Here is a 115,343-nt window from a genome sequence, read left to right on the forward strand (position 1 = left end):
GGAAGAAGAGGAAGAAACAGAAGAAGAGGAAGAGGAGGAAGAAGATACTACTGGTGATTGGGAAGAGGAAGAAGAAGGAGAAACAAACGGTGACTGGGAAGAAGAGGAAGAGGAAGGCACTTTTGAAGAAGATGAACAAGAAGAAGAAGGAGGTACTTTTGAAGAAAATGAACAAGAAGAAGAAGGAGGCACTTTTGAAGAAAATGAACAAGAGGAAGAAGAAGGTACTTTTGAAGAAAATGAGACTACTGAAGAAGGTGGAACTACAGGAGAAAATACTGAAGACGACGACACCTTAGGGGTTCTAGAACAAAACCTAGAGACAGATATCAATAGTATTACCGTCTTTTATAGCTCACAACAACATATCATTACAATTACAAAAAGCGAGCTTAACAACGTAAATAATGCTACTCTATTCTCTATGCTAGGACAAGTAATAAAACAATGGAAACCTATAACAGGAACTAATACATTAGAATTACCAGTCCCTAATATGAGTAAAGGTCCATATATACTCCGTCTTGAAACGGATAAAGGATTATTTACAGAAAAATTAATTATTCACTAACATTTTATACATACATTGACAAAAGAAGCCTCTCTAGTAGAGGCTTCTTTGTTTTATACTCCTTTATATTTATAAGTATACGCTTTCGCGAAAGCGTACGATTAACAACCCCACTCCCCTCTTATACTTATTAAAAAGTAACTAGTTCAAAATGCAATTTCAAAGCATGTGATTTATCTGTACTATATTTATATAGTAATATATTATAAAGAATTACTTAAATTTTAACAATTTCTGTATGTTTGGCTCATGTTAAAAAATACATCCCTATATAGTATTTTATCAGTATTCTTACTATTCTCTTGTACCAATGATCAGAATTTAACTGACAAGAGTATAGATCGTATTGTTCTTGAATTACAAGAGAAGTCAAGACAAAGTAAAATTGACTCAACACTTTTTTATTTAAAAACAGCAGATACACTTATAACAACAACACCTTCTATTACTGATTCTATCATTATTGAAAATGATTTTTTAAAAGGGACTTACTACATTAACACAGGAAAACCTGATAGTGCTTCTATTTATTTATATCGAACCATAGAGCGTATTAAAGACACCATAAAAAGGGATAAAGAACTCTTATATTTTTATAATGCCTGGGATGTACATTTAAGTATCAATGAAATAGGTGAAGCTATTGCTATTTCAAAACGATTTGAATCATTACTTGATAGAAAAAATTATCCATATAGAGCAGTCGCCTATTATCAATTAACAAATACGTATAGCAAAACAAGGGAATATGATAAAGCATTAGAAAATGCTGATTTACAAATAGACATGCTTAAAAAAGCAAATGATTCTTCTACCCTAGCATCTGCAGTTATTAATAAATCTCAAATTCAATACGATTACTTTCCAAACAAAGAAATTGCTATTCAAACATTAGAAGATTTAATTGAAAAAGATGCACCACTTAACTTAAATGCAAAACATGATTTATATGCTCACTACGGGTATTTTCAACATCTGCAAAAAAACTATAGTGAAGCAAAAAAAAATTATTTACAAGGTGTACGTTTTTTAGAGTTAACAAATGACTCCCCATTAAGAAGCAAAAATATTGCAGTCTCTTATGCAAATCTCGGAGAAGTATCTCTAGATTTACATGAATATGACTCAGCAAAATATTATCTAGACAAAGCACTTACCTTAAATAAAGACTATATCGCAGAAAGTACTTTGCGCAATATATTAAGTTATAAAATGCGATATGCATACGATACAAAATCAAATATTAAAGAAGTACAAAAATATTTAGATACCATTTTAAAATATCAAAATGCTAGGTATGAGAAAAAATACACCTCACAATTAAAATCTTTAGAAACTTCTTATTTAGAAAAAGAAGCTATACGAGCTCAAAAACAACAAGTAGAAATAGAAAAAATAAGGACTCAAGCACAATTATTATTTGTCTTTGTACTATCTATATTACTTATAGGACTAGGGGTTTATTTCTATAAAAAACGACAACGCTCTTTTGATACAATGAGCTTACAAATGCAACAACGTTTGCTACGTTCACAAATGAATCCTCATTTTACGTTTAATACTCTATATGCGATTCAAAATACAATAAAAAAGGATCAACAAGGAGCCATAGATTATTTATTAAAATTTTCTAGATTACTTAGGCTTATTTTAGAAAACTCCACAAATAACTATGTCCAATTAGAAAAAGAAATAGAATCCCTGCGGAAGTATATGGATCTCCAATTATTGCGTTTTCCATCTAAGTTTGATTATGAAATTCATTTACAAGACCTAGAAGAAGATGATTTCATTTTTATCCCACCTATGCTTATGCAACCCTATATAGAAAATAGTATAGAACACGGTTTTCAAGGTATAGATTATAAAGGGAAAATAAGTATTACATTATCTGAGAAAAATGAATTTTTAGAATGTCGTATTGAAGATAATGGAAGAGGTATTGATACTACTAAAAATTCTTATAAGAAATCGATATCCACTACATTGATAGCCAATTTTATAGAAAAAGCAACCAAACAAAAAATTACCGACATAAATAAAAAGGATCTTGATTCCTCTACCAGTGGGGTAATCACTACTTTTTTAATCCCTTATAAACAAACAGAACATGATTAAAGCCATTATTATTGACGATGAAGCTAACGTAAGAGCTGATATCAAAGAGAAAATAGAAACACATTTCAAAAATGAAATTACGATCGTGAGTGAGGCAGATAGCGTTGCCTCTGGGATTAAGGTTATTGAGCAATTTGAACCTCAATTACTCCTACTAGACGTGCATCTAGGTGATGGTACTAGTTTTGACATATTGCAACAAACAACTTTTAAAGATTTTAACATCATTTTTATCACAGGATTTGACACCCATGCGATCAAAGCCATAAAAGTAGGCGCATTAGACTATATCCTTAAACCTTTAGAAACCGAAGAATTTATAAATGCATTACAGAAAGTAACAACACAAGAAAAAAAAGAAAGTCATTTAGAAAAATTAATAGAGATCTCTAGTGAATATTTTAGTGGTGTAAAAAATAAAAGAGTCATTCTCAAAACCAGTGATAATGTATATGCTATCTATGAAGATGACATTATTTATTGTCGATCAGAAGGAAACTATACAACTTTCTACACACAACAAATGGAAAAAATTATGGTATCAAAATCTATTAAGAAAGTAGAAGAAATCCTATCTGAAGATACCTTTATAAGATGCCACCAATCCTACATCGTAAATAAGAAACATGTACTTAAATACAATAAACAAGGCATCCTCGTGGTGCACCTTGACTTTAAAGTTCCTGTATCTAGCAGACGAAAAGATTATGTACTTAAAAAGATTTTTAATTAAAATCAAAAATGAAATAAACCCCTGCAAAAATGAAATAAACACATACACTTATATAAGGACACTTATGTTTTGCATAAAAATAGAGTACTATTACCCTATAATTTAAAAACCCTAGACTATGAAAAACTATAATTTTTACGTAATATCAGCTTGTCTTTTATTACTATTCTCTTGCGCAACAGATGATGAAATCATTACAGAAGATAGTACCACTTTAAATTCAGAACTATACATTCAAGAAACAAATGATAGTACACTGGATATTACTAAAAACCCTATTATTGACAATCAAGAGTTAAAAGCAAACATGCATTGGATTTCTTTTGTCACTGCAGAAACTTTTATGCAAAGCATCAATGCACGACAAAATTTCTCATACCTCGCTGCTGGTCAAGATTATGTTGAATTGGAAGATTTAATTGGAGACGATGCAAATGGAGTATTTAAAACCGAATTCTATATCAATTTAACATCGATCATTAGTGAAGCTATTCAAGAAGCTATTTATCAAATGAATTGTCAAAATGACCCTATGAGTTGTGGAGCTCCAGAACCACCTGCAACTACGCCTCCATTACCTAGTGGTACGGGACCTAGTGGATCACCATTTGGTGATGCAATTCCTACAGTACAACAAGTCATCGATTATTTAATAAATTACGTTCTAAATGATCAATGTTTTGAGGTTTTCGTTCCAAAAACACTTCCTACATCTAGTCAGGATATAGAAATCGCAGCTACAGAACATCCATTGTCTTCTGTACAATCTAACGAAGCAGCCATATTTACAAATGGAATTATTCAAGGAAGTACACATCGTGATATATATTATGATATCATATACCCATCATTTATTGGTAGTGGTGGACCTATGGCAAATAATAATTTTGTAGTTATTGTAAGACCAGAGAGAACACGTACTTGTCTATATTCTGAATATGCAAGAATTGATTTTAAAAATTTCTTTAATTAATCTTAATACATACAGAACAAACAGTAGGTTATCCATATGGATAACCTACTGTTTGTATTTAAAGAATAACGTATTTGAAAAAAACAGCATCGATTATGAAATACATATTGCTATCATAAAATATAAAAGTCAATTTTAGGTATTATTACCGCAACTGATAATCAGTTGCTTACATGTTTTTTTTCGCGAAAAGCAGACATAAACTGTGAATGTCTTTAAATGATCACATTATTTTAATATCTAAAATTTCAAAATCATGTTAAAAAACATTTCAAATTTAGGAACACAGTTAAGTAAATCAGAACAACAACGCATTCAAGCAGGTGATGCCTTTTGTAAAGGAGGTTGCGTAGGAAAAAACGCAGGAGACCCTTGTTATACCTCATCAGGTGGTTGCCGTACTAGATTACCAGGAGTTTGTCAGAATTTTGGGGGAACTCTAGGATGTAATCCATTTTAGTATGTAATCATATTATTGCATTAAAAATTCCCCGATTTATGTCGGGGAATCCTTGTTTTACAAACTATCCAACTGATTACTATTTTTATCATCACTTATAGTCCAGAAAAAGCCTACAAAAAAGAATTGATCTGCCGCTGGCGTGATGGTTCTCCTATCAAACACACCATTTGCATTAGGAGTATCGCTATATTGGAAACCATTTACATTATTAAATCCTAAAACATTATTTACAGACAGGTATAAGATTTTCTGTTGCGAGATAAGATATGCCCAGTTTAAACTAATACTATTAAAAGACTTTGTCTCCTCTTGTAAAAATCCAGATGTGTTTAAATCTGTATATGTTCTACCAGAACCATATTGATAACTAAATCCTACTTGAGATTTCCAATCGGTAATAAAATACTTTGCTACCGCAGAGAAGTTGTGTGTATTTGCAAAGGAAGGGGTTGCTTGTTCTGGGAAATTAAGATACTGTCTTTCTGTATCTAAAAAAGAATAACTCACCCAATAATCCATATTCTTTATACTCGTATTATCTCTCCAAAAAATATCCAGTCCTTGCGCATAACCATCTCCCCCGTTTTCAAAAACACTATCTACTCCTGCAAACTCTGTATCAAAAGTCACAAGTCTATTATAGTCTTTTCTATATGCTTCGGCTCTAAAAATACGGCCGTTATTACTGTATTGGTAATTGAGAATATAGTGCTGTGTTTTCTGAGCTTCTAAATCTTGACTAAACTTCAAAAAGTCATTGGTTGGGTTTTGGTAAAAATCTCCATAAGCAAGAGACAATTGACTTTTCTTCCCAGTTTTATAAGCAAAAGATATTCTAGGTGATACTGTAAATTGGTCAACTAGATTTGTATAAGACCCCCTCACTCCTACTTTAAGAGCCAGTTTTTTTGAAAAAATAATATCACTTTCTATAAAAGAAGCACTAATGGAGGTATCATAACCATAGGAATCTGTTACTGTTACATCATTAAACGCTCCTCTAAAATCTTCAGTAAAGTCAGTTATAAATTGTTCTACTCCAAAAGAAAGTTTAAATCGGCTAGAAAAACGTTTCTTTAATTTTACTTTAAGGTGTGCTGAGTTTTCGGTATCATCTATATCGTTTGTAATAATTCCAAGCTTTGTTTTTCCGTACGTATAACTTCCTCCAGTTTGAAGACTCCAAGTATCCGATAATACGCCCGTATATGAACCATTTATGTATAAGTTGCTATTGTTTAATTTAAAATCAAGCCCATCTTCTAGATTAATATCCTCTTGATTTATCTCAAAATTTGAGGTGTCAAAAGCTGTGTATAGTTTAAATAGTCCATCTGTAGTACGGTAACGATATACTGCTTCACCTGCAAAAGACTCAAAAGGTTTTGACCACTCATTACGATCTGGAAAAGCTTCGATATATGGAGCAAGGTTTATATATGATGTACTCACACTTAATGATGACTTTTCCCATTTTCTGGTAAGTCCTAGTCCACCACCTACAGACATAACTGATATATCCGTTTTATTTTGATCAGGCTCATCTACAGTATTTAATAAAAGAACACTAGACAATGCTTCTCCGTATTCTGCCGAATATCCTCCTGTAGAAAATGTAATTCCATCAAATAAAAATGGGCTATATCTCCCTCGTGTAGGGACATTATTTGCCGTAGGAGTATAAGGTGTAAATACACGGATTCCATCTATAAAGATTTGCGTTTCTCCTGCATCTCCTCCTCGTACAAAAAGGCGACCATCTTCGGCTACAGTAGTTGTTCCTGGTAATGTCTGTAGAGCTCCTACAAAATCACCTAAAGCACTTGCCGTTGTCACTACATCCAGAGGTTTTAATACAGATACTTTACTATTATCACTAGCTTCAAAACTCCCAGCAGAAATCACTACAGTATCTAGAGAGTTTACATCTTCTTTCATTTGAATTTTTAGGTTTGTCATACTAGAAACTGGACCAAAAAAAGAGAAGGGTTCATAAGATAAAAAAGTAACAAGTAATACTTGATCTCCTATTTCTGTTGTTGTAAAACTAAACGTACCGTCTGTAGTACTTGATCCACCATCATAGGTTCCATCGAGATATACATTTGCACCTTCTATAGGGGTTCCTTTAGCATCGGTTACTGTTCCAGAAATAGTCGTTTGTGCGTGTATGGAAAATCCTAAAAATAAAAATAAGAGGATAAAATACTTCATAATGATCGTTTTTTGTTGATTGATTGATTACAGCACAAAAATGTGACTTAGTACGCTTTCGCGAAAGCATAAACTACCCAACCGTTATTTTTTGATACTCAACTGTATTTTTGTGGAAAAAATAGCGATGACAACGTTAAAAAACCGAAGACATTCCAAGTAATTGATTAACTTTAACTTCTATAAAAAAAGCTATGAAAAAAAACTACATCTTTCTTATTGCGGCATTCCTAAGCCTTAGCATATATGCACAAGACACTTTTTCTATAATTGCCGTCGATCCTGATACGGGCGAAGTAGGTTCTGCCGGGGCATCCTGTGTAGATGGGATAGGAGATTTTGGAGGTCTTATAGATATTATTACCGATATTATTCCTGGACGTGGCGGGGTAAACTCTCAAGCGTATGTTTGTATCCCAAACTCTAATCTAGCAAGTGCCATCCAGCAAATGGAAGCAGGTCTTTCTCCAGATGAAATTATTGATTACTTAATCAATAATGACAACTGTAATTCTCAAAACTTCAATCCAGCATTTAGACAATACGGTATTGCAGACTTAGATCCAGATGGAAATCCTAGAACAGCTGGATTTACAGGGAACCTTGCAGACGACTATAAAGATGATATTCAAGGAGCTACCTATAGCGTACAAGGTAATATCCTTCTTAATGAGACGGTTCTTAATAATATGGAAGCAAACTTTAATGATACCGACGGAACGCTTGCAGACAAGCTTATGGCCGCTATGCAAGGGGCTAACTTTGCAGGAGCAGATATGAGATGTCTTGATAGAGGGACTTCCTCTACTTCTGCCTATCTTGTTGTATATCAAGAAACAGATGCTCCTGGAGATCCTACATTGGAGTTAAATATAGAAGAAATGCCATTTGGAGAAGAACCTATAGATTCACTTCAAACACTTTATGATGATTTTTTACTCTCAGTACGAGATACACCTCTTGAAAATACTGTACGTGTATTTCCAAACCCAGTTTCAGACCAATTTCAAGTAACTATAACACCTTCAAGATTTATTTCTAAATTAGAAATATTTGACGTTAGTGGTAAACAAGTATACTTGCAGACTGAGTTTACGGGATTAACTACTGGAGAATTCATAGATAGTAGCTCTTTTAAGAAGGGAGTTTATTTCTTACGTATTACAGGTGCAAAAGAGATCCATACTGTAAAAATTATTAAAAATTAAATATGACTACCCTGGAAAAGATCGATGCCTATTTTGAGAAAGAGTCACTTTTTAGAGAAGGCATTAATCATATACGCTCAATTGTACAGGAAACAGAGTTACAAGAGGATTGGAAATGGAATATCCCATGTTATACTGTACAAGGACGTAATGTTATAGGTATTGCAAGGTTCAAAAATCATTTTGGACTTTGGTTTTTTCAAGGTGTATTTTTAAAGGATAGTAAAAAAGTATTACGCAATGCACAAGATGGGAAGACCAAAGCGATGCGTTCTTTACATTATGAATCTATAGAGGCTATTGATTCTAGTATTTTAAAAGCATATATACTCGAAGCTATTCAGAATGCAAAAGACGGCAAAGAGGTTCGCCCTGACCGTTCTAAAAAAGAAGTTGTTATTCCTGCTGAACTTGAGTCCGCTTTCGCGAAAGCGGAAAACTTAAAAATTGCATTTCAAGCATTAACTCCTGGTAAACAAAGAGAATATACAGAACATATTGGTGGTGCTAAACAAGAAGCAACTCGATTGCGAAGACTTGAAAAATGTACCCCAATGATTCTAGAAGGAGTAGGACTCAATGATAAATATAAGAATTGCTAAATGGTCTTATAATGAGTGATGTAAAAACAAAGGTAAATGATGCTTCTGTAGAAGATTTCTTACATGCTATAGAACATCCTGTAAAAAGAGCAGATAGCCTTGTTCTTTTACAATTAATGACTGATATAACAGGTCTTGCTCCAAAAATGTGGGGGGAGAGTATCGTAGGTTTTGACACGTATCATTATGTATACGCAAGTGGTCGTGAAGGAGATTGGCCTTTGGTTGGGTTTTCTCCTCGCAAACAAAATATCAGTCTGTATATTATGCCTGGTTTTAACAACTTTGGACCTTTACTTGAAAAACTCGGGAAACATAAAACAAGTAAAGCATGCCTCTATATCAATAAACTCGCCGATGTAGATATAGAGATTCTTAAAAAGTTAATTGAACAATCTGTTACGTATATGCGTGATAAATACCATACATAAACACACCCTTTCCCACTCCTTAACATGGCATTATGATTTGTAATTACGCTTTTGCAAAAGCGTATACTAGAAAAACTATTGCAAATTTTGTAACGTTATAGAAAAAGGAGCTACTTATAGATAACTAACGATCAATCATTGGATAAACATTTACAAGAGAAATTTGTGACGCTTCTGGAGGAGAACCAGAACATTGTGCATAAAGTATGTCGATTATACACAAATAATCGGGATCAACACAACGACCTTTTTCAAGAGGTCACTATACAACTATGGCGTGCGTTTCCTAAGTTTAGAGGAGATGCAAAGTTTAGTACCTGGATGTATCGTGTAGCTTTAAATACAGCTATAACACTGTATAGAAAATCAAAGCGTACTGTACAAACGCAAGATTTTGACAATGTGATGTTCCGTATATCGTCAGAAGAATATGATGATACTGTTGAGCTACAACTCAAAGTAATGTACAGTGCAATAAAAGATTTAAACGATATAGAGAAAGCGTTAGTTTTCCTATATCTAGAAGATAAGAATTATAAAGAGATTTCTGAAACCATGGGAATTACAGAGGTAAATGCCCGAGTAAAAATGAACCGTGTAAAAGGAAAACTCAAAAAAATATTAAACCCATAACTACTATGGTAGATAAATTAGAATTATTAAAGAAACAGTGGCAGAAGCAAGAAGGTACGCTTCCTAAACTCACCAAAGAAGACATTTACCCAATGCTTCTAAAAAAATCTTCCTCTATTGTAAAGTGGATTTCTATCATTAGTATGCTAGAATTTGGATTTTGGATACTACTATCATTTGCCTTTGGAGGAAGCGACTCTCGACAATTTGAAGAAGAGCATGGCCTACAAACATTTGATAATATTATCCTTGTTTTACACTTAGGAGCCCTGATCTTTTTTGTGCTTTGGTTTTATAGAAATTATAAGAGAATACAATCTACAGACTCCTCTAAGGTATTATTAGAAAATATTATAAAGACCAGAAAAACTGTAAAATATTACATCTGGTTTAGCATGGCATTTCTTGCTGTAAGCGCTACCATAGCCTTTATTATAACAACTCAGAATAATCCAGAAGATTTAGCAGGTCGCAGCATGACCGTACTCATATTACAATTCATGGTAATCATAGGTATTATGATGCTACTCATGTGGGGCTTTTATAGAATGATTTACGGAATTCTTATGAAACGATTGGATCGTAATTATAAAGAATTAAAGAAAATGGAACTATAGTTTTTGGGGAACTATAGTCAGAAACCTGAATGTTCATATGAATATTCAGGTTTTTTTATGCTCATTTTTAAAGTACGCTTTCGCGAAAACTGCTTCAGTTTGTTTTGAAGTGAATTACGATCATACAAATCAGTGAATAATAATATAATACTCATAGTCAAAACACAACTACATTTGGAAAAGAAGTCGATCGATTTGTGCTCCAGTTTAAAAGGTAAAATTACGGTCTACAACATATCTAATTTATTAATAAACAATCTGCTCAATTTTATTTCCTAAATTAGATGCTTACACATTATAAACCATACTTTTAGAAATGACCAAATACATTCAAGTTTTCATCCTCTTTTTGACATTCTCTGCTTATGGACAACATGCAATCCAAATGGAAACACCGGAAAACACCAATGAAAAGTTTGCAGAATTTATTGCAAAGAAAAAGTTCATAAAAGAGAATTATTACACTGGAATTCCAGACAAAAAAATACAACTCCTTTCTACAGAAAATATCAACCAAGTCGCTACTGATTTTAGAGCTGTTGCAACATCAGAAAAACCAACGGACAAAAAATATCAAGAAAAGATCAAGATTGGGCTTTTGAGATTTTCATCTTTTTATTTAGAATTGGATACAGAAGACCGAGAACGCGTCTGCACTTACTTTGAGGAACTCATGGACATTGTCGGGTTGGAAAGCTCAAATGGACAATTAAATACATTTATGTATGGATTTGATCCTAACAAACCCAAAAAAAATCATTAAAAGACTTATTAGCAACAGTTAAGATCCCCCTCTTCACTTAATCAAAATTAAGAAACTAGCACATTTTGCCTAAACTTTAAAGGTGTCTGCTCTACTCTTTTTTTAAAAACACGATTAAACGCAGCCTCCGACTTATATCCTACTTGCAATGCAACCTCGCCAACTGATAAACTATTCTCAGCAAGCAATTCTTTAGCCTGTATAATTCTCCATTGTGTCAAATAGTTAAATGGCGTTTCCCCTAATAATGATTTAAATCGATTTGCAAAACTTGTTCTTGACATACCAGCAATTTGCGCTAATTGTTCTAGTTGCCAATCATTTTCTGGAAAAGAATGTATTTCCTTTAACACTCTACTTATTCGTACATCTTGAATTGCCGCTATAAAACCAGATGTTGACTTATTTTTTTCTATATATGCTCTAAGTGTATGGATAAATAAAATCTCCCCAAGTTTGTTAACAATAACTGTACTTCCAGATTGTTCTTTTGTTGCCTCATCTATTACCAAATCTGTAATATTTCTCAACCAATAAAATTGTTTCACATCAGATTCACTGATTTTAATCATCGCGGGCAATTCTTTAATAAATGGGTGATCCATATTTCTATCAAAATCAAAATGACCACAAACTAAGGTTGCAGATATAGTATCTCCTTCAAATAAGGATATACCAGAAAGTATTGAATCTACTACTTCTTGTCCATTATATAACCTACTACCCTCATCATTTGCTAACCAATGACTTGCTCCAAATGGGAAAACAATAATATCTCCTCTAAATAACTGAATAATTTCGTTTTTTGTCTTTAAAACACATTGACCATGCGTAACTATATGAAATTGAGCAAAAGGACCTTTAGGAACATCCATTCCCCAAGGAGCCGAAAAATCAGATTTAAAATATACAACACTTGAAAGTTTAACCTTTGAAAGTATATCGCTTAACACATCCATAAAACATAAAATTGTACTTAAAAGCAAATATAATGTATTATTTGACATTAATAATACATTATCCATATATACATTTGTACCATTATTAATCATATAAGTATACGATGAAAACAATTAAAAAAATGATTATGATCTTATTGGTCACCATAGTAGCAAACAACATTCATGCGCAAAAAGTAAATACCGATGAAAACAAATTGGCAAACAAAGGATATGATGTAGTAAATTATTTTATTACAAATACTGCAAAACAAGGTAGTGTAGAGTTCTCTACAACACATAAAGAAGCTATCTACTATTTTGTAAACGCAGAAAATCTACGAGTATTTAAAGAGAATCCGACAGCATATTTGCCACAGTTTGATGGACACTGTGCTTTTGCTGTTGCAAAAATGAATACAAGAGCACCTGTTAATCCTGAAACTTTTAGAATCGATGATGGGAAATTATACCTGTTTTATAATGACTTCTGGGAAGGAAAACCATTTAATACCATAATTCCATGGTTACACAATGAAGCCGAAATGGAAAAAACAGCTACAACCAATTGGAAAGCTTTAAAAAACAATTAAAAAGAAAGAAAGTGCAAACCATCCCTAAAGTTTGTACTTTTTTATACTAACGTGCAAATGTTTTACAAAAGTAATTGAAGAAATAGTTTTTAAAATTTTCAGAGAATGTTTAATACTCCCACTGCCTTTTTTTATTAAGCTCTTCTTCTTTTTCTAACTCTTCTACAGGGATTACTTTAAGGAAAGATGGATGCTGTTCTATAGCATATTCTAATTGTTCTACAATCTTATCTACAGAGTCATTCTCATAATCAATCACTAAAGGTTCTTTCACTTCAAAAGTTTGCAGGATATTACGCTTTTTGATACGCAACCCTTTCTTATCAAAACTACGTCTAAAACCGTCTATAACGATAGGTACTACAATTGGCTTATATTGTTTGATAATGTGTGCAGTTCCTTTACGAATAGGCTTCCAAGGCTTTGTAGTTCCTTGAGGAAAGGTAATCACCCAACCATCATCTAGAGCAACCCCTATATTTTCTGTATCTTGAAAATTAACCTGACGTTCTATTTCTTTTCCTTTTTCTCTCCAAGTTCTACTTACTGTAATCGCTCCTGCATACGCAAGAATACGAGGTAATAAACCACTCTTCATAGTTTCTCCTGCCGCGACGTAATACAAGTTTAATTTAGGTTGCCATAAATAGCCTATATTTTTAATAGAATCCTCTCTTCCGCTAAGACTTGCATTAAAAACGTGAAACATCGATACTACATCTGCAAAATATGTTTGATGATTTGAAACAAATAAAACGCCTTGATCTGGCAAATTCTTTAAGATATCTGATCCTTCTATTTGTAATTCATTAAAACCTCTATAACGCCTGTGTGTCAAGGCTCCTGCAATGCGTATAAGCCATTTTTTAAAGAAAAGTATATGCCCGAATGGATTGGTTTTAAATATCCCCATGTATTGTATTAAATAAACCTGTTTGTATCAAAACAGAACTCCAAAGATACAAAAACCCTATCCTTTTAATCCAGAAAGTAAGAGTTCCTTTACTTCGCTTAGCATCATAGCAGTAGCTCCCCAAACAACATGACCATTTAATAAAAAAGCTGGGACATCAATATCGTCCATATAAGAAGTTGACATTTTTTTTGAAATAACTGTTGCATCAGATAATAAGTCATCTAGAGAAACTTCTATAATACCCTCTACCTCTTCTTCTTGGGGTGTAAAATGTAAAGGAGTATTACAATAGCCTATAAAAGGATATACATTAAAATTACTAGGTGGGATATAACTCGTACTCATGGCTTTAACAACTGTTATCATTGAGGTAGAAACTCCTATTTCTTCTTCGGTTTCTCTTAAAGCTGTCGCTTGCATAGAGCTATCTTCTTTTTCTATTTTCCCTCCAGGAAAGCTTACTTGATTCGAGTGAACTCCTTGATATGTCTTCCTAAGAATCAATACTATTTTTGTAATATCCTCTTGATCTGGATACAAAAGAATCATCACTCCCGCTTTGCGAGGAGACCGTTTTTCTATATCAAGATCACTAAACTTTTTCACCCGTTCTATAGGTGCCATCTTAAACTGAGCTACTTTACCTGGCAATGGCAAATTGCTTATTTTTGAAAGTAATTTTAAACAAGTATCAAATTTCATTTATGTACAGGTCAATTATTTTTTTAATCTTACTTATGCTTTCCTTAAGCTGTCAAGATACTAAATCTGCAAAGAAAGAGCCTTCAGAACCTGTTACAATTATAGATACTATTCAAGTAAAAGAAGAAGAAAAAAAAGCACCAAAAAGGACTTCAAAAAATCCACTTATTGCATCTCAAGCTGACTTAAAACCTTTCTTAAAAAAATATGGAGAAGAAAATCCAGAAACAAAGGTTCGCATAGAAACTCGTTTTGGAAATATTGAAGTGACCCTTTTTGAAGATACTCCTCTACATCGTGCAAATTTTATTATGCTTGTTAAGAATGAGTACTTTAATACTACTCAGTTTCATAGAGTATCACCTGATTTTGTAGTTCAAGGAGGAAATAACGATACCAAAACAACAGCAAATAATCGTGCTAGTATAGGACGTTATCTATTGCCTAATGAAGCTAAGAAAAAATATAAGCACATAAGAGGTGCGTTTTCTGCTGCAAAATATAGTGAGCAAAATATAAGCAATGCCTCTTCTCCTTTTGAGTTCTTTATTGTACAATCACATCGAGGAGCACATCATATAGATGGAGACCATACCGTTTTTGGTCGTGTTACAAAAGGAATGGATGTAATAGATGAAATAAATAAAGTAACAGTAGACGGAAGTGAATGGCCTGAAGAAAACATCTATATGAAAATAGAAATCATTGAGTAATTCAACAGATTCTATAACACTCTCATAGATGTACTTCTACATGATCATAATTATATGCGTAGTAGCATCTGTATTTATCATGTCTACTTCTGAGGATTTAAAAAACACAAAACGATAGAACCTTATGGAATTCACAAAGGAAAATTATCTGATGGGTTCTGGCAAAGGAATAAAGGGAATCTTAAGTATAAAAACTACTATACATTATATAGTATTGTTATAACTATATTACCGGTTATCACTATAATGGTTTTGTATGCAATTCTTAAAGAAAACATGTGTTAGTATATTCTTTTTTTGCTTTCGCGAAAGCAAAATACATTCATACACTATTCTCTAAAACAACCTCATTCCCTACACTACTGTTTCTTAAGATTCTCTACACGTTGTAATAATGTAGGGTGTGAATAATTGAGCTTTACATATAAAGGATGTGGCGTCAAGTTACTCAAGCTATTCTTTGATAGTTTTTTAAGCGAGGTGATTAAAGGTTCTGAAGCATACGTTTGTGCTGCATAGTTGTCTGCTTCATATTCATGCTTTCGCGAAAGCGCACTCATAAAAAATCCCGTCACTGCCGAAATAGGTGTAAATAAAATCCCAAAAACAACAAGTCCTACATGAAAAGAAGGGGTTGTGACACCTATTGCTTCTGCGATGATAGATTCTCCTATAAATAAGGAAAATAACCATAACGTAAATCCAGTAATGACAAACGATAACATCATATTTGTAATAATGTGTTTACGCTTATAATGTCCGACTTCATGAGCAAGTACAGCTACAATTTCTGTATCATCAAGGTCATGAATTAATGTATCATATAATGTAATACGCTTCTCACGACCAAATCCTGAGAAATATGCGTTTGCCTTACTACTACGTTTTGAACCATCTATGGTAAATATATTGTGGATAGTAAACCCAACTTTAGTAGCGTAGGTCTCTATTTTTGAACGAAGGTCTCCTTTTTCTAACGGGGCTTGTTTATTAAATATAGGAACGATAAGGCGTGCATAAAACATATTCATAAATACAGAAAATATGGTAATTACTACCCACGTATAGATCCAAAATCTATTTTGTGTCATTTCGTATATCCAAATAATCAATGCTAGTAAACCACCTCCTATGACTACTCCCATAAACCAACCTTTTACTTTATCCATAAAAAAAGTAATAGGTTTCATCTTATTAAATCCATACTTCTCTTCGATAACAAAATTATTATAATAGGCAAAAGGGGTAGTAAGAATATCACTTCCGAACATAATAACACCAAAAAAGATCAAAGCTACTCCTATAGGGTGATCTGTAAATGATCTTGCCCACGTATCTATTAGTGCAAAGCCGTCAAAAAAGAAAAAAACAAGCATGAGTAATAATCCAAATGTAGCTGTATAATTCCCAAACGTATCATTTGCCTTCTTATAAGCTTGCGATTTTAAATATTCTTCTTCTGTATATACATCTTTTAATAGTTCAGGAATAGGATCACTATAATGTTTTGCATTTAAATATCCCATAGCAAAATCTATAAGATAGCTTATAATAAGAATCCCTATAATAATGTAAAATAAAATATGTGGAGTCATAAGTATTGGGGCTAAACGTAATTATTGTATTAACAACCAAATCTACGAATTAAAGTAACAGTTTTTTGTATAAAGAATAAATAGTGGCATTGCTTTAATATAAGATTCTATAATGCTATAGGCTATAAATAGAATCAGTACCATACTGGAGTTTTCTAATTGATCACGGTCAACAGAAAATCCTTTTTTAAGATTCAACCTATTCTTTATATATAGATAAAATAAATGTAAAATAAAATTATATGATTGATAATCAGTTTACTATATTAGATAATCAAGTATGTATTTCTTCATTTTATAGTATTAAAATTTTGAGAGCACGTACTTGAGTTCTTTTTGATACAACCTATTATTAAGGTATCAAAGAAACAATACTAACAATCACTAAAACCAAATAATTATGAAAACAATCTACCAATCTATTTTTTTAAAAAGTACAAAATTACTTTACACACATCGTATAAAAATGAATGTTTCATTCATCTTACTTTTAATGATCGCATTTACTGGACTATCTAATAATCCAAGCGTAAAAGATGTAAAAGAGAATACAGTAACAAAAGCCAATATAGAAATACAGCAAACCATATCTGGAACTGTAGTAGATGATAAAGGAGTTGCTGTCCCTAGTGCTTCTGTCGTTATAAAAGGAACTACTACTGGCACAACTACAGATTTTGATGGAAAATACACTATAGATTGCCCTTCAGGAAGTGTACTCGTTTTTTCTTATATAGGTTTTGAAACACAAGAAATAACGGTAGGTAACTCATCACAAATTAATGTCACTCTTGTTACAGGAGTTAGCTTGGATGCCATTCAACTAGTAGGATCTAGAAGTCCAAAGCGTACAGCTGTTGATACACCAGTTGCTATAGATGTTATAGACATTGGAGCTGTATCATCTCAATCTGGAAAAATTGAAGTAAATGAGTTACTACAATATGCAGCACCTTCTTTTAATGCCAATAAACAATCAGGGGCAGACGGAGCAGATCATATTGACCCAGCAACCTTAAGAGGTCTAGGTCCAGATCAAACATTGGTATTAATCAATGGAAAAAGAAGACATACTTCATCCCTGATTAATATCTTCGGAACAAGAGGTCGAGGTAATTCAGGAACAGATTTAAATAATATTCCAGTTTCTGCTATTAAAAGAATTGAAGTACTGCGTGATGGAGCTTCTGCTCAATATGGGTCTGATGCTATTGCTGGAGTTATAAATATTGTACTTAAAGATAATGTAAATGAGCTTACAGGAACATTAAGTTACGGGGCTTATAATACAAATGCTCAAGGGGATTTTCCTGCAGGAACTCCAAATACCGATGGTAATCGTTTAGATACAGATAGAGATGGAAACGTCATTGCTGATGATCAAAGTTTTGATGGTGGTTCTGTTAAACTAGGTTTAAACTATGGTGTAGCTATTGGAGACGAAGGATTTGCAAACTTCTCTATGGAGTATGTAGACAAAAATAAAACGTTACGTCCAGGATATGATTTTAGAAGAGGATTTGGAGAAGCCGCTTTAACTGGATTTAATTTTATAGGAAATGTTTCTATCCCAGTTTCTGAAAAAACAGAAGTATATGCCTTTGGAGGAAGAAATTATCGTGATACAGATGCCTTTGCTTTTACGCGTAATGGAGGAGAAAGAGTTATCCCTAGTATCTATCCAAATGGATTTACACCAAGAATCACTTCTACAATAACAGACAACTCTGTTTCTGCAGGTATTAGAACAGAAACTGATTCGGGTTGGAATATTGATTTTAATAATACTTGGGGAAAGAACAATTTCCATTACTTTATTGAAGGAACTTTAAATGCATCATTAGAAGAAGCATCTCCTACAGAGTTTGATGCTGGAGGTCACTCATTAAGCCAGAATACGAGTAGTGTTGATTTTTCTAAATATTATGATGAAATTGCTAGTGGTTTCAACCTCGCTTTAGGATTAGAATATCGTACAGAAAATTTCATCATATTCTCTGGAGAAGAAGGTTCTTATGGAACTTTTGACACGAATGGATTATTAATTACAGATCCTGCAACGCAAACACAACCTACAGATCCATTAACAGGAGAATTACGTCCAGGAGGATCTCAAGGATTCCCAGGATACAGTCCTTCAAATGAAGTAGATAGAAACCGATCTAATTTCTCTTTATATGCAGATGGAGAATTAGACATCACAGACAATTTCTTGCTTGCCGCTGCAGCTCGATTTGAAAACTACAGTGATTTTGGAAGTACCATAAACGGAAAAGTAGCTGCTAGAGTAAAAGCCTCAGATAACTTTAATATTAGAGGATCTGCGAGTACTGGTTTTAGAGCTCCTTCATTAGCACAAGTGTATTTCAATTTGAGGTTTACAGATTTTCAAGGTGGTGTTGCTACCGAAACGTTATTGTCTCCTAATAACAGCCCAGTAACCGCAGCGTTTGGCATTGGAGAATTAAAAGAAGAAACTGCTGTAAACCTATCGTTAGGTTTTGCTGCTACATTTGGTGATTTTACAGCTACTGTAGACGGTTATTATATTACTGTAGATGATAGAATTGTACTTACCGGAACTTTTGATGCTAGTGGCTTAGGAATCAATGTTAGTGAAGCTCAATTCTTTGCAAATGGAGTAGATACAGAAACTACAGGATTAGATCTTGTTTTATCTTGGAAAAAAAATATAGGAAATGGGTTGTTTAGAACTTCGCTTATTGGTAATATAAATAATCTTAGTATTAGAAATATTAATAATAGAGCTTTAGATGCAGGTACATTTTTTGGAGCGAGAGAACAATCATTCCTAGAAGCTTCTGCTCCAGATAGTAAGTTTGTACTCAATGCTTCTTATAAAATCAAGAAATTTAATGTGGCTGCAACTGCTACAAACTATAGCGAAGTTGTCTTAATAGATTTTGCCGATACAGAAGATGTATATGAATCAAAAACTGTCTTTGATTTGAATTTTGGATATGAATTAAGCGATAACCTTACATTGAGTATTGGAGGTAATAATATCTTTAATGAGTACCCTTCTCAACAAAATGATGGTGAAACAGAATCTGGTGGATATTGGGATGCTGTACAATTTGGGTTTGGTGGTGCATTTTACTACGCCCGTATAGGATTTAAATTCTAAGCATTCTTCAAAAAAGACTCTTTACAAAAAAGCGGTTATATATCTTATCTATAACCGCTTTTTTATTTGATTATATACCTAATAATTATTTAAAATCTCGCTGTCTTTTTGCTTCAAAAGTAAGTATTCCTGCAGCCACACTAACGTTCATACTATCGATAGCTCCACTCATAGGTATTTTAATATTTTGTGTGCTTGCCTGCCTCCAAGCTTCTGTAAGCCCTGTAGCCTCAGTTCCTACAACAAGGGCGGATGCTTTTGTATAATCTTGCAGATGATAAGGCTGTGCCTCCTGAAGAATTGCACTAAAAATTTGAATATCATGCGCTTGTAAAAAAGAAATAACCTCATCTGTAGATGCTAGTACCACTTGATTTGTAAAAACACATCCTACACTTGACCTTATAATATTTGGGTTGTAAATATCTGTTTTGGGATTGGCTATAATCACTGCATCTACAGCAGCGGCATCTGCAGTACGTAATAATGCTCCTATATTTCCTGGCTTTTCAGGGGCTTCAGCGATAAGAAGTAACGGGTTTTCTGGTAATTGTAATTCTTGTAAACTAGTATTTTTTGCTTTCGCGAAAGCGATCACAGACTCAGTTCCATCTCGATATGCTATCTTACTATACACCTCATCAGACAGAGATATTACAGAAACATTTTTCAGAGAATCTATAAGAGTCACAATCGAAACATCTTCTAGATAACTTTCTTTTATGTACAACTCTGTAATCGTATAATCTCCAGAAATGGCAAGGCTTATCTCGCGTAATCCTTCAATAATAAAACCTCCTTCTTTCTTACGAGATCGGGACTTTTCTTGTAACTGCAACAGTCTTTTCACTGTTGGATTTTGAGGACTTGTAATGTGTTTTAACATAGATTATAGGTGCGATTCTATTGGAAGCAAAGGTATTATAACTATTTTTACTTTTAAACTACTCATCATGAATAAACTATTACTTTATCTTTTTGTATTTGGAAGCTTATATTCCTTAAAAGCATCTTCTATGGATGCCATAGAAAACCCACCCGTAGACCTTGTTGTTTGTGATGACGATACAGATGGATTTGCTCTTTTTGATCTTACTCAAAACGATGCTGTCGTTTTAGGTTCTCAAAATCCAGCAGATTTTGTTGTCACATATCATCTATCGCAAGCAGATGCAGATAATAATGTAGCTCCTATCGCTAATCCAACTGCTTTTGCAAGCAGTGATGCTATTATATTTGTACGTGTTGAGGAAGTCGTTAACAGTGATTTATTTGAAATAGGGGTATTTAATCTTATTGTAAATACTATACCTAATGTCTCTTCAGATCTTGGGGCTTTAGAATTATGTAATGAAGATGGCGCTTTTGCTGTTTTTGATTTAACAGTGGTAGAGAGTAGTATTGTTGGAAGCGACCCTAATCTTGTTGTTTCATATTTTGAATCCCTAGCAGATCTGAATGCTGATATTTTAATTGTTGATCCTGTCAACTATGTAAATGTTGTAAATCCACAACTAATCTATATTAAAGTAACAGACCCTACAACTTCTTGCTTTGCGACTACAACAATAACTCTTATTGTAAACCTAGCCCCTATTGCTAATGTACCTACAGATTATGAAGTGTGTGATGATGATAATGATGGGATTTTCGACTCATTTAATCTCTCTAGTCGTGATGACGAAATTATAGGTGGAGCACCCGGATTAGAGGTAACTTATTTCTTTACGGAAGCAGATGCAATCAATGCTCCTGCTGGTTTAGAACTCGACAATATGCAATTTGTAAATATTGATCCTTTCTTTATGACGGTATATGCAAGGGTAAGTGATATAATAACGGGGTGTTTTGATGTTGTACCGTTAAATCTTGTGATATTAGATACTCCTGAAATTAATACAGATCTAGCGCCATATCTAGTTTGTGATTTTGATACAGATGGAATAACCGCCTTTGATCTTACGACACAGGAATCGCAAATTCTTGGAACTTTAGACCCTACAATATTTATTGTTACTTGGTTTATAGATCAAACTGCCGCAGATAATGGAGCTCCTCAAATACCAAATCCAGAAAGCTATATAAGTAATACAAATACGGTAGTAGCTGTAGTGACTAACACTGTTCAAAGTACTACTACATTTTGCACAAATAGTGTTGTCGTTGATCTCATTGTAGGATTTTGTGTAGATAGCGATAATGATGGAGTTCCAGACGATGAAGAAGATCTTAATGACAATGGAGATCTAGATGATGATGATACCGATAACGATAATATTCCAAACTACCTAGATGACGATGATGATGGAGACCTAGTGATGACTATAGATGAAATCACGGGAATAGGTGCTGGTGTTGCTCCACAAGACTTTATTGACACAGATAATGACATGATAGAAAATTATCTAGACAATGATGATGATGGAGATACTGTACTTACTGCTGATGAGGATTATAATAATAGTGGTTCTCCTCTAGACGATGATATCAATAACAATAACATTCCAGATTTCTTAGATCCAGATGTAGCCTTAAATACTGATGAGTTTTCAGTTACTAATTTTACGATCTATCCTAATCCTGTAGCACATGAAATTACAATTACTGCTACAACTCCATTTAAAGTAGTTACTATCTATGATATCACAGGAAAAATGGTTCAACAAATAACGCATACATCACAAATAGAGCAAACGGTACGGGTTGGTTCATTAAAAACGGGACTTTATTTTGTTCGTATAGATGCGAATGGCCCTTTACTTAAAATGTTAAAACGATAATCAAATTCTTGTATAAAAGTAAGATCTTATAAAGTTTCTTACTTTTATACCATGAAAAAAACTACAAAAAGAATTATAGGTATTATCTGTTTCTTGGCATCATCATTTGCTATATCTCAAGTAACAGCAAATCAAGCACAAGATATTTATCTCTGTGACATTAATAACCCTGGAGATGGCGTAGAAGTCTTTGATCTTACAACAACAATTCCTGAGATTATTGGAGATCAAACAAATGTAAATGTAACATTCCATCTTACATCTGGAGATGCACTAGGTAACGGTCCTGGATTTCCTAATCCAGAGAGTTATGAAAATGTTGTAAACCCTCAATTAGTTTTTGTGAGAGTACAAGGAGGAGGAGGTTTTGATATTACAACCTTTACTATTGAGGCTAGACTTCCTTTTGAACCTAATACGACAACACCTGACCCTCTTGTCATAACAGATGTAAATGGCGATGGTTTTGAAGTATTTGATCTAACAGCAATTATACCTCAATTTACAAATGATCCTTTCGTCCTTGATATTACATATCACGAAACATTACAGGACGCTCAGAATAATATAAATCCAATTGCAGATCCTGAAAATTATACAAATACAGTCGCGGCTATGCAGACACTCTATGTGCGTTTTCAAAATGCTCCTCAAGACGAATGTGTGACTATTGTTCCTTTTGAAATTATTGCTTTCCTTGATCTTGGTATTGAAGATGAAATCACATTTTCAATAAAAGTGTATCCAAATCCAACCACATCTGTAATTATTGTAGAAAATATCGACTTAGATTCCGATATTATCATTTATGATACCTTAGGCCGTGTTGTATTACGTCATAAAAATACTGACTCGCAATTAGTTACAATGAATGTAAGTACATTTACTAATGGTATTTATTTTATAAGAGTAAGTGATAGAAAACCAGTAACATTTATTAAAAACTAATTACCCTCATGAAAAAAATTATTTTCTTATTTGCGATATCTATTTTCGCTTTAAGCTGTAAACAGTCTACAGAAACAGCTCCAATTCCAGAATTAGTAGAAGAAACTCCAAAAGTTGCTACTAAAGAATATCCAGCAACTATTGCATCTGTTTTTAAAGCACACGGAGGTATCGACACTTGGAATGCTGCAAATAATGTATCATTCACATTAGAAAAAGAAGCTGGAAATGAGGTACATACTGTAGATTTAAAATCACGTAAAGTAACGATTAAAACAGAAAAATTCACTTTAGGATTTGACGGAGAGAAAGTATGGCTTGATCAAGACTCTACGTATTATCAACCACAACGTGCTCGTTTTTATCATAACCTTATGTTTTACTTTTATGCAATGCCATTTGTCTTAGGTGATGATGGAATTACCTATACAGATGTTCCAGCTTTAGATTTTGAAGGAGTATCCTACCCTGGAACTAAAATTTCTTTTGGAGCTGGCGTAGGTGACGCACCTGATGATGAGTACATCGTATATCGTGATCCAAAAACAAATCAAATGACTTGGCTAGCCTATACAGTAACCTATGGTAAAAATGAAAAAAGTGATCGTTTTAGTTTTATAAAATATGATCAATGGACTAAGGTAGGTGACTTACAGTTACCTAGTGCTTTACAATGGTATAAAGTGGTAGATGGTGCTCCTACAGAAATGGCAGCTGAGCGTACATTTATTAATGCTACTGCTTCTGACAAAATATTAGACGATTCTTTCTTTGCAAAGCCTGAAAGCGGGGAATTTGCTGAGTAATCGTTATATCTTTTTGCAAAACAAAAAAGGCTGTCCAAATTGGACAGCCTTTTTTTATTATATAGCTATTTAATTACTTCAAGAAACCATAAGTCTTAGCATATTCTAACATCTGAGCTTCAAACGATGCAGGTTGCTCTATAGTAAACCCTGTAATCTCTCCATCTGTCATTGTAGGAACAATCACTGGATTTACAAAACCACTATAAGCTGCACTTTTAAATTTACTATTACGATCTAATACTTCTTTATGAATCACTTGATCTACTTTTACACCATAGTCCTCTACAAGTGCTTTTCCAGCCTCATAATCTCCTTCTGATGTGATACGTTGTGTCTCACGTAATAACTCCCCAAAAATAGCACGTAGCTTTGTGTAGTCATTAATATTATAATACGTTTTCCCATCACGAGTTACCTTCTCGATAACATTCTCTTCTGCTCCTCTTTCAAAAGCCCACGCACTTACCCACTGACGGTTACGCATATGCGCTTCCTCTACATCATCTCCTAATTCTAGACGTACCAATTGTGATAACATACCATTACGGATGTAGCCATCATAAGCAGCAGTTCCTGTTTTTTTCCAATCTGTTACGAGTCCTAATTCTTGTAATTTTGGATCCATTAAGTAATACAGTCCAAAAAGATCTGCACGTCCTTCTTCGATTGTTGACTTGTAACTCTTCAACGTTTCTTTAGGTGTACCTACATCTTTATTAATTTGTCCTGAAGCGTGTCCAACTACTTCATGTAAAGCTGTATGAAGTTTATCTGCAAGTTGACCATATTCTTTTTCTAGTGCTATCTCTTCTTCATCATGAGAAAACTCTTCCAAACGTCCCGATCCTCCTGCATTTGCATATGAATTTATAATATTACCTAGCGATACAGACTTACTCCCATGTGCTTGTCTGATCCAGTTATTATTTGGTAAGTTCACTCCAATAGGTGTACTAGGCGAAGCATCTCCTGCCTCTCCAGCAACAATTACTGTCTTATACGAAACTCCTTTTACAGTATCCTTTTTATGTTCTGCCATTAAAGGTGAATTGTCTTCAAACCATTGTGCATCTTGAGAAAGGACAGCCATCTTCTTAGACATATCAAAATCTTTAATCTGTACAATCGTCTCATAAGATCCTTTGTATCCTTTTGGGTCATTATATACTTCTATAAATCCATTGATCCAATCTATATTTCCATCTGTTGAAGTTGCCCAAGCGATACAGTAATCATCCCAAGTATCAAGACTTCCCGTTTTATAATATTCTATAAGTAACCCTAAAGCCTCTTCCTGTTTAGAATTTTCTGCAACGCCTTTTGCTTTTTCTAACCAACCAATGATTTGATCGATAGCTTCCCCATATAAACCTCCACTTCTATATACTTGCTCTACAAGTTTTCCATTTTCTTTTACAAGACGTGTGTTTAACCCTACTTCTATAGGTTCTTCCTTATCTACTTTTATAGCACTATAATATGCTTCTACATCTGCTGTAGTTACATCTGGTCCATAAAAATTGATCGCACTTTCAAGTACAATATCTGCATCTTTAGAAAGGTTTACTTTCTTAGCATCTTTATCATTAAAAAGTACATCAAACTCCTCCCCTTCTAGTGTTGCCCCAGTAGCAGATAATAACGTTTTCAAATAGTCAGCTGAGAATGCTGGTTTCAACTTTGCATTACTATAATGGTGATGTATTCCGTTTGAAAACCACACACGTTTAAGATATTCTTCAAAATGTTTCCAGTCTTCAGAATTCTTGTCTCCATTATATGAAGTATATACTGTTTCTAATGCGGCACGTATCGTTAAATTATGACGGTAATTTTGTGCCCACATCAAATCACGTCCTGCAAGCCCTGCCTGTGTCATATAATACACAAGTTGTTGTTCTTTAAGTGTTAAATCCTCAAATCCTGGAATTTGGTATCGTAATATCTTGATATCTGCAAATTGATCTACTTGATAGTCAAATGTTGTTTCCGCTTTCGCGAAAGCGGTATCATTCGTATCCCCTTCATTAGTAGTTTTTTGTTCTTGACCGCAACTTACCGATAATAATACGGCAAGACCAAAGCCATAAATTGCTTTAAATTTCATTGAGAAAGTTTTTTGTTACGCGTAAATATACCAAAATTACATGTTTTAAAAATCCTTTATCTTAGCTACATTAACTAACCCCCCTAGACACTATGAAAGTTTTTAAACTGATCCTCTTCCTATTACTTATTTTTTTAATCGGTGGATCTATTTATTTTGCCTCTAAAGACGGAAACTACGATATCAAAGAAAGCAAGGTAATTCAAGCTCCCGCTTCTCTCCTATTTAATACTGTAAATGATTATAAAACTTGGGAACATTGGGGTCCTTGGAAAAAAGAAGATTCTACCATGATGTTCACATATCTTAAAAATACTGTAGGTGTTGGAGGTGGTTATTCTTGGGATGGTGATTTTCCTGGTAATATGAAAACAACAAACGCAGAACAGGATTTGAGTATCGAGCAAGATCTTGCTATTGTAACGCCTGGAGGAGAACGATTTTCTAAAGTGTATTGGGAATTTACACATACTAAAACTGGAGAGGTAAGAGTTTCTTGGAGAACTACTGGAGAGCACACCCTTATGGATAAAGTATATTTTGCTTTCTCTAGTATGGATTTTGACAAGGACATGCGTGCTATGTACACATCGGGATTAGAGGGACTCGCTTCACATGTAAGAGGAAGAATGGATGAGCATACTGTTACGATAAAAGGGGTTACAGAATATGGTGGTGGCTTTTACGTATATAAAACGACATCTGCTAGTGGAAGTAATATAAGTTCCATTATGGGGCAGAATTATGGGGAGATTCTTCAATATATGAATCAGCATACCGTCTCACAAGCTGGAATGCCATTTACGATCTATAATGAGATGAATTCTAATGGAACTGTTATTATGAGTAATGCAATTCCTACGCAAAACAAAGTCGAGATAGAAGGAGAAAGTACTTTATTAAGTGGGTATATTCCTAGAACAAAAACGGTACTGGTGACATTAAAAGGAAACTATACGTTCCTAGGGAATGCTTGGGATGAGGGGATGAAATACCTCAGTCAATACAGTCTTATACAAAGTGATCAAAAACCATTTGAGATTTATACGAACGATCCTGGGCAATTTCCAAATCCAGCAGACTGGATCACTGAAATTTATATTCCTATCCAATAATTAATAGTATTTTTACTTCGCTTTATTTAAAAGGTAGAGCCATTATATGAAACAATTATTACTTGTCTTTTTAGGTGGTGGTACAGGAAGTATTGCTAGGTATTTATTATCCAAGATTTGGAATACCTCTTCTACTGGTATCCCATATGGGACTTTTACAGCAAACATTCTCGGCAGTTTATTCATAGGCATGATATTGGGTTGGGCACTAAAGAATAATGCATTATCCAGTAATGCAACTCTCTTACTTGCTACTGGGTTTTGTGGTGGTTTTACAACGTTCTCCACCTTTGCATATGAACATCATTCCTTTTTAAAATCTGGTGATTTTATGCTATTTGCAATTTATGCTATTGCAAGTTTTTCTCTAGGTATTCTTGCTGTTTTTGGAGGGATGTGGATTATAAAAACAGTATAAGTAACTATACTAAATGAATACACAGAATTGGAACATAGATAACGATGGCACTTCTGTACATTCAATTTCGGAAGTATATATTCCATGGTTAGGAGATTCAATGAAAACTTGGTTTGAAATTGAAGAAAATCAAACTTGGTGGACTGATAGACAAGCCCAAGTTTTTGAAGAGTTCTTGAATCTTTCAATCAATGTACAACTGGATTTGATCGATAAATTACAACAAGTATATTTAAAAAGTCTTGAAAATGGACGTATAGAAAATGTGTTATTTGAAGATATTTTAAAATCAATTGATTGGAAGAAAAGCCATATTTGTATTCCACAACATTATGAATCGAAAAATCAATATGCTTTCCTTCTTCTAGAAACAAAATGGAAACTTACAGACAGTGATTTTACATTTGAATTAGAAATGCTCTTCACCAACGGAAAGATTGAAATTGTCCAGGAAATGTCTGGTCTATGGAATAGAATAGAATGGTTTGAAGACTATTTGAAAAGAAAAAATACCAAAAATACTATATAAAAACAGTATAGTTAGCTCTATTACATAAAAAAGGGTTACTATCTTACGATAATAACCCTTCACCTACTAAAATCATTAATCTCCCTAAGATTAATTAATTTATTGTTTAATAAGTTTAATGGTATTCTGTCCTTCTGGAGTTGTTACAGTCGCAATATAAATCCCAGTTCTAAGGTTTGAAGCATTAATATCAAATGTAGTTGCATTTGGTGTTGCTATCGATACTCTTCTTCCTAACATATCATATACAGCTATAGACGTAATGATATTAGAATTTGTAGTTACTGTCCAACGCTCTGCTGTAGGGTTAGGGTACACAGATACATTAATATTTGAAAATTCTTCAGTACCAAGAGTTGTATTGTTATGTAAGTATATATTATCTAAAAAGATGGTTCTATTTCCACCATCTGCCCCAGATAATGTAAGTACAAACTGTCTTAAAGCATCTCTTTGTTGATCGTTACTATTGTTTCCAAAATCAAAACTTGAAAGAGGAACATCTACAGATACCCACTCACCAAATGTTGTAACTGGATTTGTTAATCCAAATGAAGATGTTTCTCCAGCATCTCCAACATGGTTAGACCAAAGTGGATTTGCTATTAAACCGGTAGATATATCAGTATCAATCCAATAATCCATATGGAAATGAGTCATTGCTGTATTGTCTACAAGAACTCCCCAATCTACTAATAAGAATTCTGCAGCTGGCTGATTTGTACCAATCTGTTGTGTATTGTCACCTTCTATCTGAATTGTTTCAATATCTTGAGTACCTACACCAAACGCTCCAAATACAACATCTGGCTGATCAGTATATGCATCACTAAAAATAGAGAATACAGCTTCTACAGCTCTTGCAGGAGGTGTTGGAGCGGCAACTGCAGGAAGAACTGGATCTTCACCACCATCTGCTAACGTTAAGGATACATTGTCAATCACTAAAACACCGTCGTCTGCTCCTAAATCAAATAATGCACGACTATTAGCACTACCAGAAGGAGGTGTTAACGTAAATGTAAAAGTTTGCATATCAGAAGTTATAGTAACTGTTTCTGTAGCTGCTGCAAAATCACCTTCATTAAGGCCAATCCCTGCGATGATTGTTCTACTACCATCTTCCATTGAAGTAGATGCATCAAAACTAAAAGTATATGCAACTCCAGCTTCAAGTGCTACTGGGTGACTTAAATTTACGTCAAATGGATTTCCTGAAACTTCATTATCTGATAGGTTAAAACTATTTCCACCATCTGTTTGTACATTAAAGGCATTTCCAAACCAAGTAACCATTCCTTGTTCAAAATCACCATTTGATAACAGTTCACCTTCATTATTCATTTCTTCATTTAAAACAAGTGTCACATTATCAATAACGACAATACCTGTAGCTGCTCCCATATCAAATAATACGCGACTATCTGCAGAAGTAAAGTTTGCTACAAGCTCTAAAGAAAATGTTTGTGTTGTTTCAGTTACTGTCACTTCCATACTTTGATTTGTAAACGGATCTACAAAAAGACCTATTCCAGCTAGCATTGTACGACTTGCTGTTGTTGCATCTGTAGAAGCATCAAAAGTTAAAGTAAATGTTTGACCTTCTGTAATATTAATTCCTCTTTGACTAAGGTTTACAGCAAAAGGCTCTCCAGCTGAAGCAACATCTACAAAGTTAAAGCTGTTACCTCCGTCTGTTTGTACATTAAATCCGTTTCCTTCCCATACAGTCATTCCTTCTTCAAAATCACCATTAGATAATAAATTATCTCCTGAAGGAGGCGTATCGTTTAAAGTAAGTGATACATTATCTATAACTACAATACCTGTAGCTGCTCCCATATCAAATAATACGCGGCTGTCTGCAGAACTAAAATTAGCAACAAGTTCTAAAGAAAACGTTTGTGTTGTTTCTGTTACAGTAACTTCCATACTTTGATTTGTAAATGGGTCTACAAAAAGACCAATTCCTGCTAGCATTGTGCGGCTTGCAGTTGTTGCATCTGTAGAAGCATCAAAAGTTAGAGTGAAAGTTTGTCCTTCTGCAATGTCAAGCCCTCTCTGACTTAAATTTACGTCAAATGGATTTCCTGCGGTAGCAACATCTACAAAATTAAAGCTGTTACCTCCATCTGTTTGTACATTAAATCCATTTCCTTCCCATACAGTCATCCCTCCTTCAAAGTCACCATTGCTTAGTAAGTTTTGAGATTGCATAGTCACTCCTCCGAGCAAAGCAAAAAATAATAATAAAGTAATTTTTTTCATAATAATATATTTAAGAAAGTATTAAACGATTACATTAGAATTTGATGAATCATAATTAATAGTGAGAACCTTATATTATTTGCTAACAATAATGATTCAGGCTAAAGCATGTTTTTACCAGAATTCCAATCTTCTCAAATTTAGGCTCAAACGCTGAGGATTCCTTAAATAAGCCCTATACAAAAAACATACATTGCAATTTCTGGCACTACTTGTTATCATATTATCAAATAATAATAATATGACTCAGTGTTTATAGGGTCTTAACTAAAGAAAAGAAATTAATATAATTTGAAAATTTTAAGTTAAATTACATCAATGTTGTACTTATGTTGAGTTTTAAAAAGCAGTTGTTGTACTCGCTAAAGATCAATGAAGTAGTCATTTAGATTGACATCCCTTGATAAATTGAGTTTTTTACGTAATCTGTAACGTTTTATTTCAACACTACGTGAGGAGATGTTTAATAATGGAGCGATTTCTTTTGAAGACATATTCAGTCGTAAATACACACATAATTTTAAGTCATTTGCTGTTAAAGAAGAATGTATTTCTTTTACCTTTCTGAAAAAATCTTTATCAGCATGATTGAATGCTTCTTCAAAAAAGTTCCAGTCTTCCTCATTCTCGATAGTCTTATCTACTAAGGATATGATTGTATTTATGTCTTCAACTTTTTTAGCTTTTAATAAAGCACTTTTAATAGTATTAAGAGTTTTGCTTTTATTAATCATGTTCATGGTAGAAACAGCAAGTTCTCTGTTACGTGCATCAATATCTAGTTTAAGATTAGCATTATTCAATACTACAATTTGTTTTTCGCTCTCTAGCGCCTTAAGCTCCATATCTTTTTTGGTACGATCAAGAGCTAATTCTTGTTGTTTCTTATAGTATCGTTTATAAAACCAATTTAATGCTATAAACAACAATATGGTTAGTATACTGTATATTATGATACTCATGTTAGACAAATACCAAGGGCGCTCAATAGTAAAAGTATATTGTATTTCATTACTTGTTTCTACTCCTCCTACCCGAGCTTTCACTCTAAATGTATACGTATTATGAGGTAAGTTTTCAAAATCTAGACTTGAATTGGATGTCCAAGGGCTCCAAGATTCATACAATCCATCTAATAAATAGGAATACTCAGTAGTATGGAATTTATCATATTCAGGAACTCCAAAAGAAAAACTTAAATTATTATCATACGATGGAAAAATCACATCTTCCTTATAAGGCATTAATCTAGGTTTTTCACCCAACTTGTGAACAGCTACAGACTTTAAGTTAATTTTATACTCTTGAGTTGTATTTTCATTTTTAGATGTATTTACAACGATATAACCATTTGAGGTTCCTAGTAGATATTCATTTTTACGTATGTTAACAAAGCTTTCATAACCTTCTACAGTATTTCGCAAGTTAAATGGCATAGAAATTTTCTCAACTATATATTCCCCATCTAGTTTATCTCGTGTAATACTAATAAGGTTTTCTTTTGTGAATGCCCATATCCTATCTTGATCTTCAATTAATTTTCCGGTAACAAAAGCATCATCATTGAAGATTTTACTAAGTTTTTCTTCTCGTATAAAGTTTCGACCTTTACTATTATATGTAAAAACTCCTTCTTTATTTGCATAAAAAATAGCGTCATCTAGCCTTGACAGACTAGAATGTTCACCGATAATAGCAACACTTGTATGCTTAAACACTTCCAGAGCTTGTTGATACTGCTGATCCGTTTTTATTTCAAATACTCCCTTATACTCATGACTAACAAGAATGCTATTGTCTTCTGTGAATTCAAAATGCTTAGAGGAATTAACAAAGTTTTCAATCTTATTTCTGACGCTCCATTCTGTAGAAGTTTGCTCTAAGACATAAAGCCCGCCATAATTACCTTGTAGAAGAAGACCTTCCTTACCCGGAATTTTTTTAATATCCCAAGTACCTTCAATATCAGCAATTAATCGCTGTGTATCATTCTCTATAATATATGTTCCATTATTATGACCACAAAAAAGGGTCCCGTCTATAAGACGCAAGTTCCATACTTGCCCTTCAGTTCCTGGCATTCTTATAAAATCTGATTGTGAGTTTTCTAATTTATAAAACAATCCTTGATTTGTTCCTAAATACATATAACCGTTTACGGTTGCTGAGGCATATATAGTTCCTAAAATTCCGTTTACATCTATATATTGACGAAAAGGACTTTGACTATTTACACAATCAATTCCAGCATCTAAACCGATCCATAAATTTTGATCCTTATCCTCTAATAGTGCTAGCGCTGTATTATTATTTAGACCACTCCCTTGTTTTATTTGATATTGAAATTCACCATCTTTTGAGAGTTGGACGATTCCGTTTTCAATAGTACCCAAAACAATAGATTTATTTTTTCGCTGTAAAGCACTATAAACAGTATATTTTTTTATGGATTCATTATCTAATACATCCCATGATATCGCTTCTTCTTTATCTATAATATAGAACCCCTTATTTGCAGTAATACCTATTAACTGTCCTTCAATTCTAAAGAGATTAATTAAACGCTCTTGAATAACTATAGAACTTGAATTAAAAAGGCTTGGTTGTCCTTTATCTATAGTATATAATCCTTTATCTTTTACTTGAAAAAACAAGTCATCATCCACCAAAAATAAACGCACTACTGGTCCATCTGGAGTAATCATTTCGATTTTACCACCTAAATCATCATATATATAAATGCGATCTAGAGATTGAAAAAGCACGTATTGTCCATAACGTTCTATATTCCAAATATGCTCATCTTCAATCATTGCTACTTTCAACCTTGTCACAATAGAGGTATATTGCAGCACCCCAGTTTCATCCTTTTCCCATACGCCAAAATCCATATAAGCACCTGTATATACTTTATTGCCAACTGCTTTGACTCCTCGAACTATAGTTCCATTTGGAGAAGGGTATAAATCCCATTGTGCCCCATTAAAAACCAATAAACCCTTATTATTTGCAACATATAATGTTTTATCTGGAGCTTGTGTAAGCATCCAGTTTTGGTTATCTGCATTATATGTATCTGGTGGGTAATTTACTACAGGAGGAATTCCTTGAGCTTGTATTAAAGTCAAGGAAAATATTAAAAAATATATACGAATTATAAGTTTCATCATTCTAATAGTCTTTTCCTATTTAAAACTGACTTAAAGATCTCTTTTTTATAGTGTATGAAACAGCAGATATTCTTTAATAAAATAGGAGTCTCTGTAAATAAATCCTCAAGAATTATGCTTTTTGCTATTAATTTAAGGTAATAACACCTATACAAGAAATGAAATCACTACAACATTAATACAACATTAATACAATATTAACACAACATAGATGCAAGTTAACATTTTTTTTAGCTCAAAAAACATGTATTTGAAATATACAAATTCTTAACGCTACAGAGCATAAATCATCAAATTCTTAAAGAAAAGAACACAAATACGCTAAATGTATAGTTTTTGTTCATATACATTTAATAATATTCACAATCCTTAATGATATATTTACTTAGAACACAATACAAAACAATTACAACACATAAAACATCATTTTTTTTATTGATACAAACATACTTACTAAAACCTATAATTCTATGAAACATTATTTGTTAAGACTATTTCTGTTTTTAGCCTCAACATCATTATTAGCTCAAGCGAGTAAAGTCACAATTTTAAATGAAAGTGACGGCATGAAGCTACTAGTAGATGGGCAAGATTTTATGATTAATGGTATGAATTGGGATTATATTCCTATTGGGCAGACAATAGCTACAACTTCATATCAATTTTGGAATCAATCGGATGATATCATTAAAGCTGCTTTAGATGCCGAAATGGAACTTCTAAAAAATATGGGGGTAAATACCATTAGACAATATGTAGGGGTAAAACCAAAATGGGTACAATACATCTATGAGAAACATGGTATCTATACGATGATTAATCATGCGTTTGGACGTTATGGCCTTACAATAGGCGGAGCTTGGGTACCTAATACTGATTATTCAGATCCTCGTGTTAGAGAGCTTTTACTAAAAGAAACTACTGCAATGGCTAGGGAATTTAAGGATACCCCTGGTATATTGATGTTCCTTCTTGGAAATGAAAATAACTATGGGCTTTTTTGGGATGGCGCAGAAACTGAAGATATTCCAATTGAAGATAGGAAATCTACCAAACGAGCACGTGATATGTATAAGCTTTTTAATGAAGCGACGGTAGCTATGAAACAAATAGTTACTTCACAACCTATTGCCATCTGTAACGGAGATCTATTATTCTTAGATATCATAGCAGAAGAATGTAAAGACATTGATATTTATGGTACAAATATGTATCGAGGGGTATCCTTTGGCGACACTTTTGAAAGAGTAAAAAAGGAATATGGTAAACCATTGATGTTTACAGAGTTTGGCGCCGATGCTTTTAATGCTGTTCAAAACCAAGAAGATCAGAAAGCTCAAGCATACTATATGGTTGGTAATTGGAAAGAAATTTACGCAAATGCAGCTGGTTTAGGAAAAGCAGGAAACTCTATAGGTGGGTTTACCTTCCAATTTAGTGATGGTTGGTGGAAATTTGGTCAAACCAAGAATCTCGACCTTCACGACAATAATGCTTCATGGTCAAACGGTGGTTATAAAGAAGATTTTGTTGAAGGTGAAAATAATATGAATGAAGAGTGGTTTGGTATCTGTGCCAAAGGACCTACGAATGAAAAAGGCCTTTATACCTTATACCCAAGAGCGGCTTATTATGCATTAAAGGAAGCACACCAATTAAATCCATATACATTAGGAACTACAGCAGTATCTGTAGAGAATCATTTTAATAACATCCAATTAATTGATGCTGTTTTAAGAGCTAGAGGCGATAAAGCTGCATCTGGTAGTAGTGGAGGTAATAAAATTAGAATAAGTTCTTTAAGGGCTGAGTTTACTACTTTTAGTACAGGAGGTAATCGTGTAACAACACCCGAAAATCCTGATCCTAATACAACGACCTTCCCAGATCAACTTGGTTTTGATAATATGGAATCCTATTATATTGGTATTGAAGCTAACCCTACACCAGGTTTAAGAGCTAACGTTATAACTAATATCTTAGGGAATGTAGCTGGAAACCCTATCGATGAGATTTTCTTTGAAAATAGAGGACGTCCTACAATAGTTGATTCAAACAATGGACCAGTAACCCTTTCGGATAATAATAGAGTTCAAGTATATCAAGCAGAATTTGATTGGAATACCAAATATGCAAATATTAAAGGATTTTACAGAACAGGACACTATCATTGGGGATATGAAGGAGATTTCTTTGGTTTATATCCAGAAGCTAACTACGGTCCAAACCTAGACTTATATAATGGTCTAGCCCCTTTCGGATTTGAGTTTGAAGGTAAAAAAGCTTTCAAAGGATTTAAAGTAGCTTTTGGTCCTGAGCTATGGTGGGGAGCAAATCCTGCAATTTTAGCCAAGTATGAAAAGCAAATTGGAAAATATAAAGTAGCGGGAGTGTTTCATGAAGATATTGCAGACCCAGGTGCTGGGGTAACATCAGCAGCTATTCCACAACCTAGAACACGTAGAGCTACAGGATATGTACAACGTAAATTTGGAAAATTTGATGTAGAACTAGGAGCTATTTGGGCTGGAAATCCATTAAATGGTAGAGAATACCAAATCATACAAACAGATGCAGCAGGTAATACTAATGTACTTGTTAATCAAATCGACTCTGATGATAATTGGGGAGGAAAAATAAAAATAAAATATACTGGTGGTAAATTCAATTGGTATGCTCAAAGTTCTGCGCAAGGTTTAGTTGCTAGTGGAGGTGCAGATAATACGAAGACATTCACTGGATGGAGATTAAAAGATAGTGGAAGCGGAAACCAATATAACTTCTTAACTGGTTTTACGTATACGATAGGTGATTTCCAAATTGCACCTAACTTCTTATGGCAAGAGCCTATAGTAGATCCTATTCCGTTAGGTTCTCCTGCACCCGCAAGAGCAAGGAATATTATTAGTGATCCATTTGTGGTTAGATCAAATAGACGAACTACAGCAGGTGAACTATTATTAACGTATGACCCAACTCCTGGATCATGGTTTTATGAATGGGATAATGACAGAGCAGAGGATGCAATATTTGCTGCTAGTTTAGGTTTTGTATACCGTTACCTTCCAACGACGCAAGATGCTGCAATCGGATTCTTTGGTAATAGTCGTGAGCCAGTTGCTTTTGCATCTGCTCCATCTGCAGAAGATTTATGGGAATTTAATGGTAGAGTTGTTTCTAAAATAACACCTGATTTTGGATTCATTGCAAACTTTTTTGGAGGAAACGGTCAGGCTAACGGAAGTGACGATAGAGTAATTCATAGATATGGTACTGATGTACGTGTAATTTATAATAAACTTAAATTAATTACTGAAGTAAAAGTAGATGACTGGGGACCATTTGATTTTCATAGAGATTTCAACCTTACGTTCCCGCTACAATTTAAAGTCGACCTTTCTACTACTTTAGGTAAACAAGATTGGTTTATTTTACCAAATACCCGTTTAGGTATTCGTTACACTTGGCGTTCATTAGATAACTTCTCTCCGAGGTTTGAATTTCAAGATCCAATTGATCAAGGGTTTCCTAACGGAAATGAGTGGGAGATCAGAACATACTTACATATTAACATTGGAAAATAAAAAATCATGAAAAAGATATTCACAAAAAGAACGCTTAGCTATTTTATGTCTGCGCTATTTCTGGTTATTAATTATAGCTGTCAGCCTGATGAAGAAAATCTAGAAGAAGCAACATTTCCTAATATTGCAGAGGTCTTCATAGATACTTTTAGTGCTGGTTTGCAGTATGACGCTTTTGGAACCTCAAGAGTAACTGCATTTGATGTAGATACCGATGTAGTTTTTCAAGGGACTGCTGCTATGAGATTTGACATTCCAAATACAGATGACCCTCAAGGTGGTTTTGCTGGAGGTGTATTTACTACTGAAGTTGGTAGAGACTTAACAAGTTATAATGTATTAACTTTTTATGCCAGAGCATCAAGAGGAGAAACTATAAACGAAATAGGTTTTGGTTTAACTTTTCAAGGAGAAGTTTTCAGAACACAAGTTAATGGTCTTCAAGTAGGAACCGAATGGCAAAAATACTTCATCCCAATACCAAATGCAGCTAGACTTACGCAAGAAAGAGGGATGTTATGGTATGCAGAAGCTGCCGATGATGGTGAAGCTTATCAATTATGGATAGATGAAGTAAAATTTGAAAACCTAAGCACAATTATCCAAGAAGACGCTGCAATTCTAGAAGGACAAGATCAAGTATTTCCCGCTACTGTAGGAAATGACATTCCAGTTGGAGGTGCATTTAGCACGTACAATCTCCCTTCTGGAGTTTTACAACGAGTTGAAGCTGCACCAGCATATTTTGATTATACTTCTTCAAATGAAAGTGTAGCAACTGCAAATGAACTGGGAGTAGTTTCTGTACTTTCTTCTGATGGCTTTGCTACAATAACAGCAACCTTAGCAGGTACAAGCGCAGATGGATCTTTAACTGTAGGTATGGAGGATTTACCTCCTTCACCTAATGTAGACGATTCTAATGCCGCTCAAGTATCACTTCCTATGGGTTTTGAGTCTACCACTTTAAGCTACGATATTCAAGGTTTTGAAGGAGCAGCCTCTGCTATAGAAGCAAATCCTGATCCATCTGGAGTTAACCCTACCACAAATGTGCTAAGATCAACCAAAACCGTAGGTGGACAATTTTTTGCAGGTACATTAATTAACCTCGATGCCCCTATAGATTTTTCAACATCTGAGATTATAAGTATGAAAACCTACTCTCCAAAAGCCAATATCCCTGTGAGAATGGCTATAGAAAATCAAGCTATTGGAGCTGGGTCACAAATAGTGGTCGACATTAATACGACCGTTACAAATGTATGGGAAGAACTTGTCTATAATTTTAGCGGACAAATTGATCCTAACATTAACTATGATCGTATCATTGTTTTCTTTGAATTTGTTCCAGATCTTCCAGGAGATGGATCAATATATTACTACGATGATCTTTTTGTTATAGGATCTGATCCTATAAATGATGATGATTCAGGAGGAAACACTGGAGATAATTTATTAATGAATGGTGATTTTGAGCAAGGCATGGTTGCATGGTCTGGAAATGCTTTTAATGTCATAGAGGATGGTGGAAACAACTTCAACTTTGCAAATGTAATAACAGCAGGAAATGCATTTGATGTAAACTTAAGTCAAGTTGTTGAAATTACTCAAGGTGAAACGTATACACTAACCTTTGACGCATCATCAGATGGGAATCGTACAATCATTGCTGGTATTGGTCTTAATGAAGCACCTTTTGAATCTGCAACAGAAGTCGTAAATCTAACGACAGAAACACAAACATTTACCCTAACACTTACAGCTACTAACTTTGGTATTCCAAATAGTCGAGTATTATTTGATATGGGTGCAGAAACAGGTGTTGTCGTTATAGACAACGTAGTCTTAACCACAGATGGCGATCCAGGTGGAAACACTGGAGATGATTTATTAATGAATGGAGATTTTGAAGAGGGTATGGTCGTATGGTTTGGAAATGCTTTTAATGTTCAGGAAGATGGAGGGAACAGTTTTAATTTTGCAAACGTAACAACGGCTGGAAATGCATTTGATGTAAACTTAAGTCAAGTTGTTGAAATCACTCAGGGAGATACATACACACTAACCTTTGATGCATCATCAGATGGGAATCGTACTATGATTGCCGGTATTGGTCTTAATGAAGCTCCCTTTGAAGCCACAATTGAGACCGTAAACCTAACGACAGAGACACAAACGTTTACCCTAACACTAGAAGCTACCAATTTTGGTATTCCAAACAGTAGAGTCTTGTTTGATATGGGAGCAGAAACAGGTGTCGTAGTTATAGACAATGTATCCTTAACCTTAAATTAATCACAGGAATAAAACAATAAATGACACTATACGCATTTCTAAATATCAATGATACGCTTTCGCGAAAGCGTACTTAGAAAATGTACCCTAGAGACAGTCTCTCTATTAATAACCATGTTATTTTTTGTCACACATAAAAAAATAGAAAAATGAAACTGAAAAATATAATCTTAAAAAGTATAGCATACAGCTTTGTCCTCTTTACGATCTCGAGTTGTAATGAGGATGAAGGTACCGATATAGGTTTGTCAAATCTTAATCTAATATTTGAAGATAATTTTAATGGAGAAGCAGGACAATCTATTAATACAGATAATTGGAATTTTGATATAGGTACTGGTCAAAACGGTTGGGGAAATCAAGAGTTACAGTATTATACAGATCGTCCAGAGAATGTTTCACTGGACGGAGAAGGAAATATGGTGATTACAGCTCGTAGAGAATCTTTTCAAGGGTCTCCATTTACCTCTGCTAGAATAAACACAAGAGATAAAGTAGAGCAACAATACGGTCGTTTTGAAGCACGTATTCAAATGCCTGGAGGACGTGGTGTATGGCCAGCTTTCTGGATGTTAGGTAGTAATATTGAAACGCAACCAGATGATGACCCAGCAACTGTAGTATGGCCTTTTGCAGGTGAAATAGATATTACTGAAATGAGAGGGCAAGAACCTTTTAGAAGTATTGGTACTATACATGGTCCTGGATATTCTGGAGGAGGAGGAATATCAGATCAATTTGATCTTGCAGAAGAACGTTTTGATACTGAATTTCATGTATTTGCCATTGAATGGAGTCCTGATTTTATCGATTATTTTATTGATGGAGTACGCTTTAATAGAATACGTAAAGATGACATTCCAAATGGAACTGATTGGGTTTTTGATGATCAACCATTCTTTATACTATTAAATGTTGCCGTTGGTGGGACTTTTGTAGGTTTCCCAGTAGATACAACACCATTACCGCAACGTATGATCGTAGACTATGTACGTATATACGCCATCGCAAACTAACCAAATAGAGATAAAAAAGATAAGAACAGTATCGGTTAATTTCTGTAGCAGAAGCATCGTGATACTAGGTCTAGTATAATAATTCTATTAGAATTATGTACAAAACTGTTTATGGCCTTTTCTAACTGATGTATAAGACTATAAAATTTTGACCCATAGAAATAGTATATCAATACATATTTCAAATAAAATAGTGCCAATTAATAATAATGGTTTCAAAAAGATAAGAGCCCTTATTATGAAAAAATACAAATGACAAAACAACCCATCTATATAGGAAATAAACTTGCTTCATTTAATGAGCATGAAATTAAAGGAGAACTCATCACTTTTGATAACGAAGTATATTATAAGATTTCTAATAGCAATCAAATGAGACCCTTTTTTATGAGTCTTATCAGTGATTCAAACCATTGGATGTTTATCGCTAGCAATGGAGGATTATCCGCTGGCAGAAAAGATTCGGATCATGCTTTATTCCCTTATTATACAGATGACAAAATTACGGAGTCTAATAATGTAACAGGTAGTAAAACCATATTCAAAGTATATAAAGAGGATAAGATATTTTTATGGGAACCTTTTACAAATAAATATGAAGGAGTTTATAACATAACTCGAAATCTCTACAAAAACAGCCATGGTAATAAGGTGATTTTTGAAGAACATAATAATGACTTTGGGCTTACATATCGATACCAATGGAATTCTAGTGACACTCACGGTTTTGTCAAAAAAGCGACCCTAGTAAATAATCTAGAAAACACGATAAAAGTAATCATGCTTGATGGAGTACAAAATATTGTTCCTCACAGCGTTGGTGAAGACATGCAAAAAACGGGTAGTAATCTCGTTGATGCCTATAAACGTAATGAACTTATAGCTGATTCTGGAGTCGGGATTTATGCCCTTAGTGCTACTATTGTTGATAAGGCAGAACCTAGTGAAGCATTAAAAAGTAATGTGGTTTGGTCATTAGGCTTTGAGAATCCAAAATACCTTGTATCCTCACTTCAGTTAGACAATTTTAGACATGGAGGAGCCATCCGTCAAGAAACAGATGTAAAAGCCGAACGAGGCGCTTACTTTGTGTATGAAGAGATGGAGATAGACGCTCTTAGTCAAAGAGAATGGATGTTTATTGCCAATACAAATCAAACAATAAGTTCGATAACAGAAATTTCTGAAAAAATAAAGACAACTCCAAATCTTATGGAGTTAATACAAGAAGATATTGATCTAGGTACTAAACGCCTTTTGGAACTTGCTGGTGCATCAGATGCGATGCAATTAAGTGCAAACAAACTTAGAAATACACGACATTTTTCAAATACCCTTTTCAATATCATGAGAGGAGGTATTTTTGATCACAATTATCAAATAGAAAAATGGGATTTTGAAACCTATCTAGCAAAAGCAAATACGGCTGTCTTTGAAAAAGCAACGTCCAGTATAACAGCATTACCTGATCAATTCTCACTCTCACATTTAAAAACAGTAGCATCCCAAAGTGATGATAGCCATTTTAAAAGATTGTGCTTAGAATACATGCCGCTAAAATTTAGTAGAAGACACGGAGACCCTAGCAGACCTTGGAATAAATTCTCTATCAATACCCAAAATGAAATTGATGGTTCTAAAGTATTAGATTATCAAGGTAACTGGAGAGATATCTTTCAAAACTGGGAAGCATTGGCCCTCGCCTACCCCGAGTTTATTGAGAATATGATCCATAAGTTTTTAAACGCAACTACCTTTGATGGTTATAACCCATATCGCGTTACAAAAGATGGTTTTGACTGGGAAACTATTGAAGAAGATGATCCATGGTCATATATAGGCTACTGGGGGGATCATCAAATTATCTATTTACAGAAGTTTTTAGAAATCATTGAGAACCATAAACCAGGAAAATTAGCAAGTTATTTTAATGAAGACCTTTTTGTATATGCTAATGTTCCTTATAAAATAAAAAGCTATTCAGAGATACTCAAAAATCCTAAAGATACTATTGACTTTGATTTTGATCTTGATCAGGAAATAAGAAATCGAAGATCAATTTTAGGAATAGATGGTGCGCTTCTATATGATACAAAAGGCGCTATCTATAATGTTAACTTTATTGAAAAAATTCTAGCAACGGTACTCGCCAAAGTTTCAAACTTTATTCCTGAAGCCGGAATCTGGTTAAATACACAACGCCCTGAATGGAATGATGCAAATAATGCGCTTGTAGGAAATGGCGTCTCTATGGTTACGTTATATTATCTAAGACGTTTTTTAAATTTCTTTGGTGAAATTATTGCAAAAAGTTCTATTAAAGAAACTCAAATATCTGAAGAGTTAGAACAGTTTTATACTAGTGTTACATATACTCTTAGCACTCATAAAAATCTATTAAACGGTACTATTTCTGACACAGATCGCAAAACCATTTTAGATGGTCTAGGTATTCCAGCAAGCGAGTATAGAGCACAAGTCTATCATCATACGTTCTCTGGAAAAAAGAAACCTATTTCGTTATATAGTATTTCTGAGTTTATAACAACTAGTCTTACATATATAGAGCATACCATAGATGCAAATAAACGAGAAGATCATTTGTATCACGCATATAACTTAATGACAGTTAGCGGAGAAAAAGAAGTTACTATAAATCACCTTGAAGAAATGCTGGAAGGGCAAGTAGCTGTGTTAAGTTCTGGATATCTTAGTTCTAAAGAAAACCTCGAGGTGCTAGACGGTTTAAAAAACAGTTCTTTATTTAGAGAAGATCAGTACAGTTATATCCTCTACCCTAACAAAGAATTATCTAAGTTTTTAGAAAAAAATCAAATCCCTCAAGAAGCTGTTCAGGAATCACAACTCTTACAACAACTTCTTGAAGATGGTAACGCACAAATCGTTCAAAAAGACATCAAGGGTAATTACCATTTTAACGGTAATTTTAATAATGCAAACAGGCTTAATGAAGCGCTGGATGATTTAAATGACCCTCACTATCAAAATCTTATTATTAAGGAGCGTCAATTTTTATTAGACACCTATGAAGTGGTCTTTAATCATAAAGCCTTCACTGGGAGATCAGGTACATTTTTTGGCTATGAAGGTCTTGGTTCTATTTACTGGCATATGGTATCCAAATTATTACTTGCTGTACAAGAATGCTGCTTAAAAGCCATTAAAGAGCAGGAAGATGAAGAAACTATTGGTCGATTACTGGCTCATTATTATGAGATAAATGAAGGAATTGGAGTTCATAAATCTCCAAAACTATATGGAGCCTTTCCTACAGATCCCTATTCACATACACCAGGAGGTAAAGGTGCACAACAACCGGGTATGACTGGGCAAGTAAAAGAAGATATTTTAAGTCGTTTTGGAGAATTAGGGGTATTTGTTAATAATGGTAAACTCCAGTTTAGCCCTAATATGCTCCGCAAGTCAGAGTTTTTAGATACTCCACAACCATTTGATTATATAGATATTAATCTTAAAAAGCAACACATAAGTATTTCAAAGGATTCGTTATGTTTTACCTATTGTCAAGTACCTATAATTTATACTATTTCAGAAAAAACAAGTATCGTGGTATTTACAAAAGATGGTACAACTCAATCTTTTGAGCAATTAAGCTTAGACCAAGCACTAAGTCATCAAGTATTTAATCGTACAGGTGATATTACTCAAATACATGTGGCAATAACAAATGACTACTTAAAGTAATATGAAGCATTAAAAAACAAGGAGAGTTTATGATGGTACGCTTTCGCGAAAGCGTATAAAACAATAGATAAAAAAGTAAACCAAATTATTTATAAAAAACACAAGACAAATGAAAACAACAAAACACATATTAGTAGGAGTGCTTCTCACTATCTGTGTCTTGTCTTGTAAAGAATCTATGAAAGCTCCCGAAACACCTACACCAAAACCTAAAAACGTGACAGCTCAAGATATATTAGGAAATCCAAACTATTTAGCTATTTCATACGGTGGTTATCGCATGACCTCTCGTGATAGTCAACCCACAATAACAGAACTCAAAGAAGATATGAAATTGCTTCACGCAATGAATGTCAAATTTATAAGGACTTATAATGTTCAGTTAGCACATGCATCAAACATTCTTAAAGCGATTAGAGCGCTTAAAGAAGAAGATCCAACCTTTGAGATGTATGTTATGTTAGGTGCATGGATAGATTGTTTGAATGCCTGGACGGGGAACGCTCCTGATCATCAGATAGAAAGCGCTCAAAATGAAGAAGAAATTGGGAGAGCAGTAGCTCTAGCACAGCAATATCCAGATATTATTAAAGTCATTGCAGTAGGTAATGAAGCCATGGTTAAATGGGCTACCGCTTATTTTGTACAACCAGATGTGATTTTAAAATGGGTGAATCATTTACAAGAACTCAAAAATAAAGGGGAACTATCTAAAGATTTATGGATTACCAGTTCAGATAATTTTGCTTCTTGGGGAGGTGGTGAAAGTCAATACCATGTCAAAGCACTCGAAGATCTTATCGCAGCGGTAGACTATCTCTCAGTACACACCTACCCTATGCATGATACGCACTACAACCCTACATTCTGGGGTGTATTTGGTCAAGAAAACGAACTCACCAAAGTAGAAAAAATAGATGCCGCAATGAAGCGTGCAAAAAAATATGCCAAAGCACAAGTAGATAGTGTTGCAAATTATGTAAAAAGCTTAGGTCTTGAAAAACCAATACATATAGGTGAAACAGGATGGGCAAGTGCATCTAATGCACTTTATGGCGCCAATGGATCTAAAGCTACAGATGAATATAAAGAAGCATTATTCTATAAACACATGCGAGATTGGACCAATGAAAACGGAATGTCTTGCTTTTATTTTGAAGCTTTTAATGAACCCTGGAAAGATGCACACAACGCTGGAGGGTCAGAAAATCATTTTGGTCTATTTACGGTAGATGGTAAAGCAAAGTATGCACTTTGGGAGCTAGTAGATCAACACATATTTGATGGTTTAACACGTGATGGAAACACGATAATCAAAACTTATAATGGAGATAAGAAAGCACTTCTTAATGATGTGCTCTTACCTCCTGAAAAAGGAAAGATTCTAATGAATCATTAATTATGAAAGTCAATAATGGGCATTATAAAAATAAAAGTCAATAGCTATCGAAAATATTTATTTTTTTAAAATAATAGATTTTTACAAAATTTCAAATAGATGAAATATTTAAAAACATATAGTGTACTCATACTCATAACTGCAATGATGGCTTGTTCTACAGATAACATACTTCAGGTTGAAGTTTATGAAACTTCCGCCAAGGGAAATAATTTAACATTAGTGCATACAGCTTCTGAGACAAAAACATCAGAGCAAATCACACTTCATCCTGAAAAAGAATTACAAACCATCACAGGATTTGGAGGTGCCTTTACAGAATCCTCTGCCTATTTACTCAATAAATTAAGTAAGAAGAATCGAGATACCATCATACAAGCTTACTTCGGTAAGGAAGGAGCAAATTATTCCCTTACTAGAACACATATGAATTCTTGTGATTTCTCATTATCACAATACTCGTATTCACCAGTCGAAGATGATATCGAATTGGAACACTTTTCCATACAAGAAGACAAAGAAGATTTAATTCCGATGATTAAAGACGCGATGGCTGCTTCTGAAGACGGATTTAAAATCTTTGCATCCCCATGGACTGCTGCTCCTTGGATGAAAGATAATAACAAATGGGTTGGCGGAAAATTATTGCCTAAATATTACGATACATGGGCATTATTCTTTTCAAAATATGTAGATGCTTATAAAGCAGAAGGTATTGATGTTTGGGGCTTCACTGTAGAAAATGAACCTCACGGTAATGGAGACAACTGGGAAAGTATGCATTATACACCCGATGAAATGACCAATTTTGTACAGAATCATTTAGGTCCAAAACTAGAAGCCGATGGTCATGGTGATAAAATAATTTTGGGGTATGATCAAAATAGAGCAGGTTTAAAAGAATGGGTAGACTCTATGTATGCTACCGAAGCATCTTCAAAATATTTTGATGGTACTGCCATACATTGGTATGAAAGTACTTTTGAAGTATTTCCCGAAGAATTACAATATGCACACAACAAAGCGCCCAACAAATTATTAATAGAAACAGAAGGCTGTGTAGACTCTGAAGTCCCGGCTTGGAAGGATGATATGTGGTATTGGAGCAAAGAATCAACCGATTGGGGTTGGGATTGGGCTCCAGAAAAAGATAAGTATTTGCATCCTAAATACGCTCCTGTAAATCGATATGCTAGAGATATTATAGGGTGTTTAAACAACTGGGTAGATGGTTGGGTAGATTGGAATATGGTTCTAGATAAACAAGGAGGACCTAACTGGTTTAAAAACTGGTGTGCTGCACCAGTAATTGTAGATCCAGATACCGATGAAGTGTACTTCACTCCTCTCTATTATACCATGGCACATTTTAGTAAATACATTCGTCCTGGTGCAAAAGTCATTGCGCTAGATAAACCAGAAGACAAGAAATTTATGGTTACTGCCGCAAAAAATCCAGATGGATCTATTGCCGTTGTCGTATTTAATGAAGAACCTACAGCGCGGGATTTTAACCTTACGCTTGGCGAGAAGACAACAACTCTTCATATTGAAGGGCAAGCATTGCAAACGATTGTGATTACACATGAATAAATAGATCAAATTATTAGGTGTTATGCTTTCGCGAAAGCAAGATTAACCTTTTCAAAATAGAATACATTAACTAACCAAAAATCTAAAGAATTATGTCCACAACTACCAAAAAAGTTCCACTCGGTCAAAAAATTGCATTTGGTGTCGGTATGCTTGCTAATCAAATGTTTCCTGCTGCTTTAGCAATTTTTATGGTAGTACTAACTCAAGATTATGGAATCTCTCCTATTTTGTGGGGAGTTTTGTTTTTTCTCCCTCGTATTTTCGATGCTTTTACAGATCCATTAATGGGTTTTATTTCAGATAATACCAGATCTGTTTGGGGTAGACGTAGACAATATGTTTTAATAGGAGCTATTATTATGGGAGTTTCTTTTTCAATAATGTGGCAATTATATGTAGCTGATGGCGCAACTTACAACTTTATATATTTCTTAATATGGTCATTAGTTTTTTATCTAGGTATGACCATATTTAGTGTCCCATATGTAGCTATGGGGTATGAAATGAGTGATGATTTTCATGAGCGCACCAATATTATGGCAGTTGCACAGTCGATCGGGCAATGGGCTTGGGTTATTGCACCATGGTTTTGGGTAGTTATGTATAATGACGATTGGTTTGGAGTTACCACTGAAACAACAAGGGTTTTAGGTATTTGGGTTGGTGTTATTTGTGCATTTTTAGCTATGGTACCTGCTCTTTTCATAAAAAGTAAATCGACTAAAAGTGATGAAAGTCTGACCCCGCTAACTATGAAGACTTTAGGAGGTAGTTTTAAACAGATTATTGGGAATTTCAAGGAAGCTTTTAAAATTGAGGCTTTTAGAAAATTATGTTTTTCAACATTTTTAATTTATAATGCTTTTAATGTAGTTGCTGGTTTTTCATTTTTTATTGTAGTCTATTACTTATTTAATGGGGATGCAGAAGCGGCAGGTCTTTGGCCTACATTATTAGGGAGTATAGGAGCCTTAGCAACAACATTCTTAGTTATACCAATTGTAACAAAGATGTCGAAATCCTTGGGTAAAAAGAAAGCTTTTTTATGGTCTCAAGGAATTTCAGTTTTAGGGTATATCATGCTCTGGTTTTTATTTATTCCAGGTAAACCATATATGTTTTTATTTGCATTACCATTTTTCTCTTTTGGAATTGGAGGGTTGTTTACACTTATGATGTCTATGACTTCTGATATTATAGATATTGATGAATTAAATACAGGAAAAAGAAGGGAAGGAGTTTTTGGTGCTATTTACTGGTGGATGGTAAAGTTTGGTTTTGCAATTGCAGGGTTACTGACAGGTGCGATAATGACATTAGTAGGTTTTGTACCAGACACCGTTAATTCTGAAGCCTCTATTACAGGGATAAGAATGTTTTATTCAGGGTTACCAATACTCGGTACACTTGGAGCCATGTGGATCATGCGTAATTATAATCATACAGAAGAGCGTGCATTAGAAATAAGCGCAGAGCTAGACAAACGTAAAAAGTCTACTCAAAAACCAACATCTTACTATCAAACAGGGAAATTAGCTTCCTTAATGGCGACTACAGTTGATACAGACTCGAAAAGTGATACTGATTTTAGTTCCATGTCTGACACTGGAATTAAAGCGCTATTTGCTACATCGTTACATAATGGTGTACACGGAATGTGTTTCAGTCCGTACATAGAAGGTCAAAATATTGGTGACCAATTATCAGAAAACCAGATTGAACGTCGTATGAGTGTGATTGCTCCACATACAAAATGGGTTCGCTCCTTCTCTTGTACAGAAGGGAACGAGTTTATACCTAAAGTAGCCCAAGAAAAAAGATTAAAAACCATGGTTGGTGCTTGGATTGGGAATGATAAAGCCCAGAACGACAAAGAAATCGATGCACTATTAGGTCTTGCAAAAAAAGGATATGTAGATATTGCTGTCGTAGGTAACGAAGTATTGATGCGCAATGAATTAAGCGTACAAGAAATTATTGCATATATCCATAAAGTAAAGAAAGCATTGCCAGATACCCCTGTAGGATATGTAGATGCTTATTATAAATTTCACGAGCATCCAGAACTTGTAGAGGCTTGTGATGTCATTTTAGCAAATTGTTATCCATTCTGGGAAGGATGTAGCATAGAGGAATCGTCACGTTATCTAAGACAAATGTATGCGTTAACAAAAAATATTTCAAATGGGAAGCCAGTGATTATCACAGAAACTGGATGGCCAAATCAAGGGGATAGTACAGATGGTGCAACGCCTTCATCAGAAAATGCTATGAAGTATTTTATAAATACTTCTAATTGGGCACAGGGCGAAGAAATTCCGTTGTTTTACTTCTCTTCATTTGATGAGTCTTGGAAGGTGCATCATGAAGGAGATGTAGGAGCACGTTGGGGAATATGGGGTTCTAATGAAAAATTAAAATATAAATAATCATGTCATATAGAGGAGATCATAACTTTCTACTTGAGAACACAGATTTTACACATCACAAAGGTGTTGATTTTAGTAAATACTCAACCGAAGCATTAGAAAAACTTTGGAAAAAAACATTAAAGGCAGGGATGCACGGACTCTGTTTTAGTATGTATGAGGACGGACAGGAGCCTGGTGATACTATTACAGAAGCACAAGTAGAACGAAGAATAAAAATCATAAAGCCACATACAAAGTGGGTTCGTTCTTTTTCCTGTATTGAAGGAAATGAATTTGTTCCTCGTATGGCACATAAGCACGGACTTAAAACCATGGTTGGTGCTTGGTTAAGTGATGATTTAGAAAAAAATGAAGATGAGATTGAAGCCTTAATCGAACTGGCTAAAGAAGGTTGTGTAGATATTGCAGCGGTAGGCAATGAGGTTATGTATCGAGGTGAACTGACAGAAGAGCAATTACTGGACTATATCTATCTTGTAAAAGAAGCCCTACCAGAGATTACTGTAGGATATGTAGATGCATATTATGAATTTTCTCATAGACCCAAAATCACAGAAGCCTGTGATGTAATACTATCAAATTGTTATCCATATTGGGAAGGATGTGATCTTGAAAATTCACTTAACCATATGCAGCAAATGTTTGGACAAGCTACTGATGCAGCTCAAGGAAAAAAAGTAATCATCACAGAGACTGGATGGCCTAGTCATGGAACTAATTTAAAAGGCGCTTTTCCTTCACGAGAAAATGCCATAAAATATTTCATTAATGCACAAGCCTGGTCTGCTAAAGAAAATATAGAATTATTTTACTTCTCATCTTTTGATGAATCTTGGAAAGTAGGACCTGAAGGTGATGTAGGTGCCTATTGGGGACTTTGGGATAAACATGAAAAATTAAAATTTTAGTATCAAAGGAATTAGCCTGAGAGTACCCCAAAATCATTTGATTTAATTATAAAGAGTATATAAGCAACTTGAAACCTTAAAACGGTGCATCCCCAAGCTAGTATTAGTGTATGGGGATGTTTTTATTAAAATAGTAATCTAGTGTTCTCCAAAATCTTTTACTCCAGCCTCTATTCGTATCGTTAAATCGTTATACTCTGGAGGGATTGGACAACTATATCCCGTTGTATACGCACAATACGGATTATAATTCTTATTAAAATCTATAATAAGCTTATCATCTACAATATCAGATAGTTCCATATCTATGTAGCGTCCTCCTCCATACGATCCATCACCACTTGTATAATCTGTAAATGGTAAAAAGAGACTCTGTCCATACTCATGTTCTGGATGTTCTCTATAATAGGTGTTTTGATAAATAGGTAATGTAAATAATTTTCCTTCTATGGTAAATTTTGCAATACCATACATCACATACTCTCTCGTACGTCCTGAAGATAAAGCCATATCAAAAGGGGTTGCATTTGGTGTTTTTGTAAATGTTGCGCTTACGCGAAATTTTACATCGATAGGATAGAACTCTAGTCCACGAAAATCTTTTAATTGTTTCTTACTAAGAATCGAAGTTTCTGGATTTTGGTATACTTCAGAAAGAGAATCCTGATGTTTTTTGGCTTGTTTGATTACTACTTGATCTTGGTCAGATAAAGGGGTATTTGTCTGAGCAACAGTGATTTTAGCGAAAGCAAAAACAACTAAAAATATATAAAATTTCATTTTTCTTGTTTTATAAGTGTACAAGTAACACATTTTTTACTTAGTTTTGATCTATCAAATAAACAAAGATGAAACAAGTCAATACATATAACCAGAGAAAGACGTGGTCTCCCACTGTCGGATGGTATGTATTGTGACTCACTATATAGATATAAAAAGTAACAATCCAGAAAAGTCCGACCATTGCGTCGGACTTTTTACTTTTGTAAAAGCCGGCGCAGGTATTTACCCATTCAATAAACAACTGAATTATGAAATTATTACTGCGCAATTACATCAAAACCTTTGAAGGTCTCTCAAGAGAGATCTGGTGGCTTGCATTAATCACTCTGATTAACAGAACTGGGGCAATGGTCATCCCCTTTCTATCACTATATCTTACAGAAGATTTATCTTTTACCCTAGCAGATGCTAGTTGGGTTATGACTGCCTATGGATTAGGATCCCTTTTTGGTTCTTGGGCTGGAGGAAAACTATCTAATATCATAGGATATTATAAAGTGATTCTACTCAGTCTTGTTTTTACAGGAGTTAATTTCTTGTGGGTCATGCATGTACAGAGTTTCTGGCTTATGTGTGTATCATTCTTTATCCTAATCGCTGTAGCAGATATGGGCCGTCCTGCCTTTTTTGTAGCCTTAAGTGCCTATTCAAAACCTGAGAATAAAACAAGATCATTAACGCTTATACGACTTGCTATCAACCTAGGATTTTCTATGGGGCCTGCTGTAGGAGGTATTCTTATTGCGACACTAGGATATGAAGCTTTATTTTATGTAGATGGTATTACGTGCATTCTTGCAGGCGTGTTAATGACACAAACATTACACCCTCGTAAAGCTAGAGAGATGGATAAAGAAGTACCTGTAAACAATCCACTACCACCACAAAAGGATACTCAATACATATTATTCCTCGTGGCATTAGCATTGTTTGGTATTGTTTTCATACAGTACTTCTCTACAGTGCCATTATTTTACAAACAAGTACACAATCTAGGAGAAGGAAGTATAGGTCTTATTCTAGCGTTAAATGGTGTCTTAATTGTACTACTAGAAATGCCGCTTATCGCTTGGATGGATCGTAAAAAATGGTCTAATATTAAGAATACCATCGCAGGGTTATTGCTTACAGGAATTAGTTTCTTACTATTATATTGGGAGTCTTGGGTAGGCATTGTGATCATAGGGATGATTGTTGCCACTATTGGTGAGATGATTTCCTTTCCTTTTAGTAACAAATATGCATTAGATCGTTCTAAAAAAGGGTTGCAAGGATCGTATATGGGATTATATAGTATGGCATTTTCTATCTCTCATATTTTTGGACATAGTAGTGGGATGCAAATCACAGAATACTTTGGGTATAAAACTACTTGGAGCTTTCTTATTGTACTCACACTCATTGCATGGGCATTATTATATATTGTACAACGATCTATACATAAAGAATCCTTAAAAGAACCCGTATCTTTAGAACCAAAATTGAATACATGAGACATCTATTTATATATATAGCCGCTTTTTTAATCATCTCTTGTGGAGATCAATACAATAAGGAAGTCCCTACCGATGCACAAGAGGCTATTTCTAATGATAAGGAACGTGTTTCCGCTTTCGCGAAAGCAAAACCAGAACTAATAGAAGGGCGATATAATGTCGCCTTTCTTATCATGGATGGTACGTATAATACAGAACTCACTGCTCCTTTTGATATCTTTCAGCATACACAATACAGAGAAAATATCAAACAGATGAATGTCTTTACCGTGGCAAATACATTAGACCCAATACGTACATTTGAAGGAATGTACCTCCTACCCGATTTTGATTATACTGCTCCAGACCTTCCAAAAATTGATATCCTCGTCGTACCAAGCGCAGAACATCATCTAGATACTGATCTTGATGATGAAGTCATGATTAATTTTGTAAAAGAAGTAGATAAGCATGCCCTCTATATGACCTCACATTGTGATGGTGCATTTGTACTTGCAAAAGCAGGTATTTTGGACGGTAGTGTATCTACCACCTTTCCTAGTGATATAGATAAAATGCGTGAGACGTTCCCGCAACTTGATATTCGCAAAGAGGTCCTATTTGTACACGATGGAAAATACATCACCTCAGCGGGTGGCGCCAAAAGCTTTGAAGCTGCTTTATATCTTGCAGAGCATTTATACGGTGCAGAGATTGCCCGTTCTCTTGCAGGAGGACTAGTCATAGACTGGAAAATCGAAGATGTACCACATATAATTATGAAGTAATCCAAGATTCTTTATGTTGAAATAATATGTATTAGCTTTTATAGGCTACATACTCCTTGCCTCTATATATCAAGTATATATGGTAGTTAAATATTATAAAAATTACCCTTCAAACGATATTTTATATGTATTCTTGCTCGTTTTAAGAATGATTCATTATTCATCAAACTTGTAAGGTTCATGCCAAGATTCATTATCATCTTTTTTATCTTTTTTATATCAATCTCATACTCACAAAATAAGGATGCAACTCAGAATACAACACAATCAGTTGAAAAAATAAAGTTATTTATAAAGACTTCTGATTCTATAAAAAAGATCAAAAAAACAATCAATAAAACAAAGGCAAATGATACAGCATCTTATCTAGCATATACTAAGATATTTCTTCAAAGAGGTATTGATGAAGAGAATTATAAATATCAATATTATGCTGCCTATCGATTAGGATATATGTATAATACGATGTCAGATTACTTTCAGTCTATTGCCTATACAAAAGTTGCAAAGGAAGCTTCTATATACTTACAAGATTCTGAAAAGAAAACTTCGAGCGCTATTCTAAATGCAGGGAATTACTTTAAACTCAACTTATATGATGAATCGCTTAAACAATATCTAGATGCCAGAACGTATTCAAAAAAGATAAAGGAAGAGAACAGGAAAAATTATGAATTCATCATCTTACCAAATATTGCTAACATTAGAGTTACATTAAAAAAGTATGAAGATGCCCTAAAAGTGTATAACACAACACTTGAAGTATTAGATAAACAAGCATATAAAGAAACTGTAGGATATAAACAAACACTACTTAGCACACTTCTAGGTAAAGGTAAATGCCAAAAAAAATTAAAAGATTTTGATGGAGCTTTACAGACTTATGAAAAAGGGATTAATTTTGCTAAAGAATTACAATTACCCAAATACATTATTGATTTTCAAGTAAGTATAGGAAACGCCTATTATCTCAAAGGTGACTATCAAAATGCTTTAAAATACCTCAATGATGCAAAAAGTACTATCGATTCTCAGTATAATACATATCCAAATGTTTCTCAAGCAAATTATTATTTAGCACAATGCTATGTTGCCCAAAACAAATATAAGAGGGCTATATATTTATTAGAAAACAATTTTGACCTAGCGCAAGAAAAGCAACAAGAAAATCTTTTAAAGGAAATGTATGAATTACGTGTAGAAATAGCACAAATTCAAAAGGATTTACAAACTGAAAATGTATATCAAAAAAGAATATTAAAGCTTGTAGATAGAAAAAATGAAAAAAGAGAAAATACTATAGAACTTCTTCACAATAACGATTTACGGGTTTATCAAGATCTTAATCAAGAATTAGAAATAAAGAATAACAAAATTAATTCTCAAAAGAAGACAGCAATATTTATTGTTTTCGCTTTAATATTAATCCTTATATTTTCCCTCTTTTATTACAAGAAAAAAAGCAAGGCCAAAGCACAGAGGTTTCAAGAAATCATAAAAGAAATTCAAGATCAATACAGTGCAATATCGGAGACTAAATCTAAGCCACATATAAAAGATACGCAAGCTCAAGAAATACTAGATAAATTATCTCAATTAGAAAAAACCGGTTTTTATAAATCAAAAGAGTGCAATTTATACACAACCGCAAAAGCAATACATACAAACACAACCTATCTTTCAAAAACACTTAACGAAGTAAAGAAACAATCATTTAGTCAGTATCTAAATGAACTTCGAATAGACTACGTCTTGATAAAATTAAAAGAAGATACTAGATTTAGATCCTATACTGTTAAAGCTATTTCTGAAGAAATAGGCTATAAAAGCGTCACTACATTTCTAAAAGCTTTTAAAAGCAAAACAAATCTAAATCCATCCTATTACATTGATAGTCTGAATACTATAAATAATTAAATGTCTTCATATTTATAAATATGAAGACATTTAATTATAAAAAAAAGAGGATTACACATATTTTAGTATAAAATAATTTTAAAAATATACTATGACAAAAAAAATGTTATTAATCTCCCTACTTGTATCATTCTTATATGCTATTCCTTCTATAGCTCAAGAGTATGATCATAAAATAAAAGTAACCATTACTATAACTGATGAGATCATTCCAACTCGTCCAGCAAGTATAATTCAACATCATACACTCTCCTTTGAAAAGCATCCTAATTTTGTATTTGAAATGAATGATCAAGTAGGATTTGAATTCTATATTGATAATCAATCTCTATCTGGAAAAACATTTCATTATAGAGTGGGATATTCTCCCCGAAATGGAGAAACTATATTTTCTGAAGAAGAAATTCCAACAGGAGTTTTGACTCCTATTATACTTCCTCCTGTAGACGATGAAGATGATGAAGCTCAAAATGCTCCTGTCAATCCATACCCATATACTATAGAAGGAGAGTATCTTGATTGGGGAACAAGATTAGGTTTCCAATCGCTTAGAGTTTTCTTATCTATTAAAAACGAACATAACGATACTTTTATGTATAATAGTGAAATTTCTAATATCTTCAGAACTATCATTTCTAATGAAACTCCTGTAGATGGAGTAAAAGCAAAAAATACTAAAACAGATCTAATATTATATCCAAATCCTCTTGATACACACTTACATATAAAGCTAGCAAACGATATTAAAAATAAAAATACAACAGCTGCGCTTGAAGTGTATACAATGCAAGGAATATTACTAAAAAAATCTTTAATAAAACCTAATCAAATTGATCATAATCTTCAATATGATTTTACAAATCCCCCAACATTAAAAAGAGGAACTTACATTTATAAAATTACCATTCAAGGTGAGACCTATATAAAAATGCTACAAAAAAAGTAAACAATGTATTCTTTTACATACACATAAGGAGTATTAAAAATCCTTATGCTTCCATGCCTATTATGATCGCACCACATCGTAATAGGTTTTTTTATACAAAATAACCTCTTCTTCTATGAAATAGAGATAGTGTATACATCTTCAGTACACAACCTAGTCAGAAAAAGTCAAACACTTGATCACTTCCATCGATCATAAATTATTTCTAAAAGAGAAAACATAGCTCTCTTCTTACACTAATAATTCTTCATAAAAACGCTCATCAATAGTACTTGATAATACATCATTTATAAATTACTCTCAAGTAAGAATAATACATGTACATAAACATATGTCCTTATTAAAAAAAGAAAGTGAAAATGATTTTTAATGAGTATAAAACTCATTAAAAATTGATAATATTATAAAATTGCATACAATCAAGCAAAAAAGGTAAATCATTGTCGTGCAACACATTGACTTACTTCAAATTTATAAAAATGTTTATTTAAGCTTTTATATTTCAGAATTACTCACCTAGTTTAGCCTAAGAAACGACGTCGAAATAATAAGTAATTGTTTAACAAAATATCACTCATGAAAAATAATATTTTTAAATACGCTCTCCTTTTAGGGTTCGTATCACAACCCATTATAGCGCAACAAAACGCTACCACTAATGCGCCCATAATTCCTAGCCCAGTTGTCATCCAAACAAACACAAATTTAGGTCAGGGTTCTGGGACAAATGGCACCTATAATACGAACATAGGGTATCTTACTGGAACAACAAGTACTGGAAGTAGTAATACCTTTATAGGATCAATTGCAGGTGCGACTAATAGTACAGGTAAAAATAACACCTTTGTAGGAAGATCTGCTGGTCAGTTAAATACAACTGGAATTGGAAATGTTTATTTAGGACTTAATGCTATGTTCTCTAATCAAGGTGGTCATAACAATGTGGCTATTGGGAATAAAGCTGGATCTGATAACAATTCAGGTTCTAGAAATGTATTTTTAGGAAGCCGTTCTGGATCTAATAATCAAGGATACGGAAATATATTTTTAGGAAATAGATCTGGAGAATTTGAGTTAGGAAATGATAAATTATACATAGACAATACTCAGACTAGCGAGCCGCTTGTATATGGTGATTTTGCAACAAATTTACTCGCTGTCAACGGAAGTTTTTTTGTCAACGGAAACATACAAAGTAATAGTGGCCTTTCTGTTAATGCACAAGGTGCATTTCTAGCAATAGGACCTACTTCTCAAACTCCTGGCAAATGGTCTTTTAGTACGGGTAGTTCACCAGCGCCAGGGCCATTACCTCCACCTAGTCAGAATATTTTTATGAATGTAGATCAACTGACTAGAAATGTAGGAGTTGGGCAAAACCCAGGTACTGAATTTGCTCAACTTACGGTTACAAGTAGCGGAGTTCCTCTAGCCTTTGAAAATCCAAGTGTAGCAAACAATGCTGGCGGATTATGGAGATTCTTTCAGGTGGGAGATCACGTAGGATTTGATGTAAATACTGGAAGTACTGGTAGTGAGTTTGGTAGTAATTACAAACGTCCATTACGTATGAGTGATGATGGTAATGTAGGAAGAGTTGGTGTAGGACTTCCTACAGTGGCTCCTTCATACGAACTTGATGTAAATGGTATCGTAAGAGCATCTTCTTTTATATCAAACTCTGACAGACGTTTTAAACAAAACATAGAACCTCTTGAAAATGCATTAGAAAAAATCAATGCTATGGAAGGCGTGAGTTACCAATTTAAAAAGTCAAAGATTAATGAGTACAACTTACCATCAGAACAACAGTATGGACTTATTGCTCAAGATGTTCAAAAAATTGCACCAGATATTGTTCAAGAAGATGAACAAGGATATTTAGGCATTGATTATATAAAAATCATTCCATTATTAATAGAATCGGTAAAAGAGCAACAAGCAAGTATTGTAACACTTCAGGAAGAGAATGCAGCATTAAAAGAAGCAATAGATCAATTAACTGGAGGTAATACAACTTCTAAGAAAGAGAAATCTGAAGCAAAACTATATCAAAACACACCAAACCCATTGGTAGATCAAACAACAATTAGATATAGCATTACAAAAGAAGACATAGCAAAAAATGCACACATCGAAATCTATGATTTTAATGGCATTGTTATCAAGCGCTTTGACAATTTAAAAGAGGGTAAAAATGCAATAGAGGTATCATCATCACTATTAACATCAAGAATCACCTTTTATAGACTTATCGTACAAGGCGAAGTGGTTGATACAAAAAAAATGTTGAAACGATAAGCTAGTACTTTAATTTATCGATTTAATGACAGGAAGCCATCTAACACATATTAGATGGCTTCTTTTTACGCTTTCGCGAAAGCGTATACATTATATTACTGTAATGGATCACATTTTGTATACGGTTGTGGAAACTCAGTAGGGTTCTTCTCCCAAGTCAATGTGATCTTATCTCTAGATATTGTTGGATTTTCTGGAACTGCTGCGGTATATGGATTCCCAACGCAAAAACCAACAGAGTCAAATTCTAGTTTCCCGCTACTCATAACCGTAATAGTACTATATCCAAAAAATGGTGCTGCACCTTCACTTCCTGCATTTCCAGCAATGATTTGGTACGTTCCACCTTTTAAAGAATCATTAATAGGTTGCCATCGTTGATAATCATGAACGTGAGCAGATAATAAGGCCGCTACTCCGTTTTCTTCAAATACTGGCCACAGTTCAGGTCCTTGCGGTAACCCGTGATGTCCAGTAGATGTCTTACCATCTACATAATAAGGCCGATGCGCTAGTACAAAAATATGATCAACACTAGTATCTGCTTTATAAGCTCTTACTTGACTGTTGACCCATACTGCAGGAACTTGTCCTTCTAAACCGTATGGGTTCTCAGGAGGGTTAGGCGGATTATACGAATCAGAATTCATCACTATAAACCCTACATTATGTCTCTTAAAAGCAAATGTCATTCGGTTATCTAAGGTGTCAGAACTAGGCGCTGTAGTTCGATCTGTAGGCATATAAGGTTTCATATAATTAAGCCAGACATCACTACTACCTTTCAATGGAAATTCTTTCCATTTTTTCTTATTATGTTTGGTTGTTACTTCTCTAGAATATAGCATCTCGTGATTACCTGGTACCGCTACAAGTTCAATTCCTGATTTACTAAAAGCATCACCTTCATACAATGCTTTCCATCCTTTAAGTTGCGCATCAAGATTGGTCAGTGTCGTTTCTGCAAGGACAAGATCTCCTAAGAAAAAGAACAATTCTGGTTGATCTTGCGCTGCTGTTAATTCACTAAAAATACGCTGTAAAGCATACTTATTTGCTGTAGAAGGAATAGAGTCTACCGTATCGCCTCTGTTTACACGATTACATCCCATAAAAGAAAAACTAAATAATGCAGAATCTTTAATGACAACTACTTTCTCTTTTTCCTCAACTTTAGGAGGTGTTTCTGTTTTGGGTTTACAACTACTTATTAAAACGAGAAGTACAAGACTGCTCCATACAATAATACGATTCATATTGGTTAGTTTAAGAGATAATAGGTTAATGATTACAAAGTTACATTTTTATAGTTGCAATATAAATTTGTGATTTGCCTTGAGCAGTATGTTGCGCCCATACAAGTTTTGTCCCGTCTGGAGAGAACTTAGCATGTAATGAATTATTAGTTATAGCACTTACAGGAATGGCTTTGTTATTATAAGGGAATTCTCCAACTTCCTGAAGAAATATTTGCAAGTTATTTGAAAGACCATCTGTACCTTCATAGGCCATGATTTTTCCATCTGGGCTAAACCAAGGACCTCTTCCTATGGTTGATTTACTAGAAAATAAAGCTGGAGGGCTGGTAGCCCGTTCTATCCAGATTTGATTTATACTTTGATCATATCCAGTGCTATTTATGGATTGTCCAGCATATGCAATTGTAGTGGGATGTAGCGCAGAGACTGTTCCCATTCCTGCCCATTTTGTACGAGAAGATACTACTCCCAGAAATACTCCATCTGTCGTTGCTTTTATTAATGATAACCCTTTATAATCTGTTATTAGTAATGCCATTTCGTTAGCATACCACGCTGGATACGACAAACTAATATTTGCTTGATATCCTTGTATGGAAAGTTCGCGTGCACTATTAGATTTTCCGTTTTCATCCAGAAGCATAATTTTAGAAATGCCGTTAGAATTTGCAGTAAAGGCAATTTGATCTTTTTCTTGGTTTGGATTCCAAGACCAGGCAGCACGAAGACATTTATAGGTGTCTGATATGTAATATGGCAATTCAGAGCCTACTTCGTTTATAGATACAGACCAAAATTCTGCTAAATCTATACCACTCCCACTACGCTCAAAAAGTACTGTTTTCCCGTCTGGGCTAAAACAAGGGCGTCCGTCTAAGTAAGGTTTTTTTGATGTAACCTGCGTTAGTGCTTTAATATCTGTAACCTCCATATCATCATATATTTAGAAATATAAATGTATAGAAAATCATAGCTAGTTCTATGAGTACATATACCTGTTTAAGAAAGGTATCATAGTCTAAATAAGATGATAGAAAAGGATCTAATCATTATAAAACTTAGATTTCCCTAGGTATCCTTTTACAATAGCATTCCACTCCTCTCCTATTCGTAAGGCCGTTGTACCATCTATATTATAGAGAAGTTCATATCCCGTAAATCCGCTTTTAAGGAGCTCTTCTAAATAAAACAAAGCAGCGTCAACATCTCCTTCCTTAGCACTTAAAGAAATAGCATTTATAAAAGCTTGTTGATTTTCTGGATCTACTAGTGTACGTAAGACATTCATAAATAGCAATTGCGATATCTTAGGATTTTGGGATTTTATTTCTTCATATCGCTCTTCAGTAATACTTTTTACAAATCCTTTAAGGCGGATAGACGCTTTACGTTCTTGTTCAAAAACAGCTGTACTATCTATTTTTTCATCCAAGTCGGACATTTGAAAATTCCACCAACCTAAATTATCAAAATAAGAATTTTTTGAATCCTCTTCCAAGTAGTATTGAAAATCCTCAGCCAGTAAGATCTCTGCATATTTAACACTGGTTTGCTTAGATCTCTTGGCTTTAAAAGCAGCATTCGCTCGGATTGCTTTTAAAAGTTCTTTTTGTAAATCAAGCTCTACGCTATTCTTGTATTGTGGTCTTAAGTCTTTTACAAACTCAAAAGCAGACAAGTGCTTTTGTTTTCTATATAACAACTCTCCAAAGGCAAGATCACTGTTATAATATTCTTGCACTTGTTCTTTTGGTGTTCCAGCATTCATTAATATATCTACCATGGCTGCCGATAAAAATCCAGCATCAGGCCAGTCCTTCCCACCTTCATATTCATAAAACCCTGCAAAACTAGCACTACTCTTTAGTACTGTATGATAGCCTCTCATTTTATAATAATGTGGTCCTTCATCACCAGAAATCAGTACAAAACGAATTTTGGAACTTCTTGTAAATAAACTCTTATCAATATATGCATCATTAATCGCTATGATTCCTTTTACTTTCTGATTAAGATATGCACTCGCACTAGCCACCAATGCACCATCACCTCTTCCTGCTAGTATAATCTTATTCTCATCTATTGCATAACGCTCATATACGGTATTTACCAGTTTCTCTGTTTTCTTAAGTCCAGATTTTAAAGAATCTTTAAACGGAAAATTAGCCCCTACTATAATACTTTTTGTGAGCTCTGCTCCTATTGTAAATTGTTGTACGGCTCTATCCCCAGCTCTTGTCTCATCAAAAACAAAGACAACGGGATAATTTCCATTTTCATCGTAGTCTCTAGGTAAGTATAGAGCATATGTTTCTTTTTGATCGGTATCTAGGGCTATTGAGCTTACAATTGTTCCAGGAACGATATCTTGTCCGAAAGCAGGAATGGTAAGTAAGAGAAAGAATAAAATATGACGCATAAAAAAAATTAAAAATTTGAACAATCTGTATCAAATACCGTGCAAGAAATAAAGAAACAAAAAAATAAATGAATCCACATCATGTGTAAAGCTCTTATTTTTTGGTTATTTTTAAAACACCAAAACTCCACATATGCGATTCTCATTATTAGTAGTTTTTCTACTATTGTCCGCTTTCGCGAAAGCGCAAGATTATTACTTTTCAAAGTTTGCCCCTTTCCAACCAGATATCCCTACTCCTGCAGAGTTCTTAGGATATGATATTGGGGAACAACACACACGACACGATCAAATTGTTTCTTACCTAGAGAAACTTGCCGAAGTGTCCAATCGCGCTACCATTAGTGAATATGGTCGTACTCATGAACGCAGAAAACTTGTAATGCTTACCGTATCTACACCAGAAAATCATAATAATCTTGCAAGTATTAAACAACAGCATCTCGCTTTTACAAATACCAAACAAAAGGTAACCAACTATGACGAAGTCCCTGTATTTATACAATTGGGATATAACGTACACGGGAATGAACCTTCAAGTTCAGAAGCGGCATTATTAACAGCTTATACCTTGGTCGCATCAGAGCATCCAGAGATTACAAAATATAGAGAAAACGCTATTATTTTTATAGATCCTACGATTAATCCAGATGGTCGTGATCGTCATACCCAATGGGCAAATAGTTTTAAAGGATCACCACTCGTAGCCGATAATGTAGATGCAGAACATACAGAAGCATGGCCACGTGGGCGTACCAATCATTATTGGTTTGATCTAAATCGCGATTGGTTGCTAGGAATCAATCCGGAGAGTCGCGGCAAATTAAATTGGTATCACGACTGGTATCCAAATGTCGTTACCGATTTTCATGAGATGGGTACAAACAGCACCCATTTCTTTGAACCTATGCTACCTATAGGAAGTTTAAACCCTATTATGCCTAAGGAAAACTATGACGATCTTAACAATCTGTTTGCCCCTTACTTTTCGGATGCACTAGATGCTATAGGCTCTTTTTACTTTACAAAAGAATCTTTTGATGGTACCTATCCTGGGTATGGAAGTTCATATCCCGATTTACAAGGAGCATTGGCGTTATTATTTGAACAAGCCAGTAGTCGAGGACATTTACAGAATACCGATTTTGGGACGATCACCTTCCCGTTTACCATACGCAATCAGTATACCTCTAGTTTTGCCACTGTAAAAGCAGCTGTCGAGAATAAAGGACGTTTACGTAAATACCAGCAGGATTTCTTTGTTTCCGCTTTCGCGAAAGCAAAAACAGATCAATCATCTGCTTATGAATTTGGAGATCCAAACGATAAGAATAGAACCAAAGCCTTTATAGACAAGCTCTTATTACATCGCATCAAAACATACGAAAGCGGGAATGGAAAATACATCGTACCGCTCGCTCAACCTCAAAAACGTATGGTACAATCCATCTTTGAAACGTATAGCAAATACCGAGACAGCGTGTATTATGATGCAAGTGCTTGGAGTGTCGCAAATTTTTATAATATGCGTTACAAAGGCCTTAATAGTGTGCCTAGCCTTGGAACAGAAATTACGAGTACCGATAACCTAGCTCGTGTAACTCCCGTAGCAAGAACGGGCTATGCGTATCTTATAGATTATGATGATTATAATGCTTCTGCCCTATTATATCATTTGCAAGAAAAAGGAATTATACTATCTACCGCTTTTAAACCCTTTACGGCAAAAACACTCAGCGGATCAAAGGACTTTAATTACGGGACATTGCTTGTTCCTGTGAGCCGTCAATCACTAGATGAAGATGCAGTATACACGATTATCTCCGAAGCACAAACTCGTTTTCAGGTGCCTATATATGCAACCAAAACTGGATTTAGCCTTAAAGGAATTGACTTAGGAAGTCGCAATTTTGCTAAGATAGAGACACCTAAAGCGATGATGCTTATAGGCGATGGCACAAGTTCTTATGAAGCTGGTGAAGTATGGCATTTACTAGATACTCGTGTTCATATGCCTATTACTAAAATACTGATGAATAACGTTCGTTTTGCAGACCTAAGTGACTATAACACCCTTGTGATGGTGTCTGGTAATTATAGTCAACTCTCAGATGGAACGGTTAAAAACATTAAAGACTGGGTATCTCAGGGAAATACACTTATTACTATAGGTCGTGCTACTTCGTGGGCGATCAATGCAAAGGTTGCCACTGGAAAGCTTACAGAAAAGAAGAAAGACACGAGCAAAGTCACAGAACGCAAAAACTATGTAGATGAAAGACCTAATAATGGAAAACAACGTCTTGGAGGCGCTATTTTTGAAGTAGATCTAGATATTACGCATCCATTAGGTTTTGGTTATAATTACCGCGATCTTCCTGTGTATAAAAATAACAATGTATGGCTAGCACCAAGTAAAGATGAATATAACACGATAGCAAAGTATACAAAGAACCCGCATATTGATGGATATATCTCTGATGAGAACTTAGAAGATCATTTAAAACCGTCTGCATCGCTAGTGGTGAGTCCGCAAGGACGAGGTCGTGTGATCTTATTTGCCGATAACCCCAACTTTAGAGGTAGTTGGTATGGTACGAATAAGTTATTCTTGAATGCCATATTCTTTGGAAATTTGATAAACTAATTATGAGTTGCATGCCAACGTGAATGTTGGTGGTTGTTTTTAAATCTTTGTATTTTTTTCTCTTACAAAGATTTTAAAACTTTCCGTATACTGCTCCTACTAAGTTATTCTTGAATGCCATATTCTTTGGAAATTTGATAAACTAATTATGAGTTACATGCCAACGTGAATGTTGGTGGTTGTTATTTGTTTTTTAGAATATGTGAATGACAAGGTAATTAAGAATAAAAACTGTTGCCAACAACGTTGTATAATTTATTGCTTCTGATTTCTCTTCGGAAAGTCTTTGCTGCTGAATAATGGGTTTCTGATTATTTGCTAACTTAGTCTTCAACGCAACGAAACCATACACGAACACGTTGTAGGGCATTTGAAGAAAATAACTATCTATGAAATTTAAACTAAAGGATCTAAAAATTAACAGAACTGAATGGATCTCATTTTTGCTAACTCTGATAGCAACGTTAGCTGGTGTTTTAATTGCAATATGGTTAACTAATTCAGGAATTCGAAGTAAAGAAAAAGAAGATACAATTAAACTTCTGCAAACTGCCAATATTATTCTAGTAAACACTAATGAATATGCAAATACTTTGAATAGTAGTTTCATTGAATTTGAAAGGGACACTGTAAATTATAAGATAGATGCACTAGAAGAATTTAAATCCAACAATCCAATCCCGTACCCTGACTTATTAGAAGCTGTAATTTCTAACGAATTAATTTCCAAGAATATTTCAGAGTTTTCTCATAGTCGAATTTATACAGGATTGATTAATTTTAAAAAACTCGCTAACTATGAGAGTGTGAAAAATTACCAGAAATCTTTAGAAGTAATGATATTATTATTGAATTTAGAAATAGAAAATCAAAAAGGGGAAATTAACTCACAAGAGTTTGTTTCTAAATTTCAGAATGGTAGAAAAAGGATATATGATATACTTGAAAATGAGGTAATTTATAAATGAAACTTGAATAAAAATGCACTACAACAACATATAAAAAATAATAGCAATTTAATCGCTAAAATGAAAGGAGGCAAATATAAAAGAGGTTTGTGTTTAACCGAAAAGTTAGTGCTTAAAAAAACCCGCTACTATTCTTATACTAGACCGTTGTGTGTAATGCACAAAAAACAATAATCTTAACTTAATTTATCTATTCAGGCAACCATTTTTCAAAAATGAACGTCTATATAAATAGAACTCCACAATTAAGTCTAAATGAAGAATTCAACCAAAGCCCTTCTAATTATCATAATATCATTCGGAATATATTTTGTCCTTGATGATATGTATTTTAAATCTCTTAGGCAATGGATTTTTGAATTAACAGGTCAATTTGGATTAAGTCACATAATAACCTATACAATTTCTGGAATACCTCTTTTTTTAGGAACACTTCTAATTAGTCGAAGGTTAGGCATTTTTGAAAGTTTAGGATTGAATAAATCAATCATTAAAGGTTTTTTATTCGCACTTATTTGCACATTACCAATGTATATTGGTTTCAGTTTCGTCTTCGATTTTAATCCCAAAATATCACTTAATACATTTTTGATTTCAGTTATTTCGGCAGGTTTTTTTGAAGAACTTTATTTCCGAGGATTCTTATTCGGATTACCGTTTAGAAAAGCAAAACTCGGATTTATACTTTCTGTTTTGTTTGGAGCACTTTACTTTGGTTCATTGCACTTATATCAAAGTACTGAATTAAATGAACTTTTGGGAATATTCTTGATTACCTTTTTGGGTGGCATTCTATTTGCTTGGGTATATGCTGAATGGAATTTCAATATTTGGATGCCTGTGTTCCTGCATATGCTAATGAACTTAGCTTGGGAACTATTTTCTATAAGCGAAAATGCACTCGGAGGAATTTACTCAAATATTTTCCGGTTTTTGACTGTGGCACTGGTAATTATACTTACAATACTTTATAAAAAAAGAAAAGGAATGAAATTGGCAGTAAATAAAAAGACACTTTTACTGAAAAAACATAACTAATATGAAAAGGACACTAAAAGCACTACACACAACAACGTTGTAAGCAATTTAGACCAAATCAACACATATAGAGACTTCACTCATTGGTATAGGCTGTTTACTAAATCTAATTTTTAATTTCTCTGAATTAAAATTAGTTTCGGTTAAATTTAAAACCGAATATGAAATCGACTGAAAAACTATTGATTCTTTTTTTAAGCCTTTTAATTTTGATTTCATGTAAAACAAGTAATCTTTTACGAAAACCAAAAACAACTTATTCAAGTGCCGAAATTTTAAAAATGGCAGAATGGCGTTTTGACTATGATTTAGAAAATGTAAAATTATGTGACTTATATATTTTGGACGGAGTTCCTTATGAAAAAAAGGCGATTGATTCTATTTTAGCCAAATATGACAAACGAGATATCAGAATGATTAGTTTCCTTGAAAAACCAGAAGAAAATACTTGGTTGAACAAGAACTGTGACTTAATACCTCAAATACAAACAAGATTAATTGAACAAACACGAGAATACAAAACAGAAATTCTAAACAGAATTATAAAAATTTACAGTAAATACGATAAAGAAATTAAAATAGCAGGAACATCTTGTGACTATTGCCCATTGATTATTCTAAATAACAAACCATTTTTTGCAAGCCAAAGTCAAGTTCTATCAAAAATACGTGAATTGAAAATAAACGAAATTGACTATATCGCTGATTATAAAAAATCTCACAATATTGAATATTTTGGTTCTTTATCAAAAAACGGAGTTGTTGAAATATTTACGAAATAAAAACTGCGTAGAATAACGTGTATCGTTAATGGCTTATTTTCGCCTACTTACGAAAGTCCTTGTGGACTTTCTACCTGTGATTTATTTGCTAAATTAGTTGTTCAACAACGTTGTACTTAATATAAATCGATGATGAACAAATGAATTGGAAGGAATTTACAGAAAGTGAATGGCAGGACTATGCAAAAAGTTGGTTAATCGGATTAATAAATACTGAATCAAGTAATTCTGGAGCAAGCATTATTATGCTGAATTTTATGGGCTCTGCCGAAGAGAACTGGAAGTTCATTATGTGTGCATTTGAATTTGCGAAAACTGATGATGAATTAGGACATATTGCTTCTGGACCTTTGGAACACTTTATCGGAAAGTTTGGAACTGACTATATAGATAAAATTGAAGAATTGGCTAATAATGACTCAAGGTTCAATCGTCTTTTAACGGGTGTTTGGAAACATTTGTCAGAAGATGATATTTGGAATCGAATTCGAGTGTTGCAAAAGAAGGTAGTTGATCCTCTACCAGAATACCGAGATGAATAAAATATAACTAAGCATAACAAGGTGTATAGCGCATAACCTTCGGGATACGCACCATAAACTAAACGTTGCCTGCAAGCACGAAAAAAAAATAAACTTAAAATTGAACCAATCAGATTTTATTGCCGAATTAAAATTTCAAACTACTGAAAAAAGTGGAAGGAAAAGCTATGTCAAATCTGGTTATAGGCCTCATATCGAATTTGAAAATTATCCTGAATACTGGACTTCAGGACAACAAACTTATATTGGAACTGATTTTGTATTGCCTGGTGAAACTGTGAATGCTGAAATTAGAATTTTAAGTACCGAATATTTCACTAAACGTTTATATGAGAATATGGAATTTAAGTTTTGTGAAAGTGCTCGAACAATTGGTTTTGGTAAAATAATAAAAATAACGAATCAAGGCCTTAAATCCGACCCAAATACACCACAAGAATCAATCAATCTTAATCTATATCCAATAGACATCATTGAAAAAATAAAATCAGATTTTGGACAGAGTTGGAATAAAGCATTTTCAGAAATCCAAAAACTAATTATATCGAATCAAACTTTCAGAAGTAATCGAATTGTAAGGTCTATAATTTATATAGGAAATAAAGACATTGTCCATTTGGAAAAAACAATTGATCAAGCTAAAACAGATTGGAGAGATATATTATTATGGGCTGAATATGATAAAAAAGAAAAACGTGTTAGGGATTTTAATAATGAATTTGGAAAACAAGAAATATAGCCAGTAGGTAACAAAAGCTATAAGTTAATGCGAGTTTGGTATGTAATCCAAAATTTAATGTGTGTTTATAAAGTCTGCCAAATCTTTTTGATTTGGCTTTATGAACAAAAAAGATAAAACAAAATAAAAAAAATTGGTTAAGTGCTTAATCAAAAGTTCACTACTTTTAATTCCCGTACTAACCATAGCCGAGACGTTGGCAACAATTTAAAAAAACAACTTTGGAAATAAAAGCTACAGATATTTATGTTTCTAAATCGACTGAACAAATTGATATTTTCAGAAGAAGTGATTTAAAATACTCTGGAATTTTAAAACCCTCAAATTCTTCAGAGATTGGACAAGTTGTTCATTCTGGACTTTATGACAAAGAATATGACGGAATAAAATGGGAATCCTCAAATAATTACGAAAAGATTCGAGAAGAGGATTGGGGATATGTTGTTGTAGTAATTGAAATGGAAAACAAAACATACGTCTCAACACCTTATTGGGATTATGAAAGAGCTCCCGAAATTTATATTAAAGACACAACCGATTTTGAAGAAATTGGAAAGGCGATAATTAAAGCTTTTGATTATTGCAAAAGAGTGATTAAGGAAAACAGTTAGCATCAATTTAAGAAATGACTAAATACATTCAAATTTTTATAATCCTCTTGACATTATCTGCTTGCGGACAAAAAGGAACTGAAAAGAAAACACAAGAAAATGCGAATGAAAAGTTTGCAGAATCTGAACAAACGGCTGAATCGCAAAAAGAAGAAAAATGGACTGATTCAAATGGAAACATTTTCTTCCAAAAAGGAAATGAAGTTTCTATAATTCCCGCCAAATACGATAAAACTGAAAAAACATATAGAGTGTTTATTTTCAATGAAACTTCCAACGAAATTGGAAGTTTCAAAAATCTAAAAATTAATCCGAATGAATTCAAAGTTTTTACCCTAAAAGGTACTGACACTCTTAAATTAGATAACGGAGTGAAATTTATGTTTGGAGAAACTTACGGACTTGAAATTGAGGATAAGAAATCACAAGTTAGTGGTCTCGGAGGGAAATTTTTAGAAGAGTATAAAGTTCCTGACGATGCTGAATGGGCTTTTGTTATAGTTCCAGAAGGACAAGGTGATTAAACATAAAAACTGTTACCAACAACATATATAAAACATAGCTAATAAAAGCTTTTCGAAAGGTTTGTACTTATTTGTAAAGACCGCTAAATTTAAAAATTTGGCTTTTAAAATAGAAAAAATAAAAACAAAATATAAAAACAAAATATAAAAATCCGACTCTGTGTTAATCCGAAAAGTTAGTGTCTATTTACACGCTACATTTCATATACAAGACCGTTGTGTGTCATTCAAAAAAAAGTCTGCAATAAATGAATTACCAAACATTTCAACCAAATTCTGATTTGGAATCACTTATCAGTTGCTATTGGACATTAGAAGTTCCTGCTGAATCTGATGCACAAAAACAGCGGATAATTCCAGACGGAACAATTGAAATGGCTTTTATCCTTGGAGAGGATATTAAACGATATACTTCTGAAGATGAATTCATTATACAACCTCGTGCAATGGTTCTTGGACACACAATCGAGCCATTTTATATCGAACCGACAGGATTTGTAAATACTTTTGCAATTCGGTTTTACCCTTACGGTTTTTCAAATTTTGTAAATATGCCGATTAAGAATTTGGCAAATAAGGAAACACCTATTGAATTATTCTTCGGAGAAAAAATCGCTAATGACTTGGAACGAAAAATAATTGAGGCAACGAATAGCAGTGAACGAATAGAAATTATTGAAAACTTTCTTTTAGATAAATTAAACGAAAAAACTACAATTGACAATATTGTAAAAACAACGATTGATGCTCTTTTAGCAACAAACGGAAGTGCTTCAATAAAAACAATTCTTAAAGAAGATTTATCAAAACGGAGACAACTTGAACGAAATTTCAAAAAACAAATTGGTGTTAGTCCAAAACAATTGGGTAAAGTAATCCGACTGCAAACTGCTCTAAAATTACTTCTTAATAAAAAAACAGAAAACCTGACTGACATTGCATATGAAAGTGAATACTTCGACCAAGCACATTTCATAAAAGACTTTAAAGAGTTTACCGGAATTAACCCAAAGGAGTTTTTAGGCAATGAAAATATGATACTTTCTACCCTTTTCTACAAATAGTCAACGTGTCGCATTTTTACAATTTTTGTATTTGTACCTAATCTAAATTTGTCTTGTCAAATCAAACAGGGCAAAATGAAAAAACCCATACTTTGTACAGCCATAATTCTTTCCTTTAGCATTACAGCTTGTAACCACCAAAACAAATCTAAACCCGAAACTATCTCGGTTGAATGCAACATTAATCAAAAAACAAAAGAAATGAAAAGTCATATTTCAATTTTTGAAATTCCAGCAACAAATGTTTCAAGAGCAGTAAACTTCTATCAAACAATTTTAGACATTAACATTGAGAAAATGGAAATGCCCGAAATGGAAATGGGAATATTCCCATATGAAGAACAAATGGTTACAGGAGTTATCATTAGAGCAGAAGGATATAAACCTTCGGCTAATGGTATAACTATATACTTAAATGGTGGAGATAATCTTCAAATAATTCTTGATAAAGTAGAGAAAAATGATGGAGAAATAATTGTTCCGAAATCACTTCACGCAGATGAAAGTGGTTATTATGCTATATTTCTTGATTCGGAAGGAAATAAAATCGGTCTGCATTCCCCAAACTAAACGCGGGAAAAGAACGAACGCACAACAACGTGTATAGTTTTAATTGTTTGTTTAGTAAATTAGTTGCTCAAACACGTTATCATTAGTTAAAAAAATGGATAATATAAAAATTTATCTGAAATTATTTATTACCATAGTATTTATATTACTACTAACAACAGGTTGTTCTCATTTACATTCTAATATATATAAGAATGAAATGTTTAACCTTAAAAAAGGGACTTTAGATTGGCAAAAAACATTTAAGAATACTAGTATCTTAGAGATTCCTATAATTAAACCCAATAACTCTGCAATATACTTATCCTCTACAGACAATCCACATGGTGTTAAGGATATGACTGTTGAATATGACAGTAAATCGCAAATTGACAGACTAATTCCAATTGTTTTATCAAGGCTCAAAAAAAAAGGATTCAAAATAAATATTGGAACGGTTCATTGCCGTGAATGGGCTTGGAGGAATAACACTGATGACAATACGATTGAATATCATGGTACATCACCAAAAGACGAGTGTGTATATCTTGAATTTACAGAAAATAAAAATCTAGTAAAGGTAAATGTTGGTATTGCTGATTAATAATACCTCAAAAAACTAATGTCAACACCATATATAATTTATTGCTAGTTCTAGCCTACTTACGAAAATAATCGCGAATTTTCTATTCTGTTTGTATTTGCTAAATTAGTTATTGAAACACGCAACGAAATCATACACAAGACTGTTGATGGAGTCGGTTAAAGGTTATTTAGGATATTCTGCCAAATTCCCAACACTTCTTTTCTTTTTGCTAACTTAGTTTCCAAACACCACAGATCTTACACAAATACGTTGACAGTAATTTTTACATAAATGACATTCTACGAAGCAGAAATAAAACGAATTCAAAAAATCTGTTATTCAAATGATAAACAGATAAATACTGTGGTAGCAACACGGAATTTTATCTATAATAATTTTGAGAAAGAATTGAATTTGGACTATTTATCTCATATACACTTTACATCAAAATATCATTTGCTCAGGCTTTTTAAAAGGTACTATGGAATAACCCCAAAGCAATATTTGATTATCAGACGGCTTGAAAAAGCAAAGGAATACTTAAAAAATGGAATGAGTGTATCGGAAGCTTGTTATAATGTAGGATTTGAAACACCCAGCTCGTTCAGCACACTATTTAAAAATAAAATAGGGCTTTCGCCAATTGAATTTCAAAAAGAGCAACTTTCACAAAACGATTCTCACAAATACTTCATTACTTGTGCAAATAAAAAAATGAAAAATGAAAGTTAAAGGTATAGGTATACCTGTTTTAGATCAAGACAGAGCCTTAAAATTTTATACTGAAAAATTGGGCTTTGTAAAAAAACACGATGTGCCAGTAAGTGATGGCAATAGATGGCTAACAGTAGTAGCTAAAGAAGAACAAGAAGGAACAGAGATACTACTCGAACCATCACCAAACAATTTTGAACCTGCTAAAGTATTCCAAAAAGCTCTTAAAGATGCAGGCATACCATACACACAATTTGATGTCCACAATGTCCAAGAAGAATACGAAAGACTTGTGAACCTCCATGTGAATTTTAGTGTAAAACCAATTATAATGGGAACTGTTAAAATTGCTGTATTTGACGACACTTGTGGGAATAATATTCAAATTGTAGAAATGCTGTAAATTAAAAACTCAGAATATGAAAAGAATTATACCAATACTAACCCTAACGTTACTCGCATTGAGTTGTTCTGACTATAAAGGTAATAATGATGTAAATGAAGAATTAATTGCACTGCGAACAGAACTTGACAGTATAAAAAAATTATCAGAGGAAACACCAAGTAATGCAAAAGGAAAAATCGTCACATTTTTGACGTTTCAGAAAAATGATGCAGAAGAAGCAATGAACTTCTATATAGGGTTATTTGAAAATTCAAAAATTATTGATGTTCAACGATGGGGGAAAGATGGTCCCACCAAAGAAGGAACAATTATGGTAGCGAAATTTGAGTTGAATGGAGCACTATTTATGTGCAGTGACAGTCCACCCATTCATGATTGGGATTTCACACCTGCTGTTTCCAACTACATAGAATGTGAAAATGAAAATGAACTTGAAAGACTATTTTCTAAACTATCTAAAAACGGAATAGTTATGATGCCATTAAATAACTACGGTTTCAGTCAAAAATTTGGCTTTGTAGAAGATAGATTTGGAGTTTCTTGGCAGTTAAATTTAAAATAAAAAATGTTTGTACCTGTATTAACCGACCTATTTCCGAAAATCTTCGTGGACTTTTTATCTGTGATTTATTTGCTAACTTTAGTACTTAAACCAAGCAGCTAATCTTATACAAATACGTTAGCAAACATTTGAATCAATCTTATGAAAAGAACAACAATCAAAATTAATTATTTACGGACTATTGATTGGTTTGACAATAATGTTATTGATTGGAATTCTGCTGGAACACAATATTTCGAAAACGGGGAAACTAAACAATTACAGAAATATCATTTTGGATTTGTCTGTGATGGTTCAATAACTTCTGAAAATGGCGAATATGTTCTGATTTATCAAAAATTAGGAACTAAAGGTCTTTTATTAAGAAATGGCGAACTGTTAAGAGAAATTAATAGAAGTTATTACCAATCTTCAGTCTATGAGTTTCCAGCAACGTTCTTGACTTTTAAAAATAGAACATATTTAGTTCATTGTCCTTTTGGATACAATCAACTCGATTTTGAAGATGCGGAAACAGGGAAAATAATAACTAATATTTCCAAACGTAAACCAAAAGATATTTTTCACTCTCGATTAGAAGTGAGTCCTGATAATAAATATATAATTAGTAAAGGTTGGGTTTGGCATCCAATAGATGTTATTGAACTATTTGATATTGAAAAATGTTTTGAGAATCCGAGCTTACTTGATAAAGGAATTAATATCCCAAATGTTAACGCTGAGATAAGTACAGCAAGTTTTATTGATAATGATAATATTCTTGTTTGTGCGTCTAAAGAAGGTTGGGCTGATGAGGAAACAGATATAATAAAAGATGGCCAAATAGCAACTTGGAATTTTAAAACAGGAGAAATTATAAATTCAGTAAATATAAACTCAGAATACGGAAACATTTTTGCAATTGATAAGACAAAATGTTGGGACTTGTTCAGTTACCCTAAAATAATTGACCTTAAAAGTGGAGAAGTTATTGACAAAATAGAAGAAATTGAATCTGGGAAACAAGGTTCTTCTGTCATCCATCATCTTACAGATTTGCCAAAAATTGCTTTTAACAAAAAAACCAAACAAATCGCAATTGCAAAAGATAATACGATTGAAATATTAACTGAATAATTAGTTATGAAAAATAAAACTACTGGCTACAGTACGTATAGTTCATTGCAAGGTAATCTCGTAATGTCCTAGTTGACAATTCTATAATGAAAACTATAGCTCAACTGTTGCCAGTAATACTAGAATAATAGTATATCCAAAAGAGCATATTGATTGTCAATTTCGGAGTGAATTAATAATTGCAACTTTCAATAAGTAAACTACTTATCTAATTGACAATTTTTGATTTGAATTAAAATTTAAAAAAGATGAAGACAACAACATTTCTAACATTTGTAGGTGATCAATGCGGAAAGGCTAAAGAAGCTATAAATTTCTATACTTCTCTCTTCCCAAATTCGGAAATTAAAAACATCATAAAATACTCAGAAGGAGAGGCTGGAGGAACACCCGAGCTTATCAAATATGGAGTATTTACATTAAATGATGTAGAATATGGGATTTCTGAAAGTAATTTTAATCACGCATGGACATTTACACCAGGGGTATCACTGTTTGTTCAAAGTAATTCTGAAAATGAAATACAAACTTTATTTGAAAAACTTTCTTCAGATGGAGGCCAAATAATGGTTCCTCTGGACAACTACGATTCAGGAGATTACGGTTTTGGTGAAAAATTTGGATGGTGTGCCGATAAATATGGTATTTCATGGCAACTTATTCTTATAGAATAAATTCGAATTATACTACTTTGTTTTTAAATGTTTTTGCCCTTTGGCGTTTAATAAATTAATAACCAGATGAAACATATTATAATTATATGTCTACTAATAAACTGTCTTTCATTAACAGCTCAAAATATTGATGATTTATCGTTTGGTACAGAAAGTACATTAGATATAGTTACTTGGAATATTGAATATTTTCCTAAAAATGGTCAAGCAACAGTAAACTATGTAATTGATATAATAGAAGCTTTAGATGTTGATGTATTAGCTATTCAAGAAGTAGAAAATATAAATGATTTTGAGCAAATGATGGATGGTCTAAGTGCGTACAATAGTTACCTAGAATCTGTTTGGTTTGCAGGTTTGGCTTACATTTTTAAACCTGATGTAATTCAAATCAATAGCATTTATGAAATATATACTACATCAGAATATTGGAGTTATTTTCCAAGATCTCCAATGGTCATGGATTTAAATTTTATGGATCAGAGGTACATCATCATAAATAATCATTTTAAATGCTGTGGAAATGGAATTTTGAATATTAATAATACAAATGATGAAGAAACAAGGAGGTATTTTGCAAGTAATTTGTTGAAAGAATATGTGGACACTCATTTTTCTGATGAAAATGTAATAGTATTAGGTGACCTAAATGATAATCTAGCAGACATCCCTCAAAATAATGTCTTTCAAATGATTCTTGACGATAGTGAGAATTATTTATTTGCAGATTATGAAATTGCAGCAGGCAACAGTTCTGAATGGTCATTTCCAACCTGGCCTTCACATCTTGATCATATTTTGATAACAAATGAATTGTTTGATAAAATGGAAGATATTCAAACAATTAAAGTGGATGAATATCTAACTGGCGGGTGGATGGAGTATGACGGAAATATATCAGACCATAGACCCGTAGCTCTAAAACTGGCAGTTGATGATAATCTAAACGTTGCTAAGGTTGACAAACCCAAAAAATACTTTTCAAATTATCCAAATCCATTTAATTCTGAAACGGTATTTTCATTTAGCAGACGAACATCTTCTAATAAAATTGAAGTATATAATATGAATAGTCAAAAAATAGCTTCTCTAAACATTCCAAAAGGACAGTCTTCAATTAGTTTGAATGCTGAAGGTTTTTCAAATGGAATCTATATTGCAAAATTGTTATCAGGTACGAATGTTATAGCAACTCGAAAACTTATAATAATGAAATGAGTAAACTGTTACCAACATCAGGTATAAAAAATCATTTAATTTAAGTTCAATTAAAGATAGCTGGACGTTTACTATCCCTTAAGCGTAAATAAAGCAACATAAAAAGGGAAAATAGTAATAGATAACAATGTAAAAGACAATAGCGATTTTTGGATTCAAACTCAAAGTATTATTGACTTTAATTTTATAATTATAAGTATTAAAATCGCTACAAACTAAAAATCAAATTTCAGACAACCATTTTGTATTAATTAGCGTCTATTAAAATAAAGTACAATGTACTTTACTAAATATTCTTAATCATGGTTGAACAAAAAACAAAGCCAAAGACTTCTAAAATCCTTATCACAATAGGAAGCATGCTTCTAGTTATAATGGCTATATTCCACGGAAGTGGTTTCTTTTATGTCAGTGATTTAATAAATGAATCTAATGCAGAAGGATTTCTTAAAGAAATTGTTCCTGTTTTATTTGCTCATCCATCAATTCATCTCATTGGGCTTGCAGCCTTAGGCATAACAACTCTTTATCTTAAGTATGAAGCAAAAAAAATCATATTTTTACTTACCATTCTTGTTACCATTGATACGATTTTAGCATTTAGCATTGGAGGGTTAATTCCAGGATGTATACTTACTATTCCTGTTGTATGTTTTTTAATAGCTGGATTCAACATGAACCAGAACTCAGCCAGTAGCAAATAGTATCTATAAAAAACATCATAAGTAGTCAAATGAATTAAAATCCTTACTTTTAAATTAAATACCCCCTATTCTAAAAATATGTTTATTGAAAAAACGTCTTTTTCATAAACAAAGCTATTGTAGCCTATTACAAGTTAATCAACATTGAGTTTAATTATGAAAAAAATAGACCGCAGAAAAGCAATTAAAAATTTGACTATTGGAATTAGTGGTGCTTCCTTGTTATCAAGCCCATTAGCTAGCTTTGCAAATACGGATGCCGAAAATAAGACGATTCCAGCTAAAGTGTATGGGAATACTGATATTGAGGATCCAGTAACCGTCATAACTTTAGGAGCTGGAGCAAGAGGAAATGTATATGGTAATTACAGTATTCAATTCCCTAAAGAACTAGATATAGTTGGTGTTGCAGAACCAATTCCTATAAGAAATGAACGCTACTCAAAGAAACATAATATATCTGAAGAAAATCGATTTATAACTTGGGAACACGTTTTTGAGCGACCTAAGTTTGCAGACGCAGTTATTATCTCTACTCCTGACGATTTACATTATGGTCCTTGTATGAAAGCTCTAGAAATGGGGTATGATATCTTATTGGAAAAACCGATAGCTCCTACAGAAAAAGAATGCCTAGATATTCTTACACTAGCAAACAAAAAAGGTAGAATTGTCGCTGTGTGTCATGTATTGCGTTATGCTCCTTATTTTATCAAACTACGTGAAATGATTCAATCTGGTTCAATAGGAGAACTTATCAGTATACAACATCTAGAGCCTATCCAACATATACATATGTCACATTCTTATGTTAGAGGAAATTGGCATAACTCTAAAGAGACAACTCCAATTATTCTTGCTAAATCATGTCACGATTTAGACATTTTAAGATGGATGATAGGAAAACCTTGTAAAAGTATTTCTGCATTTGGAAGTTTAAAGTGGTTTAAAGAAGCTAATGCTCCTGAAGGAAGTACTAATAGGTGTACCGATGGTTGTCCTGTAGAATCAACTTGCCCCTATTCGGCTTTGAAAATTTATAACGAAAAAGGTGGTTGGAATTCTGTATTTGATTTACCAGATGATGAATCCAAGCATTCCGATTATATTCTAGAGCAATTAAAAACTACAAATTACGGACGTTGTGTTTACAAAATGGAAAATGACCAACCCGACCATTATGTTACATCTATGGAATTTGAAGATGAAATCACTGCCAATTTTTCTATGGAAGCTTTTACCTCATACCACGGGCGAAGAACTAGAATTATGGGATCGCATGGCGATATTACAGGTGACATGACCGAATTCATCCATACAGATTTCTTAACAGGTGAAGTGACTACGTGGAATGTTACTACTGATAATGATAGTGATCATAAAGATAGTGGTCATGGTGGTGGAGATTGGGGATTAGTCACAGACTGGATTAATGCAATAAAAAAACAAGATCCAAACTTACTAACCTCAACAATAGATGCATCTGTTGAAAGCCACATTATGGGATTTATGGCAGAGAAAAGCCGAAAAACAAAACAAATTATCCCTATTGATTTAAAATGATAAGCTATAAGAATTATATAAATTTTTGTTTCTAATTCAAGTAAATACTAAAAACAAACACTTCATCTACTATTATACAAATGGTAAATAATAACTTCTAGGAAAAAGGTTAACGGGTTTTAAAAACTGTATATAATAGTATTGTTCTTTATTGTATACTATTTATGTAACCAAAGCATCTATAAACAGATAAGCCAAGCGAAATCAAATATCTTGAAACCATCTCGAATTCCTAAAAATCATAGAACTCATTTTTTAAAATCACTCACTAAAATTAAAAGTTTTCTACCTTTTAATTAGGTACGCTTTATTTTAGAATAATTATTATTTATCAATAAAAATAATATATTTATCGTTTATCAATAAATATTTATCTATATTTGCATGTATAAATAATAAACTATTTCAGTTATGTCAGAAACAAACAACTTCGTTTTTAAAGGTCTAAAAATTGCTTCTTGGATCATCTTTGTTGGTTTATGCATTGAAGCTGGAGCTCTAATTGTAAATTTTATTATTAGTTTATATAATCCAGAAATCGTTCAAAATCTATATCAAAAGCTGGACTTAAGCGAAATGTATGAACGTAGTCAATGGGCTTTTTTCAGTATGTACAGTTTTATATTGACCATCTCGATTCTTAAAGCGTATCTATTTTATTTAGTTATTAAACTAGTAACCAAAATTGATTTATTAAAACCATTCAATAGCTTGGTTTCAAAACAAATTTTACAAATTAGTTACTACACGCTTTCAATCGGGTTATTAAGTTATTTAGCACGCCAGACTGCAAGAAAGTTGCAACATCGTGAATACAATATTGACATGTTAAACCAGTTTTGGGCAGATAGTCAAGCATTTATTTTAATGGCGGCTGTAATTTATATTATTGCGACTATTTTCTCAAAAGGAGTTGAGTATCAAGAAGAACTAGAAGAAACGGTATAGGCTATGGCAATTATTGTAAATCTCGATGTTATGATGGCAAAACGAAAAATGTCGCTTAACGAATTATCGGAAACTGTAAATATCTCATTAGCCAATTTATCTAAACTAAAAAATGGAAAAGTAAAAGCGGTTAGGTTTAGCACTCTTAATGCTATTTGTGAAGCATTAGATTGTCAACCTGGAGATTTATTGGAACATTCAAAAGATGAAAAATCTTAATAGTAAAAAAGTGTAAAATTGCTATGGCAAAATTACAGATTCCAATGTTAGATTATAATTATTATGACTATGTATAACTAGCAAAAATGGATAGAAACTGGAAAATTGTAAACAAGATTTTTACTCATCTAGAATAAACAATTACAAACAATCTATAAAAACAAAATAGCAGCTTGAGTGTTATCTCAAGCTGCTATTTTGTTTTTATTTTGTACATTCCTTTCAGAGAAGTAATTATCCGAAAATCATTACATTTCATACGTAAGATAATTGTAACACAAATCTAATAATCAATATAGAATAGCAAGCACTTCCAACTAGCGATAATGCATGAAAAAAATAATAACCATGTTTTTTACGCTTTCGCGAAAGCGTAATTTTAACTTTTAGAATTTAAGAAATAGAAATATAATCATACTATCGCTCTTACTATTCTTGTAGATGTCGTATACAACATAAGACCGTTTAATATATTAGGAACAAGTACTTATAATGAAAAATGAATTTGACATAACTGTAAGAGAGATTCAACTAAAAGATGTTGATTTAATTACTGATTATTGGCTTAAATCTGATCCTGATCATTTAATACAAATGGGGGTCGACTTAAATAGACTACCAAAAAGAAATAAATTAGTAGAAGCCTTAACTCAACAAGTGAACAATTCAATAACCGATAAAAAATCCTATGCACTTATCTGGGAGCTTAACGGAAAGCAAATTGGACATTCAAATGTAAACAACATTGAATATGGTAAAGTAGCAACGATGCATTTGCATTTATGGGAATCTACAAATAGAAAAAAAGGAATAGGAACTGAACTGGTTAAAAAATCGATACCTTTTTATTTTGAAAAATTAAAAATTAAAAAAATAATTTGTGAACCGTATGCATTAAACCCTGCACCAAACAGGACATTAAGTAATGTTGGATTTGAATTTATAAAAAAGTATAGAACAATTCCTGGAACATTAAATTTTGAACAAGAAGTAAATCGTTGGGAATTAACTGAAGAGCATTATAAAGCACTATACTAACAGCAATCAAAAAACAAAAACTAGTAGTAATTGCAAATACGAATCATAGAACAAATCAAAGTGACAAAATCAATGATGAAGACACCCTATATAGCATTCCTATTTCTCATCCCATTATGGATGTATGGACAACGTACTAATGATACTGTAATTAATGATGATTTAAAAAACGTCTTATTGTTACATAAAGAGTTTGTAAGTATTCCTAATCTACCTGAAGATGCAGACTTAATGCTTAAAAACATCCATTGGGTAGCTAATCAGTATGATGATTTAGATTTTAACACCGCATTACTTGAAACAAGTACACTTCCTATCTTAATTGCTGAAAAGATATATGATCCAAATTATAAAACAGTATTATTCTATTTTCATATTGATGGACAACCTATCAATCCAGCATCTTGGAATCAGGAGCATCCATTTGATCCAGTTTTAAAAGAAAAAGACAAAAATGGGGTATGGCAACACATAGCATGGGATAAACTAGATGGTCCTATTGATGATGAGTGGCGCATTTTTGCTCGAGCTGCCGCTGATGATAAAGCGCCTATCATTATGCTTCTATCTGCGCTCAAAATGCTTAAAACAAAGAACAATACCCCTAAAGTCAATATAAAAATAATCTTTGATCCAGAGGAAGAATATGGTTCTAATGCTCTTTTATCAACTTTAGATACGTATAAGGAACGATACGCTTCAGATTTCTTTATTGTCATGGACGGTCCAGCACACAATTCTAATAAACCAACTGTTACTTTTGGATGTAGAGGAATTGCAACTTGTGCTATCACTACATATGGATCTAAATTACCGCAACATAGCGGTCATTATGGAAACTATGTGCCAAATCCAGTATTCAGTTTAGCAAATCTTTTGTCTAGTATGAAAGATGAACAAGGCAAGGTCTTAATTTCTGAATATTATGACGGCATAGAAATAACGCCAGAAGTCTCTAGACTTTTAGAATCAGTTCCTTTTGACGCTAATAGTTTAAACAAAGACTTAGGAATCTATGCTTCAGAAAAGGTTGGAGGAAATTATCAGGAATCACTACAATACCCATCTTTAAACGTTCGGCAAATTGGAACATCTTGGAAAGGACAAGGACTAAAAACGGTCATCCCCGAATATGCCACAGCAGACATAGACGTTAGACTCGTCCCAGAAACAGATGGCAAGATTCAAATGCAAAAAATTAAGGAGCATATTAAACAACAAGGATATTATGTTATTGATAGAGATCCAACAGATGAGGAAAGACGCAACCATCCTAAAATTGCAAAATTCATAGCATCCCGAAGCATCAATGCTTTTAGAACGAGTCCCGATTCTGATTTTGGAAAAAAAATAAGAACCCAATTACTAGAAGGGTTTGGTGAAGAACCTGTTGTCATAAGATTAATGGGAGGTACTGTTCCTATTGTTCCCGTTATAAATAAACTAAATGTTCCTACTGTAATTATTCCTATGGTTAATATGGACAATAATCAACATAATCCTAATGAAAATATAAGGATTGGAAATATAAGACAAGGAATCAAAATTTGTTTATCTATTTTAAATTCAGAATATTAATGGTCTTGATCACGCTACATCATTTTGGTTACACATGAAAATACTAGAAAAAGACATACAAATAGATTATCAAAACAGGATAAATCGAGTTTTTGAGTATATAGATCAAAACTTGGATGCTGATCTCTCACTACATACAATTTCTGACATTGCCTTTTTTTCTCCATACCATTTTCATCGCATATTTAAGTTTATTACTGGCGAAACCCTAAACGAATATGTAACTAGACAGAGAATAGAAAAGTCTGCTTTGGATTTGATACATAAAAATATTGGGATAACAGAGATATCTATTAAATACGGTTTTAATGATAGTTCTTCATTTACAAGAGCTTTTAAAAAACATTACGGTGCAAGTCCAACAGCGTTTAGAAAACAACATCCTAATAAGTTTAGCAAGATTCGTCAATTGGAAAGCAAGAATGGTCAAGAGTATCCTGATTATGACAAATACATTTGCATCATTAATAATCTTAAAAACTGGATAAAAATGAATGCAAAAATTGAAATTAAAGAAACACCAAAAATGAATTTGGCATATGTATCAAATATTGGATCTCAGAATCTTGGATATGCGTATGAAAAGTTAATGAAATGGGCTACACCCCAAGGCTTGATGCATGAACAAACCAAAATGATTACGATTTATTACGATAGTTTTAAAGTCACAGAAGCTAGTAAAGTACGAATGAATGCTTGCATCTTATTGCAGGAACCTATAGAAACAGAGGGAGAAATAGGCCTGATTTCAATTGAAGCTGGAAAATGTATCGTAGGGAGTTTTGAAATTGAGGCAAACGCTTTCGCGAAAGCGTGGACCGGATTATTTATTTGGATGAACGAAAATGGATATAAAAAAGCAGACAGAAACCCATTTGAAATGTATCATAACAATTTTAATGAGCATCCAGAAAAGAAAGCAATTGTTGACTTCTACATACCCATTATATAAAACGAACAAATCAATCACATAATCAATGATAAGATTTATACTAGCATTCTTTTTAATCATAACAATCTCTTGTTCTGACAAGAACAAATCTAAAGGGGTCCAACATACGGTTAAAAAAACTGAAAATTTAATAGCAGTTTTAGATACGATATGGCAAAAAGAACAAATACCAATAAGGTTAAGAGATTCTCTAATTACCATTTATGGAGCAGAATCAAAAGAAGCAGCTGTATATCAAAAAGAGTTTAGAGAAAATCACGTTCATAATATCAAGAAAGTGAAAGAGATACTCGACAATCACAATTGGCCAGAACAAGCTATAATTGGAGAACAAGGGAATATAACTATTTGTAATGTTCTTCAACATGCAGACCAAGAAACTCGAGAACATTATATCCCTATGATGCGACAAGCTGTGCTAGATAAAAAATTAGAGGCTAGATATCTCGTACGTGCTGAAGATAGAATTGCAACAGACAAAGGTGAACTACAAATTTATGGTGGACAGATGAAGTACTATCCTAAAACAAAAAGCTTCAATGTATGGCCTGTTTATGATCCTATAAATATTGATAAACGACGAGCAGAAATTGGACTTGGTCCTATATCCGAATTTTTAAAAGGTAGATTTGATTTTGAATGGAACCTTGAGGAGCAAATAGAAAGAACAATTCAATTTGAAAAGGAAAGATTGAAAAAACAAGAATAGCTTGCCAATAATACACTGCACATAAACACACTAAACAGCGCATAAAAAAATACTCGTCCAATTTTCGGTTGCTGAATAAATTCTATCATCGGTACTTTGTATTAAAATAATAAAAGATGGAATTTAAAGACTTACACAAGCAAGATAAACCCTTATTAATCGGAAATGTTTGGGATGTACCAAGTACAAAAACTGCTGAAAAATTAAATTTCCAAGCGCTCGGAACTTCTAGCTCTGCAATTGCAACACTTTTAGGGTATCAAGATGGTGAGGAAATGACATTTTCTGAATTGGAGTATTTTGTAAAGCGAATAGCAGCAAACACAGATCTTCCGCTATCTGTTGATTTAGAATCAGGGTATAGTCGTAATCCAAGAGATATCGCAAATCATATAAAACGACTGGCAGACCTAGGAGTTGTTGGAATTAATATAGAAGATAGTATTGTTCAAAATCATAGACTATTATTAAACAAAAATGAGTTTTCAAAAACACTTACAGAAGTAAATGAAATACTTCTAAAGGAAAATAGTAGTATTTTTTTAAATGTGAGAACTGATACGTTTTTAGTAGGGCATTCCAATGTCATTGAAGAAACAAAAAAACGAATCCGATTATATGAAAACGCAGGTGCAAATGGAATTTTCACTCCTTGTATTGAAAATATCTCTGACATTAAAGAAATTGTAAATTGCACTAGCTTACCTATTAATGTAATGTGTATGCCAAATCTTCCTGACTTCAACACATTAACAAAGTTAGGTGTAAAAAGGATAAGCATGGGTAATTTTCTATTTGATAACATGTATACTCAATTTGAAGATATAACAAAGAAAGTCATAAGTCAAGAATCATTTAAATCCATTTTTTAAATGCTAGTTACAGAAAAGAAAAAAATAGAAACATACTATAAAGCACTGTTAGAAAGAAATCAGAGCTTTGTAGGGATCTTTTTTGTAGGTGTAAAAACGACATCTATTTTTTGTATAGCAACCTGTAGAGCAAGAAAACCGAAATTGGAAAATGTAGCTTTTTACACGTCGTTTAAAGAAGCCATGGATCATGGATATAGACCGTGTAAAATTTGTAAACCTACAGGAAATGCAAATGAAGCACCAGAACAAATTGAATTGGCAATTACGCTAGTCAAAGAAAATCCAAAAGAAAAAATAACCGACGATCAACTTCGTGAGAAAAACATAAGCCCAGAAGTACTACGTAGATGGTTCAATAAAAATTATGGTATGACTTTTCAAGCATATCAAAGAATGTATAGAATTAACAATGCATATCAAGAATTAAAAAAAGGAAAGAATACGACCCATACTGCTTTTGATACTGGTTATGAATCCTTAAGTGGTTTTGGATATACATTCAAAAAAATCATAGGTAAATCCCCTCAAAAAAGTACCGAAGAGAATATCATTTTAATCAGTAGACTTACAACTCCTCTAGGACCAATGTTTGTTTGTGCAACCGATAAAGGGATTTGCTTATTAGAATTTGTAGATAGACAGATTCTTGAAAAAGAGTTTAAAGACTTGCAAAAACTACTAAAAGCCAAAATAATAGCTGGTGAAAATGAATATATAAAACAAACTAAAAAGGAAATTGCAGAATATTTTGACGGCAAGAGAAAAACCTTTGATGTACAACTTGAAACTCCAGGAACCGATTTTCAAAATTCAGTCTGGAATAATTTACAAGAAATTAAGTACGGAAAAACCAGCACCTATCAACAACAAGCAGAAAAAATTCATAATCAAAAAGCTGTAAGAGCGGTTGCCTCTGCAAATGGTTCCAATAGAATTTCTATACTTATTCCTTGTCATAGAGTCATTGGTAAGAATGGAAAAATGGCAGGATACAGTGGAGGAATCGAACGAAAAAAATGGCTTATTGAACACGAACGTAACATTCTTTCAGAAACAAATAGTAACCAAATACATTAAAAAAGAACAACACTTTTTTTAAAAATAAAATAGTATACTAAATGGTAGTCGTTAGGATAGAAATTCTAACGACTATTTCATTTAAATCCGCTATGCATTAGAACTTCGTTATGAGTATTGAAACAGTAATAAAATATGACATTTTCTAAGTTTTAGCATAGCATCACTATGGTTACATTCAAAAATGTAACGCAGTGGTATATTTTGCAGTTGTTTCAAGACGGAATAGATTTTCTAATGCATAATGCAGGTAAAATAAAGTATCTTGTACTAAAGAGCCTATAAATAATAATCCCCTCAAAAATGAGGTGTAAATAAAAATGCGAATGAGATCACTCAAAGGTCAATATATTAAAAACGCACAATTGGGAATATCAGCAATAATCGTTTTAAGTGCAGGCCTCATGTATGGACTACATCCAAGTAAAATTCTACCTATCGTTTTTGGATTTGAAGTACAAGATTTGGAGCTAAAGAATATTTTTAGAGCCATCATGGGATTATACTTAGTATTGGGAATCTACTGGATCATTGGAATTATAAAACCCAAACACTGGCAAACAGCAACTATAATAAATGTATTATTTATGGGCGGACTTGCATTTGGAAGAATAATAAGTACTATTTTTGATGGTATCTCCTCACAATATATGATCGGACTCATTTTGGAATTGTTATTTATGATTTGGGGTATTTACAATTTAAAAAGTAGAGTTCCTCAGCATCAAAAAAGTTAACATTCTGAATAACAAACTATAAATAGTTGTTCACAAGGTCATAGCTCATAATTTCAAAATAGTATCATTTAAAATTAACACAACATGAAACCATTCCTATTTTTGACGCTAGCATTCATTACTATTGTAAGTTCTTGTAAAGATGCGTCACCAGCACCTCAAGGTACAGTTGCAACAACTCCTAAAGAAGCCTCTGAAAGAAAAATCATTGATTTATCACACGTATATTCTAGTGAGACAATCTATTGGGTGACTGCAAAGGAATTTGAACTGGATACTGTTTTTAAAGGACAAACAGACAAAGGATATTATTATTCAGCTAATAACTTTACTACTGCAGAGCATGGAGGCACACATATAGATGCACCAATTCACTTTGCAGAAGGTAGACAATCTGTAGATGAGATTCCGCTAGATAAATTAATAGGGAATGCTATAAAGATTGATGTTTCTTCTAAAGCATTTACGAGTCCAGATTACTTAATTAGTATAGACGATCTGAAAGCTTGGGAGGCAAAAGAGAAAACTAAAATTCCAAATGGTAGTATTGTTTTATTACAAACAGGATATTCAAAATACTACCCAGATAAAGTTAAATACCTAGGAACCGAAGAGCGTGGAGAAAATGCAGTAAAACAACTTCATTTCCCAGGGTTATCCCCAGAAGCAGCTACTTGGCTTGTTGAAAATCGCGATATCAATGCTATTGGTATTGACACACCAAGTATTGATTACGGCCAGTCTGAATACTTTAAAAGCCATGTTATATTACTCTCTAAAGACATACCCGCTTTTGAAAACCTAACAAACCTTGATCTACTTCCGAGTAGTGGTTTTGAAATCATTGCATTGCCTATGAAAATTCAAGGAGGAAGTGGTGCTCCTTTACGAATCGTAGCCATTGTTACTGAGTAAGAATCGTATCTTTATACCATGAACAACAAAGTAAAGACGTACTTAATTTCTGGTGCTTTTCTCACGTATTACGGATTAAAAGATGACAACTTTTTAATTTGGTATAATGGACTAGCATTAGCTCTAGGAATAACAGCTTTAATACTAGCATATATAACTTATAGAAAAGATAAAAATCAAAGTGGCAAAAATCATACTCCAGAGAACTAGTTAAAGCCTGAAACAATAGGAATACATAAACGTTTAATGGATATCTTTAAATAGTAAATACAGGTTAAACCAAATACATCATGAAAAAAGCATTAAAAATCGGAGGTATTATTATAGTCATTCTATTTGCAGCTGGATACGGTTTTAGAGAATATGTGATTTCTCAAACAAAAAAAGCTAGCCCTGAACAAATAGTAAACTATACTAATGGAGACACAACACTCGAAGTATTTTATAATCGACCATATAAGAAAGGGCGTGTCATTTTTGGCGAATTAGTTCCCTATGATATTACTTGGCGTACAGGTGCAAATGAAGCGACTACATTTGAAACAAATACAGACTTAACCATTATGGGGAAAACACTTCCCAAAGGAAAATATACGTTATGGACAATTCCTAGCGCTACAAGTTGGCAAGTGATCTTTAATGATAAAATGTATCTATGGGGAACCGGAAGTAATGGCGCCTCTCGTGATCCAGAAAAAGATGCAATCATTGTCACAGTTCCTGTAAACACCACTGCCGAGGCAGAACAGTTTACGATTACATTAGAAGAAACTGGTGCTCAAGTACATTTAAACCTCGCTTGGGATACCACAAGCGTTTCTGTTCCTATGACTATACAGTAAACAGCGTTCTTAATACTAATATGTTTTTATACGCTTTCGCGAAAGCGTATAGCATAAATAAAAAATGAAAGATGAAAAACATAAATTTCAAACTCATACTCATTCATTTATTAGGGGCTATCTTATTCATTTGGGCATTTGGACAACTTTTCTGGTTATATGATATAGAATTAATAACAGCTCTTTCTAAAGAAGGCAAAGAATCAGTTCGGGATTTTGGTCCTGAAAGAATGGCTTACGTTCTATTAGCAAAAGATATTGTCCCCTTCATTGGGCTTCTACTGTCATTTTCTATCTCTTTATTTTTGACTATAAAAAGAAAAAAAGGGGTTATTAATTCTATACTAGTTTTTGTAATAGCACTTGCGTTAATTATAGTAGAATTACTAGATTTTGATTTTATCAATCACATCATCATGCTTCCAGGAAAAATCTTATTTGATTCTGTATTGTGGACTTCAATAACAAATGCAGCGATTCTAATTCTAGTAGCCGTTTGGGTACATTTCTCTAAATTAACAAATAAGTAGATGTAAGTAATCTGAGGTTAAATAGTACCATTAGATAGGAAAAGAAAATGACTCCTAAATACCAACTACATTCCAACGATATACTCACACAACATGTAAAAAAACATGATGTAAACTCTTGGGAAGAATTAGTATCCTTTATAAGAGCATTGCCCTATGGGAGAAATACCAATCGGACTGACCTCTCTTTAGTCATCAAAGAAAAGAAAGGAACGTGTAGTTCAAAACATGCTTTTTTAAAGAAAATAGCAGATCTAAATAACATTCCAAGTGTCAAATTGATTCTAGGAATGTATAAAATGAGTGAAGCAAATACACCAAAAATTGGCGCCGAATTAACGACACATCATTTAGATTATATTCCCGAAGCACATTGCTATTTAAAAATAAATAACAAACGTGTTGACATAACCTCTAGCACATCTCAATTTTCTAACATTGAACAAGACATCCTTCAAGAAAGAGAAATCACGCCAGAACAAGTAGCTCACTTTAAGGTGGACTATCACAAGGACTATATAAAAAAATGGATCATAGATCAAGACACTAAATTTACTTTTGACGCACTCTGGAAGATTAGGGAAACGTGTATCAAAAATCTAACAGAATCTTAAAGTTCAGTGTTCTTTTTTTATACAAATACCGCTTTCGCGAAAGCTTACCAAGCATAAAACCCTTAGTCCATAAACTCTATACCATTCCTACTTCTAAATAACGAAAAAAGCAAACGGCTTCCTCTCCTTTTAATCAAATGCAGTATCTTTCCCTTACCAATCATTTTCAATGCTATGAAAAGAAGAAAATTTATTGAAACCGCTGGAATTCTTGGAGCAGCAACCTTACTACCTATATCTTGTTTAACCATGAAAAAAACACCTACATACAAATTGGGGTATCAGTTATTTTCTATCCGTGACAAAATGGATAAAGATCCTATAGCTACGTTAAAAGCATTAAAAATGATAGGTTATCAAGATTTTGAAGCCTACGGATTTGATCCAGAAAAAGGAATGTATTATGGACATACAGCCTTAGATTTTAAACAAATCCTAGATGACCTAGAACTTTCTGTCTCTAGTGGTCATTATGGGTTTTCATCCTACCTAGAAGCCTCAGATGATGATTTGAAACATTTTGTAGACCAATGTATTAAAGGAGCCAAAACACTAAATAGCGCCTACATTACATGGCCATGGATCGCTCCAGAACAACGCACTATAGATAATTTTAAATTAATGTCTCATAAGCTTAATCTTATTGGAGAACAAGTAACCGCAGCTGGCCTTGGGTTTGCATATCATAATCATGGATTTGAATTTGAGGATCACAATGGCAAAAATGGCTTTGATATTATCATCTCAGAAACCGATGCATCCCTAGTAAAACTCCAAATGGATATGTATTGGGTAACACATTCTTCTAAGTATACCCCTAAGGAATTAATACATAAACAACCCGGAAGATACGTGATGTGGCATATCAAAGATATGGACACAAACACCAGAGATTATACAGAATTAGGAAATGGATCTATAGATTATACAAAGCTCCTCCCCGACCCTATCACCTCAGGACTTGAATTTTATTACATAGAACAAGGAGGTAATTTTACTCACAATTCTTTACAAAGTGCTACAGATAGCGCTATTTATTTTAAAGAACATCTTCAAAAATTCTTATAACTATCCCCAAGAGAATACAACTATGACACTATATACAGCCATTCCCAAAAAATTGAAGCCATTTTATACCACAGAATTATCAAAATATCAAATTGCCTACGCTCAAGGAGATTTAGCTGGCGCTTGGTATCATTTGGAACGAGCACATATCATTGGGCAAAAATATCCATATGCGCACACATATGTACATTGGAAAATGCTTCAATTTGGTATTAAAATCAAAAACAGAAAGGAAATCATCGGGCAAATCCCAAGGCTCATTTTTGGAGGCGTAAAGTCTTTTGTTGGAAAAATTCCTGTTGGAAATCCTGGTGGCGCAAATGTACCTCCTTTAAAGACGTTTCCTATAGCTCATGATTTGCAAGAAATATTTGCAAAAGCACAGGTACTTTCTAATTAAAAAAAATGAGAGTACATAACTAAATACTTCAAAAATCAAGACCTATCCTCAAGTAAAAATCAAAGACTACATATTATTCATTTAGGACACCTCTACTCTAAAGAATCCACAAAATAAAAAGAAAATATTCTCGATTTCATAAAAATCATATGTATCGCTTGCACAGTAAGATAAAAAGACTACTTTTATTTAAGCTAAGAGATATGAATACAACAACAAACATATTCATTTATACTACTACCATTATTTCTATTGGTACTATGACCCCTATGGGGTTATAGCTATACATATCATCCATTCTGTCATATCGCTTTTGCGAAACCAGCCTCGTCGATAGACAGGAGCAAGACACCTATTCTAAATACACATATATAATATAAAATAACTGTATACACAGTTATCAAAACCATACCCGTTATACGGGCATTACAAATGAGAGTACTCAAATTTGGAGGGACATCTGTAGGAAGTCCAGATAATATACAAAAAGTCATTGCTGTTGTAGATCAATGCGCAAAAGAAGAACAAGTTGCAGTCGTCGTATCGGCTATAGGAGGAATTACCAATCAATTAATCTTGGTAGGAAATCTAGCTGCTCAAAAAGATAGTTCGTACATAACCGTTTTTCAAAGAATCAAAGACGTACACCTATCTTTTACAAAAGAACTTACAGAGAATAATCCCGAAACACTTCAGAAAGTAACACGCCATATGAATGATCTGGAAGCCTTACTACAGGGTATTTTCCTTATTCATGAGCTATCCCCAAAAACCATCGATAAACTCACCGCTTTTGGAGAACTTACGTCTTCTATTATTATTACTGCTGCCTTTAATCATCAAAAAGTAGAAGCACATCTTAAAGACACGCGAGAACTCATACTCACAGATAGTACCCATACGAAAGCCATGGTGCAATATGAGCAAACCAATGATGCTATTACAACTCATTTTAAACAAAGTGACGCAAAGATTACAGTTCTCCCTGGTTTTATAGCACGATCAGGTACAGGAGAAACAAGTACTTTAGGACGTGGAGGATCTGACTTTACAGCAGCTATTATTGCAGCTGCACTCGATGCAGATGTTCTCGAAATCTGGACAGATGTGAGTGGGATGTACAGTGCAAATCCCAAAATAGTAAAGCAAGCGCAACCTATCGCCCATATTTCATATCATGAAGCCATGGAACTTTCTCATTTTGGAGCCAAAGTACTTTACCCTCCTACCATTGCTCCTGTGATGCAAAAAGATATCCCGTTATATATTAAAAATACATTAGACCCAGAAGCATTAGGCACCTGTATTTCAAAAGATGGAAATGGAAAAAACACGCCTATTAAAGGAATCAGTCATATAGGTGACATCGCTTTACTCACATTAGAAGGAACAGGAATGATTGGTATTTCTGGGATTTCAAAACGCTTTTTTGAAACACTCTCTTCACTTGATATCAGTGTAATCATGATTACACAAGCCTCTAGCGAACACAGCATTTGTATAGGAATCACTCAAGAAGATGCTCAAAAAGCAAAAAAAGCAATAGATACTACGTTTGCCTATGAAATTGCACTTCATAAAATAGATCCTGTTTACATAGAAAAAGAGCTCGCTATTATTGCGCTCGTGGGCGAAAAAATGAAAAGCCATCAAGGCATTTCTGGAAAAATGTTTAGTACATTAGGAAAGAATAATGTCAACATCAGAGCTATTGCACAAGGCGCTAGCGAAAAGAACATCTCAGCAGTCATCGCTTCAAAGGATGTAAAGAAAGCCCTTAATAGCTTACATGAACGCTTCTTTGAAGATCAACGCAAACAACTTAATCTCTTTGTGATGGGAGTGGGAAATGTAGGTGGTAAATTACTGGCTCAAATTCAACAACAACAAGAATATCTTTCGGAAAATCTCAATTTACATCTTCGAGTAATCGGGCTGTCCAATAGCCGTACGATGTGCTTTAAAGAAGATGGTATTGATCTTACACAATGGCAATCTACACTAGCCGATGGGAAGAAAGCAGATGTGGTACGCTTTCGCGAAAGCGTCATTAACCTCAACATACGCAACTCCGTATTTGTAGACGTTACAGCAAATGAAAACGTAGCCATGAGTTACGCCGAATATCTTCGCAATAGTATTGCGGTGGTGGCATGTAATAAAATTGCAAGTGCAAGCGCTATGCAAAACTATAGTTTACTTAAAAGATTAAGCAGAAAATACAATGCTCCATACTTATTTGAAACCAATGTTGGTGCAGGATTACCTATTATAGATACTTTACAAAACCTCATCGCTTCTGGAGATAGAATTACAAAAATTCAAGCAGTTTTATCTGGGAGTTTAAACTTTGTCTTTAATAACTTTACATCAGGAAGTAGTTTTCACGATGTTGTACAACAAGCCAAAGAAGAAGGATACACAGAACCTGATCCACGAATTGATTTAAGTGGTGTAGATGTGGCTCGAAAAATATTGATCCTTGCTAGAGAATCAGGACTCACACTAGAACTCGAAGACATTATTAATACGCCTTTCTTAACAGAAAAGAACTTAAACAGTACCGATGTACCTCACTTCTTTGACACTTTAAAAGAAGATGCACCACATTTTGAAACTCTAGTGAGTACTGCCTCTGCAAAAGGAGAGCGACTCAAATATGTCGCACAATTAGAAAACAATAAAGCTAGTGTAGGCTTACAATCTGTAGGGTCAGAAAGTCCATTTTATCAATTAGAAGGAAAAGATAATATTGTACTTTTCTACACACAACGATATCCAGACCAACCACTTATTGTAAAAGGAGCTGGAGCTGGCGCCGATGTAACTGCTAGTGGATTATTTTCAGACATTATTAGATTAAGACAATATTAAAATCATCCGCTTAAGCGGTCATAGATATGAATACTATAAGAGAGGAAGTACGGATCTTTTGCCCTGCTACAGTTGCTAATGTCAATTGTGGTTTTGATGCATTAGGTTTTGCATTAGAAGGCATCGGAGACGAGATGGTTATCCGTAAAGTAAAAACACCTGGAGTTACTATTACCAAAATTACAGGAGAAGAACTTCCTATGGAAGCTCATAAAAATGTAGCTGGCGTGTCTGGGCTAGCCATGCTAGAAGGCATCAATGCCAATTTTGGGATAGAGATTGAGATTCATAAGAAAATTAGAGCAGGAAGTGGGATTGGAAGTAGTTCTGCAAGTGCTGCGGGAGCCGTTTTTGGGATCAATCAGTTATTAGAAAATCCATTGGATAACCTAGCATTGACCAACTATGCTATGAAAGGCGAAGCTCTTGCTAGTGGTAATGAACATGCAGATAATGTTGCTCCATGTGTCTATGGAGGAACTACCTTAATCACAGGATATAATCCTTTACGTATTATTGCGTTACCACCTATGGATAGTATCTATGTAGGGATTTTGCATCCACATATAAAAATAGCAACCAAAGAAGCTAGAGCAATTCTTCCAAAAGAAGTTTCGCTTGCAAATGCAATTACACAAGCACAGAACTTGGCTAGTTTTGTTGCAAGTTTATATGAATGGGACAAGCAACTTTTTGCAGACAGTTTGCAGGATGTTCTTGTAGAACCACATCGCAAGCAATTGATTCCGCATTTTGATACAATTAAGCGTATTTCAAAAGAACATAATTGTATCGCTTTTGGTATTTCTGGAAGTGGTCCAAGTTTATTTTCGTTCGCTTTCGCGAAAGCAGATATAGATACCTACCTATCTACAAGTAAAGCTTTTTATGAAGAACAAGGACTTGCTGTAGATGCTTATTCTAGTCGAATAAGTGAACACGGATGTCGAGTGATTTCCCCCTAACCCCAAAGGGGAATTAAAAAACCTCTAGATAAATTAAACCAGATCTCCACCTTCGTGAAGATTAATTAAAATACACCCACCTGTACGGACATACATATGAATTATTATAGTTTAAACAAACAAGCACCTCAGGTCACTTTTGACGAAGCTGTCATCAGAGGAATCGCACCAGATAAGGGATTATATTTTCCAGAATCTATTCCAGAATTACCATCTGATTTTTGGGAGAATATAGAGCAATTGTCTCACGAAGAAATCGCATGCATTTCTATGAAACCCTTTGTAGGCAATACTATAGACGATGCCACTTTACTAGAGATCGTTACTGATGTTCTATCATTTGATTTTCCAATCATCGAGATAGAAAATCAAATCGCTACGCTGGAACTCTTTCATGGGCCTACCATGGCTTTTAAAGATGTGGGAGCTAGATTTATGGCACGTTGTCTTGGTCATTTCTTAAAACAACGAGGACAAACCGAAGAAGTAACAGTGCTAGTAGCAACCAGTGGAGATACTGGTGGTGCTGTAGCTCGTGGATTTTATAAAGTACCCGGTATTAAAGTTGTCATCCTCTACCCTTCTGGAAAAGTGAGTGAGATACAAGAAAAACAGTTAACAACGTTAGGGGAAAACATTACAGCATTTGAAGTAGATGGAACTTTTGATGATTGCCAAGCAATGGTCAAACGCGCTTTTCTAGATCAAGATATTACGGATGTACGTCAGCTTACCTCTGCAAATAGTATTAATGTCGCCCGTTGGTTACCGCAGTTACTTTATTACCTATTTGCCTATAAAGCATTGAAACAAAAACAACAAGAGTTAGTATTTTCTGTTCCTAGTGGCAACTTTGGAAATATCTGTGCAGGAATGATGGCACATCGTATGGGAATGCCAGTACAACAGTTTGTTGCCGCTGTAAATAGTAATACAACGATTCCGCGATTTATGCAATCTGGAAAGTATGAGCCTACAGCAACCGTTCCCACAATAAGTAATGCTATGGATGTAAGTGATCCTAGTAATTTTGTACGTGTATTACAATTGTTTGAAAATGATAGAAATACGCTTTCGCGAAAGCTTACCTCTTATTCATATTGCGATAACGCTACACGGTCTACGATGCGAACACTGTATACAAATCATAACTATACCGCCGATCCTCACGGAGCTGTAGGATATCTAGGACTTAAAGAGTATCTAAAAGAACATCCAGATGCCTATGGTGTATTTCTAGAAACAGCGCATCCTGTAAAATTCTTACCTGCCGTCGAACCTATTGTAGGTCCTTTTACAGAGTTACCAGAGCAAATTAAAGGATTGATGAATAAAGAGAAAGTGGCTTCAAAAATTAGTGATTACGAAGGATTGAAAGCATATTTAATGTAAAAAACTGGGTAATAAATAGCTTATTTTTGATACATATGAATTGTGAAACAACCCATTATTAAAATGAAAGAGAACACCTTTGAAATTGCTCAAAAAAAAATACACGTCTTAGCATTCTTAATTGACTTTACTATCTATGCTACCATTATTACGATTTTGGGGTATTTTTTTGGAGGAACATTAGAAGATGCATTTGGATTTCGTTTAAACGTACTTGCTACATTAACGATCCTGTTTATGGGGTTTTTTCTTTGGCCAATTAGTGAAGGGTTATGGGGACAAACTATTGGGAAAAGGATATTTAAACTAAAAGTACTTTCTGATGATTATAAACCTATCGAGATGGGGCCTGCCGTTTTGCGTGCCCTACTAGGGTTTATAGATTATATCTTTTTAGCAGGGCTCATTGTCGCTACTACAAATGATAAAAATAAACGTATAGGTGATCTGGCAGCAAAAACTATTGTTGTTCAATTAAAGAAGTGAAGCGTATGAAAAAGAGAAAGTAATACCGCGAATACAAGGGTATTCTGCTAAAAAGAAATATGTTAGAATTACCCAATCAAATTAAAAACCTAATAAATAAGGGGTAGATAACCCAAAAAATTGCAAACTATAGTGATTTAAAGGGGTATTTAACCCTACCAAATCCGTGGTAATTAATTTAGTTTTGTACTTATATATTCTAACTAACAAATATATGATATGCAAAATAACGTCATAGAATATACCTTCGAACATGAATTTCAAATCGCCAGCACAAGAACACGAATCATCGCTTCCATAATAGATTTTTCTATTTTTTGTATCATAAGTATAATTTTGGAGTATTTTTTTGGTGAACCTATAGAGGCTATTGGTTTTGAGTTTTATAAAATGCCAGCACTTATACTCATGTCCACAGCCTTTTTCTTATGGCCTATTAGTGAAAGTGTCTGGGGTCAAACTCTAGGAAAAAGAATTTTAGGTATAAAAGTACTTACTGATCATTATGAGCCTATTGATATAACAGCTTCTATAACACGTTATATATTAGGTTTTATAGATTATATCTTCTTAACAGGAATCATTGTAGCTGCAAATAACAAAATGAATAAAAGTATAGGAGATATGGCGGCCAATACCATTGTTGTTCAATTAAAAGAATAACAAGATTAAAACACAAGTAGTACAACTTCCGTTTTAATCTTGTTATTCTTTTAATTGAACAACGTTCCAATCATACTTTATCTTTCGTTTTAAATACTCTTTTAAGGGTTCTAGACCTATTTCTGCTCTACGTTGATCAACATATTCAGGATCTATTATTGGAAAGGGCTCTAGCACTCGTTGAGCATTATAGCGAAACTGCATTCCATAGATTTGAAGTTCATTGTCATTCACAAGAACCCTATCCTGAATCTTAGCATATTCCATACAGCTTCCCTCCTGATCTATACAGGATTGTTTTATTTGTGTTAGGTATTCTTTACGCACAGCATCATCTTTGTGGTGATTAATGACCAAAAGCGGAGCATCTGCAGCCAACTCTCCAACCATAGAATATTTTGGCCATCCATAGATTTCCAAAAGTTGTTGCATTGTTTTATAATTCTCTTCTATTATCTGCTCCTTGTATGCTCCTAACGGATAATACCATTGTGGAGCTGTTCCCTCCTTCATAAAATAAGATTTAGCCTGATCTATATAGTAATCCAGTGCTTGATCTCTTATAATGATACGAAGCAGTTTCCTTGCGTATTCAGGTTGCATCAGTTTCCCGTGATGTTCTTGGTATCTTTTTAATTGACTCTCCTCTATTGCAGACCAACGAGGGTCGTCTATTAAGGCATACAAATCTGAGTCGGCTAATGCCCATAAAGAGTTGTCTTCTTTTAAAGCCATATTGAGATACTGATACGCACTATCTTTTTGAAACGTAAGTGCATACACACAAGCAAGATTATATCCTGTTTTCCATTGTTTTGTCTGTTTATATTCTTCTTTATATGCTATGATTGCAGCTTCTAGTTTTCCTTCTCTTCTTAAACTATCACCTTTAGAAATCGAAGATTGCCCTAGACATATAGTTCCTGTGAGCACCATCAAGATGAATGTATATAATACTCTCATAATGCTACTTTTTTTGGTGTTATTACATTAAAAACTCCTTTTAGAATTTTACAACATATAAAAAGACAAACTCCCATTACAGGTGTAATTAAGGCATAAGAAACTCCTTGAAAAATTAAACTAGGTGCTATCCCTCCAGTTTTCCCTATGAAATAGAAACTGTGCATAAACCCTAATAGTAAAGAGAATACACTAGATATTAATATCCAAAAAGCAGCATTATTTATTTTTGAATTATGATACTGTATAAGTTCGAGATTATCTTGGTGGTTTCTTGCTTGTATCTTCTTTAAAAAATGATACACGGCAAGCGAACAAAAAGCGAGAAAAACAATTATAAATTTTAGATCCCCACTTGTAATAAATTCTGAAAAAGGCATTCTCATTCGAGTTCGTTTTTGTGATTAATGATCTCAAAAGTATCTTGAAGAAAGCTTCCTTTATTATTTTTACGATGGATAGACAAATTAGTTCCTTCTTTAACTGTTTTTATTCCTTTTTTAATACCTTCATCTTACAAATACTACAACAATACATCGTATGGGTGCCAAAAAGGCTGCTAAAAAATATATCAAGAAGAAGTACAATGATTTAGGGCTAGGAGAAAAAGACACTTCTGGTGGATATCGTACACTGAATAAAGATGGTTCTTTTAATGTACGTAAGACCAATGTTCCATTCCTAGAACGAATCAATTTTTTCCATTCTTTAGTCTCTATGCCTTGGCCACGTTTCTTGGGGCTTATTCTTCTGGGCTATTTTGTGATTAATATTGTGTTTGCCTCTATCTATATGTTCATAGGTGTAGAGCACCTTACAGGCATAAAAGAAGGTACTTCTTTTGAACAGTTCATGGAAGCTTTTTTCTTTAGTGCGCAAACCATTACAACTTTGGGATATGGACGTGTTGCTCCTATGGGGCTTCTTGCAAACATCGTTGCTGCTACCGAATCTATGTTGGGATTACTTGCATTTGCACTAGCCACAGGAATGCTCTATGGTCGGTTTTCAAAACCTTCGGCTACATTAAAATACAGTACACATGCTGTCATTGCTCCCTATCAAGATATTAATGGATTTATGTTTAGAGTAGTAAATGTGCAAGACAATCAACTCGTAGAGGTAGAAGTTGCCGTATCATTATCCGTAAGAAGAGAAGCATCTGAATTAAGAGATTTTTTCCGTCTAGAGCTTGAACGATCTAAGGTCGTTTTTTTACCTTCTGTATGGACTATAGTACATCCTATAAGTGATACAAGCCCTTTATATAAACAAACCATAGATGGTATGATAGCTAAAGATGCCGAATTTATTATCACTATAAAAGCTTTTGATGAATCTTTCTCACAAACGGTGTATTCTCGTACTTCATATAAAGCATCTGAAATAAAATGGGGAGAAAAATTTGTGTACTTAGTCACTCAAGAAAGAGATCGAATCTCTGTAGATTTAGGAAGACTCGATGAGACCTATAAAGCGACATTAAATACATAAAAAATCACGACACATGAAAATGTACATTCTAGTCAAAGATGATATTCCAGAAGGGTTTGCCGTTTTAGCAGCTGCTCATGCGTCACTGGCTGCATATTTAAAATTTAAAGAAGATCCAGATATGCAAATCTGGGTAACTAGTACATTTTATAAAGTAGTCTGTAAAGTAAACAAGAAAGAGTTTGAAAGAGCAAAAACGTTTGAGAACAGTGTTGTCTTAACCGAATCTGCATTAGATCATAAAGAAGTTGCCATTGCTTTTAAACCTCGTAAAGAATGGCCTAAACCATTTAAATTTTACAATCTATATAAATAAGATCATGAGACAAAAACTAGTACTTATCTGTTTTTTTAGTATTCTCTTTTATAGTTGTGATAAGCAAAATATTAATGGGCATTGGCATATTGTAGAAGTAACAGAAGAAGAAGAAGAAGAAGAAGAAGAAGAAGTGCTTTTTTCTGATGAAATTCCATCAGAATTTTACGATTTCCGCACTTTAGATATAAGTGACCATAAAGGGATAGTTAATCGTAATTCTACTTTTCTAAGACAGTATGAAATTAGTCAAGACATAAAAAATCAAGAACTTACAATACATACAGATTCAGAGCCTATTAAATTAAAGTATACAGTAGCTCCATGGATAGTTGATAGTGAAAACCTTTCAGATACCGATACCATATATCTATTTTCTAAAGAAACCAATAACAGATATAGAGGATACAGAGATTATGGCACTACGGATGTTAATCATATATATGACCCATTAAATAGTAGAAATTTTAGACACTTAAAAATTCTTGCCATTTCTAATACATCAAATTTAAAAACTGAAGATCAAAATATTACAAACTCACACCTCATCATTTTCCCAAATGAACCAAGAAAATATTTGTCGGCGTCATCTCTGATGATTATTGCAAATAGAATTGCTTCAAAAGATTCTCCTGAGGAAACTAAAAGGAACATTCAAAAGATAATAAAAGATATAAAGGATCAAAAAATAAAAGTTTTTATTGATGGTAGGTATAAAAAGGATGAATTAAAAGAATTACTTCAAACACTCTTAAGTGTAGGCGCAAAAGGTATTTACATCTCAATTAAAAAGCAAATCAAGAAAATATTCATTGGATAGAGGCTTCTAATCTACTGGATTTTATCATTCAATCAGAAAATGACAATCCTGATTTCAAAATATGGGATGCAGTAGATATATATTGATCGTATCATAATTGTTAAGCAAAATCATCATTTAACATAAATACACCAGAATATTCCTATCTTTCCTATCTAAATTCTCAATTTTATTACACTGTTATGAAAAGAAATCTCACTACTCATTTTCTATTCCTAATGCTCTTTATTTTTTCGATAGCTTGTGCGCAAAAAAAGGAAGGTCAAGGGGAAAAAATAACTCCTATTTTTAAAGATGGAGAAGCTCAAATAGTTCCTGAATTTAAAGATTCAGATGATTGGATACGGCATGACTTATGGGTCGAAACCGACTTTAATACAGATGGCGATGACAAAATGGATCGTATGCATGTATCAGTTACGCGTCCTAAACAAACAGATACAGAAGGTTTAAAACTTCCCATTGTATATGTAAGTAGTCCTTATTTTGCAGGAGTTGCTTCAGATACTCCAAATTGGAATGTAGCGCACGAACTTGGTGAAACTGCAGAAGAACGTCTACATCCAGAAGCAAAACGAACAGGAGAACGTCCTATCATTTCTAATTCTCATATCAAAACATGGGTACCAAGAGGGTATATAGTAGTACACTCTTCCTCTCCAGGGACTGGATTATCGCAAGGTGCTCCTACCGTAGGAGGTCCTAATGAATCACTCGCTCCAAAAGCAGTCATTGAATGGCTATGTGGTCGTAGAAAAGGATATACATCTATAGATGGAGATAAGACCGTAGATGCTTTTTGGTCTACAGGAAAAGTAGGAATGACAGGAACTTCTTATAATGGTACATTACCACTAGCTGCTGCAACAACAGGTGTCGAAGGACTTGAAGCTATTATTCCTATAGCACCTAACACATCCTATTACCATTACTATCGCTCTAACGGTCTTGTACGTTCGCCTGGAGGATATCTCGGAGAAGATATAGATGTTCTATATGATTTTATACATAGTGGAGACGAGTCAAAACGTCCATATAATAACAAAACTGTACGCGATACAGAGATGAAAAACGGTATGGATCGTATCACAGGAGATTATAATGATTTTTGGGAAGGAAGGGATTACCTCAACCAGATGAAACCTATGAAAGCGGCTTTATTAATGTCTCACGGATTTAATGATTGGAATGTGATGCCAGAACATAGTTATCGTATTTATGCCCAAGCAAAAGCACAAGGCATTCCTTCGCAAATCTTTTACCATCAGAATGGTCATGGAGGTCCGCCACCTATGACCATGCGTAATCGTTGGTTTACTCGCTATTTACACGGTATAGAAAATGGAGTAGAAAATGATGCTCGTGCATGGATTGTACGTGAGAATGACAAACGAAGTGAACCTACTTCATATGCAGAATACCCTAATCCAGACGCTTCAGATGTTGTGTTATACTTAGGAGGTGATGGCCCTGCAAAAGGAACGCTAGGTATCGTAAAAAAAGCAAAACAAGGTAGAGAAACTTTTGTAGATGATTATAGAATAAAAGGAAGCGATTTTGCCAAAGCAGAAATTTCAAAAAATCGTTTATTATATCTTACTCCAGAACTTACTGAGGATGTACATATTTCTGGAGTTCCAAAAATTACTGTAAAGTTAGCCAGTGATAAACCAGCAGCAAACTTATCTGTATGGCTTGTATCTTTACCTTGGAACGACGGTGCTAAAATAAAAATCACCGATAATATCATTACACGTGGTTGGGCAGATCCTCAAAACCATAGCTCTATACGTGAAGGAGAACCACTCGAACCAGGGACATTTTACAATGTGACTTTTGACTTAATGCCAGATGATCAAATCATACCTAAAGGACAACAGATTGGACTTATGATTTTTTCTAGTGATAATGAGTTTACCTTACATCCAGAGCCGGGAACACAACTCACGGTTGCTCTTGGAGGAACAACACTTACGCTTCCTATTGTGGGAGGTAAGAACGCTTTCGCGAAAGCGGTAAAAGAATAAACAAACTCTTAGAAATACTTTCTTTAAATATATAAAAGCATCAGTGATAAGGAATATACCATCGCTGATGCTTTTTTACTGTAACATTTTGTAGTATTCCCAATCTTTGATAGTGAACCTTTTACTATCTATTATGAAATTGCAACTTGTTTTCTTAGTGCTTCTCTTTCAATTTAATAACCTATTAAGTCAAACTTCTTTACAAGAAATAGATTTAGACTATGGTAGATACACTATAGGTTTTAAACATTATACTGCTACAGATAGTACACGCACTTATATTCCTAAAATAACAGTCAATCATAAGGAAGTATTACGGCCTATTCCTATAAGTATTTGGTATCCTTCTACAACATCTATACTCTCTAAATCTCCAATGTCTGTTTTAAACTATATGGAGGTTCTCAAAGAGGAAGAAGAATGGGAAAGTTTACCCAATTATTTTATTTTAGATTGGTTTTATTATGCAAATACTCCTCAAAATCAGCAACATCTTAAGGAAACAGCACAAGCCTATATAGACATTCCAATTGCAAAAGAGTCATTTCCAGTAATTATATATGCACCTAGTTTTCAAGCTTCATCTATAGAAAATTTTGCTATATGTGAGCAATTAGCTAGTCATGGATATATTGTAATTTCCAGTCCAAGTAGAGGTGCTTCTTCTAAACGTTTTCAAAAACCAGAGCGTGCTATAGAAACTCAAGCTAGAGATCTTGAATTTTTAATAAAAGAAGTTTCTCGTTTTCCTTCTTCAGATATGAATCGTGTAGCTACTATGGGGTTTAGTTTTGGGGGGTTGTCTAATGTACTTACTCAAATGCGTACCACTATCTTTAAGGCAAACCTAAGCCTTGATGGAACTATACGTTATAATCCTGATCTTTTAAAATCAACTGCTTTTTATGATCCTAAGAAGATCACTATTCCTTTTATGCATCTTGCTCAAAAAGAAATTCCTCAAGCGGTTATGCAACAGGAAAATATAAGCGCTACCTTAAATACTGATTTTGAATTTTATGATGCTCTTACCCATTGTGATGCCTACAAAATGAGATTTCACGATATGTCCCACTCCTATTTTAGTACACTAGGTGTTCTTTTTGAAAAACGAGACCTTCGCCAAGATAAAAGTGATCAAAAAATCATGGCATCTTATAAATTAGTTTCTACATATAGTCTACAGTTTATGAATGCGTATCTTAAAGATGATGCAACTGCTTTACAATTTATAACAAACACACCTCAAGAAAATAATATTTCTTCAGATCTAATTTCAAAAGAATCTAAAACAGCAACCGTACAAAAGGCGTTTGATTTTTATGATTTTGTACATCAGGCAAAGCTTCAAAATTATAAGAATGTAAAAACATTCTATAAACAGATTAAAAAAACACATCCTACATTAGAGCTTCCTGAAGGAAGGCTTAACACTTTAGGGTTACAATTGATTTTTAATCCTAAAAACGTTCAAGCTGGAATCTCTATTTTTGAATTAGCGCTTCAGTTATATCCTACATCGGCAAACCTATATGACAGTTTAGCCGAAGGATATCTATATATAGGTGATACAAAAAATGCCATTTATAATTTTGAAAAATCTTTATCATTAAATCCTGATAATCAAAATGCTACAAAAAGATTAAAAGAATTAAACCCATAGAAGCATAAGAATTTCATATCCGTATTAACAGCTTTTTAAGTAGGCATTAACGCAATCTTGTGATGATACGATAGTATATTGTATCCAACTAATCAACATATATCATCATGAATACTACTGTACTCACCGACCAAAGTCGTCGTAATTTTCTTAAAAAATCATCATTTGCAGCCGCTGGAACATTAAGCCTTATTTCTATTCCTCTTATGGGTGCTTCTTGCACTCCAATACAAGATGGGCTTAATATTGTAGGGCCAAAATCCGGATATGCACCGCAAGTAGGTACACTTGTCTCTATGATGAACTGGATGCGTAACGTTGTCGAAGGTCAAGTAAGAGGTCTCGAACAAGAACAGCTTGATTTCTTAATAGATGACAAAGCAAATTCTATAGGTGCCATGCTTATGCACCTTGCAGCCACAGAACGTTTTTATCAAATACATACACTAGAAGGTAAAAACTGGGGAAATTGGTCTCGTGAAGATTCAAAACGTTGGAGTACAGCTTCTGGGCTTGGAGATCAAGCTCGTAAAAAAATAAAAGGAAATGACCTTACCTATTACCTAGATACTCTTAATGAAGTACGTTCTCATACATTAAAAGAACTTGGAAATCGTGATGATGAGTGGCTTCTTAAAGCAGATAACAACTGGGCTTGGGGACCTACAAATGCATATTGTAAATGGTTTCATGTCGTAGAACATGAATCAAATCACAATGGACAAATTAAATTTATAAAAGCGAGATTACCTTCTTAATATATACTTCTTTTTTATTTTACGGTAAAAAAACTTCCATGTATGTCATCAGAAGAGATCATACAAAAACAACTAGACGCATATAATAATAGAGTTGGCAACAATACTAAAAAAATGAAAATTAGATCCTTAATTATTCTCTGTAGCCTTCTTTATTCTTTAACTGCTTGCGAGAACAGTGCAAAAAAGGTCATAGACTACAATAAATATCATTCAGAAATTATATTGGCAGAAGAATTAATTAGTCAAGAAAAATATGAAGAAGCATTAATTCGATATGAAAAATTATTTAATGAATATGACTTCATTTTTCTTCGAGACTATAAAATTGCTTCCCAGATTTCTTTCCTAATTGGAGAAAAGGAAAAAGGGTTGATTTATGTTAAAAAAGCGATCTCCAATGGCTGGGAATTAATACATCTCAAAGAACAAAAATTCTTAAGTAAAAATCTACTTGATTCTGATTGGGATACTATTGAAAAACAATACGAAGAGTTGCGCAATCAGTTTTTAAATAAAATTGATTCAACACTTAAAAATAGAGTTCACTCGATGTTTGAAAAAGATCAGAAAATCGCATATGAAGCCTACATTATCGAAGATGAACAAGGACAAGAGCAATTTATTACAGAAAATTTTCCTAAGCATAGTGAAGAACAATTAGTTAATCTACTTGAGATTATAGAAATTAATGGTTATCCAGGAGAGCTTCTAATAGGAAATGATTTCTGGGTTTCAACTATTTTGAGTCATCACAATTCCCAAGGAACTCAGTATGTTAAAAAAGATACCCTGTATGATTTCATAAAGCCAAAATTGATTCAATTCTTAAATGAAGGATATATATCTCCATATGAAATTGCTTTAGCCGAAGATTGGAAAAAAGCAGTTACATCAGAATGGAATGAATCATCCTATGGTTATCTTAATCCTCCTAACACATCAACTATTTCCCAAATAAATAAAACAAGAAAAGCAATTGGATTAAGGACTGTGGCATTGAGAAATAAATTGATAGATATTGAAGCAAAAACGGGAATGAATTTTTATTTACCGGACTGGGTTGATGGTAAAATAAAAATCGAAGAAAAATAAACAGTTGCCAACAATCTATAACTGCAATTACGGCAAATTCACCTACCTCCGAATCCACTCGAAATTACTAAAGTTAGTTCTTAGTGGATGTGTTAGGACTCATCCCTATTTATGAAATAGATGAAACTACTATCACAAAAGCACATTTTATATGTAAATAAGCATTTTAATGATACTTCTGGAATACCTTTAAAGCTTCATTGTAACTGCTTTCAAAAGACATCGTATTGATGTTATCGTATGCCTTTACAGAGGCTACATAAGAAATGAGTTTTTCTGTTGGCATATTACCAGTAAGTTCATCTTTTGCCATTGGACATCCTCCAAAGCCTTGGATAGCACCATCAAAACGGCGACAACCAGCTTGATAGGCTGCATCTACTTTCTCATGCCAAGTCGTAGGCGTTGTATGTAAGTGTGCTCCAAACTCAATATCTGGGTACTTAGGTATTAAATTAGAAAATAAATACTTAATATTCTCGGGATTAGACGTTCCAACTGTATCAGAAAGCGAAAGAATCTTCACGCCCATAGCACTTAGCTTTTCTGTCCATTGCCCTACAATATCAACATTCCAAGGATCCCCATACGGGTTTCCAAATCCCATAGAGATATACACAACTACCTGCTTATCATTGCTATGTGCTAGATCTAATATCTCTCTTAAAATCTCTACAGATTGTGCAATCGTTTTATGCGTATTACGCATTTGGAAGTTCTCTGAGATAGAAAATGGATACCCAAGATAATCTATCATGTCATGTTTTACAGCTTCTGTAGCGCCACGCACATTGGCAACGATTGATAGTAATTTACTTTCTGTTTTAGATAAATCAAGTTTGTATAAAACCTCAGCAGAGTCCTGCATTTGCGGAATTGCTTTAGGAGACACAAAACTTCCCACATCTATGGTATCAAAACCACAACGCAATAATGACTGGATATATTGAACTTTTTCATCTGTAGGAATCCAGTCCTTTATTCCTTGCATGGCGTCACGAGGACATTCTATGATTTTGACTTTGTTATTCACTATGTAAAAATAAGGCTAATTCCGCTTTCGCGAAAGCTATATCAAAATGAAAACAGCAATTCCAATGAATACAATAATCTGAACCCACTTAAGAACGACACCTACTTTTTCGCTCTTTCGTAAATATCCAGAAATACTTCCTGCCAGTACGGCAATGCCTCCAAAAATAAAAAGGGATTCAATCATAAATAAAATACCCAGGATGTAAAACTGAATCACGGTATTACCATCTGGATCCCATAAAAATCCAGGAAAAAAAGCGAGGAAGAAAATCGTGACTTTGGGGTTTAAAATATTCATCATTACCCCTTGTTTAAATAAAGCTGTATAGCTTTTTTTAGGAGCACCATCGGTAAGTGAAACTTTTGCATCACTTTTAAAAACACTATAGGCGAGGTATACCAAATATAAAGCGCCTAGTAATTTAATGGCAAAAAACACCGTAGGTGATGTTGCAATAATGGCAGAAAGTCCAAAAGCAACTAGTGTTGTATGTACGATACATCCAGAAATTAATCCTGCAGTCGTTGCTAGACCCGAATTGCGTCCATTTGCTACACTTTGCGTAAGTACATAAATATTATCAGGACCAGGAGAAAATGCTAATAAAGCAGTGGCTCCCATAAAAGCAATAATGGATTCAATCATATCGCACTAATATATTGCATTATATCGAATCAAAGTATATGATATCTTCAGTAATAAATTACCACTGTCTTTCTTTCCACATTAAATAGAGTCCAATAAGAAGTAATAAAAAAGCTGCGCCTACTTTTACGATTTGCGGGATAAATTTTGCAAAGTCAGGTTTTAATGAAGCCAACAGTACCATGACAGAAGCTAAAAGTAATTTATGAGAGTTACGCATTGTATGTAATTTATGCCCATTTCTAATGAGTATAAGGCAATTCATTTCTTTTAATCGAAAAAACTAGTAATCATTACAAGAAATCGATTATTAATCTATTATTTAAAACTTATGCTCTTTTGAGTAATGCTTTATTGATGTCTTTAATTAAGCTTGGTCCTTCATAAATAAACCCTGTATACAACTGTACAAGACTAGCTCCAGCATCTATTTTATCTAAAGCATCTTGTACAGAATGAATTCCTCCTACTCCAATGATAGGAAATGATTGATTACTTTTTTCTGATAGGTATTTGATCACTCGTGTAGAGGTGTCTGTAATTGGTTTTCCGCTCAAGCCACCATTCCCTATTTCTTCTAGACGTTCTTTACTCGCTTTTAATCCCTCACGAGATACGGATGTATTACTTGCGATCACTCCATCCAACTTTGTTTCCTGTACTAAATCTACAATCTCATCTAGTTGTTGATCATTGAGGTCTGGAGCGATTTTTAATACAATAGGTCGTTGCACATCAAAGGTTCTATTTGCTCCTTGTACCGCATTAATAAGTTCTATTAAGTAGTCTTTATCATTCAGTTTTGCATGACTAGATACATTAGGACAACTTACATTGAGAACAAAATAATCTACATACGGATGTAATGCGTTAAAACACGTTAGATAATCTGCTGTATATGCTTCAGGTTTAACTCCTGTATTTTTACCTATATTCCCCCCTACTAGTACATTTTTATTAGACTTGAGTCTTTCTACGGCAGCATCTACACCTCCATTATTAAACCCCATTCGGTTAATAATGGCTTGATCACTTTTTAATCTAAATAGGCGTTTTTTAGGGTTCCCAATTTGTCCTTTAGGCGTTACTGTTCCTATCTCAATAAATCCAAAACCTACATTATCAAGCTCTTTATAAAGCTTTGCATCTTTATCAAATCCTGCGGCAAGACCTACCGGATTCTTAAATGTCAATCCAAAAACTTTTCGTTCTAACCGTTTATCGTTTACTTGCCATAGACTTCTAAATATTCCGCCAAAACCAAATTTGGTCATATTTCTGATAAGCGAAAAGGTAAAATAATGGACTTTCTCTGGGTCAAAAAGGAAAAGAATGGGTCTAACGAGAAGTTTATACATATAAGTAATATTCTTATCTGCAAAAGTAATTGAAAATGGGTAATTTTATGCTTTCGCGAAAGCATAAAAAAAATCAATAGTATTTATGATAAAAAAATACGTTTTCTATCTTCTATTCCTCTCACAATATATCGTAGTTACGGGACAAGAAAACAAGGTTCCTATTAGCTTGGAAACCACACCTTTTAGTATAGGAGAAACACACACCTTTTATTCTGATATTCTTAAAGAAAATAGAATCATAAACGTATACCTACCTCAATCCTATGCAAAGGAAAAAGAAAAGACATATCCTGTGATCTATCTTCTGGATGGTAGTGCTGATGAGGATTTTATTCACGTGGCAGGAATTGTTCAGTTTGGAAGTTTCCCTTGGATTAAAATGCTCCCAGAGTCTATCATCATAGGAATAAGTAATATAGACAGAAAGCGAGATTTTACCTATCCTACAACCAATGAGAAGGATAAAAAAGACTTTCCTACAACAGGTGGATCAGAAGCATTTATCTCCTTTTTAGAAAAAGAATTACAACCCTTTGTGACAACAAATTATAAAATAACAACAGAGCGTACTTTAATAGGACAATCATTAGGAGGGTTACTCGCAACAGAAATACTTTGGAAAACACCTGATCTTTTTTCTAATTATATCATTGTAAGTCCGAGCCTTTGGTGGGATGATAACTCTTTACTTCCACAAGAAAGAATAAAGAGTACTATTCAAAAAAAGGTGTATGTTGCCGTTGGAAAAGAAGGACCATACATGGAAAGCGCCGCTTTTAGCCTTATAGGTCGTATTAAAGAAGATCGTACTATTGTGTCTAGTTTTACTTATTTTGATGGTCAAGACCATTCTAATATCTTGCATAAAGCCGTGTACGAAGCGTTCTTACATTTTTATGCGCCAGTAGAAGAAAAGAAAGAATAATAGTTTGCTTTCGCGAACCTGCCTAGCCGGCAGGCAGGAGCGTATAAAGCAACTAAACAATAGATATAAACAAATTGTAAATATGAATGCGGAGTTAGATGTCTGCTTTCACAGAAATAAAAAAGAATATGATCAACAAACAAGCACTCCTCAACCGATTTATAAGTTATGTCACTATAGATACAGAAAGTGATCCAAACAGTGATACAACACCAAGCTCTGCAAAACAATGGGATCTTGCTCGCAAACTAGCTGAGGAGTTGGAAGCTATGGGTATGTCTGATGTGACTATAGATGATAATGCCTATATCATGGCAACACTCCCATCTAATGTCTCTCACGAAGTTCCAACCATAGGTTTTGTTGCTCATTTTGACACGACGCCAGATTTTACTGGAAAAGATGTAAAACCACAAATTATAGAAAACTATGATGGTGGAGACATTGTTTTAAATCCCGCACAAAACATTGTATTATCGCCAGATTACTTTGATGACCTTACCCAGTATAAAGGTCAAACCATCGTTACTACAGATGGCACAACATTACTAGGAGCCGATGATAAAGCGGGTATTACGGAAATTATGGAAGCGATGCAGTATTTACTAGCGCATCCAGAAATTAAGCATGGAACCATTAGAGTTGGTTTTACCCCCGATGAGGAAATAGGACGTGGTGCTCATAAATTTGATGTCGAAAAATTTGGTGCTGCTTGGGCATATACTATGGACGGTAGCCAGATAGGAGAATTAGAATATGAAAACTTTAATGCTGCTGGAGCTATAGTTACTATAGAAGGTAAAATAGTACATCCTGGATATGCAAAAGGCAAAATGGTAAATAGTATGTATATCGCTACAGATTACATAAATTCTTTACCTAAACTTGAAACACCAGAACATACAGAAGATCGAGAAGGATTCTTTCATTTATATAGTATAAACGGTAGCGTAGATAGCACACGATTAGAATACATTATACGGGATCACGACAAAGGACATTTTGAGGCTCGTAAAGAGATGATGCAAAAGCTAGCTCGTGAACTTAATTCTCAATTAGGAAAAGATCTTGTTTCTGTAGAGATCAAAGATCAATACTTTAATATGAGAGAAAAAGTAGAACCAGTAATGCATATTGTAGACATCGCAGAAGAGGCTATGAAGGCATTAGGTATTAAACCTTTAATTAAACCTATACGTGGTGGAACAGATGGATCTCAGCTTTCTTTTATGGGATTACCGTGTCCAAATATTTTTGCTGGAGGACACAACTTCCATGGACGTTATGAATATGTTCCTGTAGAGAGTATGATGCGTGCTGTAGAAGTCATTGTTAAGATCGCTGAAATTACTGCTCAGAAAGAACAGTAATATTATAATTCAACAAAATTTAAGCCTCCTCGGTATACGTTTATTGTATATGGAGGGGGCTTTTTATGTGTCTATATTTTAAATATAAAAATTTGGTTTACAAATAGTTAACACCTGTTTCTTATTTAATTCATTTTTAAAGGGTAACAAATACTCTTTTTATGAAACAGGAATGTATCAATGAGAAAATCTCATTGAACAACTAATTTTATGACTATTTATATTATGAATAAAAGATTGATCAAACATGCCTTTACAGTTTTAGTAATGACCATACTATTCCTGCTTCAAAGTTGTACTACTGATGCTCTAGAAGAAGAAACAATTCTTGAAGAACAAGAATATTCTTTACGTATAACTCCTGTTATTGAAAGGCTTATTCATATGGGATATGCGCCTGAAAAAATTACTGAATTTGATGATTTTTATATTGTAGATGGAGACTTGCGTTTTTCTAAAGATATTAAAGACTTTCCAAAAGATACTGAGAATCAACGTACACATTATAGAGGCAGTAGTCTAGTTTCTGATGATAATATTACTATAACGGTGTTTTCATCTATTTCTGAACCAGATGGTATTCCACAAGGAACAAGTTGGAATTTAGCCGTTTTAGAAGCAATCGATGATTGGAACGCAACTAGAAACGGTTGTAGTGATCTTTTTCAAGTAACAACAAATTTAAGCGATGCAGATATCGTTTTACTAGGACCAGAAACACTTCCAGGAGGTTTTCCTAGTGGACCTAGTCATATTTTTGGATGGGTTGGCGGAAGCCCTGCTTGTGGAAAACCATATCGTGATGTTTTTATTAATACAAATTTCCGTTACAATAGAAACGAATTTCCTACTCAAATAAATATGCGAAATATAGTAGGTCATGAACTTGGTCATGCGATTGGTTTTAGACATACAGATGGTCATGAAGGCTCTGCTATCACAGGAACAGCTGGGATAGATTCTTTTTCTATTATGCATGGAAACATCGTAAACAGGTTAGTTTCTGGATTAACACCCAATGATGTTAGCGCAGTACAACACTTATACGGCTGTAATAGCACTGTAAATGATAATCAAAATTTTGTTGGGGCTATTCATATAGACGAAATTTCACCTGATCCATTTTGTGTTACCGAAACGTTTAGCATCAGTGGTACGTACACCAATTGTACAGATGATAATGCAACTATTGAATTATGTTTTAGTGAATTGGGCGGTCCTTTTTCTTTTCAAGAGTGCATAAATCCAAGCAACTTTAGTAATGGTAGCTTCACTTTTACAAACTTAAGTTTAAATAATATAACCAACTTTAATCCTAATAGCACTTATGTTGTAACGGCTAGAACTACTGGAAACAATAGTGTAACGTCTAATGCTGTAGAAGTACCTTTTACAACAGATTGTACGACTAGTGGTGATTGTCCAGATGTAATTATGAACCCACTTACTTTATCATATACACCTTCACTTGGAAAACCATTACAATCTACCATTAGTTGGACAGATATCTACAATGGTAATTATATCCTTGAATTTACTTCTAGTGATGAATGTGCAAACGGGGATTTCACAAATGTAGGAGCAAGTGTAACATATACACAAAGTGGTAATTCATTTAACTTAATGAATGCTGTAAATGATCTAGATAGTAGGTGTCTAACAGTGTCTATTAGGACAGATTGTTCTACCCAAAGTGATACGTGTTTGTTTAGAGTAAGAACTCTCCAAGATCCTATAAATGCTCCCCTTTTTATATTTGAAGATTGCAACATATTTTATAATTAATCTAGTAAATCATAAAACTTTAATAATTGTGGTGCTTTGAGAGATTGAATACCAGATATCTTAATCATAAAGTTGTCAATAATTTTAAAAAATCAAACTACATGAAAAAAGAGAAAATTATTGACTTTGGGATTTTAGCATTACGCTGGTATTTGATTTTTTATATGATAAGTTACGGTTGGAGTAAACTGACTTTGAGCCAATTTGGAGTTTATGATGCTTCTATTTTAGAAAAACCAATTAAAGATATTGATAGTTTTTATGTGACTTGGCA

Annotated in this window: 103 protein-coding genes (1 of these 103 running past the window's edge); 84 read left to right on the top strand and 19 right to left on the bottom strand. The window is 33.7% G+C overall.

Translation table 11 applies throughout. The features are described 5' to 3' along the window. The 5 genes from ABJD27_RS05940 to ABJD27_RS05960 form a co-directional block, all read left to right on the top strand. Positions 1-571 (top strand): T9SS type A sorting domain-containing protein (locus ABJD27_RS05940; RefSeq protein ID WP_348202009.1); only part of this gene is annotated, 571 nt, incomplete at its 5' end. A 249-nt stretch (positions 572-820) separates the two neighbouring features. Continuing rightward, entirely contained in the window at positions 821-2,689 is a 1,869-nt protein-coding gene (locus ABJD27_RS05945) for a histidine kinase (RefSeq protein ID WP_348168087.1), read from the top strand. Further along, positions 2,682-3,422 carry a LytTR family DNA-binding domain-containing protein gene (locus ABJD27_RS05950; RefSeq protein WP_348168090.1) on the top strand — a complete coding sequence of 247 codons (741 nt, stop codon included), beginning with the start codon at positions 2,682-2,684 and terminating at the stop codon, positions 3,420-3,422. Before ABJD27_RS05945 ends, ABJD27_RS05950 begins: the two co-directional genes overlap by 8 nt. 118 nt (positions 3,423-3,540) lie before the next feature. Next, complete coding sequence (locus tag ABJD27_RS05955) at positions 3,541-4,395, top strand: hypothetical protein (protein WP_348168093.1); 855 nt, start codon at positions 3,541-3,543, stop codon at positions 4,393-4,395. 256 nt (positions 4,396-4,651) lie between these two features. Next, positions 4,652-4,855: a hypothetical protein gene (locus ABJD27_RS05960; RefSeq protein ID WP_348168096.1), complete on the top strand. Its 204-nt coding sequence runs from the start codon at positions 4,652-4,654 to the stop codon at positions 4,853-4,855. A gap of 57 nt (positions 4,856-4,912) precedes the next feature. Here ABJD27_RS05960 and ABJD27_RS05965 read toward each other — a convergent pair whose 3' ends face one another. Then, positions 4,913-7,072, bottom strand: coding sequence for a TonB-dependent receptor (locus ABJD27_RS05965; RefSeq protein WP_348168098.1), 2,160 nt, complete (start codon positions 7,070-7,072; stop codon positions 4,913-4,915). 194 nt (positions 7,073-7,266) lie between these two features. Here ABJD27_RS05965 and ABJD27_RS05970 point away from each other — a divergent pair, with 194 nt between their 5' ends. The 6 genes from ABJD27_RS05970 (at position 7,267) to ABJD27_RS05995 (ending at position 11,326) form a co-directional block, all read left to right on the top strand. After that, positions 7,267-8,280: a DUF1028 domain-containing protein gene (locus ABJD27_RS05970; RefSeq protein ID WP_348168101.1), complete on the top strand. Its 1,014-nt coding sequence runs from the start codon at positions 7,267-7,269 to the stop codon at positions 8,278-8,280. Between the two features lie 2 nt (positions 8,281-8,282). After that, positions 8,283-8,882, top strand: coding sequence for a YdeI/OmpD-associated family protein (locus ABJD27_RS05975; protein ID WP_348168103.1), 600 nt, complete (start codon positions 8,283-8,285; stop codon positions 8,880-8,882). 11 nt (positions 8,883-8,893) lie between these two features. Further along, entirely contained in the window at positions 8,894-9,313 is a 420-nt protein-coding gene (locus tag ABJD27_RS05980; RefSeq protein ID WP_348168106.1) for a DUF1801 domain-containing protein, read from the top strand. A gap of 138 nt (positions 9,314-9,451) precedes the next feature. Continuing rightward, positions 9,452-9,946: a sigma-70 family RNA polymerase sigma factor gene (locus tag ABJD27_RS05985; RefSeq protein ID WP_348168109.1), complete on the top strand. Its 495-nt coding sequence runs from the start codon at positions 9,452-9,454 to the stop codon at positions 9,944-9,946. A gap of 5 nt (positions 9,947-9,951) precedes the next feature. Further along, positions 9,952-10,563, top strand: coding sequence for a hypothetical protein (locus ABJD27_RS05990; protein ID WP_348168112.1), 612 nt, complete (start codon positions 9,952-9,954; stop codon positions 10,561-10,563). A 316-nt stretch (positions 10,564-10,879) separates the two neighbouring features. Beyond that, positions 10,880-11,326, top strand: coding sequence for a DUF4844 domain-containing protein (locus ABJD27_RS05995; protein WP_348168115.1), 447 nt, complete (start codon positions 10,880-10,882; stop codon positions 11,324-11,326). Between the two features lie 47 nt (positions 11,327-11,373). Here the strand turns inward: ABJD27_RS05995 and ABJD27_RS06000 are convergent, their stop codons facing one another. Next, entirely contained in the window at positions 11,374-12,351 is a 978-nt protein-coding gene (locus tag ABJD27_RS06000; RefSeq protein ID WP_348168117.1) for an AraC family transcriptional regulator, read from the bottom strand. Between the two features lie 38 nt (positions 12,352-12,389). On the opposite strand from ABJD27_RS06000, the gene ABJD27_RS06005 reads away from it, so the two are divergent. After that, positions 12,390-12,857, top strand: coding sequence for a YHS domain-containing (seleno)protein (locus tag ABJD27_RS06005; RefSeq protein ID WP_348168119.1), 468 nt, complete (start codon positions 12,390-12,392; stop codon positions 12,855-12,857). Between the two features lie 109 nt (positions 12,858-12,966). Here the strand turns inward: ABJD27_RS06005 and ABJD27_RS06010 are convergent, their stop codons facing one another. Together ABJD27_RS06010 and ABJD27_RS06015 are read right to left on the bottom strand one after the other, a co-directional pair. Then, complete coding sequence (locus ABJD27_RS06010; protein WP_348168121.1) at positions 12,967-13,770, bottom strand: lysophospholipid acyltransferase family protein; 804 nt, start codon at positions 13,768-13,770, stop codon at positions 12,967-12,969. Positions 13,771-13,827: 57 nt separating this feature from the next. After that, entirely contained in the window at positions 13,828-14,475 is a 648-nt protein-coding gene (locus ABJD27_RS06015) for a CoA pyrophosphatase (RefSeq protein WP_348168124.1), read from the bottom strand. A 2-nt stretch (positions 14,476-14,477) separates the two neighbouring features. Between ABJD27_RS06015 and ABJD27_RS06020 the strand changes: the two genes are divergently transcribed. Beyond that, positions 14,478-15,188 carry a peptidylprolyl isomerase gene (locus ABJD27_RS06020; RefSeq protein WP_348202010.1) on the top strand — a complete coding sequence of 237 codons (711 nt, stop codon included), beginning with the start codon at positions 14,478-14,480 and terminating at the stop codon, positions 15,186-15,188. 359 nt (positions 15,189-15,547) lie between these two features. Here the strand turns inward: ABJD27_RS06020 and ABJD27_RS06025 are convergent, their stop codons facing one another. Beyond that, complete coding sequence (locus tag ABJD27_RS06025) at positions 15,548-16,783, bottom strand: M48 family metallopeptidase (RefSeq protein ID WP_348168130.1); 1,236 nt, start codon at positions 16,781-16,783, stop codon at positions 15,548-15,550. 400 nt (positions 16,784-17,183) lie between these two features. Here ABJD27_RS06025 and ABJD27_RS06030 point away from each other — a divergent pair, with 400 nt between their 5' ends. After that, the gene (locus ABJD27_RS06030) at positions 17,184-19,931 is read left to right on the top strand and encodes a TonB-dependent receptor (protein WP_348168133.1); all 2,748 of its coding nucleotides are present in this window, start codon (positions 17,184-17,186) and stop codon (positions 19,929-19,931) included. 85 nt (positions 19,932-20,016) lie between these two features. Here the strand turns inward: ABJD27_RS06030 and ABJD27_RS06035 are convergent, their stop codons facing one another. Beyond that, a complete protein-coding gene (locus tag ABJD27_RS06035; protein WP_348168136.1) occupies positions 20,017-20,817 on the bottom strand; it encodes a TrmH family RNA methyltransferase in 801 nt (266 codons plus the stop codon). 67 nt (positions 20,818-20,884) lie between these two features. Between ABJD27_RS06035 and ABJD27_RS06040 the strand changes: the two genes are divergently transcribed. Genes ABJD27_RS06040 through ABJD27_RS06050 form a run of 3 tightly spaced genes read left to right on the top strand, consistent with a single transcriptional unit; the run spans position 20,885 to position 24,465 of the window. Then, positions 20,885-22,711, top strand: a complete 1,827-nt coding sequence (locus ABJD27_RS06040) for a T9SS type A sorting domain-containing protein (RefSeq protein ID WP_348168139.1) — start codon at positions 20,885-20,887, stop codon at positions 22,709-22,711. Positions 22,712-22,762: 51 nt separating this feature from the next. Continuing rightward, entirely contained in the window at positions 22,763-23,659 is an 897-nt protein-coding gene (locus tag ABJD27_RS06045; RefSeq protein ID WP_348168142.1) for a T9SS type A sorting domain-containing protein, read from the top strand. Between the two features lie 8 nt (positions 23,660-23,667). Continuing rightward, entirely contained in the window at positions 23,668-24,465 is a 798-nt protein-coding gene (locus ABJD27_RS06050) for a DUF6503 family protein (protein ID WP_348168145.1), read from the top strand. Positions 24,466-24,538: 73 nt separating this feature from the next. Here the strand turns inward: ABJD27_RS06050 and ABJD27_RS06055 are convergent, their stop codons facing one another. Then, positions 24,539-26,575, bottom strand: coding sequence for a dihydrofolate reductase (locus ABJD27_RS06055; RefSeq protein ID WP_348168148.1), 2,037 nt, complete (start codon positions 26,573-26,575; stop codon positions 24,539-24,541). A gap of 92 nt (positions 26,576-26,667) precedes the next feature. Between ABJD27_RS06055 and ABJD27_RS06060 the strand changes: the two genes are divergently transcribed. The 3 genes from ABJD27_RS06060 to ABJD27_RS06070 are packed head-to-tail and all read left to right on the top strand — an operon-like array spanning position 26,668 to position 28,637. Continuing rightward, a complete protein-coding gene (locus tag ABJD27_RS06060) occupies positions 26,668-27,690 on the top strand; it encodes a GyrI-like domain-containing protein (protein WP_348168151.1) in 1,023 nt (340 codons plus the stop codon). Positions 27,691-27,736: 46 nt separating this feature from the next. After that, positions 27,737-28,108: a fluoride efflux transporter CrcB gene (crcB, locus tag ABJD27_RS06065; RefSeq protein ID WP_348168154.1), complete on the top strand. Its 372-nt coding sequence runs from the start codon at positions 27,737-27,739 to the stop codon at positions 28,106-28,108. 13 nt (positions 28,109-28,121) lie between these two features. After that, positions 28,122-28,637 carry a hypothetical protein gene (locus tag ABJD27_RS06070; protein WP_348168157.1) on the top strand — a complete coding sequence of 172 codons (516 nt, stop codon included), beginning with the start codon at positions 28,122-28,124 and terminating at the stop codon, positions 28,635-28,637. Positions 28,638-28,736: 99 nt separating this feature from the next. On the opposite strand, the gene ABJD27_RS06075 is transcribed toward ABJD27_RS06070, so the two are convergent. Together ABJD27_RS06075 and ABJD27_RS06080 are read right to left on the bottom strand one after the other, a co-directional pair. Then, positions 28,737-30,905, bottom strand: a complete 2,169-nt coding sequence (locus ABJD27_RS06075; protein ID WP_348168160.1) for a carbohydrate binding domain-containing protein — start codon at positions 30,903-30,905, stop codon at positions 28,737-28,739. Between the two features lie 362 nt (positions 30,906-31,267). Further along, on the bottom strand, positions 31,268-34,033 hold the full coding sequence (locus ABJD27_RS06080) for a triple tyrosine motif-containing protein (RefSeq protein WP_348202011.1): 2,766 nt from the start codon (positions 34,031-34,033) through the stop codon (positions 31,268-31,270). Positions 34,034-34,545: 512 nt separating this feature from the next. Between ABJD27_RS06080 and ABJD27_RS06085 the strand changes: the two genes are divergently transcribed. The 8 genes from ABJD27_RS06085 (at position 34,546) to ABJD27_RS06120 (ending at position 51,034) form a co-directional block, all read left to right on the top strand. Continuing rightward, positions 34,546-37,659 carry a glycoside hydrolase family 2 TIM barrel-domain containing protein gene (locus ABJD27_RS06085; protein ID WP_348168166.1) on the top strand — a complete coding sequence of 1,038 codons (3,114 nt, stop codon included), beginning with the start codon at positions 34,546-34,548 and terminating at the stop codon, positions 37,657-37,659. A 6-nt stretch (positions 37,660-37,665) separates the two neighbouring features. Beyond that, a complete protein-coding gene (locus ABJD27_RS06090) occupies positions 37,666-39,957 on the top strand; it encodes a carbohydrate binding domain-containing protein (RefSeq protein WP_348168169.1) in 2,292 nt (763 codons plus the stop codon). 149 nt (positions 39,958-40,106) lie between these two features. Next, positions 40,107-40,973, top strand: coding sequence for a glycoside hydrolase family 16 protein (locus ABJD27_RS06095; RefSeq protein ID WP_348168172.1), 867 nt, complete (start codon positions 40,107-40,109; stop codon positions 40,971-40,973). Between the two features lie 252 nt (positions 40,974-41,225). Then, on the top strand, positions 41,226-44,699 hold the full coding sequence (locus tag ABJD27_RS06100; protein ID WP_348168175.1) for a hypothetical protein: 3,474 nt from the start codon (positions 41,226-41,228) through the stop codon (positions 44,697-44,699). Between the two features lie 109 nt (positions 44,700-44,808). Then, positions 44,809-46,098 carry a glycosyl hydrolase family 17 protein gene (locus ABJD27_RS06105; protein ID WP_348168178.1) on the top strand — a complete coding sequence of 430 codons (1,290 nt, stop codon included), beginning with the start codon at positions 44,809-44,811 and terminating at the stop codon, positions 46,096-46,098. A 99-nt stretch (positions 46,099-46,197) separates the two neighbouring features. Further along, positions 46,198-47,691, top strand: a complete 1,494-nt coding sequence (locus ABJD27_RS06110) for a glycoside hydrolase family 30 protein (RefSeq protein WP_348168181.1) — start codon at positions 46,198-46,200, stop codon at positions 47,689-47,691. A gap of 92 nt (positions 47,692-47,783) precedes the next feature. Continuing rightward, a complete protein-coding gene (locus ABJD27_RS06115; protein WP_348168184.1) occupies positions 47,784-50,123 on the top strand; it encodes an MFS transporter in 2,340 nt (779 codons plus the stop codon). Positions 50,124-50,125: 2 nt separating this feature from the next. After that, positions 50,126-51,034: a glycosyl hydrolase family 17 protein gene (locus ABJD27_RS06120; protein WP_348168186.1), complete on the top strand. Its 909-nt coding sequence runs from the start codon at positions 50,126-50,128 to the stop codon at positions 51,032-51,034. Between the two features lie 138 nt (positions 51,035-51,172). Here the strand turns inward: ABJD27_RS06120 and ABJD27_RS06125 are convergent, their stop codons facing one another. Beyond that, positions 51,173-51,814, bottom strand: a complete 642-nt coding sequence (locus ABJD27_RS06125) for a DUF1684 domain-containing protein (RefSeq protein WP_348168189.1) — start codon at positions 51,812-51,814, stop codon at positions 51,173-51,175. A gap of 251 nt (positions 51,815-52,065) precedes the next feature. Here ABJD27_RS06125 and ABJD27_RS06130 point away from each other — a divergent pair, with 251 nt between their 5' ends. The 5 genes from ABJD27_RS06130 (at position 52,066) to ABJD27_RS06150 (ending at position 59,244) form a co-directional block, all read left to right on the top strand. Then, complete coding sequence (locus ABJD27_RS06130) at positions 52,066-53,310, top strand: MFS transporter (protein ID WP_348168192.1); 1,245 nt, start codon at positions 52,066-52,068, stop codon at positions 53,308-53,310. Further along, positions 53,307-54,080 carry a DJ-1/PfpI family protein gene (locus tag ABJD27_RS06135; protein WP_348168195.1) on the top strand — a complete coding sequence of 258 codons (774 nt, stop codon included), beginning with the start codon at positions 53,307-53,309 and terminating at the stop codon, positions 54,078-54,080. The genes ABJD27_RS06130 and ABJD27_RS06135 overlap by 4 nt, the downstream gene beginning before the upstream one ends. A 180-nt stretch (positions 54,081-54,260) precedes the next feature. Beyond that, entirely contained in the window at positions 54,261-55,997 is a 1,737-nt protein-coding gene (locus ABJD27_RS06140; RefSeq protein WP_348168198.1) for a tetratricopeptide repeat protein, read from the top strand. A 91-nt stretch (positions 55,998-56,088) separates the two neighbouring features. After that, positions 56,089-56,943 carry a T9SS type A sorting domain-containing protein gene (locus ABJD27_RS06145; protein ID WP_348168201.1) on the top strand — a complete coding sequence of 285 codons (855 nt, stop codon included), beginning with the start codon at positions 56,089-56,091 and terminating at the stop codon, positions 56,941-56,943. Between the two features lie 576 nt (positions 56,944-57,519). Further along, the gene (locus ABJD27_RS06150) at positions 57,520-59,244 is read left to right on the top strand and encodes a tail fiber domain-containing protein (protein ID WP_348168204.1); all 1,725 of its coding nucleotides are present in this window, start codon (positions 57,520-57,522) and stop codon (positions 59,242-59,244) included. 95 nt (positions 59,245-59,339) lie between these two features. Here the strand turns inward: ABJD27_RS06150 and ABJD27_RS06155 are convergent, their stop codons facing one another. The 3 genes from ABJD27_RS06155 to ABJD27_RS06165 all read right to left on the bottom strand — a co-directional run bounded on the left by ABJD27_RS06155 (position 59,340) and on the right by ABJD27_RS06165 (position 62,922). Further along, on the bottom strand, positions 59,340-60,500 hold the full coding sequence (locus tag ABJD27_RS06155) for a metallophosphoesterase (protein WP_348168207.1): 1,161 nt from the start codon (positions 60,498-60,500) through the stop codon (positions 59,340-59,342). A 40-nt stretch (positions 60,501-60,540) separates the two neighbouring features. Next, a complete protein-coding gene (locus ABJD27_RS06160) occupies positions 60,541-61,434 on the bottom strand; it encodes a hypothetical protein (RefSeq protein ID WP_348168210.1) in 894 nt (297 codons plus the stop codon). A 111-nt stretch (positions 61,435-61,545) separates the two neighbouring features. Further along, entirely contained in the window at positions 61,546-62,922 is a 1,377-nt protein-coding gene (locus ABJD27_RS06165; protein ID WP_348168213.1) for a hypothetical protein, read from the bottom strand. A gap of 133 nt (positions 62,923-63,055) precedes the next feature. On the opposite strand from ABJD27_RS06165, the gene ABJD27_RS06170 reads away from it, so the two are divergent. From ABJD27_RS06170 to ABJD27_RS06365, 40 genes are all read left to right on the top strand, one after another. Continuing rightward, a complete protein-coding gene (locus tag ABJD27_RS06170; protein ID WP_348168216.1) occupies positions 63,056-65,569 on the top strand; it encodes a M14 family zinc carboxypeptidase in 2,514 nt (837 codons plus the stop codon). A gap of 389 nt (positions 65,570-65,958) precedes the next feature. Next, positions 65,959-66,537: a hypothetical protein gene (locus ABJD27_RS06175; protein WP_348168219.1), complete on the top strand. Its 579-nt coding sequence runs from the start codon at positions 65,959-65,961 to the stop codon at positions 66,535-66,537. 255 nt (positions 66,538-66,792) lie between these two features. Next, a complete protein-coding gene (locus tag ABJD27_RS06180; protein ID WP_348168222.1) occupies positions 66,793-67,575 on the top strand; it encodes a type II CAAX endopeptidase family protein in 783 nt (260 codons plus the stop codon). 161 nt (positions 67,576-67,736) lie between these two features. Further along, positions 67,737-68,357 (top strand): hypothetical protein, encoded by a 621-nt coding sequence (locus tag ABJD27_RS06185; RefSeq protein ID WP_348168225.1) that lies wholly within the window; start codon positions 67,737-67,739, stop codon positions 68,355-68,357. 140 nt (positions 68,358-68,497) lie between these two features. Beyond that, positions 68,498-68,899: a DUF6869 domain-containing protein gene (locus ABJD27_RS06190; RefSeq protein ID WP_348168228.1), complete on the top strand. Its 402-nt coding sequence runs from the start codon at positions 68,498-68,500 to the stop codon at positions 68,897-68,899. A gap of 100 nt (positions 68,900-68,999) precedes the next feature. After that, positions 69,000-69,638, top strand: coding sequence for an elongation factor Tu (locus ABJD27_RS06195; protein WP_348168231.1), 639 nt, complete (start codon positions 69,000-69,002; stop codon positions 69,636-69,638). Between the two features lie 221 nt (positions 69,639-69,859). Beyond that, on the top strand, positions 69,860-70,249 hold the full coding sequence (locus tag ABJD27_RS06200; RefSeq protein WP_348168233.1) for a hypothetical protein: 390 nt from the start codon (positions 69,860-69,862) through the stop codon (positions 70,247-70,249). 14 nt (positions 70,250-70,263) lie between these two features. Then, positions 70,264-70,773: a hypothetical protein gene (locus ABJD27_RS06205; RefSeq protein ID WP_348168236.1), complete on the top strand. Its 510-nt coding sequence runs from the start codon at positions 70,264-70,266 to the stop codon at positions 70,771-70,773. Between the two features lie 248 nt (positions 70,774-71,021). Continuing rightward, positions 71,022-71,837 (top strand): helix-turn-helix domain-containing protein, encoded by an 816-nt coding sequence (locus ABJD27_RS06210; RefSeq protein WP_348168239.1) that lies wholly within the window; start codon positions 71,022-71,024, stop codon positions 71,835-71,837. 75 nt (positions 71,838-71,912) lie between these two features. After that, positions 71,913-72,407 (top strand): VOC family protein, encoded by a 495-nt coding sequence (locus ABJD27_RS06215; RefSeq protein WP_348168242.1) that lies wholly within the window; start codon positions 71,913-71,915, stop codon positions 72,405-72,407. A 94-nt stretch (positions 72,408-72,501) separates the two neighbouring features. Continuing rightward, positions 72,502-72,990 (top strand): hypothetical protein, encoded by a 489-nt coding sequence (locus tag ABJD27_RS06220; protein WP_348168244.1) that lies wholly within the window; start codon positions 72,502-72,504, stop codon positions 72,988-72,990. A 273-nt stretch (positions 72,991-73,263) separates the two neighbouring features. After that, positions 73,264-73,704: an AraC family transcriptional regulator gene (locus ABJD27_RS06225; RefSeq protein WP_348168247.1), complete on the top strand. Its 441-nt coding sequence runs from the start codon at positions 73,264-73,266 to the stop codon at positions 73,702-73,704. Beyond that, positions 73,694-74,089, top strand: a complete 396-nt coding sequence (locus ABJD27_RS06230; protein WP_348168249.1) for a VOC family protein — start codon at positions 73,694-73,696, stop codon at positions 74,087-74,089. Before ABJD27_RS06225 ends, ABJD27_RS06230 begins: the two co-directional genes overlap by 11 nt. Positions 74,090-74,105: 16 nt before the next feature. Beyond that, positions 74,106-74,654 carry a VOC family protein gene (locus tag ABJD27_RS06235; protein WP_348168252.1) on the top strand — a complete coding sequence of 183 codons (549 nt, stop codon included), beginning with the start codon at positions 74,106-74,108 and terminating at the stop codon, positions 74,652-74,654. Positions 74,655-74,795: 141 nt separating this feature from the next. Continuing rightward, complete coding sequence (locus ABJD27_RS06240) at positions 74,796-75,770, top strand: hypothetical protein (protein ID WP_348168255.1); 975 nt, start codon at positions 74,796-74,798, stop codon at positions 75,768-75,770. Positions 75,771-76,018: 248 nt separating this feature from the next. Continuing rightward, positions 76,019-76,444: a VOC family protein gene (locus ABJD27_RS06245; RefSeq protein WP_348168258.1), complete on the top strand. Its 426-nt coding sequence runs from the start codon at positions 76,019-76,021 to the stop codon at positions 76,442-76,444. A 66-nt stretch (positions 76,445-76,510) separates the two neighbouring features. Then, positions 76,511-77,662, top strand: a complete 1,152-nt coding sequence (locus tag ABJD27_RS06250; protein WP_348168261.1) for an endonuclease/exonuclease/phosphatase family protein — start codon at positions 76,511-76,513, stop codon at positions 77,660-77,662. Between the two features lie 359 nt (positions 77,663-78,021). After that, positions 78,022-78,366: a hypothetical protein gene (locus ABJD27_RS06255; RefSeq protein WP_348168263.1), complete on the top strand. Its 345-nt coding sequence runs from the start codon at positions 78,022-78,024 to the stop codon at positions 78,364-78,366. A 156-nt stretch (positions 78,367-78,522) separates the two neighbouring features. Next, positions 78,523-79,929 (top strand): Gfo/Idh/MocA family oxidoreductase, encoded by a 1,407-nt coding sequence (locus ABJD27_RS06260; RefSeq protein ID WP_348168266.1) that lies wholly within the window; start codon positions 78,523-78,525, stop codon positions 79,927-79,929. Positions 79,930-80,340: 411 nt separating this feature from the next. Beyond that, positions 80,341-80,877, top strand: a complete 537-nt coding sequence (locus ABJD27_RS06265; protein WP_348168269.1) for a DUF2975 domain-containing protein — start codon at positions 80,341-80,343, stop codon at positions 80,875-80,877. A 3-nt stretch (positions 80,878-80,880) separates the two neighbouring features. Beyond that, positions 80,881-81,096: a helix-turn-helix transcriptional regulator gene (locus tag ABJD27_RS06270; protein ID WP_348168272.1), complete on the top strand. Its 216-nt coding sequence runs from the start codon at positions 80,881-80,883 to the stop codon at positions 81,094-81,096. Between the two features lie 492 nt (positions 81,097-81,588). Further along, positions 81,589-82,134: a GNAT family protein gene (locus ABJD27_RS06275; protein ID WP_348168274.1), complete on the top strand. Its 546-nt coding sequence runs from the start codon at positions 81,589-81,591 to the stop codon at positions 82,132-82,134. Between the two features lie 30 nt (positions 82,135-82,164). Further along, positions 82,165-83,712: a M20/M25/M40 family metallo-hydrolase gene (locus ABJD27_RS06280; protein WP_348168277.1), complete on the top strand. Its 1,548-nt coding sequence runs from the start codon at positions 82,165-82,167 to the stop codon at positions 83,710-83,712. Between the two features lie 34 nt (positions 83,713-83,746). After that, positions 83,747-84,664, top strand: coding sequence for a GyrI-like domain-containing protein (locus ABJD27_RS06285; RefSeq protein ID WP_348168280.1), 918 nt, complete (start codon positions 83,747-83,749; stop codon positions 84,662-84,664). Between the two features lie 25 nt (positions 84,665-84,689). Next, on the top strand, positions 84,690-85,373 hold the full coding sequence (locus ABJD27_RS06290) for a DUF6624 domain-containing protein (RefSeq protein ID WP_348168283.1): 684 nt from the start codon (positions 84,690-84,692) through the stop codon (positions 85,371-85,373). Between the two features lie 116 nt (positions 85,374-85,489). Then, positions 85,490-86,245, top strand: a complete 756-nt coding sequence (locus ABJD27_RS06295; RefSeq protein ID WP_348168286.1) for an isocitrate lyase/phosphoenolpyruvate mutase family protein — start codon at positions 85,490-85,492, stop codon at positions 86,243-86,245. After that, positions 86,246-87,325, top strand: coding sequence for a methylated-DNA--[protein]-cysteine S-methyltransferase (locus ABJD27_RS06300; RefSeq protein WP_348168289.1), 1,080 nt, complete (start codon positions 86,246-86,248; stop codon positions 87,323-87,325). Positions 87,326-87,651: 326 nt separating this feature from the next. Next, positions 87,652-88,062 (top strand): DUF4345 domain-containing protein, encoded by a 411-nt coding sequence (locus tag ABJD27_RS06305; RefSeq protein WP_348168292.1) that lies wholly within the window; start codon positions 87,652-87,654, stop codon positions 88,060-88,062. Positions 88,063-88,146: 84 nt separating this feature from the next. Further along, a complete protein-coding gene (locus ABJD27_RS06310) occupies positions 88,147-88,977 on the top strand; it encodes a cyclase family protein (RefSeq protein WP_348168295.1) in 831 nt (276 codons plus the stop codon). Positions 88,978-88,995: 18 nt separating this feature from the next. Then, the gene (locus tag ABJD27_RS06315) at positions 88,996-89,187 is read left to right on the top strand and encodes a hypothetical protein (RefSeq protein ID WP_348168298.1); all 192 of its coding nucleotides are present in this window, start codon (positions 88,996-88,998) and stop codon (positions 89,185-89,187) included. 80 nt (positions 89,188-89,267) lie between these two features. After that, positions 89,268-89,819, top strand: a complete 552-nt coding sequence (locus tag ABJD27_RS06320) for a DUF2911 domain-containing protein (RefSeq protein ID WP_348168301.1) — start codon at positions 89,268-89,270, stop codon at positions 89,817-89,819. Between the two features lie 71 nt (positions 89,820-89,890). Further along, positions 89,891-90,349 (top strand): hypothetical protein, encoded by a 459-nt coding sequence (locus ABJD27_RS06325; protein ID WP_348168304.1) that lies wholly within the window; start codon positions 89,891-89,893, stop codon positions 90,347-90,349. Between the two features lie 47 nt (positions 90,350-90,396). Continuing rightward, positions 90,397-90,963 carry a hypothetical protein gene (locus tag ABJD27_RS06330; protein WP_348168307.1) on the top strand — a complete coding sequence of 189 codons (567 nt, stop codon included), beginning with the start codon at positions 90,397-90,399 and terminating at the stop codon, positions 90,961-90,963. A gap of 174 nt (positions 90,964-91,137) precedes the next feature. Next, on the top strand, positions 91,138-92,031 hold the full coding sequence (locus tag ABJD27_RS06335) for a TIM barrel protein (protein ID WP_348168310.1): 894 nt from the start codon (positions 91,138-91,140) through the stop codon (positions 92,029-92,031). A 22-nt stretch (positions 92,032-92,053) separates the two neighbouring features. Further along, complete coding sequence (locus ABJD27_RS06340) at positions 92,054-92,431, top strand: DUF3703 domain-containing protein (RefSeq protein WP_348168313.1); 378 nt, start codon at positions 92,054-92,056, stop codon at positions 92,429-92,431. Positions 92,432-92,863: 432 nt separating this feature from the next. Further along, positions 92,864-95,305 (top strand): bifunctional aspartate kinase/homoserine dehydrogenase I, encoded by a 2,442-nt coding sequence (thrA, locus tag ABJD27_RS06345; RefSeq protein WP_348168316.1) that lies wholly within the window; start codon positions 92,864-92,866, stop codon positions 95,303-95,305. A gap of 26 nt (positions 95,306-95,331) precedes the next feature. Then, the gene (locus tag ABJD27_RS06350; protein WP_348168319.1) at positions 95,332-96,270 is read left to right on the top strand and encodes a homoserine kinase; all 939 of its coding nucleotides are present in this window, start codon (positions 95,332-95,334) and stop codon (positions 96,268-96,270) included. Positions 96,271-96,366: 96 nt separating this feature from the next. Then, complete coding sequence (gene thrC, locus ABJD27_RS06355) at positions 96,367-97,662, top strand: threonine synthase (RefSeq protein ID WP_348168322.1); 1,296 nt, start codon at positions 96,367-96,369, stop codon at positions 97,660-97,662. 63 nt (positions 97,663-97,725) lie between these two features. Beyond that, on the top strand, positions 97,726-98,148 hold the full coding sequence (locus ABJD27_RS06360; protein WP_348202012.1) for an RDD family protein: 423 nt from the start codon (positions 97,726-97,728) through the stop codon (positions 98,146-98,148). A gap of 219 nt (positions 98,149-98,367) precedes the next feature. After that, a complete protein-coding gene (locus tag ABJD27_RS06365; RefSeq protein WP_348168328.1) occupies positions 98,368-98,811 on the top strand; it encodes an RDD family protein in 444 nt (147 codons plus the stop codon). Positions 98,812-98,853: 42 nt separating this feature from the next. Here ABJD27_RS06365 and ABJD27_RS06370 read toward each other — a convergent pair whose 3' ends face one another. Both ABJD27_RS06370 and ABJD27_RS06375 read right to left on the bottom strand, forming a co-directional pair. Next, on the bottom strand, positions 98,854-99,774 hold the full coding sequence (locus tag ABJD27_RS06370) for a DUF6624 domain-containing protein (protein ID WP_348168331.1): 921 nt from the start codon (positions 99,772-99,774) through the stop codon (positions 98,854-98,856). Continuing rightward, positions 99,771-100,160, bottom strand: coding sequence for a hypothetical protein (locus ABJD27_RS06375; RefSeq protein ID WP_348202013.1), 390 nt, complete (start codon positions 100,158-100,160; stop codon positions 99,771-99,773). The genes ABJD27_RS06370 and ABJD27_RS06375 overlap by 4 nt, the downstream gene beginning before the upstream one ends. A 154-nt stretch (positions 100,161-100,314) precedes the next feature. Here ABJD27_RS06375 and ABJD27_RS06380 point away from each other — a divergent pair, with 154 nt between their 5' ends. From ABJD27_RS06380 to ABJD27_RS06410, 7 genes are all read left to right on the top strand, one after another. Then, positions 100,315-101,268: an ion channel gene (locus ABJD27_RS06380; RefSeq protein WP_348168337.1), complete on the top strand. Its 954-nt coding sequence runs from the start codon at positions 100,315-100,317 to the stop codon at positions 101,266-101,268. A gap of 13 nt (positions 101,269-101,281) precedes the next feature. Further along, positions 101,282-101,584, top strand: a complete 303-nt coding sequence (locus ABJD27_RS06385; protein ID WP_348168340.1) for a peptidyl-tRNA hydrolase — start codon at positions 101,282-101,284, stop codon at positions 101,582-101,584. A gap of 4 nt (positions 101,585-101,588) precedes the next feature. After that, the gene (locus ABJD27_RS06390; protein WP_348168343.1) at positions 101,589-102,404 is read left to right on the top strand and encodes a hypothetical protein; all 816 of its coding nucleotides are present in this window, start codon (positions 101,589-101,591) and stop codon (positions 102,402-102,404) included. Positions 102,405-102,586: 182 nt separating this feature from the next. After that, positions 102,587-104,431, top strand: a complete 1,845-nt coding sequence (locus ABJD27_RS06395) for a Xaa-Pro dipeptidyl-peptidase (protein ID WP_348168346.1) — start codon at positions 102,587-102,589, stop codon at positions 104,429-104,431. Between the two features lie 133 nt (positions 104,432-104,564). Further along, a complete protein-coding gene (locus tag ABJD27_RS06400) occupies positions 104,565-106,094 on the top strand; it encodes an alpha/beta hydrolase (protein ID WP_348168349.1) in 1,530 nt (509 codons plus the stop codon). Between the two features lie 107 nt (positions 106,095-106,201). Beyond that, positions 106,202-106,852: a DinB family protein gene (locus ABJD27_RS06405; protein WP_348168352.1), complete on the top strand. Its 651-nt coding sequence runs from the start codon at positions 106,202-106,204 to the stop codon at positions 106,850-106,852. Positions 106,853-106,894: 42 nt separating this feature from the next. Beyond that, a complete protein-coding gene (locus tag ABJD27_RS06410) occupies positions 106,895-107,947 on the top strand; it encodes a hypothetical protein (protein WP_348168355.1) in 1,053 nt (350 codons plus the stop codon). 166 nt (positions 107,948-108,113) lie between these two features. Here the strand turns inward: ABJD27_RS06410 and ABJD27_RS06415 are convergent, their stop codons facing one another. The 4 genes from ABJD27_RS06415 to ABJD27_RS06430 all read right to left on the bottom strand — a co-directional run bounded on the left by ABJD27_RS06415 (position 108,114) and on the right by ABJD27_RS06430 (position 110,986). Next, positions 108,114-108,980, bottom strand: a complete 867-nt coding sequence (locus ABJD27_RS06415; RefSeq protein WP_348168358.1) for a hydroxymethylglutaryl-CoA lyase — start codon at positions 108,978-108,980, stop codon at positions 108,114-108,116. A gap of 36 nt (positions 108,981-109,016) precedes the next feature. Then, positions 109,017-109,628: a LysE family translocator gene (locus tag ABJD27_RS06420; RefSeq protein WP_348168361.1), complete on the bottom strand. Its 612-nt coding sequence runs from the start codon at positions 109,626-109,628 to the stop codon at positions 109,017-109,019. A 58-nt stretch (positions 109,629-109,686) separates the two neighbouring features. Beyond that, positions 109,687-109,893, bottom strand: a complete 207-nt coding sequence (locus tag ABJD27_RS06425) for a hypothetical protein (RefSeq protein ID WP_348168364.1) — start codon at positions 109,891-109,893, stop codon at positions 109,687-109,689. 64 nt (positions 109,894-109,957) lie between these two features. Then, positions 109,958-110,986: a quinone-dependent dihydroorotate dehydrogenase gene (locus tag ABJD27_RS06430; protein WP_348168367.1), complete on the bottom strand. Its 1,029-nt coding sequence runs from the start codon at positions 110,984-110,986 to the stop codon at positions 109,958-109,960. Between the two features lie 85 nt (positions 110,987-111,071). On the opposite strand from ABJD27_RS06430, the gene ABJD27_RS06435 reads away from it, so the two are divergent. From ABJD27_RS06435 to ABJD27_RS06450, 4 genes are all read left to right on the top strand, one after another. Next, positions 111,072-111,914: an alpha/beta hydrolase-fold protein gene (locus ABJD27_RS06435; RefSeq protein ID WP_348168370.1), complete on the top strand. Its 843-nt coding sequence runs from the start codon at positions 111,072-111,074 to the stop codon at positions 111,912-111,914. A 128-nt stretch (positions 111,915-112,042) separates the two neighbouring features. Beyond that, entirely contained in the window at positions 112,043-113,284 is a 1,242-nt protein-coding gene (gene pepT / locus ABJD27_RS06440; protein ID WP_348168373.1) for a peptidase T, read from the top strand. A gap of 225 nt (positions 113,285-113,509) precedes the next feature. Then, complete coding sequence (locus ABJD27_RS06445) at positions 113,510-115,069, top strand: M57 family metalloprotease (RefSeq protein WP_348202014.1); 1,560 nt, start codon at positions 113,510-113,512, stop codon at positions 115,067-115,069. Positions 115,070-115,170: 101 nt separating this feature from the next. Then, positions 115,171-115,343, top strand: the 5' end (the start) of a protein-coding gene (locus ABJD27_RS06450) for a DoxX family membrane protein (RefSeq protein ID WP_348168379.1). It continues 403 nt past the right edge of the window; 173 of the gene's 576 nt are visible here — the first part of the coding sequence; its start codon is at positions 115,171-115,173; its stop codon lies off the right edge, out of view.

The sequence above is a fragment of the Dokdonia sp. genome (assembly GCF_039945015.1).
Taxonomy (GTDB): Bacteria; Bacteroidota; Bacteroidia; order Flavobacteriales; family Flavobacteriaceae; genus Dokdonia.

Coding starts and splice junctions, on each gene's coding strand:
- ABJD27_RS05945 (WP_348168087.1), top strand. CDS start 821: ATGTTAAAAAATACATCCCTATATAGTATTTTATCAGTATTCTTACTA.
- ABJD27_RS05950 (WP_348168090.1), top strand. CDS start 2,682: ATGATTAAAGCCATTATTATTGACGATGAAGCTAACGTAAGAGCTGAT.
- ABJD27_RS05955 (WP_348168093.1), top strand. CDS start 3,541: ATGAAAAACTATAATTTTTACGTAATATCAGCTTGTCTTTTATTACTA.
- ABJD27_RS05960 (WP_348168096.1), top strand. CDS start 4,652: ATGTTAAAAAACATTTCAAATTTAGGAACACAGTTAAGTAAATCAGAA.
- ABJD27_RS05965 (WP_348168098.1), bottom strand. CDS start 7,072: ATGAAGTATTTTATCCTCTTATTTTTATTTTTAGGATTTTCCATACAC.
- ABJD27_RS05970 (WP_348168101.1), top strand. CDS start 7,267: ATGAAAAAAAACTACATCTTTCTTATTGCGGCATTCCTAAGCCTTAGC.
- ABJD27_RS05975 (WP_348168103.1), top strand. CDS start 8,283: ATGACTACCCTGGAAAAGATCGATGCCTATTTTGAGAAAGAGTCACTT.
- ABJD27_RS05980 (WP_348168106.1), top strand. CDS start 8,894: ATGAGTGATGTAAAAACAAAGGTAAATGATGCTTCTGTAGAAGATTTC.
- ABJD27_RS05990 (WP_348168112.1), top strand. CDS start 9,952: ATGGTAGATAAATTAGAATTATTAAAGAAACAGTGGCAGAAGCAAGAA.
- ABJD27_RS05995 (WP_348168115.1), top strand. CDS start 10,880: ATGACCAAATACATTCAAGTTTTCATCCTCTTTTTGACATTCTCTGCT.
- ABJD27_RS06000 (WP_348168117.1), bottom strand. CDS start 12,351: ATGGATAATGTATTATTAATGTCAAATAATACATTATATTTGCTTTTA.
- ABJD27_RS06005 (WP_348168119.1), top strand. CDS start 12,390: ATGAAAACAATTAAAAAAATGATTATGATCTTATTGGTCACCATAGTA.
- ABJD27_RS06010 (WP_348168121.1), bottom strand. CDS start 13,770: ATGGGGATATTTAAAACCAATCCATTCGGGCATATACTTTTCTTTAAA.
- ABJD27_RS06015 (WP_348168124.1), bottom strand. CDS start 14,475: ATGAAATTTGATACTTGTTTAAAATTACTTTCAAAAATAAGCAATTTG.
- ABJD27_RS06020 (WP_348202010.1), top strand. CDS start 14,478: ATGTACAGGTCAATTATTTTTTTAATCTTACTTATGCTTTCCTTAAGC.
- ABJD27_RS06025 (WP_348168130.1), bottom strand. CDS start 16,783: ATGACTCCACATATTTTATTTTACATTATTATAGGGATTCTTATTATA.
- ABJD27_RS06030 (WP_348168133.1), top strand. CDS start 17,184: ATGAAAACAATCTACCAATCTATTTTTTTAAAAAGTACAAAATTACTT.
- ABJD27_RS06035 (WP_348168136.1), bottom strand. CDS start 20,817: ATGTTAAAACACATTACAAGTCCTCAAAATCCAACAGTGAAAAGACTG.
- ABJD27_RS06040 (WP_348168139.1), top strand. CDS start 20,885: ATGAATAAACTATTACTTTATCTTTTTGTATTTGGAAGCTTATATTCC.
- ABJD27_RS06045 (WP_348168142.1), top strand. CDS start 22,763: ATGAAAAAAACTACAAAAAGAATTATAGGTATTATCTGTTTCTTGGCA.
- ABJD27_RS06050 (WP_348168145.1), top strand. CDS start 23,668: ATGAAAAAAATTATTTTCTTATTTGCGATATCTATTTTCGCTTTAAGC.
- ABJD27_RS06055 (WP_348168148.1), bottom strand. CDS start 26,575: ATGAAATTTAAAGCAATTTATGGCTTTGGTCTTGCCGTATTATTATCG.
- ABJD27_RS06060 (WP_348168151.1), top strand. CDS start 26,668: ATGAAAGTTTTTAAACTGATCCTCTTCCTATTACTTATTTTTTTAATC.
- crcB (WP_348168154.1), top strand. CDS start 27,737: ATGAAACAATTATTACTTGTCTTTTTAGGTGGTGGTACAGGAAGTATT.
- ABJD27_RS06070 (WP_348168157.1), top strand. CDS start 28,122: ATGAATACACAGAATTGGAACATAGATAACGATGGCACTTCTGTACAT.
- ABJD27_RS06075 (WP_348168160.1), bottom strand. CDS start 30,905: ATGAAAAAAATTACTTTATTATTATTTTTTGCTTTGCTCGGAGGAGTG.
- ABJD27_RS06085 (WP_348168166.1), top strand. CDS start 34,546: ATGAAACATTATTTGTTAAGACTATTTCTGTTTTTAGCCTCAACATCA.
- ABJD27_RS06090 (WP_348168169.1), top strand. CDS start 37,666: ATGAAAAAGATATTCACAAAAAGAACGCTTAGCTATTTTATGTCTGCG.
- ABJD27_RS06095 (WP_348168172.1), top strand. CDS start 40,107: ATGAAACTGAAAAATATAATCTTAAAAAGTATAGCATACAGCTTTGTC.
- ABJD27_RS06100 (WP_348168175.1), top strand. CDS start 41,226: ATGACAAAACAACCCATCTATATAGGAAATAAACTTGCTTCATTTAAT.
- ABJD27_RS06105 (WP_348168178.1), top strand. CDS start 44,809: ATGAAAACAACAAAACACATATTAGTAGGAGTGCTTCTCACTATCTGT.
- ABJD27_RS06110 (WP_348168181.1), top strand. CDS start 46,198: ATGAAATATTTAAAAACATATAGTGTACTCATACTCATAACTGCAATG.
- ABJD27_RS06115 (WP_348168184.1), top strand. CDS start 47,784: ATGTCCACAACTACCAAAAAAGTTCCACTCGGTCAAAAAATTGCATTT.
- ABJD27_RS06120 (WP_348168186.1), top strand. CDS start 50,126: ATGTCATATAGAGGAGATCATAACTTTCTACTTGAGAACACAGATTTT.
- ABJD27_RS06125 (WP_348168189.1), bottom strand. CDS start 51,814: ATGAAATTTTATATATTTTTAGTTGTTTTTGCTTTCGCTAAAATCACT.
- ABJD27_RS06130 (WP_348168192.1), top strand. CDS start 52,066: ATGAAATTATTACTGCGCAATTACATCAAAACCTTTGAAGGTCTCTCA.
- ABJD27_RS06135 (WP_348168195.1), top strand. CDS start 53,307: ATGAGACATCTATTTATATATATAGCCGCTTTTTTAATCATCTCTTGT.
- ABJD27_RS06140 (WP_348168198.1), top strand. CDS start 54,261: ATGCCAAGATTCATTATCATCTTTTTTATCTTTTTTATATCAATCTCA.
- ABJD27_RS06145 (WP_348168201.1), top strand. CDS start 56,089: ATGACAAAAAAAATGTTATTAATCTCCCTACTTGTATCATTCTTATAT.
- ABJD27_RS06150 (WP_348168204.1), top strand. CDS start 57,520: ATGAAAAATAATATTTTTAAATACGCTCTCCTTTTAGGGTTCGTATCA.
- ABJD27_RS06155 (WP_348168207.1), bottom strand. CDS start 60,500: ATGAATCGTATTATTGTATGGAGCAGTCTTGTACTTCTCGTTTTAATA.
- ABJD27_RS06160 (WP_348168210.1), bottom strand. CDS start 61,434: ATGGAGGTTACAGATATTAAAGCACTAACGCAGGTTACATCAAAAAAA.
- ABJD27_RS06165 (WP_348168213.1), bottom strand. CDS start 62,922: ATGCGTCATATTTTATTCTTTCTCTTACTTACCATTCCTGCTTTCGGA.
- ABJD27_RS06170 (WP_348168216.1), top strand. CDS start 63,056: ATGCGATTCTCATTATTAGTAGTTTTTCTACTATTGTCCGCTTTCGCG.
- ABJD27_RS06175 (WP_348168219.1), top strand. CDS start 65,959: ATGAAATTTAAACTAAAGGATCTAAAAATTAACAGAACTGAATGGATC.
- ABJD27_RS06180 (WP_348168222.1), top strand. CDS start 66,793: ATGAAGAATTCAACCAAAGCCCTTCTAATTATCATAATATCATTCGGA.
- ABJD27_RS06185 (WP_348168225.1), top strand. CDS start 67,737: ATGAAATCGACTGAAAAACTATTGATTCTTTTTTTAAGCCTTTTAATT.
- ABJD27_RS06190 (WP_348168228.1), top strand. CDS start 68,498: ATGAATTGGAAGGAATTTACAGAAAGTGAATGGCAGGACTATGCAAAA.
- ABJD27_RS06205 (WP_348168236.1), top strand. CDS start 70,264: ATGACTAAATACATTCAAATTTTTATAATCCTCTTGACATTATCTGCT.
- ABJD27_RS06210 (WP_348168239.1), top strand. CDS start 71,022: ATGAATTACCAAACATTTCAACCAAATTCTGATTTGGAATCACTTATC.
- ABJD27_RS06215 (WP_348168242.1), top strand. CDS start 71,913: ATGAAAAAACCCATACTTTGTACAGCCATAATTCTTTCCTTTAGCATT.
- ABJD27_RS06220 (WP_348168244.1), top strand. CDS start 72,502: ATGGATAATATAAAAATTTATCTGAAATTATTTATTACCATAGTATTT.
- ABJD27_RS06225 (WP_348168247.1), top strand. CDS start 73,264: ATGACATTCTACGAAGCAGAAATAAAACGAATTCAAAAAATCTGTTAT.
- ABJD27_RS06230 (WP_348168249.1), top strand. CDS start 73,694: ATGAAAGTTAAAGGTATAGGTATACCTGTTTTAGATCAAGACAGAGCC.
- ABJD27_RS06235 (WP_348168252.1), top strand. CDS start 74,106: ATGAAAAGAATTATACCAATACTAACCCTAACGTTACTCGCATTGAGT.
- ABJD27_RS06240 (WP_348168255.1), top strand. CDS start 74,796: ATGAAAAGAACAACAATCAAAATTAATTATTTACGGACTATTGATTGG.
- ABJD27_RS06245 (WP_348168258.1), top strand. CDS start 76,019: ATGAAGACAACAACATTTCTAACATTTGTAGGTGATCAATGCGGAAAG.
- ABJD27_RS06250 (WP_348168261.1), top strand. CDS start 76,511: ATGAAACATATTATAATTATATGTCTACTAATAAACTGTCTTTCATTA.
- ABJD27_RS06255 (WP_348168263.1), top strand. CDS start 78,022: ATGCTTCTAGTTATAATGGCTATATTCCACGGAAGTGGTTTCTTTTAT.
- ABJD27_RS06260 (WP_348168266.1), top strand. CDS start 78,523: ATGAAAAAAATAGACCGCAGAAAAGCAATTAAAAATTTGACTATTGGA.
- ABJD27_RS06265 (WP_348168269.1), top strand. CDS start 80,341: ATGTCAGAAACAAACAACTTCGTTTTTAAAGGTCTAAAAATTGCTTCT.
- ABJD27_RS06270 (WP_348168272.1), top strand. CDS start 80,881: ATGGCAATTATTGTAAATCTCGATGTTATGATGGCAAAACGAAAAATG.
- ABJD27_RS06275 (WP_348168274.1), top strand. CDS start 81,589: ATGAAAAATGAATTTGACATAACTGTAAGAGAGATTCAACTAAAAGAT.
- ABJD27_RS06285 (WP_348168280.1), top strand. CDS start 83,747: ATGAAAATACTAGAAAAAGACATACAAATAGATTATCAAAACAGGATA.
- ABJD27_RS06290 (WP_348168283.1), top strand. CDS start 84,690: ATGATAAGATTTATACTAGCATTCTTTTTAATCATAACAATCTCTTGT.
- ABJD27_RS06295 (WP_348168286.1), top strand. CDS start 85,490: ATGGAATTTAAAGACTTACACAAGCAAGATAAACCCTTATTAATCGGA.
- ABJD27_RS06300 (WP_348168289.1), top strand. CDS start 86,246: ATGCTAGTTACAGAAAAGAAAAAAATAGAAACATACTATAAAGCACTG.
- ABJD27_RS06305 (WP_348168292.1), top strand. CDS start 87,652: ATGAGATCACTCAAAGGTCAATATATTAAAAACGCACAATTGGGAATA.
- ABJD27_RS06310 (WP_348168295.1), top strand. CDS start 88,147: ATGAAACCATTCCTATTTTTGACGCTAGCATTCATTACTATTGTAAGT.
- ABJD27_RS06315 (WP_348168298.1), top strand. CDS start 88,996: ATGAACAACAAAGTAAAGACGTACTTAATTTCTGGTGCTTTTCTCACG.
- ABJD27_RS06320 (WP_348168301.1), top strand. CDS start 89,268: ATGAAAAAAGCATTAAAAATCGGAGGTATTATTATAGTCATTCTATTT.
- ABJD27_RS06325 (WP_348168304.1), top strand. CDS start 89,891: ATGAAAAACATAAATTTCAAACTCATACTCATTCATTTATTAGGGGCT.
- ABJD27_RS06330 (WP_348168307.1), top strand. CDS start 90,397: ATGACTCCTAAATACCAACTACATTCCAACGATATACTCACACAACAT.
- ABJD27_RS06335 (WP_348168310.1), top strand. CDS start 91,138: ATGAAAAGAAGAAAATTTATTGAAACCGCTGGAATTCTTGGAGCAGCA.
- ABJD27_RS06340 (WP_348168313.1), top strand. CDS start 92,054: ATGACACTATATACAGCCATTCCCAAAAAATTGAAGCCATTTTATACC.
- thrA (WP_348168316.1), top strand. CDS start 92,864: ATGAGAGTACTCAAATTTGGAGGGACATCTGTAGGAAGTCCAGATAAT.
- ABJD27_RS06350 (WP_348168319.1), top strand. CDS start 95,332: ATGAATACTATAAGAGAGGAAGTACGGATCTTTTGCCCTGCTACAGTT.
- thrC (WP_348168322.1), top strand. CDS start 96,367: ATGAATTATTATAGTTTAAACAAACAAGCACCTCAGGTCACTTTTGAC.
- ABJD27_RS06360 (WP_348202012.1), top strand. CDS start 97,726: ATGAAAGAGAACACCTTTGAAATTGCTCAAAAAAAAATACACGTCTTA.
- ABJD27_RS06365 (WP_348168328.1), top strand. CDS start 98,368: ATGCAAAATAACGTCATAGAATATACCTTCGAACATGAATTTCAAATC.
- ABJD27_RS06370 (WP_348168331.1), bottom strand. CDS start 99,774: ATGAGAGTATTATATACATTCATCTTGATGGTGCTCACAGGAACTATA.
- ABJD27_RS06375 (WP_348202013.1), bottom strand. CDS start 100,160: ATGAGAATGCCTTTTTCAGAATTTATTACAAGTGGGGATCTAAAATTT.
- ABJD27_RS06380 (WP_348168337.1), top strand. CDS start 100,315: ATGGGTGCCAAAAAGGCTGCTAAAAAATATATCAAGAAGAAGTACAAT.
- ABJD27_RS06385 (WP_348168340.1), top strand. CDS start 101,282: ATGAAAATGTACATTCTAGTCAAAGATGATATTCCAGAAGGGTTTGCC.
- ABJD27_RS06390 (WP_348168343.1), top strand. CDS start 101,589: ATGAGACAAAAACTAGTACTTATCTGTTTTTTTAGTATTCTCTTTTAT.
- ABJD27_RS06395 (WP_348168346.1), top strand. CDS start 102,587: ATGAAAAGAAATCTCACTACTCATTTTCTATTCCTAATGCTCTTTATT.
- ABJD27_RS06400 (WP_348168349.1), top strand. CDS start 104,565: ATGAAATTGCAACTTGTTTTCTTAGTGCTTCTCTTTCAATTTAATAAC.
- ABJD27_RS06405 (WP_348168352.1), top strand. CDS start 106,202: ATGAATACTACTGTACTCACCGACCAAAGTCGTCGTAATTTTCTTAAA.
- ABJD27_RS06410 (WP_348168355.1), top strand. CDS start 106,895: ATGTCATCAGAAGAGATCATACAAAAACAACTAGACGCATATAATAAT.
- ABJD27_RS06420 (WP_348168361.1), bottom strand. CDS start 109,628: ATGATTGAATCCATTATTGCTTTTATGGGAGCCACTGCTTTATTAGCA.
- ABJD27_RS06425 (WP_348168364.1), bottom strand. CDS start 109,893: ATGAATTGCCTTATACTCATTAGAAATGGGCATAAATTACATACAATG.
- ABJD27_RS06430 (WP_348168367.1), bottom strand. CDS start 110,986: ATGTATAAACTTCTCGTTAGACCCATTCTTTTCCTTTTTGACCCAGAG.
- ABJD27_RS06435 (WP_348168370.1), top strand. CDS start 111,072: ATGATAAAAAAATACGTTTTCTATCTTCTATTCCTCTCACAATATATC.
- pepT (WP_348168373.1), top strand. CDS start 112,043: ATGATCAACAAACAAGCACTCCTCAACCGATTTATAAGTTATGTCACT.
- ABJD27_RS06445 (WP_348202014.1), top strand. CDS start 113,510: ATGAATAAAAGATTGATCAAACATGCCTTTACAGTTTTAGTAATGACC.